Raw genomic sequence first — 115,343 nt, forward strand, 5'->3', positions numbered from 1 at the left:
AGTAGAATATGGCTACGATAGTGCAGATATTGATGATATAAAAGTTGGCTATACGTGGACAAATAGCACGGAATCAGACCGTGTTATCAATTTAGAACCTAACTGGTATGTCAATATTGACGGCACTTGGGAAATTGCACAGAGCCTGCTTCTAAATGAAGAAGGAGGCCAATAAGATGGATTTTAAACGGATTCAAATTATTTTTATTATTACTTTTCTTTTTTTAAATACATTTTTAATTTTCACGTATTTCGACAAAAATAAAAGTTATTATACTAGCAGTTCAAATCAAGAAATTGATTTTATTGAAGAAATGGAAAATGAGAATATTCAGTTACCAAATTTTTCGGAAATTGAAAATAAAGTTCCTTATGTTCAAGCTGAAACCAATAATTTACTGGAAGATAATGTTGATCAATTAAAAAATCGTTCTGGGACAGTCGAAGAAGATGGCTCGCTTTATAGTAGTTTGCTTTCTAATCCGTTGGCTTTATCAGAAGAGATGGAAATAACAGAGGAAGATATTAAATTATTAGATGAATTTGTAATAAGTGATCAAGTTTTATTTGGTAAAAATTACCGGTACTTTAGTTACAATTCAGCTGATCAAAAAATAAAGTATACCCAAATTGCGAATAATATCCCGATTGCAGATGGCACATCGGAGATCGTATTTCATTTAAATAATAAGAAACAGGTCATTTCCTATGACCAAACGTTTGCAGGTCCTGTTACGGTTCAAGGAGAAAGCCGAAAATTGATTACAGATAAAAATGCGGTTGAGATTTTATACCAAAATGATGAAATACCAGCAAGTGCGACGGTTAAAAAACCAGTATTAACTTATTCTAAAACGCTCTTGTTAGAAAAACTAAGTATGTATGCACCGGTATGGTATGTTGAAGTTACAAATAGTGGAACAATAGAGTATAAACGAGTAGATGCTCTCAGTGGCAGTATTATTCGCTCTAATATGAATGAAGAAGCAACTATTAAAGAAGCCGTTGTAGAGGAAGAGATAAAGACTAACTAGGACTTCTGATCATGTCAGCAACCAAAGAATTTTTTGTAGTTATGTTATAGTTAGACTCAAAGTAAGGCTCTAGGTCAAATGGTGTAGATGCTTCCAAATAAAATTTCTTCTGGAATAGACGTAGTTGCTTGTGAAGCTATGGGAACGTCTGTAAGCCTGTAGTCTTACAGATTTTCAAGCTTCAAATAAACCGTAATCGCTGAAGCGTTAACGGTTTATAATTCTCATTGAATCCTATGCATAGCTACAAGCAACTCTATTCCTCCATAAATTTTGGGTGAGTAATTTAATTTATTTAGCAACACTAAAAATGATAGACCCTAAAGTAAGAGGTACAGGTGGCAGCTTGAAGTTAAACCTTTTACTTTGGGTCTTTTTGCGTTGTGAAAACTTGAATTTAAATAAGTTTGATGTAAAATGATAAAGGTAATAGAGGAGGATTTTTAGATGATATCCAAAGAAAACAACGGTTTAAAGGTCAGTATTCTTGCTAGTGGAAGTTCTGGAAATGTTACTTATATAGAATCTGAAAAAAAGAAACTATTAGTAGACAGTGGATTAAGTGGGAAAAAAATAACAGAATTATTAAAAAAAGTAGATCGCGATATTGCTGATTTAGATGGTATTTTAGTAACACATGAACACCGAGATCATGTACATGGAGTTGGTGTGTTAGCTAGGAAATATCATTTAGATGTTTATGCAAATGAACAAACTTGGGAAGCTATGTCACCTATTATTGGTACGATCAAAACAGAACAAAAATACTTGTTTGAAATGGGCAAAACAATGACTATTGGGGATATAGATATTGAAAGCTTTGGCGTTTCACATGATGCGATCGCTCCTCAATTTTATAGTTTTCATAAGAATAATAAGCGTTTTGTGATGTTAACGGATACGGGCTATGTTAGTGATCGTATGAGAGGCATTGTTTCGAATGCAGATGCTTACCTATTTGAGAGCAACCATGATCTTGAGATGCTGCGTATGGGCAATTACCCATGGCATTTAAAGCAACGTATCTTGGGAGATAAGGGGCATCTTTCAAATGAAGATGGTGCATTAGCTTTAGCTGAAATTATAGGAGATGCTACTAAAAGAGTGTATTTGGGTCATTTAAGTAAAGATAATAATTTAAAAGAATTGGCTCATATGACTGCTGTGAGTATTTTAAAGGAAAAAGAAACTGGAGTAGAGGATAAATTTTTAGTATTTGATACTGATCCGGTTGCACCGACTTCTCTATTTGTTGTTTAATAAAAAAATGGATCGCTCATGATTTTACTACATTCATGAGCGGTTCAATTTTTTTCTAATGCGTTAATGATCACTTAAAGAAAGTTTAGTGTTAAACTTATATAATAAATTATATAAATATCCCAAAAATTTCATATAAAATTCAAATATAAAAATTACAATAGAGCTATAAAAAAATACTAGGGGTGAATGCAATGAGTGATGAAAATCAAACCAATCAACCGGTTGAGGAAAAAGCAGAAACGAAAGCAGACGATCAAAAAAAAATCAGAGCTTCAAATACTGAACCTTCCCCGAAAAAAAGCAAAAAAAATGGCTCATTGAGAGGTAGCATTATTGGAGGACTGATCGGTGGTTTGATCGTAGCAGCATTAGGTGGAGGATACTTGTTAGCTACTGATGATAGTATCAATAGTGATACAGGCACAGGTATGGTTGATGAAAATACTGGTGAAGTCATCACTACGAAAGTTAGTGTAGATGTAACTTCTGACGTGACAGAAGCTGTCGAAAAAGTTGAAGATTCAGTTGTTTCAGTTGTTAATATGCAATCACAAGCTTCTGAAGGATTTGGTGATGCATTTGAGACCAAGGAAAGCTTACAAGAAGAAGGCAGCTTAGAGACTGCTGGTGAAGGTAGTGGCGTTATCTATAAAAAGGACGATGATACTGCCTATATCGTAACCAATAATCATGTTATCGATGGTTCAGATGCAATTGAAGTTATTTTAAAAGATGGCACAAAAGTTGAAGCTGAACTAATTGGAACAGATATTTGGACCGATTTAGCCGTATTGTCAATTTCTGCTGAAAATATAACAACAGTTGCTACTTTTGGTGATTCGGAAGTATTAAGGGTCGGTGAACCAGCAATTGCAATTGGTTCTCCACTAGGTACAAACTTTGCTTCTTCGGTAACGCAAGGGATTATTTCCGCAAAAAATCGCAGTGTTGAAACAGATATAACCGGTGATGGTGTTGTGGATTGGGAAGTAACAGCTATTCAAACCGATGCAGCAATCAATCCAGGTAATTCTGGCGGAGCGCTGATCAATATAGCTGGACAAGTCATAGGAATCAACTCAATGAAGATTTCTAGTGATACGGTTGAAGGAATGGGTTTTGCGATTCCTAGTAATGATGTAGTAAGCATCATTAATCAATTGGAGGCAAATGGAGAAGTTGTTCGTCCAGTGTTAGGTGTCAATTTATTGGATCTAACAGAAATATCCGAACAACAACAAGAATCGATATTGAACTTACCAGAAGAAGTTACTTCTGGTATTGTAGTAGCTGAAGTTGAACCCGATTCAGCAGCTGAAGTTGGCGGTCTAGAGCAATATGATGTCATTGTAAAATTTAATGGTGTAGAGGTTACAGATTCAATATCCTTGCGTAAAGAAATTTATGCTGCAGAACTTGGAAAAGAAATTGAAGTCGAATATTATCATGATGGTGAACTACAAAAAACAACTGTTACGATGACTGCTGAAATCGATTTATAATGGTTCTAGGTTAGATGGTGTGGATACTTCAAAATGAAATTTCTTCTGGAATGAACGGGTTTGCTTGTGGAGCCATGGGAAAGCTTGAAGCCTAAAAAGAAGTCTTCAAGCTTCAGACAAAACGTAATCGCTGAAGCGTTAACGTTTTAACATTCTCATTGAATCCGTTACACTGCTACAAGCAACCCTAGTCCTACAGAAATTATGGATGAGTCTTTTAATTAATTTATTCATCCATACCAAAAATTATACAGCCAAATTATAGACCCATTATAATAGAATAGTAAGCAACATTTTGTTAAAACACTTTTAAATTAAACCAATTTAAAAGTGTTTTTTTGGTTTTTTGTGGATAATTAGAATGAAAAAGTTTTGAACATTGTGGATAAGTGCTGTAAAATAATACAGACGGGTATGTGGAGGCTGAAAAAGTTATCCACAAAACGGAGGGGGTGTTGTGGATGGATGAAATTTTAGCTTGCCAAGAGCATATAGAAGAAGCTCTAGATGACGCGGTTTATGGTGGTTTTGAAATGCCGGTACTAGACCAATTATTGCTTGTTGATAACTTGAAACAAAAATGTGGTTATTGCGAGAAGGATGCAATATATGTAGTGTCGAACAAACATTCTACCACTAGATAATGATGTGGAGTTGTGGACATGTGGATAACTTTTGTGGATAACCTGTGATTATAGGAGGATAACTTTTTGAACATTAAAATAATAACTGTGGGTAAACTAAAAGAAAAATATTTAAAAATGGGGATCGCCGAATATGCTAAAAGATTATCTGCTTATTGTAAAATGGAATTAATTGAAGTTCCAGATGAAAAAGCACCTGAGAAATTAAGCGAAGCTGAGATGATCCAAGTAAAAGAAAAAGAAGGCGAACGCATCTTAGCAAAGATCCCAGATCAAGCATACGTATTTGCACTAGCTATTGAAGGCAAACAAAGAACTTCAGAGGCGTTTGCGAAAGAAATTGAACAATTAGGCGTTCAAGGTAAAAGCACGATTGTTTTTGTCATAGGTGGATCATTAGGTTTAAGTGATGCAGTAATGAAAAGAAGCAATACACCCATCTCATTTGGAAAAATGACGCTTCCTCATCAATTGATGCGTTTAGTTTTAATCGAGCAAATCTATCGTGGATTTAAAATTGTCCGGAATGAACCGTACCATAAATAAATGAGGTTTTTTGGAAATAAAAGCTTAAATTAATGCTGTTATCTTTAATGACTCTAAAGAAAGTCATGATCATTTCCAAAAAAAATACTTAACTATATCATAATTAATCAAACGAATCCGTCATAAGATACAAGAATATGTATAGTGGATTTTTTATATAAAAAAATAATAATAAGCTATCCTGGATAATTCATACTATTGTTTGAATCTTATAAAAACCGCTTAACGGCAGGCTTTATTAATTACGCCGTTTTCACCTGTTAAGTGACAACTAAGTGAGCAAACAAAGTAATTCCAAAAGACAGGAAGATTCGCTATACTTGAATTCTCCTAAAATAAATAAAAAAATATCATGCTCACAAAACAAACCTGAAATTATAAAGCACATAGAACTTTTTTGAATAAGCCAATTTTGGATCGAATTTGATAAGTAAGGTGAAAAATAAAAAGGAGAATAAATTATGAAACCGATTATTGAAGTGAAGAACTATACTAAAAAATATGGAGATTTTACAGCAGTAGATGATGTCTCGTTTGAAGTAGAAGAAGGCAGTATATTTGCCTTTCTGGGACCAAATGGAGCGGGAAAAAGTACAACGATCAATACATTATGTACGATGATGGAAAAAACAGCTGGAACATTGTTGATCGACGGAAAAGATGTCTCAACCGAAAAAGATGCCGTACGTGAAGCAATTGGAGTAGTTTTCCAATCGCAAACATTAGATGAAAAAATGACGGTGAATGAGAATTTGAAGATGCACTGTGTTTTTTATGGGGTACCCAAACGGGAAGTCAAGGATCGAATCAATTTTGTGTTGGACCTTGTTGATCTACTCGATTGGCAGAATAAAAGTGTGTCTAGTCTTTCGGGCGGAATGAAACGACGAGTGGAAATAGCCCGCGCGTTGTTGCATTATCCAAAAGTTTTATTTTTAGATGAACCAACAAGCGGCCTGGATCCGCAAACGCGAAATAGGATGTGGGAATACATTACTAGACTACAAAAAGAAAAAAAAATCACTATCTTTCTGACAACACATTATATGGATGAAGCAGAAATTTGTGATCACGTAGCCATTATGGACAATGGAAAAATAATAGTAAACGATACACCCGAAAACTTGAAACGCCTTTACACGAAAGATAAAGCCATCGTAAAAGTGAGTAATCCGGATGTTTTTGAAACAGCATTGAAAAGGGATTACTACACGTACAAAAAAGAAAAAGAAACTTTTTATATCGATATCGATATAGATACTGTTCAACATTTTCTGCAGTTTATCGAACAGTTCAAAAATGAATTAAAAGATCTGGAAATCAAAAAAGGGACACTGAATGACGTCTTCTTAGAAATCACAGGTAAAGAAATTAGAGAGGATGCCACAGAATGAGAACAATTACTGCACTATGGCTCAGAAACATCAGAGGATTCGTTCGTGATCGAGTCAAACTCATCACGTCATTAGTCATTCCCTTTTTTTTCCTTTATGTTTTCAAGTCTATTTTTAAAACAGATCAAGTAGAAGATCCAACCGCTTTCTTACTTGCAGGGATCATTGTAGCAACGGTATTCCAAACTTCTTTGAATATTGCGACCTCGACGATCGATGATACTGTTTCAGGTTATATGAAAGAAATCTTAGTGAGTCCGACCAGTCGTTTTCAAGTAGCCTTGGGACAAATTTTATCAGCGGCTACAATAGCGACCACACAAGGGATTTTGATACTGATACTCGGTTTCTTTACTGGCTTGAGCTTTGACCATTGGTATACCCTCATTTATGTCTTATTGGCCTTGATGCTAGTCGGGCTGGTTTTTTCAGGATTAGGCTTATTCTTAGCTTCAATGGTCAAAAGCTCTTCCACTTTTCAAGTCGTACAACAAGCCGTCGTCCTTCCGTTTACTTTCTTATCCGGAGCGTATATCCCTCTTGCCTTTTTACCTGACGTTCTTCGATTTATTGCGTATTTCAATCCCATGACCTATACGACAGCTTTCTTTAGAACCATCATGCTAGAAAAAGGTGGATTGACACAAACAGAATGGGTGGAACTGGGTTTGGCCTTTGATCTGAATGGCTTCATAGTAACACCTTGGATGAGTGGGATCATCATTACAGCTTTTGGCACGTTATTCTTATTCCTGGCGACGAACTCCTTTGTTCGAGCAGACTTCAATAAGATATCGCGTAGTCCATTAGGTGGAAGATAAAGAGAAAATTTTTTTCTAAATGACACATTTCACTATTATTTCCCCATAATGAATTGTAGTAAAGCTTTGTCGATGAATTTTTAGACCGACTCCTCCTGAGGGAAATGTTAAATATGATAGCTTTCATCAAATGTACGAATTATTCAGGTTTTAATAATTTATCAAAACCCTACACAAATTAACTGCTTTGTTGCATTTCTTCACAATTGACCTTTTTTGATAATTTACTCCATCATTTTAAAGTCCTATTATTTAGGTAGATTCAACTTATCAAATAAAAGGAGGACAAATTGATTATGGGAAATTATGAAAGAATTAACACATTAAAACCAGAAGGAATTGAAAATAAAAAAGCCTATTTAATTGGTGGAGGTATCGCTTCATTAGCTGCTGCTGAATACTTGATCCGTGATGGTCATATGGATGGTAAAAACATTACTATTATAGAACAAGATAGTATTTTAGGTGGTGCTTTAGACGGTTCTGGAAATGCAGAGGATGGATATGTTGCCCGTGGCGGAAGAGAAATGGAAGAACATTATGAATGTGTATGGGATTTATTTGGAGCAGTACCATCTTTAGAGGATCCTAAAAGGACTGTTTTAGATGAATTTAGAGAATTAAATATTGCTGATCCTAACTATTCTAATTGTCGTGCAATTGCTAATCGTGGAGAAAAACTTGATTTTTCAACTCTTGGATTAGATGACATTCATGTTAAACAACTTACTAAGTTATTTCTTGCAACAGAAGATTCTTTAGGTGCAGCTACTGTTGAACAATTTTTCGATGATTCATTCTTAGAAACGGATATGTGGTTATATTGGAGAAGTATGTTTGCATTTGAGACTTGGCACAGTGTTGTAGAAATGAAACGTTATATGCATCGCTTTATGCATTTAATGCCAGGAATGAGCAAAATGGAAAAATTAGTATTTACTAAATATAATCAATACGATTCTATGATTCTTCCACTTAAAAAATCGTTAGAATCACAAGGTATACTATTTGACTTAAATACACAAGTAACTGATTTAGATATGAATATAACCAATGATAAAAAAACAGTTACAGGAATTCACGTAACTCGTGATGGTAAAAAAGAAGAAATTATCAAAACTACTGAAAATGATTTAGTATTCTTTACCAATGGATCTATGACTGAAAATACCACACTTGGAAATATGGATAAAGCACCTGAATTAGATAGAAGTGAGGGCGGTTGCTGGAATCTATGGAAAAAAATAGCTAAAAAAGATGCTTTATTCGGAAAACCCGAAGTATTCTGTAGCGATATTGATAAAAGTAAATGGGAATCATATACAATAACTTCTAAAGGTCCTAAAATGAGAGAACTTATTGAGAAATTTGCTGAACGTCAAATAGCTCCACATAAAAATGTGACTGGAGGAATAATAACGGTTAAAGACTCAAACTGGTTATTAAGTGTCACTGTTAATAGACAACCTCAATTTATTGATCAACCCGATGATGTAATAGTACTTTGGGCATACGGTTTATTCCCTGATAAAAAAGGAGATTTCATTGAAAAGAAAATGAGTGACTGTACAGGTATAGAATTATTACAAGAACTTTTATATCATTTAGGTATTGATGAAAATGATATGCATGAATATATTGATACATCCATTGTGATTCCTGCCATGATGCCTTATATCACAAGTCAATTTATGCCTCGTGTAAAAGGAGATAGACCACAAGTTGTGCCTGAAGGTAGTACGAATCTTGCATTTTTAGGTCAATTTGCAGAGATTAAAGGTGATTGTGTATTTACTGTTGAATATTCTGTTCGTTCCGCTATGATGGCTGTATATACTTTACTTGGACTTGAAAAAAATCCACCTGAAATATATCCTGGTCAATATGATATACGTGTCGTGGCTAATGCAGCTAAAGCCATGTATAGTGGAAGACCGTTACCAGCTGAATCTATCATTAAAAAATTATTAAGCAACACATCTTTAGAAGGGTTAATATAAATATCTATTGTAATTAAGATATAAAAAATAGGGAAGTCAAATTAAATTTGACTTCCCTATTTTTCATATTTTAATAATGCTCTATAGATTTCTCCACTAATTATTTTGTCAAGATTATTAACAATGCCTTCAATGTCTTCGACCATATTATTTTTTATCCAATCAATTATTACCCCTACCAAAGCGATTTTATAGAAATTAGCTACATATCGTTTATCTTTATCTGATACATTTAAATCCTTTGCAAGCTCATTTACAACTTCTAAAATAATGGTAAATGATTCGTTATATAAATGATTCTCTAAAATATCTCTATCTATAGAATTATAAGTGTTTAATACCACTTTTTTATTCTCATACAAATAATTGAATATTTCTAAAAACCCTTTTTGCCAGGATGAACATGTTTTATTTTCACCAAGCATTTCTGTAAGTTCAGTTTTAAAAATCCATTCTAATAGATCATATATATCATTAAAATGATAATATAACGTTCGCCTATTTAATCCGCATTCGTTAACAATATCGTTAACTGTAATTTTCGCTAGTGGTATAGTTTGCATTTGTTTTTTTAGTGACTCAGCCAATGCGTTTTTAGTAATCTCCATTATCTGTTTCACTCCCTATATCATCAATCTACCTTAATATTTTTTTATCTTCCATCATACAACTAGTAGCGTATCGCCAAAAAGCTACTAGTTGTATGATGGGTAACTCTATCGTAACTTGCGTAGCTGGTAATGTCTAAGCTAGGCAGCTCACGAGACAATGTAACTAAAATCATAATATATATCAAAGTATTCTTTTCTTATCTTTTTTCTTGCATCAACAAGTTTAACAGTTTCAAGAGGAATTGACCAATTTCAATCAATTTTTATTGAACCTTCAATTCTTGCATTCCGACGTAACACTCGTATTCTTCTATCATTTATTCCCCATTGTTCACTTACTTCTTTTATGCGTATATCCTCCATAGACATCACCTCAAGAATGTGGGGAAATCACCCGAAATTAGAGACGCACGGGATTGAAGCATTGAGAAATTATTTGAATGAAATGGGAGTCTATCAGACAAAAGGATTCGGTACTTACGAGACGATTTAAGATATTTGTTGATCAGTTAAATGCGGATAATGAGAAGAAATAAAAAAAATGTAAGCATATTGGCAACAACCAATATGCTTACATTAAAATGAGTAAAAAAATTATTTTGTGCGCTTTACTTCAATCCGATAACCATCAGGATCTGTCACAAAGAAATAAGAAGGTGTACCACCTGAAAGTCCTCTTAAATCACCTGTTTCGTAAGCAGAAGCTTTACAAACTCCATGCATTTTTTCTAAGTCACTGACAGTCACACCTAAATGACTGAAGCCATTTCCTACATTATAAGGCTCAGCATTGTAGTTGTAAGTGAGTTCAATTTGGACAGAAGAACCAGGAGAATTCAAATAAACTAAATCAAATTTATTTTCAGGGAATTCTCTGCGGCTGGCAACTTCAAAATCGAATAAGTTAGTGTAAAAGTCTAAAGTAGCCTCAAGATCTCTGACACGCAAGCAAATCTCAACAAGTTGTTGGTTCATAATAATATCATCCTCCAATAGTTTCTTATGTTATTCTAGCATGAAAAGGTCATATAGGCACGCCCGTCTTATCTTCTATAGTGCTTTCTGATACCCCAATAGGCAAAAAGCACAGAGCTTCTTAAAGGAGTTGAGGGATCCGTATCATAACTACTGATATAAAAACCTGGAGCTACAAACGATACAGAGGACCACAACATAAATAAATGAGGTTTTTAATTATTAGAGAAAAACTCAATAAGAGTAATAATTTCTAAAAAAATTTCAAAAGAGGATGGGTTACAAACGTAACAATTTGATTTTTATTAAAACATATTCTAGTATAAATTGAGGCTGAATCTATTTTTGTAGAAAAATGCGGCCAAGTGTGCAGATTAGTATGGAATTTTGGAGAAAAAAAGCTTTAATACTTTTACTCAATTGATTAGAAAAAGTAAATGTTGGGGAGTAGTAGAGGCATTTGTATAATTATTAGCACTATCAACGCTAACCTCCAACTGATGGTTTAAGGTTCATCGTATTAAAATTCATTGTTGTAAATGCAAATTTCCTATATTAAAATGCTGCTAAATGGGTACGCGTTTTCGTCTTAAGCGGCCAGCCTTGGCCAGCTATCGTGGTGATCTGTTTTTGAAAGGTTTATTTCATGTAATAGCTCACCTTTGTTTAAAATCGTAGAAACAATGACTTTCTTACTGGTGCCAAGTTCGTCTAACACCACTGTTGACCTAATCACTGGATCAAAAAATGACGTGATGTGTATTTGTCAAAGTAGCATGTCTGGAATGTCCTCCGTCAAACAGTGTTGCTTCATATAACTGTTGTCAATTGTCATCATAGAGCTTAAGGCGGTGGGAAAAGTGAATATGTGAAGATGCGTTAGATATGAAAGGGCATCTAAATTTGGTATCATCAATGAATGCAAATCCAATCGCATAAAGCAATAACTTCGAAGGATTGGATTTTTTTGCTTTTCAATTTAAATAATGAGGGAAAGAAAGGTGAAGTGGTATGAAAATTATTGTTTTTGGCGCAACAGGTGGTGTAGGTCAATCAGTCGTGAAGCAGGCGGTGGAGAGAGGTTTTGAAGTCACGGCATTTGTACGGACGCCGGCAAAGCTGAAAGTCACCCATGACAATTTAACAGTTGTCGAAGGAGATGCGTTCAACCCTGGAGAAGTTTCAGCAGCCATTGCGGGCCATGATGCCGCCGTGTCATGCTTGGCCTCCAATCAGGGAATGAACAAATCGACCGATCTTCAAGAGATGGTAAAAAATATTACAGCAGGTATGCAGAAGTATGGTGTGAAACGGATCGTCTACACGGCATCTGCCGGAATTGATAAAGAATTGCCAGGCATCAGTGGGAAATTGATGATGCGCGTGCTGAAAAATGCGCTGATAGACCACCGGGCAGCTGTTGATATAATTGAAGCGCATGGACTGAACTACACGATTGTCAGGCCTATGGGATTGACCAATGATTCCTTTACAGGCGAATACAGAGAGTCTCTGACAGCTGTGCCCGAAAAATCAAAGACAATTCCACGTGCGGACGTTGCTCATTTTATCTTAAAAACGCTAATTGATGCGCAATATGAAAATACTTCTATTGGGATTGCTACTTAAAACATCGTAAACTGTCCTATATCCTCAGTCTTTATCCCAAATTTTTCTATAAATATAAGAGTGTCCAAGGCAAATTGGCTTGGATGCTTTTTATTTTTGCACACACCTTGTTGTTTACTAGCTCGAAATTGATAATATAAGTTATAAGGCTATAAAATAATAACGCTCTCGTACGTTTCATATGATGATGTTATTGCACCACATATTTTTACTTTTTAAATTTGATTTCTTTGGATAAAGATAAGCAGATAGAAATATTTCGCTTGAAATAAGTGTTTTTTGCTGCCTAGATCATTAAAATTGACGTGGAATTTAGGAGTGGTACTCTTATGGGTAAAATATGAGAAAGAATGAAAGGAGAACGATATGAGAACTGATAAAGGATTTAAAGTAAATGCAGGTGAGGCCAGATTTGGAGAACATTTCAAAATGAAAGGCGTTACACTGAACCAATTAGATATAAAAATCTCCGAGGCTGACACTGAAAATGATTTAGCAGTGTTTGAGCAAACCGGACTTACTCCAAATGGAGGACCGCCTTTGCACATCCACCCTTTTCAAGACGAATGGTTTTATGTAATAGAAGGAGAATATCTATTTCAAGTTGGTGATTTCAAATATCAAATGAAATCAGGGGACACTATTTTCCTTCCAAGAAATGTGCAACATGCTTTCTTGCAGCTGACAGAAAAAGGAAAGATGTTAGTTTCTTATTTGCCAGCAGGAAAAATGGAAGCATTTTTTAAGGTTACAGACAAGTGGACTTCTCCCCCGACAAAAGAAGAGATTGCAAAAGTATTTGCAGACCATGATATGAAAGTGGTTGGAGCACCATTGAAAGCTCCATCTAGTTAATTATGGCGCCGCTACAGATAAAGTTCGTGGTGGAAATTTAAATATTATATTAAGACCAGATAACCATCATTTACTTTCTTTAGCACATGCACCTAGTTTGCACCATTAGGGTCCTAGCTACAAAAATTACAATTTGGACATGTTAAGGCAAGCGAAATAAAGCAAGACATGGCAAAAGATCAGGTGTCTGGATGGATGTTTAAACAAGGCTATGATATTCGAGCCTTCACAGCCCAGTTGATCCTAATTTTAAATTACAGTCTTTCTTTTTAACTCTGATTTATATAGCATTTAATCAAAGCGCTATAAATAAACTAAACCAATATATGATTAAGGGAGCCAACAGCAGATATAAATGCTGTTGGCTCCTTCCTCCCAAGTCCATTCGCTTTATTCAAAAATTTTTCAAAATCTTTTAGTACAAGATCAAAGCAGTGAAGGAGAACCTATAAAAAGTAATGCATTAAAAAAATTAGAATTATATTAAAAACCTCACTTAGATATAACACGGAAGACCGTACTTCAAATAGATAAACAAGTTAAAATTTGGGCAAATGGTGTATAAGTAGTATGATAAGGTTACTAATAAAAAATTAAGAGGAGTGTTACGATGACGGAATATGAATTACCAAAAGTGTGGCAGTGGGAAGAAGAGAATTCAAAAAAAGTTGGCAATCGTCCAACAGTTGGCAGTCGGTTTGAACAGAAATTACCAGTCAGAGAGGCTCCGTTCCAACTCTATTCATTAGGAACACCGAACGGCATTAAAGTCGCAATCATGTTCGAAGAACTAAAAGAATTAGGTGTAGAGGGCGCAGATTATGACTTGTACACTATTAATATTGGAGAAGGCGATCAATTTGGTTCGGATTTCGTCGAGATCAATCCTAACTCTAAAATTCCAGCCCTTGTTGACCAAAGTCAAAGTCCTCGTTTGGAAATTTTCGAATCAGGTTCGATTCTGCTTTACTTAGCGGAGAAATTTAACCAACTGATTCCGACAGATATCCACGGTCGGACCGAAACGCTTAATTGGTTATTCTGGCAAATGGGAGCAGGTCCATATGTTGGTGGAGGATTTGGTCACTTTTTCGCTTATGCTCCAGAGCCTATGAAATACCCGATTGATCGCTTCACGATGGAAACGAAACGTCAATTAGACTTACTTGATAAAGCTTTAGCACAGCGTCCTTATATAGCTGGTGATGCCTATACTATCGCAGATATTGCCATATGGTCTTGGTACGGTCTTTTAGCTTTAGGAAAACTATATAAAGGATCTTATGAATTTTTAAACTTGGAGGAATACCCTCATCTCTTGGAGTGGTCTCACCGTATTGCAGAACGACCAGGCGTTCAAAAAGGTCTAGCAGCGGAGTATAAACCGCTTGGGGAATAGTTCAAGAAAACAATGATTTGAAGTTTTTGCGCTTCATAACATAGAACTAAAAACTGATTTAGACATATTATGAAGAACTTTGTCATAATTGATGATAAAAATTATGGTAATAGTAATTAAAGGGAAAATAAGCTTATGGAATAATGAGGAGCAAAAGACATGGTGAATTATGAGAAAAAGCCTAAAATGTTACACCTCATTCTTTTAGCGTGGATCGCCGTTGCCTATATTTTGTCGGCTATCGATCCCTTTGATCGCTTAGCCTGGTTTGGTCAGATGACTTCAGCAGTTCTATTCGTGCTTTTACTCGTTGCTATGTATCATCGTTTCCGTTTTAGTACATTCGCCTATCTAATGGTATTTTTGCATGTCTTGTTATTACTATACGGTGCTCACTATACGTATTCCCATAATCCCTTATTCAATTATTTTCAAGAGCAGTTTGATTGGCAACGCAATTACTTCGATCGTGTGGGGCATTTTGCCCAAGGATTTGTACCGGCTTTTTTGCTCAAAGAATTTTTTGTTCGTGGGGGCTATGTAAAAAAGGGGAAGGTTCTGTGGTTGATCGTAATCCTGTCTTGCCTCGGCTTAAGCGCAGCCTATGAGCTGAGTGAGTTTGCTCTTGTTAAAATATTGGATGTACCCGCTGATTTTGTTATGGGGACACAAGGAGACTATTTTGACAGCCATTGGGATATGCTGTGGGCATTGATTGGTGCAAGTACAGCTACTATTATTTTTGGATCATTTCACGACAAACAGATGGCAAAGATGGAAAAGCACATTGATTAAGGAGTATATCAAAAAAAGTAAGATGGTTGCCGAATCTCTCTTTTGAAACGGCAATCTATTTGTGTAACGAGGAATAAGAAATGAAAAAAGTTTGAGGTGGTAGGATATGTCTAACATAATAGAACAGGTAAGGCATGAACTAATCAATAATTCAGACGCAACGACAAAGGAAAGTGGCAAAAGATTTTTTAAGGAAGAAGTAAGACAGTATGGTGTAAAAACTGGGGTAGTCTCGAAGATTTCCAAAGAGGCCTTTAAAAGCATCGAAAAGCTTCCAAAACAAGAAATAATTGAGTTATGTGAAGAACTGTGGAGTTCTGGAATAATGGAGGAATCTTTTGTTGCTTGTAATTGGTCGTATGCAATCAAGAAACAGTATACTGAAGAGGATCTTCTTGTGTTTGAAAGATGGGTAAATGAATATGTGACCAACTGGGCATCTTGTGATACGTTATGCAACCACACTATTGGAACATTCTTGGAAATGTATCCATTGTCCATTGAACAATTAAAAGATTGGACGAAATCCCAAAATAGATGGGTAAGGCGGGCGGCAGCTGTATCACTTATAGTACCAGCCAAAAAGGGTCTATTTAAAAAGGATATATTTGAAATTGCAGATAGTTTGTTGTTGGATACGGATGATTTAGTGCAAAAAGGGTATGGGTGGCTGCTGAAGTCTTTATGCACCAAGTATGAAGATGATGTATACCAGTACGTTTTAAGCAAGAGGGATATAATGCCTAGAACTGCCTTAAGGTATGCCATAGAAAAAATGCCAAAGCCAATGAAGCAGGAAGCAATGATAAGAGAGAAGAAGACGAATAGATAGCGTAGGAGGAGTAATAAAGATGATGATAAATCTCGAAGAATTTTTAAGAGAACATTCCATTTACTTTGAACTGTATGAGCATGATCCTATTTATACAAATGAAGATGCTGTGACAATGAAAGAAGAAAAAGGATTTACGGGCACAGAGACCAAAGCACTATTTCTGAAAGGCAAATCTGGGAAGTACTATTCATTCGTGACCTTCACGACGAAACGCACCGATTTCAAACGATTAAAGCAAGTTGTAGGTGAAAAAGTAGCCGTTGTTAAACAAGATGAAATGGAAGCTGTAACGAGTCAAAAATCAGGTGCAGTAACACCTCTAGGATATGAAAGTTCCGTTGCGATGATAGTAGATGAGGAGTTATTTAAACAAGAAAAACTCGTTTTTGCTCCCGCAAGACCAGATCAAACGATGGTAATCTTAGCTGAAGATTTGAGAGAAATCATCAGCTTACTTGAAAACAAATTATTTATTTATAGTGAAGAGGATCAGTGATGAATAGTCACTTAATAAAAGCTTTTTCGAATACTGAATTCAAACCAGCCAAAAAGTGAACCGTGTTATTTATAAAAAATATACCGTAGTTTGAAAAGGAGTCAGAATGTTTTATTTATCGTTAGCCATTATATGCAGTGCATCTATTGCTCTTATTTTTAAGTATACAGAAAATGCGGAGGCAAACAGATATGTCATAACAAGTGCCAACTACTTTATCGCATTTGCTATTAGTCTTTTTATGATTTTTTCTAGAGGATTATTATCTGGTGTGACTCGTGAGGTATCTTTTGCAAAGGATTTTTCACTACTATTCAGTAATAATGACCATATTTTATCTCCCTATTCAAGTATTCTATGGGGATTGATCGTTGGAGGAATATTTGGATCCTTCTTTTTTCTTTCATTTATATATTATCAAAAAAGTATCAAGGAAAATGGTGTAGGAATTTCAGGTACGATTGCTAAACTAGGCATATTGATCCCAATGATTTTTTCAATCGTTATATGGAAAGAGTTTCCTTCTAGCATTCAATGGGTTGGAATCGTACTATCCTTAGTCTCTATAGTAATTGTAAATTTATCACAGAAGTCTATCGAAAAATTTGATTTTAAACCTGCTATCATTTTATTATTTATCTTTGGTGGTATGGCAGAGTTCTCAAATAAGTTTTATCAAAAATATGCATTGAATGAATACAAAGACGTTTTCCTTTTTGCACTATTCTTTGTGGCATTCTTAATAAGTATTTTCTATACGTTTAAAGAAAAAAGTGCAATAACGAAAAAGGATATACTAACTGGCTTTGTAGTAGGTATACCCAACTTATTTTCTTCCTATTTTTTGATCCTTGCATTAGCTACTTTGAAAACCTCTGTAGTATTTCCAATTTATAGTGCAGGAAGTATCGTGCTGATCAATATAGGTGGATTTTTACTATTTAAAGAAAAAATTGCTCGAAAAAACAAAGTAGCTATTATTTTGACTATCATCGCTCTTGTGCTCATTAATCTATAAGTTCATAAAATTGATGGATATTGTTTCATAGCCTAGCTACTCAATACGGATTTATTTTCATCACTAAAAAAGACGGTGCTCATCAATGGGTTACAAGCCCATGATAAACGCCGTCTTTTTGTGTGTTCCTTATAAAATTAAAGGGTTAACTCTTTTAATTCTTCTATAGTAACGTCTCGATCAACATAACCATCCACCATAAAGCCACTTAAATTTGAAAACTCTTTATAAAAGATGTCATAAGCTGTCAGATCAGAATTGAAATTTTCTTCATTTAATTGTGAGATGAGTTCCTTTGTTTTGGCCTGAGTGTCACTGTCAAGTTCCCAGTTATCAGGTCTAAGGCGACCCACTGCATCGTATTCAGGCTTGTTGCCATAAATCATTTCGCGATAAATACGGTCTTGATGCATGATTGGTGTTTCGTGTGTGCCTTTATCTGACATCACTTTGTAAAGACCGATACAATAAACAGGGAAAAAAGGAATAACTGAACTTGCTTTAGTCGTAACTGCAGTAGCGACTACAATCTGAGCTTTGCCGTTAATATCAGCTAGTAACTCATTGATGTTCTGCGCTTTTTCATCGCAATCTGCTTTAGCGCGACCTAGTGTACCACCACCATAGTAAGAATGATTCAGTTCTGTTCCTAAATAAGAATAATTAGTCGTTAAAACGCCATCAACTAGTACATCTGCTTCTTTTAGTGCTTTCATCCATAGTTCCCAATCTTCTCCACCCATTACTTTTACAGTATTAGCGATTTCCTGATCAGTTGCGGGTTCTAGTGTTTCAGTATAGAAAGTCTGATTTTGCATATTAATATGAGGGCCAACCACTGGCTCTCCAATGGCTTTAATGGAAGAAGTGTATGTTTCCCCAGTTTCGGGATCGGTTCTTCGTCCACTTGCCAGACTGTAAACGACTAAGTCAACTTTGCCACCAAATTCGCTCTTTATATAATCGATAACTTCTTGCTTACTTTCATGGCTGAAGGCGTCTTGAACAAAGTTTTTAGCGATCAAACCTTCTTTTTCAGCGGCTTCTCGAAAAGCAATATTGTTGTACCAGCCAGCTGTACCTAGATTCTTTTCGTTCTTTGGTCCTTTTTCAAAAGAAACACCGATCGTATCTGCTCCCGTACCGAAAGCTAGACTGATTCTGGTGGCTAGACCGTAGCTTGATGATGCACCAATGATCAATACCTTTTTTGGACCTTGATAAGCTCCTTTATTTTTCACATAGTCGATTTGATTCAATACTTCTTGTTTGCATCCAAGTGGATTTACACCTAGGGCTACATTACCCCGTATATTTTGTTTGAATTCCAACATCCTTTATTTCCCCCTATTTAAACGTCATAGGAATATAATATCAGAAAAAGCATCCCAGGAGAAATTACTTATCAAAATTTCAACTCAAAGCTAATTCCCAGTGTCTACTAATCAATAGGCAAAACTGAATGACTGTTAAACGGAACAGAGAGAGCTTTTAACAATGAGAGACAACAACAATTTTGATTGCATGGTTATGAAGGACAAATACATAAGATTCGTATCGTACTATTAAAATTAAAAAGCTTTGGTGTAGATTAGTGATAGGGCAGCTGCTAGAATAATAACAGTTTCTGGTATAATTGATAATATATTAAAAATCCTATGTCAAATATAGCTACTAAAATTCAAAGTGAGGAGACAGATATATGAACATTCATCCAATAAAAGCATTTTCTGATAATTATATTTGGATTATTGAAGAAGGTACAGAGGCAGTGGTCGTTGATCCAGGAGAAGCTGGACGTGTGATAGATTACTTAGAGGAAAAGCAACTTCATTTAAATTCCATTCTCTTGACCCATAATCACGATGATCATATCGGTGGGGTTCAGGAAATTTCAGCAAAATACCCAGGTATTGCAATCTATGGGCCGAAAGAAACAGAACACATAGCTGACCATATTGTTCATGAGGGTAATTCCTTTAATTTGTTAGACCAAAATTTCCAAGTTTTAAAAACGGGTGGTCATACCCATGGACATATCAGCTTCTTAACGGAAGGTGCACTTTTTTGCGGAGACGCTTTATTCTCAGCTGGCTGCGGTCGAGTGTTTACAAAAGATTACCGAGCTCAATATAGTGCCTTACAAAAATTCAAACGATTAAACGATGAGATACAAGTCTACGCAGCTCATGAATATACGCAAACCAATTTACGTTTTGCACACTCTGTGCAGCCGGATAACACGGTCATTTCTGAAGCTTTGACTGAAGTTAATGATTTGCGTGCAAAAGGACATCCGACTTTGCCAACAACGATTGGCAGGGAGAAAAAAATCAATCTCTTTCTGCAAGCGGAGAAGTTAGAAGATTTTAAAGCGTTGCGTAACGCTCGTGATGAGTTCTAAGTATTCTTTTAAATCTTGATATTAGAGCATTTGCTAAATTAAGTGAGGAGACAAAAACGATGGACTTTGAAGCAGTTATGCAGGAGCTTGAAGCTTTAAGCAAGCCAAGAATGAAGAAAATATACCTATCTAATGGTGCACATGAGCCGCTTTTTGGTGTAACCACAGGTGAAATGAAACCTATGTCAAAGAAAATAAAAAAAAATCAGCCTTTAGCTGAAGAGCTTTATGCTACAGGAAACTATGATGCCATGTATTTTGCAGGTATCATTGCAGATCCAAAAGTTATGACCGAGTCGGATTTTGATCGTTGGATGGATGCAGCTTATTTTTATATGCTGTCTGATTTCGTAGTAGCCGTAACACTATCAGAGTCAGACATTGCACAAGAAGTTGCTGATAAATGGATCGCAAGTGGCCAAGAATTGAGAATGTCAGCGGGTTGGAGCTGTTATTGTTGGCTTTTAGGAAATCGTCCAGATACTGAATTCTCTAAAAGTAAGATCCTTAATATGCTCGATACCGTTAAAAAAACGATTCATGATTCACCAGAACGAGCCAAAGCTTCCATGAATAATTTCGTATCCACTGTTGGGATTTCATTTTCACCTCTGAATGAGCAAGCAATGGATGCCGCAAAGGAAATAGGTACAGTGGAAGTCAAGCGAGATAATAAAAAAAGCAGTACCTTGAATGCTTACGTTAGTATTCAAAAACAAGTAGACAAAGGAAGAATAGGCTTTAAACGTAAATATGTGAGATGTTAAAGGAGCTTCACATAGGAGGTTTATAAAAAATGTGGATACAAGAGCATAAGTATATCAAAACGAATGGAATTAAACTGCATGTTGTCCAACAGGGTCCTCAAGAAGGACAATTAGTTATTCTACTACATGGATTCCCCGAATTTTGGTATGGGTGGAGCAAGCAAATGTCTGACCTAGCAAATCAAGGATTTCGAGTATGGGCCCCAGATCAAAGAGGCTACAATCTAAGTGACAAACCTAAAAAAACAAGTGATTACCGAATAGATCATTTAACAGCAGATATTGCTGGTTTGATCAAAGCATCCGGGAAAGAAAAAGTGATACTAATAGGTCATGACTGGGGAGGAATCGTGGCTTGGAGAGTAGCGAGGGAATACCCTGAATTGCTGAACAAGTTGATCGTACTCAATGCTCCGCATGAAATGGCCATGAGTAAACAACTCTTCCAACATCCGTTACAAATTCTGAAAAGTTCATACATTGCTTTCTTCCAAATAAGAGGAGTACCGGAAAGATTATTTGGCATGTCTAATTGGAAAATTATGAAAAAAGCATTAGTGAGCAGCAGCCAGGAGGGAACATTCAGTAAAGAAGATTTTCGGGCGTACCGGACTGCTTGGTCTCAACCGGGTGCTATGCGTTCAATGATCAATTGGTATCGTGCGTTGGTAATGAATCCGATCAATTCAGCTGTTCCGTCTAGTGTTTTAGTTCCAACTTTTTTGATTTGGGGAGCTAAAGATCAATTTTTAGGACATGAACTAGCTAGTAGAAGTCTTGAATTCTGTGAGAATGGCCAAGGAGTATTGCTTGGGGAAGCTACACACTGGGTGCATCATGAAGAACCCGAACAAGTCAATAAATTGATTATTGATTTTATTCGTGAAGGGTATTACTAGGGCAGTATAAATTGCTGAAAATCCATATAGTATATTGGTATAATCGGAAAAATCACTTGGAGCTAGAAAGACGTAAGTCAGTTGTCTGTTATATTATATAAAAATTTTCCATAGGAGATCAGCTATGAATTTAAAAAATGACATTGAACAATACATCCCTTATGACCTCCAAGAGGCTAAGGAACAAGAAGTGATGTTAAAGTATTTGAGTAATTTTGATAACTTACTGACTCGTGAAAATGAATTTGCGCATCTTACAGCTTCAGCTTGGATCGTTAATCCTGAACGTACAAAGGTCTTGATGGCGTATCATAATATTTATCAATCGTGGTCTTGGATCGGTGGGCATGCAGATGGCAATGCAGACTTATTAGAAGTGGCTCTGAAAGAAACAACAGAAGAAACCGGTTTAGTAAGTATTGCTCCCATCATGAAAGATATATACTCATTAGAAATATTAGGTGTTCCCAGCCATATAAAAAAAGGCAATCCAATTGCAACACATCTGCATTTGAACGTGACTTATTTGATCGAAGCGAATGAAACTGAAGAAACAACGGTTAAAACGGATGAAAATAGTGCGATAAAATGGATGGAATTAACGGAAGCAGTTGAAGCTTGTACTGAGCCGGAGATGAAAGTCGTTTACAAAAAACTGAATGACAAATTAAAAAGCTGAGTAACCATTTCTTCTATTTAAGTAATAAATAGAAGAAATGCTACCCAGCTTTTTTTTATTTTGTATTTAGTCTTCGCTTGATTCATTCATTAAGCCGGCTCTTTCAAATAAGTAAAAGGCTACGCTTAAAACGATTCCGACTACACTCGCAAGAATCATCCCTTTTAGTTGAATTCCCGCAAAGTTTACTGTTAGTCCGCTTAAACCAGAGACAAGAACGATAGAAGTTAAAATCAGATTTTTTGATTTGCCATAATCTACTTTAGATTCAACTAGTAAACGTAGACCGCTTGTTCCGATCATTCCGTAAAGCAAGAAGGTTACTCCACCGATCACATTTCCTGGAATCGTCGAGATAAACGCTGCTAAAGGTCCAATGAAAGCCATACAGATTGAGAAAATGGCCGCTCCAGCAATTACACGTACGCTATATACACGTGTGATCGCCATGACACCAATGTTTTCTCCATAAGTTGTTGTAGGGACCCCACCAATCAGACCAGATAAAGCAGTACCCAAATTGTCCGCGAATAAAGAGCGATGTAAACCAGGGTCTTTTATCAAATCATGACCGACAACATTTGAAGTGACGACTTGATGTCCGATGTGTTCAGAAGTTAAGACAAGAAGAACCGGCAACATTGTTAGTATGGCATTCACATCGAATTTTGCCCATTGAAAATGAGGCATGGTGAACAATGAGGCTTCCATTAAAGGTGTGAAATCGACCATTCCAAAGGCTGCAGCAGAGATATAACCAACAACGATTGAAATTAAAATTGGGATCGTGGATAAAAATCCTTTAAACAGTACCGAACCTAAAATCGCTACACCTAAAGTGATGGAAAAGACGATGAAGTCCTGTGTTGCGGCAGTATCGGTCATTAAGTTGGCACCTATCGAACCGCCTTGGACGGTATTACTTGCTAGCTCCAATCCAATCAAAGCAACGACAGCACCCATTGCAGCTGGTGGAAGAACGATGTTGATCCATGCTGTACCTACACGTCTGATAAATAAGGCTAAAAGACAGCCAATGATCCCTAATACAACGAATCCTCCTTGAGCATAAGCAAATCCTTGGTTCGCAATAATAATACTTGCAGGTCCAATGAAGGCAAAACTTGAACCAAGATAAGCAGGAGCTTTTCCTTTAGTAATAAGAATAAATAATAATGTAGAAATTCCATTCATTAACAAAACAATACTAGGGTTAATACCAAAGATGATGGGCACTAATACCGAAGCTCCAAACATAGCAAATGTATGTTGCAAACTTAACGGAATGAGTAATTTCATAGGGACCTTTTCATCTATTTGAATAATTTTTTTGCTTGACATGTACGATTCCTCCTATTTTTGGGCACAAAAAATGCCCTCTTTGAATGGTGTATTCGCAAAAGGACCTCAGGTATCGTATCATAAATTGACTTGTTACCCTTTTTAATCTCTCTGGATTAAATTAAAAGGACTTCGCTTTGATTTATTCTAGCAGTAAATAATAGAAATTACAACAAACTATTAATAAATAATTAGATTATCCAAGTGTAGTTTATTGATAGGGTGTATTTTAAAACTATCTTGTTAAGAGAAAAATGGCCGCTACTGCTACTGTTTCTAAAATAAACCGATTTGACAGTGAAAAAGGGAAAGAAAGTCGCTACTCAAAGTAGACTATCATTTGAGTCTGTGGAACGAGCGCTAGTTCGAGTAACTGAGAGTCATTTTTCCATTTGAGTCTGTGGAACGAGCGCTAGTTCGAATAACTGAGAGTTGATTTTCTATTTGAGTATCCGCAACGAGCGTTAGTTCGAGTAACTGAGAGTTGATTTTCTATCTGAGTATCCGTAACGAGCGTTAGTTCGAGTAACTGAGAGTTGATTTTCTATTTGAGAAGCCGTAACAAGCGCTAGTTCGAGTAACTGAGAGTCGTTTTTCCATTTGAGAAGCCGTAACGAGTGTTAGTTCGAGTAACTGAGAGTCGTTTTTCCATTTGAGAAGCCGTAACAAGCGTTAGTTCGAGTAACTCAAAATAGAGAACTATTCTATTTGACTCCATGACTCATTAAGTCGTTCTTATTATTCGATTCTGATCTTAATCACCCCTTATCTTTCTCAGTTAGCCCAAAATCAGAATAGTCATTAGTTTTAAAGCACATCCTATTTACTGTAACTTCTTATCTTGGTAAATTAATTCTATTTGTATGGATCAGAATAGATTCCAATACCTGTAACTATTGGTTTAATAGAGTCTCATGTATACTATTAATGAATAGAAAAGGTAACCAGAGACGTGTATTCGAATAAGCGATTATTAGAAAGAGCGAAAGATTCTTTTCTCTTTTTCCGTAAGTGATTGCATCTAAAGGAGGGGAATAGTGTGGAACAACCGACAAATCAAACAGGTTCAAATTGGCAACGGACAACTGTTTTATTTCTAAGTAGTCAAACAATCTCATTGTTTGGGTCTTCACTAGTCCAGTACGCAATTACGTGGTACCTTACTTTGAGAGAGCAATCAGGTGTGATCATGATGCTATCTGTCGTTTTTGGATTTCTGCCGACCTTCTTCTTGTCACCTTTTGCTGGAGTGTGGGCGGATCGCTACGATCGTAAAAAACTTATTATTCTTTCAGATGCGGTCATTGCTATTTCAACCTTACTTTTGATTTTGTTATTTTTAAGCGGGGAAGGTTCAATATGGGCCTTATTGATTGCTTCAGCTATTCGAGCTTTAGGTGCGGGAATTCAGACCCCAGCGGTTAGTGCGGTATTACCTCAAATAGTACCAAAAGATAAATTGACTAAAGTTAATGGATTCAATGGAAGTATTCAAGCCCTTACGATGTTAGCTTCACCGATGGCAAGTGGAGCATTATTAAACTTTGCTTCACTTGAAATTATTTTCTTTATTGATGTTATTACAGCAATAGCGGCTATTATTATCTTAGCCTTTTTCTTGAAAATCCCTTCTCACAATAAGGCTACACAAGTTCAAGAAAATTCTTATTTAACTGACCTTAAATTGGGTTTTATGTATCGTGGATTGTAAGATTAAGCTATACAAATAAAAAAGCCATTCGTGATACACTCTAATTGTATTTCCAACCATAGAAAACAAGGAGTGATCACAAATGACCTATACCCATATTACCATGGATGAACTAGTGATGATAGAAGCTTATTACCATCAAGGTATTCCAGTTGCTAAAATAGCTGCTTACTTGAATCGTACTCGAACACCGATTAATAATGTTATCAGGTTCTTCAGAGCAGGACATACAGCTTTCGAGTATTACCTACGGTATAAGAAAAACAAGAAGCAGTGTGGACGCGAAAAAGTTGTTTTACCAGAAGAACAACATCTTTATATCAAGGAAAAAGTAGCTGAAGGCTGGACGCCTGATGTCATTATTGGCCGTAAAGAAATGACAATAGACTGTTCCGTACGAACACTTTATAGACAATTTAAAGAAAAAACATTCGATGAAGCTACCCTTCCAATGAAAGGGAAAAGAAAGCCTAACGGACATCAAGAACGTAGAGGTAGACAAGCTTATAAACGAAATATCTCTGAAAGAATAATAGATTATCCAACATTTAAAGAAGAATTTGGTCATATCGAAGGAGATACCATTGTAGGTGTCCGCCACAAAAGTGCGGTCATTACTCTAGTAGAGATTTTATCGAAAGCTATCATTACCTTAAAGCCCAAAGGGCGTAAAGCCTGCGACATTGAGAGTGCTATGAATCAATGGTTCCAATCCATACCAAAAAAATTATTCAAATCCATTACTTTTGATTGCGGTAAGGAGTTCTCCAACTGGAAATCTTTGTGCAACCAGCATGATGTCGCTATCTACTTCGCTGACCCTGGAACGCCTTCACAACGAGCTTTAAACGAGAATTCTAATGGGCTTCTTCGAAAAGATGGATTGCCAAAAGAAATGGATTTCAACGAAGTTGATCAGGCTTTCGTATCGTCTGTTGCACACAAACGGAATATAATTCCAAGAAAGTCATTAAATTACCAAACACCGCTGGAAGTTTTTATGAGTTACATGGATGAAGATATTTTGTATAGCTTAATTTGACAAATCAGATATATTAAAAATCAAGAATTTTTAAAGAAGCTATATAGTTATTTCTCGCTAGCTTATTTACTGGCAGCTCCAGTTTCTTTCTTGACACCTCTACAAGTGACACGTAACTATGGCGGCGATGTATGGAGGTTAACTATGATCGAAGTAGCTTTTTCAACAGGTATGATCATTGGAGGCTTGATAGTCGCTTTTTGGGGAGGGTTTAAGAATCGAATACATTCGATTGCGTTTGCTATTCTAATGATGGGAGTCTGTACAGTTCTTTTAGGAGTGATTCTTAATTTTTGGTACTACTCTCTTATTATGGCTTTATTTGGTATGGTAATACCATTATTAAGTGCATCAACGATCGTGTTACTTCAGGAGAAAGTACCAGAAGACTATTTAGGAAGAGTGTTTGGAGTGGAAACAATGATTGCTACAGCAATGATGCCATTAGGAATGGTGCTTTTTGGTCCATTGGCGGATCTAGTCCGGATCGAGTGGCTTCTCTTAGTCTCTGGCCTACTCCTCTTTATCGTGACGTTATTTATGTTTAATGATAAACAACTTTTGAAATCAGGGGAACCAAAAGAGAATGATCAGTAGTTTTTTATCAATGAGGTCTAGGAAGATAGTGTGCCAAAAGGGGTACACTTAAATATGCAGCAATCTTTTAGCAAAGGGTGCAATACGATGAATAAAGCTTTATACTATATAATAGTTAACAATTTGAGAAAGTCTTTGGAGGGTAAAATAAGATGAATAATAACGATCGATTAGTAAGACTAAGATACGCTTTAGATATTAAAGATAAAGAGATGGTAGAGATCTTTAAATTAGGCGGATTAGAAATAACAAAAGAAGATATCAAAAAAATGTTGGATAAATCAAAAAAACAAAATTCTGATAATGCAAAAGAAAATGATTTCCAAGAAAATGAGTATGTAAAAAACTGCTCTAATCAAACATTAGAATCTTTTTTAAATGGTTTGATCATATTCAAAAGAGGCAAAAAAGAATCAGCAGTCAATGAACCAGAAAAAAAAGCGCCAATGATGATAACGAATGAAAATGTGAATAATATGTTGCTTAAAAAAATTAAAATAGCTCTTTCCCTTACGAGTGAAGATATGTTAGGTATTTTAGGAAATGCGGGAGTCGAAATATCAAAAAGTGAATTAAGTGCAGTCTTTAGAAAAGAAGGACATCGAAATTACAAAGAATGCGGTGATCGATACGCTAGAAACTTTTTGAAAGGCTTAGCTATAGCATGGCGTGAAGAGTCTTGATGAATATTAATAGGCTGTAAGGCCGTATTGATATCTTCTACAGCTTAATTTGATAAAGCAAAACTAAAAAAAGATTCTTCAAGAAAATAGATTGATAATAAAAAATAAACCACTATAATTGAAAAGAATATAAAAAAATGCGTTAGATTTAGGCAACATGTAGGCAAACTTATTTATTCTTAATAGTAGAACCAAAATAAAAACCGTTAGTACGACAAAAATCGTCTAACTTTTTTTTGTTTAAAAGGATAGCTGCTAAAATCTAGCAACTATATAGGAGGAAAGCATATTAAAAAAGTAGGGTTTGATCCACAAAAATATATTGAAGAACAATCAAAATATATCCTTGAACGAGTAAATGATTACGATAAATTATATCTTGAATTTGGTGGAAAACTTATTGGGGACAAGCATGCTAAGCGTGTATTGCCAGGGTTTGATGAGAATGCCAAAATCAAATTATTGCAAAAATTGAAAGATCAGGCTGAAATCATTATTTGTGTGTATGCTGGAGATATCGAACGCAATAAAATTCGCGGCGATTATGGCATTACTTATGATATGGATGTTTTAAGATTGATTGATGAACTAAGAGGATATGGTCTAGAAGTAAATAGTGTAGTGATCACTCGATATAATGGTCAGCCTTCCACAAAACTCTTTATCAATAAGCTAGAAAGAAGAGATATCAAAGCTTCACGCATGCTGCAATCGAAGGATACCCATCAGCTATCGAAACAATTGTAAGTGAAGAAGGATTTGCTAAAAATGAGTACATTCCAACAACGAAACCAATTGTTGTTGTTACAGCGCCAGGTCCTGGAAGTGGGAAATTAGCAACGTGTTTAAATCAGCTTTACCATGAGCGCCATCAAGGGAAAACAGCTGGTTATTCAAAATTTGAAACTTTCCCAGTTTGGAATGTACCATTGAAACATCCGCTTAACATTGCTTATGAAGCGGCTACGGTAGATTTGAAAGATGTAAATATGATCGATAATTTTCACTTTGAAAAATACAATCAAGTAGCGATCAACTACAACCGTGATCTTGAAACATTCCCAGTTATTAAAAAAATCATTGAAAAAATTACTGGAAAAGAATCAGTATACCAATCTCCGACAGATATGGGTGTTAATCGTGTAGGATTTGGTATTATTGATGATGAATTTATTAAAGACGCCTCTAAACAAGAAATCATTCGTAGAAGCTTTTCGACAGAGTGTGATTTTAAAAAAGGGCTAATAGATGAAGAAATTTTAAACCATATGAAATTGATCATGGAAGAAGTCGAACTGAAAAAAGAAGATAGAGTACCAGTGGCGCCAGCTCGTAGATATGCTGAACAGATAAGAGAACATTCTGAAGCGACTGACATGCCAGCGGTTATCGCATTCGAAATGCCAGATGGCCAAATTGTAACGGGCAGAACGACTGCTTTAATGGATTCGTGTTCTGCAGCCATTTTAAATTCGATCAAGGTTTTGGCTCATATTTCAGATGAGATCCATTTATTATCGCCAAATATTTTAGAAACGATCCAAAAACTTAAAGTGAATGATCTTCACAGTAAAATGGCAGCGTTGAATGCAAATGAAGTTCTGATTGCTCTTGCGATAAGTGCAGTCACTAATCCAACAGCTCAATTAGCCTACAATAAATTATCGGAGTTGCAAGATGTTCAAGCACACTCAACTGTAATGCTGAATAAAGATGATGAACAAACCCTTCGTAAATTAGGCCTAGATATCACGTGTGATCCATTTTATCCATCAGAGAATTTGTATTACGTTTAAATCAAAAAAGGGAATTGAGATCTTTATCTCAATTCCCTTTTTTTGGTTTAAAAAATAGTGAAGTAGAGGAGGGTGTGCAGCACTTGGAATGTAAGCGTTACGTTTCTGTTGCGATAGATGATTAGATTCTATATAATTAATTTAAAGTGACAGAAAAATGAGTTTTTAATGTGAATTTTTCTGTTATAAAAAAAGAAATGAGGATGAACATGGATTGGGATAAGGAAATACACGTTTTAGCAACTAAATTTGCACCTTTTATTGAAAGTGGGATCTATATCCATGATGGAACGCAAAAATTAGCTAGTAGAAATGAAGAAGAGTTATTTCCTGCTACAAGCATCATCAAGCTTCCAATCTATCTTTATTATTATGAACAAGCCATTCAAGGGAACCTTGATTTAATGCATAAAATAAAAGTTTCAAAGACCGGTCGTGCAAATGGATCTGGAGTATTACACATTTTGACGTCTATTGAGGAATGGAGTATTGAAGAACTTCTGCAATTGATGATTGCTGTTTCCGATAATGAAGCTACTAATCGGTTGATTTATTATGCGGGATTAGAAAGTATACAGACGTGGATAAAAACAAAGAAGTGGGGTAAAAGAATAGCTTTAAGGCGGTACTTAATGGATTATGAATCTGGTTTAGTCAATGAGATCTCACCGCGAGGAGCCTTGGAGATTTTAAAAGAAATCATCGAGCTAGGAAACAAGCATCCAACGGTGAAAGATCAAATAGAAAAACCTTTTTTGTTGCAACAGTTTCGAACCGGGCTGCCAGGTTACTTGGATGAAAGAGCGATCCCTAATTTAGAAATGCTAAACAAAACTGGTGAAGACAACGGGATCCGTCACGATGTTGGATTGTTCAGATATAAAGATCAAACTGTTTTTATTGCTGCATTAAACAAAGACGTGAAAGAAGAAGCAAAGGCAATAGAATGGATGGAAGAGTTAGGGAAATTAGTATTTGAATTTTTAACAGAGGAGACTGACTGAATAATAGCTTTCTTGCTAGTTAAAGTAAAAAGTCGGTGGTAAGGAGAGAGTGGATAAATGAGAAATATGGTCAATACGACAACAACTTTTTTATGGTCAAAAAATGAATACCATCCTATTCAGGAGAAACTGCTAACACAAAATAGAAAAGAAAATTTTTATACCTTATCAGATGGGGACGCACTAAAACTATATGAGGATCGTTTAGTAGATTCGGAACTGCTTTATGGTGATATTGTTGAAGTAATTGAAATTATTGGAACATTTGCTAAAGTAACCGTCCCAAAACAAGCTTATAAAAATGATCCTAATGGATATCCAGGCTGGGTAATAGCTAAAGACCTTACCGCTGTGCCAGATGGCTGGTCAGAAGCATTAAAACAGGTTGCTGTTAGTCGGTCAACGGCAAAAATTAGTTTTATAAGTGAAACAAAAACGTCTCAAGTAGTTTCTATTGGTACAATTTTAACTGTATTAGAAGCTACAGCTAAACAATATAAAGTCCTTACACCAGATGGTATTGGTTTTATAGCAGAAAGTGATGCTCGCATAATCGGGGACTTACCAGTAAATGCTGTTGAACAAATGATTAATAGCGCAAAATCTTTTTTAGATTTGAGATATGTATGGGCGGGAACAAGTGCAGCCGGATTTGATTGTTCCGGATTTGTGTATACATTGTTTCGAACCTTTGGCATTTGGTTGAGCCGGGATGCTCAAGAGCAAGTATTTGAAGGGGAAGTTCACACTTATGAGGAAGCAATTCCAGGCGATTTATTGTTTTTCGCTTATCAAGAAGGTAATGGAGAAGTTCACCATGTAGGAATTTATTTAGGGGATGATCAAATGATCCATTCACAAACTCCTGGATCAAAAGTAATGGTCACTAAGCTTGAAGGAACAAAGTACCAGAAGGAGTTATGTGCTGTGAGGCGTTTTTTTTAAAGGGGTATAAAAATAAAAAAAATATGAGAGGGTGATAATAAATGAAAAATCAAATAAAAGGCTTGGGTATACTTAGTTTAACAGTGTTATTAACAGCATGTGGGGGTGCGGATCCTGAAGGGTCTTCAACTGCGAACTCTTCTGCTGATGGCGAGAAAAAGCTAGCTGATACACAAGAATTACGTTTAACAGCTTCCTCAGAAATTCCTTCTATGGATACAGCTTTAGCAACTGATTTAACAAGTTTTACCGTTATGAATAATGTTTTTGAAGGGTTGTATGTTTTAGGACCAGATTCTGAGCCTGTTTTAGGTGTGGCAGCTGAAGAACCTATCATCAGTGAAGATGGAAAAACGTATACCTTTAAGATACGTGAAGACGCTGTTTGGTCTAATGGAGAAGCTGTTACAGCAGATGATTTTGTCTATGCTTGGCAAAAAGTCGTGGCACCGGAAACAGCAAGCGGATATGCCTATATGTTTGACGGCTTGATCCAAAATGCTACTGAAGTTATAAATGATGAATTAGATCCAACGGAGTTAGGTGTTAAAGCAATCAATGCTACTGATTTAGAGATTACATTGGTGCAGCCAACACCTTATTTTGATCAGTTATTGACGTTGCCTTTTTTCTTTCCCCAAAATAAAGTTTTTGCCCAAGAACAAGGCGATGAGTATGGGAGCACACATGAAAATTTGATTTATAATGGTCCATTTGTATTAAAAGGATGGGATCAAGCAAGCAGTATGGGATGGACATTTGAAAAGAATGAAGACTATTGGGATGCTGAATCGGTTATTTTGGATACAATAACCGTTGATGTAATCAAAGAAGTTACCACGGAGTTAAATTTATATGAAAATGAGGATACCGACATTGCCTTTTTATCAGGAAATTTTGTCTCTCAATATATTGAAGACCCTAATTTTCATTCATCATTGAATGCGACAACTTTTTACATTGAAATGAATAACTTAAATAACGAAGAATCAACGGAATTAAGCAATGGGAATATCCGATTAGCTATCGCCTCTGCTATTGATAAAGAAGGCTACACGAAGAGTGTCTTGCAAGATGGATCAGAGCCGATTGATGGATTTGTTCCAGCCGGTTTAGCAAGTAATCCAGGAACAGATACAGATTATCGTGAAGATGCTGGGGATCTATTAACTTATGATTTAGAAAAAGCTGAAAAAGCTTGGGAAACGGGGCTATCAGAATTAGGTACGGACAGTATCGAGTTAGAATTGATTACCTCAGATACAGAAGATTCAAAACGATTGGCAGAATATTTACAGGATCAATTACAAAAAAATTTACCAGGTTTGACTGTTAAGTTGAGAAGTATGCCATTCAGTATGAAATTGGAAACAGTTCGTGCAGGCGACTATGATATGGCTGTTAATTCATGGATTGCTGACTTTGCAGATCCAATCAATTATGTAGAACGTTTTGATACAGACATCAATCGTATGAATTATTCGAATACAGAGGTAGATGCTTTAGTAGACAAAGCAAAAGCAACTTATGATGATGACGAAGCGCGCTGGGAAACATTAGTTGAAATTGAACAAGTTGCTTTAGGTGAAGATGCAGCTCTTGCACCATTATATCAATCAGCGGATTCATATCTATTAAATCCAAATGTTGAAGATTTTTACAAACGTGTTTTCGGTCCAGATAGTTATAAATGGACCTGGATAGAAGCTAAATAAATGAATAATAAATAAAAAATAGAAAGCGTTATCATTTATTTCTAGCTTTGGATAGCGAATGCTTTACAATGATTTTTTTTAGCGGTACATTAAGGGAACAACGCTTGAAAGCGTATTATATTATGGGAGGGAACAAAATGACAAAAGAATATATTATGTCGATCGACCAAGGTACTACTAGTTCTAGAGCGATAATATTTGATAAAGCAGGAAACCCTAAATGGAGTTCTCAAAAAGAATTTACACAATATTTTCCTCAACCAGGTTGGGTAGAACATGACGCTAACGAAATTTGGATTTCGGTTTTATCCGTTATTGCAGGTGTTTTAATCGAAGCAGGACTAAAACCAGATGATATTGATAGCATTGGGATCACCAACCAACGTGAAACGACAGTTGTTTGGGACAAAGAAACAGGTAGACCGATTTATCGTGCAATTGTATGGCAATCAAAACAAACGAATGATATTTCAGATCAACTTAAACAAGATGGTCATACAAAATTGATCAAAGATAAAACAGGTCTAGTCGTCGATTCTTATTTCTCAGCAACTAAAGTTAAATTTATTTTAGATCATGTTAAAGGTTCAAGAGAACGGGCTAAAAAAGGCGAATTACTATTTGGAACAATCGATACTTGGTTAGTTTGGAAATTAACAGGCGGAAAAGTTCATGTTACAGATTATTCAAATGCAAGTCGTACAATGATGTTTAATATTTATGATCTTAAATGGGATAAAGATATTTTAGCATTATTAGATATTCCAAAAGAAATGTTGCCAGAAGTCAGGTCTTCTTCTGAAGTATATGGAAAAACAATTCCAGAACATTTCTTTGGTGGGCAAATTCCAATTGCTGGTATGGCTGGTGACCAACAAGCAGCTTTATTTGGTCAAGTAGGATACGAAAAAGGGATGGTTAAAAACACTTATGGTACAGGTGCATTTATTATTATGAATACTGGAAAAGAACCAATCAAGTCAGACAATGGTTTACTTACATCCATTGCATATGGAATCAACGGTGAAATTACTTATGCATTAGAAGGTAGTATTTTTGTAGCGGGGTCAGCACTTCAATGGCTGAGAGATGGTATGAGAATGTTTAGAAGTGCTCCTGAATCTGAAGAATATGCTAAAAGAGTAGACTCAACAGAAAATGTGTATGTAGTACCGGCATTTACAGGGTTAGGTGCTCCTTATTGGGATCAAGATGCTCGTGGAGCTGTTTTTGGCATAACACGCGGGACAACTAAAGAACATTTTATCAGAGCAACGCTTGAATCATTAGCTTACCAAACAAAAGATGTTGTAGATACAATGAATAAAGATTCTGGAATTCCAATTAAAACGCTACGTGTTGATGGAGGAGCATCGAAAAATGACTTCTTGATGCAATTTCAATCAGATATTTTGGATACTAGAATCGAACGTTCTAAGATTAGTGAAACAACAGCTTTAGGAGCTGCTTATCTTGCTGGATTAGCAACAGGATTTTGGAAAAATCAAGATGAGATCAAAAAATATTGGGAAAAAGATGCTACGTTCGAGCCAAATATGGAAGAAGAAGAACGTGAAGATTTGTATGCTGGCTGGCAAGCAGCTGTAGAAGCTACAAGGGTTTTCAAACATATACCTAAAAGAAAAAACAAATAATTTGAAGGGTTTTTGATTATGTAGAGAAAAAAGAGTCTATTCCATGTTGATGGAGGTAGCGACCCCCAAAAGTTAGAGTGAAATCTAAACTTTTGGGGGTTGTTTTTATGACAAAATATAGTGAAGAATTTAAGTTACAAGTTGTTCAAGAGTATCTAAACGGCCCTTTGGGCTTTCAATTACTAGCGAAGAAATATGCTCTTTCCTCTACAACTCCCCTTAATAATTGGGTAAAGGCATACCGAAAACTTGGTTTGGACGGTTTAAAAAGGAAACAGACGAAAGCAGCTTACTCTGTTCAATTTAAGGTAGATGTATTACACTTTATAAAACAGACAGGCACTTCTTATTCAGATACAGCCATTACCTTCGGCATGAATAATCCTTCCCTTATCGCAAATTGGAATCAAGCTTTCCAAGGCAAGGGAATTGAAGGCCTAAAACCACACCCAAAGGGGCGTCCTTCAATGACTAAAAAACCAAAAAAACAGCAACTGAAACCAGGCACATCAGCAGATTGTTCTAGACAAGAATTAGAACGAGAAATTGAACTACTGAAATTGGAGAATGCCTATTTAAAAAAGTTGAAAGCTTTTCAGAAGAATCCCGACGTCTTTCTCGAAAAGCACAAGCAGCAGTGGCATACGAACTTAAAGAAGAAGGATTCAAACTAAAAGATATCCTTCTGGTGGTGGGTATTCCAGAGTCAACCTATCACTATTACGTAAAGCAATTAAAAAAAATAGATAGTAATCAGCGACTAAAAGAACAGATTGAACAACTTTTCTTTCAGTTCAAAGAGCGATTTGGATACAAACGCATTACAAATGAACTGAAGAAACTAGGTTATAGTGTCAATCACAAGAAAGTTTATCGTCTCATGAAAGAAATGGGTTTGAAGTGTGTTAAATTTATTAGAAAATCTCGGAAATATAACTCTTATAAAGGAAAAGTAGGCACTATTGCCAAGAATAAGTTAAATAGACGCTTCTCTACATCCATCACTTTACAGAAGCTCGTCACCGACGTGACAGAGTTTAAATGTACAGGCGGAGAAAAGCTCTACCTTAGTCCTATTCTAGATCTATTTAATAGTGAAGTGATAGCTTATGGAATAAATAAACGACCTATCCTGGACTTAGTGATGAAACCTTTGGAAGAAGCCATCGGCATGCTTAAAGAATACGCCACGGTTCGTACCACTCTTCATTCTGATCAAGGTTGGCAGTATCAGCATAATCATTGGGTCAAAACACTAAAGAAAAATAACGTTTTTCAGAGTATGTCTCGCAAGGCGACTTGTGCAGATAATGCGGCAATAGAAAATTTCTTCGGCATCCTAAAACAAGAAATGTATCATGGGGAGAAATTAGTCAGTTATGAGGAATTGAAATCAAGAATTGAAGAATATATCGAATGGTATAATCATGTTCGATCAAAAGCAAAATTGGCTGGCTTAAGTCCGGTAGAATACCGAATTCAAACCAGCCAATCAGCTGAATAATAAAAACTCTAACTTTTAGGGGTCAGCACCGGAATAGACTCTTTTTTTTGAAAGTAGAAGTTTCAATCGAAATCTATTGAAGAATTATCTTTTACAATCAATTTACTTTCCTGACGTAAATGTATTTTTTTCATAACTAATCTTGCAGGAGGCTGTGCAATTAAAAGTTCACAAAATAAAGCAATAGAAAAATTTCTAGGCCAATGTGATAATGCCTTAAATGAAGCTAAGGTGAACCCCTTACCGATCATAGTGCCAATTACTGTCATAGTCAGAGACATACCAATTACAGTAAAAAGGATGTTAAATAACGTTTTCGCATTAAATCCATCAGTATCATTAGAAAAAATATGGACTAATTTTTCTGCAATTCGCCCAAAAACGAGTACTTCTAATAACATGGCAATAATCAAAATGATTGGAAAAGACTTAAGGATAATCATAAGTACTTCTGTATCAAGCTTACCAAATTCTAGACTAATATTTACTGTACTCATAATTAAGACAGTTATTGAACAAATAATGATACCATATAACATTCCTTCTTTGGCATTATGAGGCAATCTGTTTTCTTTAACTTCTTTAATAATCGTGGATTGTAAGATTAAGCTATACAAATAAAAAAGCCATTCGTGATACACTCTAATTGTATTTCCAACCATAGAAAACAAGGAGTGATCACAAATGACCTATACCCATATTACCATGGATGAACTAGTGATGATAGAAGCTTATTACCATCAAGGTATTCCAGTTGCTAAAATAGCTGCTTACTTGAATCGTACTCGAACACCGATTAATAATGTTATCAGGTTCTTCAGAGCAGGACATACAGCTTTCGAGTATTACCTACGGTATAAGAAAAACAAGAAGCAGTGTGGACGCGAAAAAGTTGTTTTACCAGAAGAACAACATCTTTATATCAAGGAAAAAGTAGCTGAAGGCTGGACGCCTGATGTCATTATTGGCCGTAAAGAAATGACAATAGACTGTTCCGTACGAACACTTTATAGACAATTTAAAGAAAAAACATTCGATGAAGCTACCCTTCCAATGAAAGGGAAAAGAAAGCCTAACGGACATCAAGAACGTAGAGGTAGACAAGCTTATAAACGAAATATCTCTGAAAGAATAATAGATTATCCAACATTTAAAGAAGAATTTGGTCATATCGAAGGAGATACCATTGTAGGTGTCCGCCACAAAAGTGCGGTCATTACTCTAGTAGAGATTTTATCGAAAGCTATCATTACCTTAAAGCCCAAAGGGCGTAAAGCCTGCGACATTGAGAGTGCTATGAATCAATGGTTCCAATCCATACCAAAAAAATTATTCAAATCAATTACTTTTGATTGCGGTAAGGAGTTCTCCAACTGGAAATCTTTGTGCAACCAGCATGATGTCGCTATCTACTTCGCTGACCCTGGAACGCCTTCACAACGAGCTTTAAACGAGAATTCTAATGGGCTTCTTCGAAAAGATGGATTGCCAAAAGAAATGGATTTCAACGAAGTTGATCAGGCTTTCGTATCGTCTGTTGCACACAAACGGAATATAATTCCAAGAAAGTCATTAAATTACCAAACACCGCTGGAAGTTTTTATGAGTTACATGGATGAAGATATTTTGTATAGCTTAATTTGACAAATCAGAAATGAAAAACTCCTTTTTTGTGTATCTGTAAGGAGTGTATCAGAAAATAGATCTCTTTCGTAAGTGAAACTTTCATGAAAATTACATGAAAATTTCACTCCGTCTTTTTGCCAAATCAAAAATCACTCTTAAGTATAGAGAGTGATTCCTGGATCATAAAAATTATTTTATTTCTAAGGCACTTAATTGCTCTTCAATAGCTTCTATAGGTGCTTCTGCTTGCAACAAAGCTGCTGCTGTATAAGCACTTTCAACAAAAGCAGTATCGTATAAACGAACCGTTTTATCAGAAGTTTCAATAGCTAGTTCTAGATTCATTTTGGCACTACCTAAATCATAAAAAGCAAGAACTGTTTTTTCTTCAAAAGAAGATAATGCTTCTTCGATTTTATCAAAACTTGTGCCAATTCCACCTTCTGGCGTTCCGCCGGCGCTTTTTATTGTGACGTCTTTAGCTACTTCACCAATTAATTTAGCTAAACCGTCAGCGATGTCGGCTACATGAGAAACAAGCAATACACCATATTCTTTATTCATCATAAACACCTGCTTCTATCATTGTCTTAAATAGATAGTTGCTAGACATAGCACCAGGGTCAATGTGACCGATAGAACGATCGCCTAAATAAGAAGCGCGTCCTTTAGTTGCTTTCATGTTTTTAGTTTTTTCAAGAATCTCATCAATCAAAGCAACGGTCAACTTGTTTGCTTTGACCGCATCAACAACTGGGATCCATTCGTCTACCATTGTTTTTTCACCTGCGGCAGCCTTACCACGCTTTTGAATACCTTCTAATCCAGCTTCTAAGACTGTGGCTAAGTCATCACTGTCTTGGCTAGCCTTAGCCATACTAATAAAAGCAGAGCCCAGAAGCGGTCCAGAAGCGCCCCCGACCTTACTGACCAAAGTCATTCCAGTTGTTTTTAGAAGATCAGTTAACGTTTCAAATTCTTTTGTTTGTAATACCTCTGCTAAAGCGTTAGCTCCGCGAGCAAGGTTGTTACCATGATCTCCATCACCAATCGCGGTATCTAATTCACTGAGATACGCTTTATTTTCTAAGAGTTGTTCAATAAAGAGTTCAAGCCATTTTTTTGCTGTTTCTTGATTCAACATAATATTCGGTCATCCTTTCTTTACCAAGCAATAGTTGTTACAGGTGCATTTAGGTACTCTAACCAGTTAGAATCTTCTAGTTTGACTAAAGTAAGAGATAAACCTTCCATATCAATTGAGGTCATATAGTCGCCAACTTTTCTAAAGGCTAAAGTTAACCCTTCATCCCCCAACAGTTGTTTCACATCGTTCATGAAAATAAATTGTTCCATCAGTGGAGTGGCACCCATGCCATTAATTAAGATCGCAAAAGAGTCCCCTGATTGCCATTGGAATTCTTTTTTCAATTTGTTCACGAGTTCTTGAGCTAATGCAGCTGAAGGTTGAAGCTTTTCTCTACGGTAGCCAGGTTCGCCGTGGATACCTACCCCAAATTCGATTTCGTCGGCTTCTAATTCAAAACCTGGTTTACCGACTTCGGGTACTGTAGCAGGATTTAAAGCAACACCTAAAGATTTTACAGCAGGAATAAGTTTATCTGCTAATAGTTTGATTTCTTCTAAAGATAAGCCTTTTTCAGCAGCAGCGCCTAATATCTTATGGACTAAAACAGTGCCTGCGATACCACGTTTTCCAGCAGTATATGTGCTGTCTTCAACAGCGATATCATCATTTACTATGACATAATCAACTTTAATATCTTCCATCTCTGCTAACTCTTTTGCCATATCAAAATTCATGACATCTCCAGAGTAATTTTTAATAATTAAAAACACACCTTTTCCTTCATCGCTAGCCTTAATGCCTTCTAAAATTTGATCAGGAGTTGGAGATGTGAATACTTCACCACATACAGCAGCTGAAAGCATTCCTTTTCCAACAAAACCGGCATGAGATGGTTCGTGTCCGCTTCCGCCGCCACTCACTAAACCAACTTTTCCAGATTGCTCAACTTTACGATGAATAACAGACGTCTCAGGTAATCGCTCAACTAACTCTTCATATGCAAAGACTAAACCGTTTAACATTTCATCTAAGATATTCGATGGATCATTGATGATTTTTTTCATTTTTTCCAGACCCCCTAAGTGATTTTTAATTGAATTCAATACTATTGTAACCGTTTTTAATATAAAGAACAAATACAAGGGATCAGCGGGTCAAATTAAGCAGGTCAGAGAATAAATTTGAAAATATAGAAGTCGGTTGCTTGTTGGTTTGGTATACTGTAAGTATGAAAGATAAAACACAAATAAAATTCATCCTAAAGATTATCAAAAAAGGAAATGATATAAAAGTTAAACATGAGGGGAGAGCGTACGATGAATAATCAAATGCAATTGTATTCACTTGTAAAAAAGCTTTACCAAGCTAATCTTTGGGAAGATTATTGGGATAATGATATCATTGGTATACAATTGCCTGATCGTAAAGATCCAGTTTTTATTTCTATTTTAGGAAAAGCCGAACAAAACTTTGGGATTTTGATTTATCGTAATCTGGAAGAATTATCTTATTTTTTTGAAACAAGTAAGCGGGCTGAGAATCGCGAATTCAGCTCAGTAATGGAAATGCTCCAAACTCGGAAATGTATTTCTTTAGACTTTGAAGATCGTCAAGAAATTCCAAAAGAAGAATATGAAAAAATAAAAGCCAGCGGCATAACTTTTAGGGGGAAAAAAGCTTGGCCAGTGTTTACGGATTATAAACCAGGATATTATCCTTATATGATAGATGAAAGTGATGTGCTTTTTCTGATAGCTATTTTTGAAAAGTTGGTTGAAACAGCAAATGATTTTCGGAATTCCCTGCAATTATATGAAAAAGAACAATCAATTTATAAAATGTTAATGCGCACGTATAAAAAAGATGGTTTATATGAAGATAGTTTTTATACGGTGCCTGAAGTAGTTTTAGAAGGATTATTAGCTAATGAGATAGATCACGCTCCTATCAAACTGACAGAATTTGAGATGAGACGAGCAAATAATCAAAAAAGGAAAAATACGATTTGGGAATTAGACATAGACTTTATTGGAGTACCAGTTGTTCCAGCAGATGGAGGACGTCCGACATTTCCTTGTTTATTAATTGTTGCAGATACTAAAGATGGTGAAATTATTTGTAGTGAATTCATTAAATTAAGGGATATTGAAAAAATTCAGCGAATCGTGATCCAGCTGATTTTGGCACAAAACGGAAGACCTCCTAAGATCGTCATCGATGCTGACCGTCATCTTAAAATTGCTGTTTATTTAGAAAAACTATTAACAGCTTTGGACATCGAATTGGTTCCAATCCAGAAACTGCCGCTATTATCTGTTGCTAAGCAAGATATGTTAGAATACTTTGAAGATTAATTTTAGTAAAAGCAAGCTACAAATGGAGGTAAAAAATGAAAACACTAGTGATTATATCTCATCCTGAGATGATGGAGTCAGGAAGTCAACAATATTTGCTGAGCTCTATTCCTGAGGGTAAGGACATAACTATCCATCACTTGGAATCTGTTTATCCTGATTTCAAGTTAGATGTAGAAATGGAACAAGCATTGTTAAAGGAACACGAACGGATTATTTTTCAATTTCCTTTTTACTGGTATAGTGCTCCCGCATTATTAAAAAAATGGCAAGATGAGGTACTGACGGATGGCTTTGCATATGGTAAAAGAGGGAAAGCTCTAACTGGTAAGGAATTTGGATTAGTAATGAGCATCGGTGTAAAAGAAGAAGAATACCAACCTGGGGGACGTGAAGGATTCAGTATCGATGAGCTGACAAAACCCTTTCAAGCCATGGCTCTTAAGACAGGAATGGTATTTCTTAAAACGCTTCCTATCTTTCAATTTAGTTACTTGACAGAAGAGCAAAAAATGAATTTATTGATACGTTATCAACAGTATTTAACTCGTGAAAAAGAGGATAGTTTAAAAGCTCGAGAAAAGTGGTTTATTCAAGAATTGAAATCGACAGATACGAGCAAATTAAATGATGGAGACCAGTTTGTTCTAAACCAAGCAATTGAATTTATTGAAGAAAATCGTGATACGATCGATGAATTGAAAATCGTTTTAGATCAAATGGAGTAGAACGATCCAGAAGGTAGGGAATGAAATGGAACAAAAAGAGTGGTTGCTTCAAGAATTGGAACGGTTGAGACAAACTAGCCGTGATTACAAACAAAAAGCATTATTGATTGCAGTGAAAGATTTGATTGATGAACAAGCTGAACGGATCAGACAAATGGAAGGCGAATTGGATGGCACTTTATGGAGTCCACGCAATTGGAATGAGTAAAATAGAGTGAAACGATTATCAGTAAAAGGCAACCGTATCATGATAGGTTTAATTCAAAGTAGATTTGCTTTTTGAGTGTTCACTTTGGAGGAATCACTTCATAAATACGACTGCCTTTTTATTTCTTAGGAATTAAGGCATCGATTGTCGGATCAAAACAGGTATAATAGGAAAAAAAGAGGAGTAGTGGATATGAAAAGAGAAAGCGCAGCAGATTATGACATTAAAATGGAAAATGTCCGTTATTCTGCTCCTCAGCGGTATTATGGAACAAGAATTTTATTTGTAATCAGAGGATCGGCAACTATTTCATTTGGAGGACGCAATTATGAAATGGAAGAAAGTGATATTTTAGTTGTTAATCGAACAAATAATTATTCTGTAATGGGAAGTGAAGATAATTGCATTATTTCACTTAGTATTTCTAGTCAGTTTTTTGTGGCACATTATAAAGAATATTTTCATTATAATTTTGCCTGCTTTTCAAAAGAACTAGATACTGGCAGAGAAGGCGTGATTGCTCAATTAAGACATTTGGTAGCTGAGATCATGATCGCTGATTCAAGAAAAGAAGAAGGAAATTCATTAGAAATTCGCAGCAATTTATACCAGATCATGTTGATGATGACGCGCTTTTTTAAAAAGGAAGCGCCGCATTGGAAAGGCGTAGATACTAGCGACGAGCGAATTGCGCGAATCATTCAGTTGATCGAACAACGTTATGCAGAACCGTTGACCTTATCTGAGTTAGCAGAGTATGAAAATTTATCTTCTTCTTATTTATCTCGTTATTTCAAACAAATGACCGGTATGGGATTTTTGAATTATTTAAATCGGGTTCGGATAAAGCACAGTCTAGATGATTTATTGTATACATCAGATAATCTATTTCAAATAGCGATGAAAAATGGTTTCTCAACTGCTAAAAATTATACGGTTGTTTTTAAAACAGTTTATCAGCAAACTCCTGCTCAGTATCGAAAAGAACATCAACATGAACAATTAGAGCAGCATGAAGCACTGATCAATAAAGTTGAAGCCAAAACAGTACTTGATTCTCCAACTATTTTAGATCGTTTAGCTAGTTATCTAGATGTAGGGATCGATCAGAGCTACACTATTGATGAGGATCATCTTGAAGAACGTAGGATCACCTTGAATAGTAATGAAGGGCAAGAATTAAAACGCGAAAAACATATCGTATTTATTGGGGAATTAAAAGAATTATTGAATGAAAATGTAAAAAAACAGTTGGTTCTAGCTAAACAGCAATTGCGTGTGGATTTTGTAGGGATCCAAAAAATTTTTGAAGAAACAATACTGTCAACAGAATCTGAGTTAACAGAAGTATCAATTAGCTTGCCTATATATACCAATACTGATATTGTTTTGCAGTTTTTAAAGGAACAGGGAATCTATTTATTCTTGAAGTTAGACTATAAGCAAATTAGTCAAAATGAAGATTTTTATATTAAGAAAATCGATCAATTTATTCAGCATGCACTTCAAGTTTTTGGACGTGATTTTGTAGAAAAATGGCAAATCTTATTTTATAGTAAAGAAGGTAATTCAGTTACATCAACTGAATTGGAGCGGATCTACTTAAAAGTCTGGCAAGTAATCAAACACAAGTCAAAAAAAATGAAAGTTGGAACTTTTTTTCCGTTTGATGAGAAACAAGAACAGCTGCCGGAAAATCAGCAATGGCAAATTAAGCATGCCGATAAGATCGAATTTATCGGTTATGAAACAGATCAAAACGAAGTAATCAATTTTGATGATATAAATGTAGAAGAATTTGCTAAGAGTCATCGCTATATTAGAGATAAAACAAAAAAAGCCAAACTATTTATGAGTCAGCATCAGATGGATAGACCGATGTTCCTTGTTAACTGGAATATTTTAACCGGCAATACGCGTTATATAAACGGAACTTTCTTTAGAGGAGCCTTGATATTAAAAAAAATTCTGGAATTAGAAGGTGAAGTAGAAGGTATTGGATTTTGGATCAACAACGAAATTCATGAACGTATGCAAGATTGCTCAAATAACTTAGTGGATAGTTTGGATTTATTTCACTTTTTTAATGAAAAACACCCCACTTTTTATACCATGCGGTTTAAAGAACGGTTACGAGGAACTGTTGCAGCACGAGGAACTGACTATATTATGACTGAAAATGAAGATGGTTATCAGCTTATTATCTTTAATGAGCGGCAATTCAGCCCACGTTATTCAATCGATGAATTATTTGTAAAAAATAGAAGTAAAGAATTGCACATTTATTTAACAGGAATAAAACCAGGTAATTACCAAATTCGCACATTGAAATTTGATCGTGATAATGGAGGATTATATCCTAAATGGTGGAATCTAAACAGCAAATACGGTATTGACCACGAATTGATGGATCATATCGTTCAATCTATTAGCCCATCGCTAGATATCAAAGATGAATATTTAAATGAAGAGTGGTCCTTTTACGCGTTATTAAATACGAATGCAATTCATCTTATTGAATTTCGTAAAGCAATCGATTAAGCAAACGAGTTTGCTTTACAAAGTTCAAACCTATGGCTATACTGTAATTTGATAGGGGGTAAACCATGAAAAAAGTATTGATTACTGGTATTAAAGGCTATCAAAAGGGCATTTCACCTTTATTCCAACCAAGTTGCCGCTATTATCCAACCTGCTCGCATTATGCCATTGAAGCTATTGAGAAACACGGTGCAATTAAAGGCACTGTGATGGGAACAGCCCGTATTTTAAGGTGTCATCCTTTTATTAAGGGAGGATATGACCCTGTTCCAAACAAGTTCACTTTAAGAAGGAATCGAGAAATTAAAACAGTAAAAAAATGACAACATAAGCTGACAAATTTTTTGAGAAGTCAGCTTATTTTTCTGTGTCTGATCGTTTCAAGTTGATAAAAGAGAGGAAACGGTTTCTTTTTTTAAAATTCATAAAAAAAGGGCAAACAACTTTGACAAACCTTTTAATATAGTGTAAATTGTCTTAGGGACGAAATATGAATAAATGATAAAGTGATATTGTTCGTGTTATTGATATTTGCGGAAAAAGTAACTAACAGCCTAAAAATTAGAGCTATGACAGAAAGAGGTTAAGAAAAAGATGAAAGTTTTTGACTATGAAGATGTCCAACTTATTCCCAATAAAAGTATCGTAAAAAGTAGAACTGAATGTGATACAACGATTGAATTTGGCGGAAGAAGATTCAATTTACCAGTCGTACCGGCTAATATGCAAACGGTTATTGATGAAACATTAGCTATTTGGTTGGCTGAAAATAATTTCTTCTATGTTATGCACCGTTTTGATGAAGAAGACAGAATTCCATTTATCCAACGAATGAATGAAAAAGGGTTATATTCTTCAATTAGTGTAGGTGTAAAAGATACAGAATATCTATTTATTGAAACATTAGCGAAAGAAAAGTTAGTACCAGAATACATCACGATCGATATTGCTCACGGACACTCAGATTTAGTGATCAATATGATCCACCATATCAAGAAAATGTTGCCGGAGACATTTTTGATTGCAGGTAATGTAGGGACTCCTGAAGCTGTCCGTGAATTAGAGAATGCTGGAGCAGATGCAACCAAAGTGGGTATTGGACCAGGAAAAGTATGTATTACAAAATTAAAAACAGGCTTTGGTACTGGAGGTTGGCAATTAGCTGCTCTACGTATATGTTCTAAAGCTGCAAGAAAACCATTGATTGCAGATGGTGGAGTACGCGATCATGGCGATATAGCTAAATCGATTCGTTTTGGAGCATCTATGGTTATGATGGGTTCTTTATTCTCAGGGCATGATCAATCTCCAGGAAAAATGATCGAAAAAGACGGAAAAAAATATAAAGAGTATTTTGGTAGTGCTTCAGAATACCAAAAAGGTGAACATAAGAATGTTGAAGGCAAAAAAATTCTTGTAGAACACAAAGGCGATATTGCTGAGACATTATTGGAAATGAAACAAGATCTGCAATCTTCTATTTCATATGCTGGTGGAAAAGATGTAGAATCTCTTCGTAAAGTAGATTATGTGATCGTTAAAAATTCAATTTTTAATGGAGATCGTTAAAAAATAATCAATAAGTTGTACGAAAGTGACAAATACTCGGTACGAGCAATTGATGAAGTACCAAAGAGTCTTTAAAAACAAACGTAAAACTAAAAAAACTTCGAGTTCTCTTTTTTAGAGAACTCGAAGTTTTTTTGCATTTCTTTTCTATTAGTATAAAAACTGCCTGATGTAGCAAGCAGTCAATGAAATGGACCCTGTGTCAAGGACATTTTAAAAAAGAGACCTCATGAAACACTCAATAAAAGCTGCTCCCTGTAATGAACAGGGGGCAGTTTTTTCAGATTCCATTGTCCACGTTCATTGTTGTAATAGTCCATATAATCAGTCACAATTGCTCGAAGTTCTTCCAAATTCCCACAATCTTTATACTCTATTTCATCTTTCAAATGTCCAAAGAACGACTCTTGTGGAGCGTTATCCCAACAGTTCCCTCTTCTGGACATGGATTGCCCTAACTGATTATCAGCCAATTTCTTATGGAATTTAGGGCTGGTGTAATGGACTCCCTGATCTGAATGGATAAAGGCATCTTTATGTAGCGTTGTGCTATGGGCACTCATTAATAAATCAACCGTTGTTAATGAAAGATCAAGTTTTAAACTGTCAGACACATAGTGAGCTAGAATTTCTTTCGTTGTTCCATCTTTTACAGTTGATAAATAACCTATAAACCCGCCGGTTCCAGGTAAATAAGTGATATCTGTTAATAAAACTTTATGGGCTATTCCTTGATCAAACTGACGTTTCAACTTGTTCTCAACAGTGCTGTGTTCTTTGGTGGCTTTTGCCATTCTTTTATAGGGGTTTGCTTTACGAATAGGACAGAAGATATTAAATTTCCTCATCAGGCGCTGTACTTTTTTACGATTGACGGTAATGCCCAGAACGTTTAGGAAGTACATTACGATACTTCGAGAACCTTTCTCGTAACCACGGTAGTTATAAGCTTCTTCAATTTGAGTTCTCCAGACTTGATCTTCCTCATCACGTGCATTTCTACTGTCTAAACTTTTAACATAATTGTAGTAACCTGAACGAGAAACACCCAACGCTTTACAGGCATCTATGAGGGTTCCTGTATAGGAACCCTTGGTTTTCATTTCATGGATCCTTGAAAAGATTCTGCTAATCTTTTCGCTGTTTTCTGGCCTCCTTTCGCTCCATTCTGATTTTTTTAACAAGTCATTTTCTTGTCCTAATAATAGGATTTTGGCCTGTAACTTTTCAATTTGTTGTTCAAGTGTTAATGGTGTTTTTCGAGGTCTGCCTGAACAATCTTGTCGTGTATCTTTCAATGCCAAAACACCATTATCACGGTATCTTTTTCGCCATTTACCAGCGAATGATCTTATCCTACTTTTACCAATCATTTCCGGATCAAATCCAGCTTCAATAAATAGTTGCTTAGCCGTTTTTGAACCCAATGATTCTGAAACAAAGTAGCGTTTAAACTCATCGGAATAAGTAATACTTTTCTCCGATACATTTTTAACGTATGGGTTTGCTTTTAAAATTTGAATTTGTTCTGGTGTAAATGTTAATTTTGACATTTATCCGCTCCTTTCTGCACGAAGTGCAAGTATTAACCTATTCTTCTTTATATCAGTATACAAAAATAGACCCTATAGAGAGCACCTTTTTTTGGTGTCCATTCTATAGGGTCCATTTTACAATAGACGAGATACTTTTTTTTAAACTAATTTGATTAAGAAATATTTTTTCTTTCCTTTGCGAATGAGGATAAAGCGTTCATCAAAAGAGTTTTCAGGTTTAACGATGGCTTCAACATCGGTAACCTTTTCACCGTTCATTGATAAAGCCCCGTTTTTGATATCTTCACGAGCTTGACGTCTAGAAGGTTCGATACCAACTACATCAACTAACCATTCAACAATATTCCATTCTTCTTTTGGAGCTTCAAAAGTAGGCATATTCTTGAAACCTTCTTCAATTTGATCAGCTGTTAACTCTTTTACATTACCAGAAAAAAGAGCCGCAGTGATCTTTTCAGCGTCCATCAAAGCTTGTTCTCCATGAACAAACAACGTCATTTCACGAGCCAATGTTTTTTGAGCTTCGCGTTTATGTGGCTCAGCTGCTATTTTTTCACCTAAAGCTTCAATTTCTTCTTTTGTTAAGAAAGTAAAGTATTTCAAGTATTTCACCACATCACGGTCATCCTGATTTAACCAAAATTGGTAAAATTCATAAGGAGTGGTTTTTTCTGGATCTAACCAAATAGCACCACCAGCAGTTTTTCCAAACTTAGTTCCGTCAGCTTTTAACATTAATGGAATGGTCAACCCATAGGCTTCAGCCTCAGGACCTTCTTGTTTACGGATGTATTCTAAACCAGCCGTAATATTTCCCCATTGGTCTGCACCGCCAATTTGTAATTGAACATCTTCATGTTGGTATAAGTGTAAGAAATCAATTGATTGCAAAATTTGATAAGTAAATTCAGTAAATGAAATACCGGTTTCCAAACGACTAGCGACGATGTCTTTAGACAACATCGTGTTGACATTAAAACTTTTCCCGATATTGCGTAAGAAATCGAGTAAAGAGATTTCTTTTGTCCAATCCAAATTGTTTACCATACGAATAGATTCTTCATTTTTACCTGCATCAAATAGTTTTTCCATTTGGTAAGTTAATTTATTGACATTATATTGAACTTGTTCGCTGGTCTGTAGAACACGTTCTTCTGATTTTCCACTTGGATCGCCGATTGAACCAGTAGCACCACCAATAACGATGACCGGACGGTGACCAGCTAATTGAAATCTTTTCAAGATCATGAAAGGAATCAAATGACCAATATGCATGCTATCACCAGTCGGATCAACCCCACAGTATAAGCCTACTTTTTTTTGGTTGATCAATTTTTTCAATCCTTCTTCATCTGTTTGTTGATTAATGGCATCGCGCCATTCTAGTTCATCAATAATGTTCATTTTTCCAGCTCCTTATATACCTATTTTGTGCATAAAAAAGCCCGATAAAAAAGATTTATCTCTTTTTTATCGGGACGAAATTTTCCGTGTTACCACCCAAATTGCAGTCTGTTTTCAAAGCAAAACATAGCCGCCACTCATTTACTGTTAACGGGGTAATCCGCTTGAGGTTAATCAAGTTACTCCAGAGTGTATTTCACAAGTTGGTTTGTGCCCATTTCCATCATTCATAGGCTTTCTATTAAACAGGGACCAAATGCTACTATGCTCTTTCATTGTAAGTTGTTTTGATATTGATTTTAGTATAGATGAAGCCAAGACAACTTGTCAATCTTGTTTTTGAATTTCCCTGTTTTCTAGACTTTTTCTTTATAAAGAAGTATCGGGCTGTTGATATTTTTTTTGAAAAATGATAGTATAACTAGTATAAAGCTAATTTAATTTTCTTTTCGGACTTCTTATTTAGAACCGAAAAGGCATTTAAATCTGAACAGGCGGTAAACCTTTGAGGTTTATGCAGCCGGACCACCAGATGCGTGGTAGCAGAGTAGTGCAAAAAGGCACACCTGTGGGACAGTAACATTGTCCTACAAGTGTGCCTTTTTTTTGTACTTTTATATAAAGGAGGCATGGTTTCAACAGGTTATTTAATAAATGGTATTGGTGGACTAAACTATTATTTTTTAAAGGAGCAATGTTATCTGAAGGTTAAAAGGTTGAAAAATAAAGGTCTCAAACGGTACTATAAATTTACAAGCACATCCGTCACTGTAGAAGAACTTTCATATCATTTATTTAACTAATTTACCCACACTTAAAATAATAGATACTTTCAATAGCAGGTTAGAAAAATTGTTTTTTAGAAAGGAAAGATGAAAATGGTAAACTTTTTAGTCAAGACACGGGTAGGACAATTTTTGATCATAGGTATTTTCTTTACGATCATCGGATTTATATTGGATCCTTTTGGAGGCCTGTATAGCCAATTTTCATTTTACTTTGCCATTTTATTTTTAGGTTTCTTTGCCGCAAAAAAAGCCATAGTGGAAACGATCTACTCTCACTCGCCCAATGTTGATCTACTGATGATTTTAGCGGCATTGGGAGCTTGTGTGATCAATTATGAGTCAGAAGGAGCGGTCTTATTATTGATTTTTGCCGGATCAGAAGCCCTAGAAGCTTATGCTACCAATAAATCAAATAGTGCTATTTCCGAATTAATGGCCCATGTCCCGTCCGTAGCCCAAGTATTAAAAGAGAATGGGGAAGTTGTTGAAGTAGCTACAGAGGTCTTACAAGTTGGGGATATTGTGGTCGTTTCAAAAGGAGCTCAAATACCCATTGATGGATATGCTGACCGAAAAACACAAATCAATGAAGCGGCCCTAACCGGTGAATCTTTGCCTGCTGAAAAGGAAGAAGGGGATGAAGTTTTTTCAGGAACCTTCAATGAAGGCAACTCGTTCCATCTTAAAGTGAATAAAACAAGTGATCAAACGGTCTTTTCGAATATTATTCGGATGGTAGAAGAAGCACAAAATAGGCCGTCAAAAATTTCGAAATTCATTGACCGGATCGAGTCAAGATACGTAATAGCCGTTCTAATTGCTGTACCGCTCTTCATAATGACGCTATACTATTTCAACGACCTTACTTTCCAAGAAGCCTTTTACCGGGGGATGGTTTTATTAACTGTTGCTAGTCCTTGTGCTTTGGTCGCCTCTGCTACACCAGCAACACTCAGTGCTATCAGTAATGGAGCAAAAAATGGCGTACTGGTAAAAGGTGGTGCAGCCATGGAAGCTTTGAATACGATGGATATTTTGTACAGCGATAAAACAGGTACGCTAACTTTTGGTGACTTTCAAGTTCTAGATCATGAAGTGCCGGAGGATATTATTAGTGAAGTGGTTTATATGGAACAACAATCTAATCACCCAATAGCAAATGCAATTGTTAAATCGTTTGAAAACGTAGATTTTGGAGGGGTCGACTTTTCAGAACCCGTTGAGGAAGTAGCGGGTTCTGGTGTTAGAAAAGGCGATATCAAAGTAGGAAAGCCGGGTGCTTTCGAAGGGTACCGCGATGAGAAGCATTACTTTAATAAAATAGCCGAAGGAAATACGACTATTTTTGTTGCGAAGGGCAATGAAATTGTGGGCTATTTATCGCTTTCTGACCAAATACGTCATGAAGCTGTAGAAGCCATATCAGGTTTCCAAAAAGAGGGTATTCAAGTTGTTTTATTGACTGGAGACAATGAAAAGGTAGCTTTGAAAGTTGCTAAAGAAGTGAAAGTCAACGATTATGTAGCAAACTGTTCACCAGAAGATAAGATCAATTACATTTTAGAGAGTCAGAAAAATGACAAAGTAGTAGGGATGATCGGTGATGGAATAAATGATGCACCTGCATTGGCAAATGCTGATATTGGTATTGCCATGGGGAGTGGTTCGTCAGTGGCGATGGAGTCGGCTGATGTAGTGATCGTCAAAAATGATTTAGCTAAATTATTATACAGTTATCAATTAAGCAGCAGATTAAACCGGATCATCAAGCAAAATGTTATCTTCTCAATAAGTATTATTGTGATGCTGATCTTTTTAAATCTTTTTGGCTACTTGGATCTGCCAATAGGTGTCGTCTTCCATGAAGGGTCAACAATTTTAGTTATTTTAAATGGGTTACGGTTATTGCATCGAGATAAAAAAAGAGTATTACAAGATGAGTCAATAAAAACTAAATACAAAGATGAAAAAAATGAATCATTTTAAGGTGATGAACGTCGGAAAAATTTGATTAGATTAATTTTCTTGTGGGATAATTGTCAAAAAAATAAAAAACCCCAAAAAGTTGGAACGATATATGTTCAACTTTTTGGGTTTTTTATTTTATTTATGATTCTTATTGTTCGTTTGGATCATTTTCTGCATCTTCATGAGTTGGATGAACGGTTCCCTCAACATGATCAGGTCCAGCATAAATGGTATATAATTTTAAAGGTTTAGTTCCTGTATTTTTGATGTTATGCCACATATCTGCTGGAACAAATACGGCTTCATCATCAGAAACAGACTGCTTGAAATTCAAGTTATCTTCAGTCGGACCCATTTGACATAGTCCTTGTCCTTCTTCAATACGAATAAATTGATCAATTCCATGATGAACTTCTAAGCCAATATCATCGTTTGGTTTAATGGACATTAACGTTGTTTGTAATTGTCCCCCCGTCCAGATTGTTGTACGATAATTATCGTTTTGAACAGTTGCATCTTCAATATTTACTATATAAGGTTTTTTACCATGATCTTTAAAATCGATTGTCATAAGCTCCACTCCTTCTATTGATAATGAATGTTTATTTATATCAATTACAAACTAATACTATCAAATTATTATCTGTAAAGCAAGGATTCTTACTCTTGTCTGATAATTGACTAAACCTTCCAGTTCTTTAAAATAAATAGAGTAATTAAATCAGTAAGCTGACCATCCACCGTCTGCAGTGAGAACCGCACCATTGACGAAGTTGGATTCAGCTGATGCTAAGAAAAGAGCAACTGTAGCAATATCTTCTGGTTGACCAAAACTTGGGCTTAAAGCCAGCCCTGGCTGAGTCTTTGCCATCCCAAATTGATTGATGTCTCCCATCGATGTAGCTATATTAGTAGCTACTCCACCAGGAGCAATGGCATTGCAACGGATATTTTCTTTAGCATACATGAAAGCTGTGTTTTTTGTCAGACCTACAAGGGCATGTTTTGAAGTGGTGTAGGCAACACCCGCACGAGCGCCATAAAGTCCTCCCAAAGAAGCGATATTGATTATAATCCCTGATTTCTGTGCTTTAAAAATAGGAATAGCTCTGCGGATAGAGCGCATAACCCCAAGTACATTTACATCCATAATTTTTTGCCATTTTGCATCGGAGATATCTCCGATCGGTTCAAAACCATCCATGATCCCTGCATTATTCACAAGAATATCTAAAGAGCCAAACTTTTCAAGCGTAACTTCAATCATGCGATCAGTATCTTCTTTTTTTGAGACGTCTACTTTTAAGGCAATAGCTGAATTCCGGCGTAACTTATTCAATTCATCAGCAACTTTTTTTACGCCTTCTTCATTGCAATCGGCTAAAATAATATTGGCCCCTTCTTTGGCAAATAAGCGAGCAATCGCCTCACCAATTCCTCCAGCAGACCCTGTAACGATAACTGATTTGTTCTCCAATTTCATATGAAGCCCTCCCATCTATACTCGTATTTTAGTCTCCTCTTAAAATAAAGTAAAATATCTTGTACTGGTAGACTCCTTTAGTTCATGAAGTGAGAATTATGGTCCAGATAGTATAAAAAATGCTTTTATTAGTGATTTTCGGCAGTGGTTTGCGTATTTTTAATATAAACAACTATTGTTTTGATCACAGCAAAAGCGGGAACACCGAAAATGATCCCAACAATTCCAAGCATTTTTCCTGCTACTAACAAAATGAAAATAATCGTTAATGGATGAATAGCTAATGATCTCCCAACAAATTTTGGTGTCAGTAAATTGACATCAAGTTGTTGAACAACTAGTACGATCAAGGTGACTAGTAAAGCTGCTGTTGGAGAAATAGTTAAGGCAACAATAAATGCTGGTACAGCACCAATAAAGGGGCCAATAAAAGGAATAAGATTAGTAAATCCATTAACAATTGCCAATAATAAGGTGTAAGGCAGCCCTATCAGTAGAAAACCAAAATAGATCAAGATAGCAACGACGATACTCGCTAAACCTTTCCCACTGATGTAGGCAGTAATGATAAGATTTGTCTGATGTAGTAATTCAAAGACATGTTTTTGATATTTATCGGGAAATAAACGGGTAGCAGCTAATTGTAATTTTTCACCGTCATGGAACATATAGAATAAGACAATTGGCACCGTGATCAAGACGATCGTTAAGTTGGCCACTCCTGCAATGATGGAACTAATGCTGGTTGTGAAACTAGATAAAATTGTTTTGGAAAAAGCGTCAAGTGAAAGGTTTAACCGATTTAAAGTTCCCTCCAGATCAACATTATCAAATATAGCGAATGATGCAATATGTTTTGTTTGAACCTCAATATCTGAAAGAATAGCGGGACTATTTTCAATTAAATCAGATAGCTGACCCATCAGGATAGGGAAAGTTTTAATAATAAACAGGATTGCTCCGCTAAGAAATAGAAACATAACTAAAATAATAGCGTAACTGCGTTTAATTTTTAATTTTTGCATCACTTTAATCAAGGGATTCAGCAAGTAAAATAAAAATCCGGCACTTATAACTGGAATAAAAAGTGTCGAAAATAAAACAAGTACGGGTTGGAAAACAAAGCTGATCTTAGTTGCAATATAAATAATGAGAACCATTGCTAAGACCCACAGTGTCCATAGTAATAATTTTGACTGTTTAAGATAATTCATGAAAATAGTCTCCTTCTTAAGTTGGTTTATTTAATTTATTTATGCTGTTAGATTAAAGTAGAGTGAATCTAATAAAGAGTTGGAGGTAATCAAAAAAAGAAACGTAATTGTTTATTAATAGTGTAAGTACACTTTACTTTTGAATGCAACAACTGCTAGCCTTATAATAACATAGCTGCTAACGTAAACTGATAAAAGCTAGATCGATCATTAACTATTAAAAAAAACAAACTAGACAAATCGGTTCGACTAAATGCGACTTTAATTAATAGTAGATAATCAAAAAAGAGTTTTAGACAGCTAGTGTCTAAAACTCTTTTGTTTATCCCCACTAGAAGAAGAGGGATATACAGACCACCCTATTTGAGACTATTTTTTCTGATAAATGTGGGAAAATCAATTGGTATCTAATTGGTTTCGTTTTTACCTAATTGATAAATACCGTAATAACAAATAACCAAAAGTACTATTCCTACAACAGCAAAAGGGAGTGCTTGAGTAGTTTGTAAATCATTCAGTGCCTTTGTATTCACCAAAATGGCGAATGGTGAAGCAATCACTAAACCTAATATTCCGCTATAAGTTACTGAACTATAATGTTCAAATAAAAATTCGATTGCTTTACTGATTAAAAAGATACCGATCAAAACACCCAAACTAAAGACCGACAGAAGAATAAAGTTAGGCAACAATGAATCCATATCACCTGTCCGTAAAGCAGTTATGAAGAGTGTTATAGTATTGATGATCAAATAGTAATAGCCTAAAACCATTAAAATCAAAGACCCGCTTACCCCTGGAATTATCATCGTTGCGGATGCAATAATTCCTATGATGAATAACTTGATCAAACTTAAAGGATCTAATTGAATGGCTGTTAGAGCGGTTCCTGATTCCTGTAGTATAGGGAGTATGATAACAACTAACACAAACATAAGAGTAAAAGCAATAATGTGGCTAATCGAAATTGTCTGCTTTTGTGTCTCTAGACCATTTTGAAAAGATTCCCATAAACCTGGAATACCACCCAAAATCAGGCCTATAAAAGCTAAGGCTGTTGGCAAAGTATATGAGCTTAATAAGAACTCGATGGTATAGGTAAATACAATAATACCAACGCCTGCCCCTACTAAGATAGGAGCTAATGTTTTTAAACTAGCTTTCCAATTTTTAAATAGATGACTAATTGAAGAGATCAAACGATCGTAAATATCCAAGGAGACTGCCATCGTTCCTCCGCTTACACCGGGAATGATATTAGCTATCCCTATAATAATACCTTTTAAAAAATCGATTAAATATGTCATGTTCATACTCCTTTTTCTTGATCTGCATAAATCTAGCTCTACTAACTTTACCAAATATATTCCCTTTCGTACATGTTTATTCTAGTATTTGCTATTTAGTTTAACTTTTTACGAGTTAAACTCGTTTAATAGCAATTCTTTTATTTGAAATAAGCCTTTAGAATGAAAATTAATTTTGGTTTTTTAATAGCATCTCTTATCCTGCTGAGCAATATATTTTGGAATAGTTGAAACCTCCTATACTATTGAAGGAGTTGCCAGTATGAGCTAAGAACCCTCTTTAACTTGTGAGTATAGAAATCTTCTAAGTGTTTCTTTATAATGATGAACATAAGAACAAAGATACTTTCTCTTTGGTGAATAAATAATTCGATAGATACTAGTTAAAGGTTTTAGAATGAAGAAGGAGTGTGGAAATAGTGAGATTAAGTGTATTAGATCAAGCACCGATAACAAGCGGGAATACAGCTGTAGATGCCTTAGCAAAAGCTGAAGAATTGGCTGTTTTAGCAGACGAATTAGGGTATACACGTATGTGGATGGCAGAACATCATGGGACAAATGGTTTTGCAAGTTCAGCTCCTGAAATCACTGCTGCGCATTTAGCGGCAAAAACAAAAAATATTAGGATCGGTACGGGTGGCGTCATGATGATGCACTATTCACCTTTGAAATTAGCAGAGGTCTTTAAGACGTTAAGTGCTTTTTCGCCAGGACGAATCGATTTTGGAGTAGGACGTGCTCCAGGTGGTGATAATAACTCTATTTATGCTTTATCAGAAGGTCGTCAACCTATGTTGGATAATATGTATGAAAAATTTGATACAGCTTTAAAATTAATTAATGATGAAGTGCCTAAAGAACGAATTTACACCCAAACGATTGCTACCCCTTCACACATTCATTTGCCCGAAGCGTGGCTTCTTGGTTCGAGTGGTAGCAGTGCACGAAAAGCTGCTCAAATGGGAGTAGGCTATTCATTTGCTCAATTCTTTATGGGGGGGATGACTAAAGACATCTTGGATGAATATAAAGGTAATTTTCAGCCCTCTCCATTTATGGAAAAACCATATATTAATGTAGCTTATCTTGTTACAACAGCTGAAACGAGAGAAGAAGCTGAGTATGAGGCAAAGCCTCAAGATATCGCACGTCTATTGATGGGAAGAGGTCAGATGGGTCAATTATTGACACCTGAAGAAGCACAACACTACCCCTTGACCGAAATTGATAAATTAACAATAAAACAAGGGCGTGAACTGCATTTGGTAGGTACGCCAAAAGAAATTGCTACGAAATTGATAGAAGATCAAGAAAAATATGGCTTTGATGAAGCTATGATTTGTAGCATTACTCATTCACAAGAAAAGCGATTAAACGTCTATCGTTTATTAGCAAAAGAACTGTTAAATAAATAAAAAAGAATCTAATGAATATTAAGTTAAAGGACGCTTCCACCATTGAATAGTCATTGGTTGGAGGTGTTCTTTTTTTCGTTTATTAATAAAAAATGATAAAAAAGAGAAAAGTTTAATGGTATATAAATGAAGCGAATAAAGGGTTTTCGGTATTTTTATATAAAAATGGTGTAAGAAAACCTCACATTAAAAAGGTAGATATTAATTGATTTCTCATAAATGCGAATCTATAATATTGTTTTAAGCAGGAAAAAGGACCATGCCTACTAAGTAACCTTACGTATTACTCATGAACGTTTTTGTAAAGGAGATGAGACAGAGTTGATCAAGCTACAGAATGTAAATAAGTATTTTGGTGACCACCACGTGCTAAAAGACGTTAATTTAGAGGTGGCAGAAGGAGAAAAAGTCGTGATTATAGGGCCTTCTGGTTCTGGAAAAAGTACCACGGTCAGATGTATGAATTTTCTTGAGGAGCCTACAACTGGAGAAGTTTATATAGATGGCAATCAAATAACGGAAAAAAACAAATTAGAAATGGTACGAAATTCTTCTGCTATGGTCTTTCAACAGTTTAATCTATACCCACATATGACAGTGTTAGGAAACCTGACAATCGGACCTATAAAGTTACAGAATAAATCAAAAAAAGAAGCAGAAGAACTGGCTTATCACTATCTAGATATTGTAGGGTTGCGAGAAAAAGCCACAGCTTATCCCTCGACACTCTCTGGAGGCCAACAGCAAAGAGTTGCTATTGCCAGATCACTTTGTTCTGAAAAGAAAATCATCTTGTTTGATGAACCTACATCCGCTTTAGACCCAGAGACGGTTCAAGAAGTTTTGGACGTTATGATCAAACTATCTAGCATGAATATTACAATGGTCGTTGTCACCCACGAAATGGGTTTTGCTAAACAAGTAGCGGACCGTGTCATCTTTATGGACGATGGAATGATCCTAGAAGTTGGACCACCAGAGCATTTCTTTGAAAATCCTACTCATGAAAGAACAAAAGAATTTTTAAGTAAAATTTTAAGATAAAAAATTAGAGGTGTACTTAGGAGGAAAAAACAAATGAAAAAAAGAAATTTATTAGCAACAGTTATTTTGTCTAGCGTATTATTTATAGGTGCTTGTTCGTCAGATGACGGTTCAACAACAGAAGCAGACACGACAAAAGGGTCAGATCAAGTAACAATTGCATCAATCAAAGAAGCAGGAGTTTTAAAAGTAGGGGTAAAAGAAGACGTTCCAAATTTTGGATTAAAGAATACGGATACCGGAGAGATAGAAGGTTTTGAAATTGATATTGCTAGAAAGTTAGCGGAAGATATTTTAGGTGATCCGGATGCGATTGAATTGACGCCTGTCACGGCCAAAACACGCGGTCCATTACTGGATAATGGTGAAGTTGATATGATCATTGCTACTTTTACAGTTACAGAAGAACGCAAAGAAACATATAATTTTACAGATGCGTACTATGAAGATGCCGTTGGTTTATTAGTTAAAAAAGATAAAAATTACGAAGGCTTAGAGGATATGGATGAAGCAAACGTTGGTGTAGCACAAAGTTCTACAACGTCAGAAGCCATTACATCAGAAGCTGAACAATACGGTATCACAGTAGAATTTTCAGAATACGCTACTTATCCAGAAATTAAAGCGGCATTAGATTCAGGTCGTGTAGATGCATTTAGTGTGGACAGATCTATTTTGGCTGGTTATTTAGATGATTCAACTGAAATTTTGCCAGACCGTTTTGCAACGCAAGATTATGGAATTGCAACGAAGAAAACAAATGTTGAGTTAGCAAAGTATGCAAATGAGTTGATCACTACGTGGGGAGAAGATGATACTCTTAATGGATTGATTTCAAAGTGGGGATTGAGTGAATAATGAAAAGTACAAATCCATTTGCTATGTGGAGGTGGGAGGACCTCTTTCAAAATTTTGATAGTTTTAGTTCTGGATTTTTAAGAACACTCCAAGTGGCTATCTTAGCATTAGTATTAGCATTAGTCATTGGGATAGTTATTGGAATCTTATCAACTGCCCACAACTTGATCCTGCGTTCGATCGCACGAGTATATGTCGAAATTTTTCAAAATATCCCTCTAGTCATTCAAATATTTTTTATGTACAACGGATTAGCAATGGCTGGTTTGGTTTTAAGTGAGTTCACGATTGGGGTAGTGGGAGTAGGCCTGTATCATGGAGCCTACATTGGTGAAGTTGTGCGTGCGGGTATTTTAGCTGTTCCTAAAGGTCAGCAAGAAGCTGCGTATGCACAAGGGTTTAGTTACACACAAACCATGCGCTACATCATATTGCCGCAAATGGTCAAAGGTATCTTGCCTCCGCTAACCAATCAAGCGGTCAGTTTAATAAAAAATACTTCTGTATTGGCTATCATCGCCGGAGCAGACTTAATGTATGCTGCAGACTCATATGCTTCATTTAGTTTAAACTATGGACCATCCTATGTGGTCGCAGGATTACTTTACTTCATTCTCTGCTTCCCACTGGCTACATTCTCAAGAAAATACGAAGAAAAATTAAAAAATAATGATTCCTTAGTTGTGGATATTCCGGAGGTGATGGAATGATGAACTCCATACAAACCGTTTTTACACGGCCTAACGTATTATTCTTGTTAGATGGAATAAAGACCACTTTACTGATTTCTTTGTATGTAGTCATCCTTTCAATTGTCTTTGGAACACTCTTAGGATTGGTTAGAAATTATGAAAAGCAGTTTTTTGGGAAATTAGCTGGCTTTTACATCGAATTGTTCCGCAATACGCCATTGCTGTTATGGATGCTAGGTTGTGCTTTTCTGATTCCAGGTAGTACAATATTAGTGAAGGCTTCTGTAGCACTGTTTCTTTATACAGCAGCGGTAGTAGCAGAAATTGTGCGTGGTGGATTAAACTCGATACCTAAAGGACAATTTGAAGCCGCTCATTCTCAAGGGTTCTCATTTTTTCAAACATTAGCGTATATTATTCTGCCGCAAACGTTCAAAAAAATTATTCCTTCCTTATTGTCACAAGTGATTACAACTATTAAAGATACATCATTTCTTGCTGGACTAGGAATTATGGAATTTACAAGAAGTGGTCAAGTGATTTTAGGAAAAGTAACGAAAACTTCTGAAGTGTTTTTGATTTATGGTTTCTTGGCGTTAATTTATTTTATTATTTGTTTTACACTATCTGTGTTAGTAAGAAGTTGGCATAAAAACAACTCTGAAAATGTCTAGTTTGTTCATGCGTTTTAGAAGATAGAAAAAGCGGACTCGTTAATAGTCCGCTTTTTTATTTTGCACTAGGAAAATTAAAAATCTTCCTCAAATAAATTTAATTCGGTTTGTTGTGGAGCAAGGTGGTCAAAAGTGAGCTCTAATTTTTTTTGTAATTGTTTTGCATTTTTAGCAGCATGTCCACCAGAGTTATTGTTGAAAATAACGGCGACTTCTTTTGAATCTTTTTCTAATTGATGAATAATTGATACAAACTCATCTAATTCAGCAGAACTATAATCGTAAAGCGTTCTTTTTTTTCGCCAATTTGGTCCGCTTGCATCCAACCAGCCTTCATAGTTTCGCCCATGTAAGCGAAATAATGTTAATTCTGCATGCGTTCCTTTGGGGACTAAAGGAACACTATTCCCAGGAGTTTGAGGTTGATCAACAACTGTATGAATAAAGTTGTTTTTCGTTAAAAAGGCCAGGGTATTTTCTTTATTAGTATCACTGAACCAACTGGAATGACGGAACTCAATAGCCACAGGCAGCTCACCCATAAACTGTCGTACTTTTCTTAAATACTGAACGTGTTCTGTCGTACAATCAAAATAAGGCGGAAACTGAAATAAAAAAGTTTTGATCCGACCGGCTGTGATCATAGGTTCGAAGGTAGCAATAAAATGATCGAACATCTGCTGCTCAGTCGGGAAAAATTTCACCCAGTTTTTGTGTAAAGTCATGGCTTGAAAAGCCTTTGGGATAAATTGAAAAGCAGCGGGTGTTTTTTCAATCCAGGATAAAATATTTTTAGCAGGTGGAATGGCATAAAAGCTAGTGTCCAATTCTACAAATGGAAAATGAGAACTATAATCTTCCAATCGTTTAGATGTTCGAATAGTCAGTAAATCATGATCAGACCAACCCGTTAGGCCAATAGAAATCATCAGAAAACCTTCTTTCTAGAGTCGTAAATAATTAGCCTTATTGTACCGCAACCGTTATTATGAAAGAAAGCAAAAGGTTATTGTAATTTTACTGATTAAAACAGATAAAATTAATAACAATTGAAATGTTTCACGCGAAACATTTCAATTGTTATTAATACTATTGTTAAAAAAGTGGAAATAGTTAAATGAAAACAAATCAGAGGAGCCCTGGAGATGTATAAACTTGTATTTTTTGATATTGATGGAACACTATTGACAGATAGAAAAAAGATGCCGGCTTCTGCTAAAAAAGCCATTCAACATTTAAAATTAAAAGGCATTATACCGGTTATTGCAACTGGAAGAGCGCCTTTTAGAATTGATGAAATTTTAGCATCACTAGATATTCAAACACATATTACTTTAAATGGGCAATACGTGGTGTATGAAGGAGAAGTTATTCATCAAAATCCGTTATCGGTAGAATCTGTTAAACGATTAGCACTAGCTGCGGAAGCCAATAAGCAACAAATCGCCTTTTGTGGGAGTGATGAGATACTTGGGAATTCAATAGTCACGTTTGGGCAAAAAGGATTGTTGAAAAAAATGATCCAACAAGTTCCCATAGCACCTCCTAAAAAGGTGATGCAACTGGCTGCGCATTATGTTGGTTCATCCAAAAGAGTGAGGCCGATTTTGCCACATTATTATGAAAACCGCATCATTTATCAGTGCATTATCCACACAACAGAGAAATATGATGACTATTATAAAGAAGCTTTTCCAGATTGTCATTTTACAAGATGGAATCCTTATTCAGTAGACGTGATCTCAAAAGGGGTGTCTAAAGCGGTTGGGATACAAAAGCTGATTGAGCATCTAGGGATCGATATGAGTGAAACAGTAGCGTTTGGAGATGGATTGAATGATATTGAAATGCTGCAAGCTGTTGGTATGGGGATAGCTATGGAAAATGGGCGTGTAGAATTAAAAAAAATTGCAAATGCTATTACAGCCTCTCCAGAAAATGATGGCATTTTAAAAGGTCTGCAAAGTTTGGATTTATTGCCTTAAGAAGTCTTGAGGCTAACGAAAAAAACTTTGTTTAAGAAGTAAGAATTCATTCGGAATTTACTATTTTCAGTCATTTTCTATGGTATACTATTTCAGAAAGCTTTTGAGGAAAATCAATTTAAATAAAAAAGCAACCTACTCATTTGTTATCTAAACGTACCTTCTTTTCTAAAAGATGGTTAGAATAGAGTAGTTAAACCTACTAAGGAGGCACCTAAAGTGACTGAGAAAAAAACTTTTTATATTACAACACCTATTTACTATCCAAGTGGAAAATTGCACATTGGAAATGCCTATTCAACAATTGCGTGTGATGTTATGGCACGTTACAAAAGAATGCAAGACTTTGACGTTTTCTATTTGACAGGTAGCGATGAGCATGGCCAAAAAATTGAAAAAAAAGCGCAAGAATTGAATATTACACCACAAAAATATGTGGACCAAATGGCTGAAGGTATGCAAAAATTATGGAAACTGTTGGAAATCAGCAATGATAAATTTATCCGAACAACTGACCCCGTACATGAAAAAGTTGTAGCGGATATTTTCGAACGCTTTTTAGCGCAAGGGGATATTTATCTAGATGAATATGAAGGCTGGTATTCGGTTCCAGATGAAACCTTTTATACTGAAACACAACTAGTCGACATTGAACGCGATGACCAAGGAAATATTGTTGGCGGCAAATCACCAGACAGTGGACATCCTGTAGAGTTGATCAAAGAAGAGTCTTATTTCTTTAGAATGAGTAAATACTCAGATCGTTTACTAACTTACTACAATGAACACCCAGATTTTATTCAGCCCGAATCACGTAAAAATGAAATGATCAATAATTTTATCAAACCAGGTTTGGAAGATTTAGCCGTTTCGCGTACAACATTTACTTGGGGCGTTAAAGTACCAAGCAATCCTAAGCACGTTATTTACGTATGGATCGATGCATTAGCAAATTATATTACTGCATTAGGTTACGGTACCGATGATACGTCTTTATTTGATAAATTTTGGCCAGGGGACGTGCACATGGTCGGAAAAGAAATCGTTCGTTTCCATACGATTTATTGGCCAATTATGCTTATGGCATTAGATTTGCCATTGCCTAAAAAAATATTCGGTCACGGCTGGTTATTGATGAAAGACGGTAAGATGTCTAAATCAAAAGGAAATGTTGTCTACCCAGAAATGTTGGTAGAACAGTACGGATTAGATGCTTTGCGCTATTACTTGATGCGTGAAGTGACTTTTGGAAGCGACGGCGTGTTCACACCAGAAGATTTTGTTTCACGTGTGAACTATGATTTAGCTAATGATTTAGGAAATCTATTGAACCGTACGATCGCGATGATCAATAAGTATTTTGACGGAGAAGTTCCAAGTTATACTGGAAACGTTACGGATTTTGATGCGATTCTAAAGGAAACAGCCGAAAAAGTTTGTGTGGATTACCAAGAAGAAATGGAAAACATGCAATTTAGCAGTGCTTTAAGTCATATTTGGGTATTGATCTCACGTGCTAATAAATACATTGATGAAACGGCTCCATGGAAGTTAGCAAAAGAAGCAGATAAGAAAACTGAATTGGCTAGTGTCATGGTCCATCTAGCGGAAACACTTCGTATTTCAGCTATTTTGTTGCAGCCTTTCCTAACTCATACACCTAAAGATATTTTTGCTCAATTAGGGGTCGAGGGAGAATCTGCTGGAAATTGGTCAACGGTCCAATTTGGCTCATTCCCTGAAAACACTACAGTGATCAAAAAGGGTACACCTATTTTTCCACGTTTAGATATTGATTTGGAAGTTGCTTACATTAAAGAGCAAATGGCAGGTGTTTCTGGTAATCAAGAGCAAGAAGTTGAAGAAGAAACAAAATGGGATCCTTCAGAAACGGTTTTAAGTTCAACAAAAGAAAAACAAATTAAATATGAAGATTTTGACAAAGTTGAATTGAAAGTTGCTGAAGTTATTGATTGTCAAAAAGTAGAAGGAGCAGATAAGCTCTTGAAATTCCGTTTGGATGCTGGGGATGAAGGTCATCGTCAGATCCTTTCTGGAGTTGCAGAGTGGTATCCGAATCCAGAAGCTTTGATCGGTAAAAAAGTCGTGATCGTTGCGAACTTAAAACCGCGTAAAATGCGTGGGGAAATCAGTCAAGGAATGATTTTATCAGCTGAAAAAGATGGCAAATTACAAATTGTTGAAGCACCAAGTGAGGCTCCAAACGGATCTGAAGTTGCTTAAAATCATATAAAACGAATACCCTGCTGGAAACTAATTTAGCAGGGTGTTTCTGTTAATGAAGAAAAAGAAAGGGTGGTACTATGTTATTTGATACGCATACGCATATTAATGCAGCAGAATTTGATAATGAGATTCCAGAAACCGTGCAACGTGCAATCGAAAATGACGTTACTAGAATGGCCGTTGTTGGATTTGACACTGAAACGATAAAAAAAACCTTAGCCTTAAGCAAAGAATATCAAGAAGTTTACAGTATTATTGGTTGGCATCCTACTGAAAGCTATTTGTACACTGAAGAAATTGAAGAAAAGTTGTATCAGCAATTGCAATTACCAAAAGTTGTGGCAATGGGCGAAATGGGTTTAGACTACCATTGGGATACTTCTCCAAAAGATGTCCAAAAGGATGTTTTTCATAGACAGATCCAAATCGCAAAAGAGTTAAAGATGCCTATCAGTATTCATATGAGAGATTCTATTGAAGATACCTATGAGCTGATGAAGAAAGAGCACGTTGAAGATATTGGCGGAATCATGCATAGCTTTAGTGGCGATGCATTATGGATGGAACGTTTTTTAGATTTGGGAATGCATATTTCTGTAAGTGGCGTCATCACTTTTAAGAATGCTCCTGAAGTGAGAGAAGTAGCTAAAACGGCTCCTTTTGATAAATTATTGATTGAAACGGATGCTCCTTACTTGGCACCAATGCCATTCAGAGGCAAACGGAATGAACCGGCATATGTCAAATATGTAGCCGAAGAAGTAGCTAAACAAAGAGGCGTTAGTTATGAAGAAGTAGCTAAACAAACAATGCAAAATGCCAATCGTTTATTTAGGTTAGTTTAATGGAAAAAATAAAAGAAATTATTGTTGTTGAAGGACGCGATGATACAAGACGTATTTTGGAATCAGTTGAAGCAGATACGATTGAAACAAAAGGTTCAGCTATTGATGAAGAAACATTAAAGCTGATAGAAAAAGCGTATGAAACAAGAGGCGTTATAGTCTTTACAGATCCAGATTTTCCTGGTGAAAAAATTCGGAAAATCATTTCCCAAGCCGTTCCAGGAGTGAAACATGCTTTTTTAACAAAAGCTGAGACTAGAGCAAAGGGTAAAGGCAGTTTGGGTATTGAACATGCTTCGCCTGAAGCGATACGTGCAGCGTTATCGAAATGCTACACCGAAACCATAGCTAAAGAGTCGCTCATCTCTCAAGAATTGTTAATGGATGCTGGTTTGATCATGGGACCAAATGCTCGAATGAGACGAACAAAATTGGGTGAGAAACTCAACATAGGTTACACTAATGGAAAGCAACTTCAAAAGAGATTGCAAATGTTTCAAATCTCGCCTGAAGAAGTTGTAACAGTGATGCAACAAATTTTGGAGGAAGAAAATGACAACGCATAAAGATATAGCAACCCCATCAAGAACCAAAGAAATAATGGAGAAATACGGTTTCTCAGTAAAGAAGAGCTTAGGGCAGAATTTTATTGTGGATCCTAATATTTTAAGTAATATTGTAGCAGCATCAGATATAGATAAGAATACAAATGTTATTGAAGTTGGACCCGGTATCGGAGCACTGACCGAACATCTTGCAAGAGCAAGTAAGGAGGTTATTGCTTTTGAAATAGATAACCGTTTATTGCCAGTTTTAGCAGATACCCTTAGCCCTTATGATAATGTTTCTATTGTCCATAGCGACGTACTTAAGGTCAATTTACAACAAGCGTTACCTGAAATGATTGATTTAGATGAACCTTTAGTCGTGGTGGCTAATTTACCTTACTATATTACAACACCTATTATTATGCATTTCTTGGAGACACCTGTTCGAATCGATGGATTAACGATCATGATGCAAAAAGAAGTAGCTGAACGGATAACAGCTGCTCCAGGAAGCAAAGCCTATGGATCTTTATCTATAGCTATTCAATACCACATGAAAGCAGAAATTGCTTTCATTGTCCCTAAAACAGTCTTTATACCACAGCCAAATGTTGATTCTGCTATCATTAAGCTAACCAGAAGAGCTACACCAAGTGTAACAGTCAAGAATGAAAAATCTTTTTTTTCGCTTGTTCGTTCGGCTTTTGTACAAAGACGTAAAACACTTTGGAATAATTTATTGATCAGATATGGCAAAGAGGATAGCACCAGAGAAAAACTTATCAAAGCCCTAGAAGTGGCAGGTATTGATCCGAAACGTCGTGGCGAAACACTGAGCTTGGAAGAATTTGCTCGTTTATCTGATGCAATTGATGAAATTGTATTAGAAAAAGATTAATTGTTTTCGGAAATAAGCCTATGTATCAATGGTATCAAGAGATTAAAAAAAAGTTTATATGAGAGAATTATTATTTGTGCAAGCTGTTTTCTTATGGTATACTTGTAAAATTTCACATAGTATGGTATACTCACACCAGATGAGTGAGGTGAATCTGATGCCAAGTACATTAGCAGACATTAAAGAGAGCTTAGATGATCATTTAGGTAAAAAGATTATGTTGACCGCGCAAGCTGGTCGAAAGAAAAAAACCGAACGTAAAGGTATTTTAGCCGACACTTACCATTCAGTATTTGTGGTTGAGCTAGACCAAGAAGAAAATGCATTTGAACGTGTTTCATATAGTTACACAGATGTTTTAACTCAATCCGTAGAAATTGAATATATTGGTGAAGAAAATCGTCAATTAGCTTAAATCATAAAATTAAAATCAAATAGAACCAATTTTAACGAGCTATTGTAAGCTCGTTTTTTTTGTATAGACGCAAATAAACAGTGAAATATTTTTTTGGAAAATTTTATTAGAATGAAAATTGTATTAACGGCTCCTCGTACATAAAGAGAAGAGGTCTGAGGCATTTTTGTCTTGGACCTTTTTCTATTAGAAAAAGAAAATGCATTTTGAATAGATTAAAAGCCTAAAATAGCCCCATTATGGTGAATACTACGAATTAGAGGCTATTAATTTAAACTTTTTATACTATTTAAGTTAAATTATGCCTTTCTTGCTTTTCAAATCTTTTCTTTTAGGCTAGTATGTTTTACAGACAATAGAAAATATGCAGGAAAGGAGTGAAGTGTAAGTGGAGATAATAGAAAAGGCCCCGGCAAAAATTAATTTAAGCTTGGATGTGTTGTATAAAAGAGCAGATGGTTACCATGAAATGGAGATGGTAATGACTTCAATTGATTTGGCAGATCGTATAGTGTTAAAAACAATTGAAGAGGATCGAATCGTTATTCAATCAACGAATGGCTTTTTACCACTAGATCAAAGAAATCATGCGTACAAAGCAGCGAAACTTTTAAAAGAAACCTATCAGATCAAAAAAGGTGTCAATATAAGTATTGAAAAAAAAATTCCAATTGCTGCTGGTCTAGCCGGTGGTAGTAGTGATGCGGCTGCTACATTAAGAGGACTTAATCGATTATGGCATTTGAACTTGAGCAATGATGAACTAGCTCTTCTAGGAGAACAAATTGGCTCGGATGTTCCCTACTGTATTTACGGTGGAACGGTCTATGCAACCGGGCGAGGAGAAAAAATCAAACAAATTGATACCTTGCCACAATGTTGGGTAGTGCTGGTTAAACCTAAAAAAGGGATTTCAACCTGGACCATTTTTGAGAATCTGTCGTTTGAACAACTAGTTCATCCCGAAACAAAAAAAATGTTAGCAGCTATTCAAGAAAAAAATTATATTCAAATGGCTAGCAGTACGGGTAATGCGTTAGAAACCGTATCTGCTATAAAACAACCAGATATTAAGCGCATCAAAAAAAAGATGCTCCAGTTTGGAGCGGATGCTGCTTTGATGAGTGGAAGCGGCCCTACAGTTTATGCTTTATGTGAAAAATACTCAAAAGCTCAAAGAGTGTATAATGGTCTAAAAGGATTTTGTAATGAAGTTTACTTAGTGCGCACACTAAAGTAGACCAAAGAAGGTCATGCAAGGTGGGGACGAGGCAAAATTTTCGTCCCCACCTTATATATTTAGGTAATTATTCTAGAATAGACTTTAAAAATCCGTTTCGAATTTAAATTTTTTCTTTACATAGTCTTTTTTTCTTGACGGACATAGCAGATAATGATAAGCTACATAATGGATTTTAAATAGTAACGGTTACGATTTAGACGAAAGCAGTAGTTAAATAAAAAAATTAAAGGAGGATAAAAGTCCAATGAATAGAAAAAAAAGAATTGGAGTGATATCTCTATTTTCCATCTTACTGATTGCAGCAGTAGGATGTGGGAATCAAGAAGATACTCAGCCAAAATCAAATACATTAAAAGTTGTTACAACATTTTATCCAATGTATGATTTTACAAAAAATGTGGCTGGAGACAAAGCAGAAATAACAATGTTGTTAGAAGCAGGTACAGATACACATGGTTATGAACCAAGTGCGAAAGAAGTTACGGCAATTTCAGATGCCGATGTTTTTATATACAACAGTGAAGAAATGGAAGTTTGGGTCCCAAGCGTTTTAGACAGTATTGATACAGAAAATACGGTTGTGGTAAACGCTAGCGAAGGGATCTCTTTATTGGAATCAACTGAAGATCCTGACGAGCATGAAGCAGAAGAACAGGATCATGAAGTAGATCCTCATATTTGGTTGGATCCTGTACTTGCTCAAGAAGAAGTTAGCAACATCAAAGCAGGTCTGATTGCTGCAGATCCAGAAAATAAAGACGTGTATGAAACAAATGCAATCGATTATAATGAAAAATTACAGGCCTTAGATCAAGAATTTGAAATGGCATTTAGTGGAGCGACAAAACGTACGTTTGTGACTCAACATGCGGCTTTTGCCTATTTAGCTGATAGATATAACTTAGAACAAGTTTCGATTGCTGGGATTTCAACCGAACAAGAGCCAAGTCCAGCTAAGCTGGCTGAGCTACAAGATTATGTAAAAGAGAACGATATAAACTATATCTATTATGCAGAAGCATCTTCTAGTCAAATTGCTGAAACATTGGCAAATGAAACGGGTACACAATTAGAAATATTAAATCCGGTTGAAGGTATTACGACAGAGGATCAAGAAAAAGGGATCGATTATATTCAAGTAATGAAAAATAATCTTGCGGCTCTTCAAAAAAGTATCAATTAAAGCAACCTGAATTGGAGTAAAAGCTCTTTTCACTAGGTAAAAAGAAAGAAGGGATATCCATGCATTACGTTGAAGTAAATGATTTATCTTTTTATTATGATGAAGAACCAGTATTAGAAAATATTTCGTTTACGGTCGATCCTGGTGAGTTTGTTATGCTAACAGGAGAAAATGGAGCCGCAAAATCAACCCTATTGCGCAATATTTTAGGGCTGCTTAAACCAACTAAAGGAACAGCTAAAATTTCTGCTGTCAATAATAGAAATGAACCGTTGTCAATTGGCTACATTCCACAACAAGTAGCTTCTTTTAATGCGGGTTTTCCTAGTACAGTCTTGGAATTGGTTCGATCAGGCCGTTATCAAAGAGGGAAATGGTTTAAACGCTTAGATGCTGAAGATCATGAGCATGTTGAACGTGCATTGAAATCAGTAGGTATGTGGGATTTACGCCAAAAAAAAATTGGAGAACTTTCTGGAGGACAAAAGCAACGGATTTCATTAGCTCGTATTTTTGCAACAGATCCAGATTTGTTTGTTCTAGATGAACCTACTACCGGTATGGATCTAGAATCTAGAACCGATTTTTATGAATTGTTAAAGCACAACAGTGAGTTTCATGGCAAAGGCATTTTAATGGTAACGCATGATCATGAAGATATTAAAAACTATGCGGATAGGCACATTCGGCTTGTACGAAAGGAGGATTCCCCATGGAGATGTTTTTCTATGGATTCATGCAGCGAGCATTCCAAGCCGCATTCTTAATTGCGGTTATTGCTCCTATTCTAGGTCTCTTCTTAGTTCTTAGAAGGCAATCGTTAATGGCAGATACTTTAGCCCATATTTCTTTAGCAGGAATTGCATTGGGGCTATTTTTAAATGTGAATCCAACTTTTACGACGTTGGTCGTAGTAATTATTGCGGCTGTGATCATAGAGTATTTAGGAAGTTTATATAAATCTTATTCTGAAATTTCAATTGCTATCTTGATGTCTACTGGAATGTCGTTAGCGCTTGTCTTAATGAGTTTAAGCAGCGGTGGATCTACTACTACTATCCAACAGTATTTATTCGGGTCAATCGTGACGATCAGTCAACCACAACTTTACTTATTAGCGGCATTATTTATAATTGTAGTAGTATTATTTTTTGTCTTTCGCAGACCGATGTATGTGTTGACTTTTGATGAAGATACGGCTTTCACAGCCGGCTTGCCAGCACGATTGATGTCGATCCTCTTTAATGTGATTACAGGGGTCACGATTGCAGTTATCATGCCAATTGCAGGGGCCTTGCTTGTATCAGCTATTATGATTCTGCCAGCAGCTATTGCCATGCGGATAAGCAATAGTTTCAAATGGGTTATTTTTGTAGGAATCATTGTTGGTATTACAGGTATGTTTACAGGATTGACAGTTTCATATGAATGGGGTACTCCACCAGGTGCAACGATAACCTTAATATTTATTGCCATTTTTGTGATTACAACAGTAACGATGAAAATAGTCCAACAAATGAGATATAAAAAAAGTCGATCATAATAAATAATCGAATATGAAAAAAGGATTGAGTTTTTGCTCGATCCTTTTTTCATTCAGTTAAAGTATAAATAAAATGAATACGAAGGTTCGTATTTTTTTTGATGAGAAACTGCTGATAAAAACGAACGTTTTTATCATATTATTTAAAAAGCTACCTTTTTACGTACGAAACGCGTATAATGATGTTTGATAGAAATAATGACCTGGCAAAATTTAAAAAATAAAACTCTAGAAAAGGTGAAATAATGAAAATAAAAAGAAGTGAACGCTTGATCGACATCACGCGCTATATGTTAGAACGACCTCATATGTTAGTACCACTTACCTATTTTGCTAACCGTTATGATTCTGCTAAATCTTCTATTAGTGAAGATTTAAGTATCGTTAAAAAAACGTTTAGAGAAAGAGGTACTGGGACGCTAGAAACCGTTCCTGGAGCAGCAGGAGGAGTGCGTTATATACCTCAAATCGCAAAAGATGAAGCTGAAGAATTTGTGAAAGAAATGTGCGAACGTTTATCAGAATCAGATCGTTTATTACCAGGTGGATATGTTTATCTATCTGACTTGTTAGGACAACCAAGTGTGCTGCGCCAAGTAGGGAAAATTATTGCAACTAAATATCTAGAACAACCGATTGACGCTGTTATGACAGTAGCGACAAAAGGTGTACCAATTGCTCAAGCAGTATCAACGTATTTGAATGTGCCCTTTGTTATTGTCCGCCGGGATTCTAAAATAACAGAAGGATCAACGGTTAGTGTCAATTATGTTTCTGGATCCTCAGATCGTGTTGAAAAAATGGAGTTATCTAAAAGAAGTTTACGTCGTGGATCTCGAGTATTGATCGTAGATGATTTCATGAAAGGCGGAGGTACCGTTAATGGTATGAAGAGCTTGATCGAAGAATTTGAAGCAGAATTAGTTGGGATCACTGTTTTTGCAGAGTCTACGTTTAATGGTAATAGAATGGTTGATGAATACACTTCTCTTTTATGTGTTGATGAAGTGAATGTCCGCGAGAAAACAATACATGTACAACCCGGAAATTATTTCAATAAAAGTTGATTTGTCAAATTAGGCTAAATCAAATAGCTTCATCCATGTGACTTGAAAAGCTTCTCGATAATAGTATCAGGTGTCCATCTTTATTGTTATAGATACTTATCAATTTTAGTGATTAAGGTATTCTGGCGTTAATAAACCTCTAACATCACTAGTTCATCCGTATTAATATGAGTGTACAACGAAAGATTTTTCTCTTTTTTCAGCATAAGTTTATGCTTAAGGTATAAAAAAATAGAAAATCGTACTAGTATATTAAACTGGGATAAGCTGCAAATAGTTAGTTGGAATATAATCATGAAGGATATAGAATTAAAAATGATATAATAAGGGTGTAATCATTAACTTATTATGAATGGAGTGATTCTATGAGTAAATATGAAACACCAGATTATGATGTATTGATGAAAGAAGAGGAATTTGAGATAAGAAAATATGTTGATTTTTTTATCGTCGAATATGAAAATACAAATGATCCGGAAATTAGAAATGGATTTGGCTCGTTATTCAAGTATATATCTAGTGACAATAAAGAAAACGAAAAAATTTCAATGACGATACCGGTTATTCAAGAAGAAACTGAAGAAAAAAAGAAAATGGCATTTGTTGTTCCAGAAAAGTATAGTAACCAAATACCAGAGCCGAACAACCCAAATCTAAAAGTGAAAAAGTTCGATGAAGGTTTATTCGGATCAATACAGTATTCAGGTTTTTCTAATGAATCAAAAGAATTGAAAATGAAGAAAAAATTAGAAGCATGGATACTGGAAAAGGGTTATGAAAGGCAATCAAATTATATGTTAGCTTCTTACAACGCACCTCTTGTGCCGCCTATGTTTAGAAGAAATGAAATATGGGCTAGAATTAGTAAAGTTTAAGCTGGAAAATGAGTTTATAATAATCGACTTATTAAAAAAGCTATGCTTGTTGAACTGCGTCTGTTCAAATGAAGAAGTTAATAAATAAAAATTATTATTTAGCAATAAATGTGATCAATGGTTAATCTAATAGGTTGATACAGGTCCGATAATGAAGTGCACGATATAAAACATGAACAGAATAAGATGAATATGAGGGATAAAATGAGAAATATTAAAATGACGATTGAATATGATGGCGGCAGATATTTAGGCTGGCAAAGACTTAGTGATTCAGATAAAACGATTCAAGGAAAAATAGAAAATGTTTTATCAGCAATGACAGGAGATAAAATTGAAATAATCGGATCCGGACGTACGGATGCAGGAGCTCATGCTAATGGACAGGTAGCCAATTTTAAAACAATAGCTACCATGGAATTTCCAGCGATGTTAGACCATCTAAACCGTTATCTTCCACGTGATATTATCGTGAAGAAACTTGAGGAAGTACCAGAAAGATTCCATGCTAGGTATAATGCTAATGGAAAAAAATACAGCTACTATGTCTGGAATAATCCTGTACCCTCTGTATTTGAGCGCAATTTCAGTTATGATTACCCTGGAGAACTTGATATTGCTAAAATGAACGAGGCTTGCAACAAGCTTGTTGGAAAACATGACTTTATCGGTTTCTCTTCTCTAAAGAAATCAAAAAAATCGACAGTTAGGACTATCGATGAAATCAAGATCCAAAAAGAAGGCGATCTGTTACACTTTACGTTTACCGGAGAAGGATTCTTATACAAAATGATTAGAATTATTATGGGAACGATTATAGAAATTGGATTGGGTATGACGGAACCGGAGGCTATTGACGCCATCTTTAAGAGCGGGATCAGAAGTGATGCCGGTATGACTGTGCCTTCTCAAGGACTATTTTTAGATGAAGTTTATTACGATTGACAAGATTGAATGATACCTTTAGATGTTTTCAGCCTAAAGTACGTTTGAATGGATCACGAATGACTTTTTAGTTATCTAATTTATTTTTATGATCTGCTAAAAAAATAGTAAGGGCATTAGTAATTTAGTTACTTTTGTCCTTATTTTATTTTCCCATTGATACCAGAGGGAAAAACAGAGGATCTATATTGTATCTTGAAAATTCACGGTGTATAAGCTATTATACAATAGGAGACTTAGTAGTAAAAAGCCTTTAATTAAATTAAAAAAATCAAGTAATTAAACATTTAAAAGTAACTAAATTAGATAGGGGTTTATGTAATGTTACAACGTTATGCAGTTATATTAGCAGCAGGACAAGGTTCAAGAATGAAATCTAAGTTATATAAAGTATTGCATCCAGTTGCAGGAAAACCTATGGTTGGTCATGTAGTTAGTCAAGTCGAAGCTGTGGGTGCAGATAAGATCGTAACGATTGTTGGAGTTGGCGCTGAAAAAGTAAAGGATTACCTTGGAACGCGTTCTGAATACGCGGTTCAGTTTGAACAGTTAGGGACAGGACATGCTGTTATCCAAGCTGAAGAACTTTTAAAAGATAAAGAAGGAACGACATTGGTTATTTGTGGGGATACGCCACTTTTAACAGCCGAAACATTAAGCCATTTATTTGATAATCATCAAGAACAAGGGGCAAAAGCAACTATTCTAACAGCACATGCTGAAAATCCTACTGGTTATGGTCGAGTGATTCGGAATGAATTAGGAAATGTTGAAAAAATAGTTGAACAAAAAGATGCTAGCTCAGAAGAATTACAAGTTCAAGAAATCAATACAGGAACGTATTGCTTTGACAATCAATTATTGTTTGAAGCACTTAAACAAGTTGGAAATGATAATGTTCAAGGTGAATATTATTTGCCAGATGTGATTGAAATATTAAAAAAACAAGAATACGTCGTTTCAGCTTATAAAATGGACTATGAGGAAGAAGCGTTGGGTGTTAATGACCGCATTGCTCTAGCCGAAGCAGCTAAATTAATGAGACGTCGAATCAATAAAAAACATATGCAAAATGGTGTTACCTTTGTTGATCCAGCTACAACTTATATTGACAGTGAGGTTGAAATTGGTTCAGATACAATTATTGAAGCTGGAGTGATCCTTAAAGGCAAGACCGTTATTGGAGAGGATTGCCTTATTGGGTCAAATTCCGAAATTTCAAATAGTGAAATTGGGAATCAAGTTCAAGTGAAAAGTTCTACTATTGTAGATTCTAAGATGTCAGATAATAGCAATATTGGACCATATAGTCATCTGCGACCAAATAGTACGATTGGAAATTCTGTCCACATCGGAAATTTTGTTGAGATCAAAAATGCAATCATTGCTAAAGATACTAAAGTAGGGCATTTAACTTATATTGGAGATGCTGATTTAGGGGAAAATATTAATGTCGGATGTGGCACTGTTTTTGTTAATTATGATGGAAAACATAAACACCGCACAACTATTGGCGATAATGTATTTATAGGGTGCAATGCTAACTTAGTTGCGCCAGTTAAAATTGAAACAAATGTTTACATTGCTGCAGGTTCCACTATTACTAAAGATGTATCTGCTGAGTCGCTTGCTATCGCAAGAGCTCGTCAAGAGAATAAACCGAATTACTTTGACAAGTTGCCACATTAAAAATTAACTATAAATTACTAAATTGCTTGATTTTCAGTGAAAAATTAACTATTATTGATGGGTATGAAGCAAACAAGTTGCAAATAAAAAAGTGGAGGTAACTATGTCAGAACAGTATTTTGATTCTAAGTTAAAGATTTTTGCGTTAAACTCAAATAGGCCATTAGCAGAAAAAATTGCTGAATCAGTAGGAGTAGAATTAGGGAAACTATCTGTGGATCAATTCAGCGATGGAGAAATTAGAATCAATATTGAAGAAAGCATTCGTGGATCACATGTCTATATTATTCAGTCAACATCAAGTCCCGTAAATGATAACATAATGGAATTGTTGATTATGATAGATGCTTTAAAACGTGCAAGTGCATTAACAATTAATATTGTTATGCCTTATTATGGCTATGCAAGACAAGACCGTAAAGCTCGTTCTAGAGAACCTATTACTGCAAAACTCGTTGCTAATATGATTACTGCTGCTGGAGCAGACCGTATGCTGACTTTAGACTTACATGCTGCTCAGATTCAAGGGTTTTTCGATATGCCTGTCGACCATTTGGTAGGTGCTCCTCTTTTAGCAAATTATTTCTTAACGCAAGGAATTGTTACTGAAGGAGATGACGTAGTTGTTGTTTCGCCAGATCACGGAGGAGTGACCCGTGCCCGTAAATTATCTGAATTCTTAAAATCATCAATTGCTATTATTGACAAACGTCGTCCTAAAGCAAATGTAGCCGAAGTTATGAATATTATTGGAAACGTAAAAGGAAAAAAATGTATTTTGATTGACGATATGATTGATACTGCAGGAACGATTACATTAGCCGCTCAAGCTCTTTCTGAAGCAGGAGCTACTGAGGTTTATGCATGCTGTACACATCCTGTCTTATCAGGTCCAGCTATCGATAGAATTCAAAATTCAGTAATCAAACAATTGATTGTTACAGATTCAATTTATCTTCCTGAAGATAAAAAAATCGACAAAATTGTTGAAGTAAGTATTAGTAATTTAATGGGTAATGCGATTACGCGTATCCATGAAAACAGATCAGTTAGTCCATTATTTGAAAAAAAATATACGGATGTAATAAAATAATTAAATTTATTTCATAATTAAATAAATGTAATAAGAAAAAGATGGATTTTCTTATTGCATTTTTTTGTTGTGCCAAATCAGCGACACGAATGATCATCTTGCTGTCTAAAACAAAGATTGTTATACTTAAAGCATTAGCTTACTAGTAGGGAAATGGGAGAAATGGAGTCAATTGATAATGAAAAAATTTAAAAATCAATTAGAATTGGTACGCCCTTTTGACGGTGTTATTGTTATTTTATTATTGTTGGGGTCGTTTATACCGCTTATTATTTTTAGTCAAACGACTAAAGATATAGGTGAAAATAGTACGATTTATGCTGTGGTAATGATCGATGGTGAAACCGTTAAAGAGATAGAGCTATCAGAAAATACACCTAATGAAACCTTTACTTTTTATCCAGCAGATGAGCAATACAATATTATTGAAGTTGATGGAACAAAAATCCGTAACAAAGAAGACAATAGCCCAGATCAAATAGCTGTAAAAACAGGTTGGATCAGTAAGCCTGGTGAAACGGCTATTTGTTTACCGCATAAATTAATTATTGAAGTTAAAGTAACAGATTCTTCAAATGCACCGGATGATAACGTGATTCTTCCGCTTTAAAAGTGAAAACAGTTCAACTGAATGGCTAAAATTCAGTTGAACTGTTTTTTATAATACCCTCAATGTGGTAGGATAAACGCCCTAAGAACAAAATTGTTTTTATTGTTGCATTGATTATTTTCCCGAGCTAGCTGTGGGATGGAAGAGCTGATCTTATGTACAAGAGCATCCAATGAAAAAGTGGAGCATGGAATGAGCGCCATTTATCCGTATAGCGGTTACCTATTAAAGAACAAGAGCGAAAAAGTGCCGCTTTTACTTTAAGAATACTGGGTCTATAATTTTTTGTGTTAGTAGATTCGTTTGATCCCTTTTTTAGGTTTCAGGCTTCCATGGCCCTCCACAAGCAAATCTGTTATGTCAGAAGAGATTTTTTAAAAACAGCACCATTTGTTAAACAATCAGGATATTTCAATATAGGAGTGTAACACAAAAAAATCTCACTCTTCCGTAGAAAAGTGAGATTGAAGTTAGCTGTTATCTCTGATTTTTTGTTATCAGATTTCTTTTTCTAGAGCTGCAAAAGCATCAGCTGTAACTTTTTTTAATGTAGCGGCAGATAAATTCATTTTATCCATTTCAGAATCGTTTAAAGGAATCTCGATGACATTTTGAATACCTTGTCGATTGATGATCGCTGGAGCACCAATGAACACATCATGTTGTCCGTATTGACCATCCAAGTAAACTGAAAGAGGCAATACAGCATTTTCGTCATTGAAAATAGCTTTTGTAATACGAGCAAGTGATACCGCGATACCGTAGAAAGTAGCTCCCTTTTTTTGAATAATGTTGTAGGCAGAATCTCTTACGCTAAAGAATACATCTACAAGGGCTTGTTCATCAGTATCTGGGTTATCTTTGATCCATTCATTAATAGTTAGTCCGGCAATGTTTGCATGAGACCATACTGGGAATTCTGTGTCGCCATGTTCACCTAGAATATAACTATGAACGTTACGAGTATCAACGCCAGTTAGCTCAGCAATAGCTTGACGGAAGCGGGCAGTATCTAAAGTAGTACCAGATCCGATAACACGGTTCTTAGGAAGTCCAGAAAATTTCCAAGTTGCATAAGTTAGAATATCTACAGGGTTGGATGCTACTAAGAAAATACCATCGAATCCACTTTCCATAACTTGACCAATAAGACTTTTAAAAATTCTTAAATTCTTTTGTACTAAGTCTAAACGAGTTTCACCAGGTTTTTGAGCAGCTCCAGCAGTGATTACGACGATATCTGCATCATGGCAATCGGCATATGTTGCTGAATAGATTTTTTTAGGAGAGGTAAAGGCTAAAGCGTCAGATAGATCAATAGCATCACCTTCAGTTTTATCTGTATTGATGTCGATGATTCCTAGTTCTTGAGCGATACCTTGTGTCACTAGAGTAAAAGCATAACTAGATCCAACAGCTCCATCTCCGATTAAAATTACTTTTTGGTGATCTTTTACTTCATGTTTAGTCATATTACAACAAACTCCCTTTATAAATAAGATTATTAACAAAGATAGTGTAGCACTTAACAAACTTTTTGTAAATTGAAATTTTTGAAAATGCAAAAGGTTTTAAAACTGTTGAAACGGCACTTTCAAACATAAACAACCTATGTGAATTGAAATTCTAAATATCTGAAAAAGATTTCAAGCATTTTTGAAATGTAATAAGAGAGGATATCCGGCCGAATCCAATAAAATAGTTGAAATGTAATACTTATCCTGTTGCTTATATCATACGACTAAACTAAATTATTTCAAAACAAAAAGATTAGGTTTCTGGATGGATCAAGTACGCTGAAAATCAGCATCTACATAGGGTGCTCTAAATTTGAAGTTCATGAGTTCAGTTAAGAAAAATTGTTTAGGGATTGAGCTCCTTTAACAGTTCGTGCAAAAGCCTTTTGAATAAGAAGTAATGATACTGGAATAGGCCTAAGTTTAAAGAAAAAACAACTAAATTGTGTTATACTATAAATAATTGTTACTGGACGAAAAAAATCGTGCGGCATTTTTTTGCGTGCAATATGGTTAAGTTAGTTGGAAAATAGATGCGAAACAATTAATTGGAGTGTACCGAATAATGAAAATGATCGTTGGCTTAGGAAATCCTGGCTCAAAATATAAAAATACGAAACATAATATTGGTTTTATTACAGTAGATGAATTTGCTGCTCAACATAAAATGGAATTCAATAAGGTGAAATTTGAAGCTATATATGCAGAAGCATTTATCGGAAGTGAAAAAGTTCTTTTAGTAAAACCACAAACGTTTATGAATGATTCAGGGAGAGCTGTAAGGCCGTTAATGGATTATTTTAATGTGGAAATAGAAGATTTAATAGTGGTTTATGATGACTTAGATTTACCTGTCGGGAAACTTCGCTTTCGTCAAAAAGGCAGTGCAGGTGGCCATAATGGTATTAGGAGTATGATCGACCATTTAGCTACAGCAGATTTTAATCGTATTCGAATTGGGATCGATCGCCCTTTAGGAAAACAAACAGTCGTGCAGCATGTCTTGAGCGGTTTTCCTAAAGATCAGCATGAGGAATTGTTGATAGCAATAAAAGATGGCGTAGCAGCTTTAGATTATTGGATAGAAGGACATTCGTTTTCAGACGTCATGAATCAATTCAATAAAAAAAAGAATGTGTAAGATGTTTGATAAAGTAGAAATTAAAAATTTGAGAAGCAGTGGAGCCCAGAAAATTCTGAGCTTCTTTTGTTCATTACAACAATCTATTTGCCAACAAAAAATGGATTGAAGAAGGAGTTCTTACGGTGGGAGATATAAAAAAAATATTGGCGAATGCACCTGACGTTGGGACTTTATTAAGTCAATTGGAGCAACATCAGTCGCAATTAATAACAGGCTTATCCGGCTCTGCAAGAACATTAGTCTTAAGTACGCTAGTAGCAGAAAAGAAAAAACCATTCATTATTGTGACGCATAATTTATTTCATGCAAATCAATTAATGGAAGATTTTGCTGATTGGATGCCTGAAGATCGACTGCATCTTTTCCCAGTCGACGAGATGATCTATGCAGAGATGTCTGTAGCATCACCTGAAGCACGAGCAGAGCGAGTAGCAACATTGGATTTTTTATTGTCTGAAAAATATGGAGTCGTTATCATACCTCTTGCTGGAGTACGGAAATTGTTGCCGCCAAAAGAACTATGGAAATCAGCGCAGTTTACCATTAAACAGGGAGGCGAACTGGATTTAACCAATTTGGCTCAAAGATTAGTAGACATGGGTTATACAAGACAACAGCTAGTCAACAGCCCAGGTGAATTTAGTATTCGCGGTGGAATCATCGATATATACTCTTTAACAGAAGAGTTTCCGATTCGGATCGATTTATTTGATACCGAAGTTGATTCATTGCGTTATTTTGATGCAACTACGCAGCGGTCGATCCAAACGATCAACAAAGTAACTATTTTGCCTGCTACTGATACGTTTTATACAAAAGAACAGTTAATGGCAGCAGCCCCTAGATTTAGTAAGGCGGTCGAAAGAAATCTCGGGTTGATCCAAGATGCTTCAGATAGACAAACATTTACGAAACAAGTGACGCCCATTTCAGATGCCTTCCAACGAGGTGAACCAATCGATGAATTAACCATGTTTACAGACTTCATTTATCCTGAAAAGAATAGTGTGCTGGATTACGTGAGCAAAAAAGGGATCGTTGTGATGGACGAGTATCCTAGGGTGATGGATACTGATCGTCGTTTAAATGAAGAAGAAGCTGAATTTATCACAAGTAAACTGAGTGAGCGACGTATATTGCAAGAACAAGTTTTTTCTAATAATTTTCGTGATCAATTGAAGACGTTAAGCAATAGTATCTTATATTTTGCTGTTTTTCAAAAGGGCATGGGAAATACTCGTTTTAATAACATCCAGGCTTTCCAATATCGAAATATGCAACAGTTTTTTGGGCAAATGCCTTTATTTAAAACAGAAATAGATCGTTGGATCAAACAAAAAAATACGGTTATCATCATGGTCCCAAATGCGGATCGAGCTAAAAAAGTACAGCAGATCTTCAAAGATTTTGAAATAACCAGTAAAGTAGTTAAACCTGCTAGGATCGAACTTGAAAAAGTTCAAGTAACAGTAGGATACGTCCAGGCAGGTTTTGAAATGCCGACGGAAAAACTAGTAGTCATTACTGAACGAGAATTATTTAATAAAGTCACTAAGAAAACCGCTAGACGTCAGACGCTGTCTAATGCGGAAAGATTAAAAAGTTACAGCGAACTGAATCCTGGAGATTATGTTGTTCATGTTAATCATGGGATAGGGAAATATACTGGAATGGAAACTCTTGAGATCAATGGCATTTATCAAGATTATATGTCGATCATTTATAAAGATGAGGCAAAATTATTTATTCCTGTAACACAGCTTAATTTATTACAAAAGTATGTTTCTTCTGAAGCTAAAACGCCTAAAGTAAATAAGTTGGGTGGAACAGAATGGGCTAAGACAAAGAAAAAAGTAGCTACTAAGATTGAAGATATCGCGGATGAATTAATTGAGCTATATGCTTCTAGAGAACAAGAAGTAGGTTATGCTTTTTCTCCAGATGATGCCTATCAAGAAGAGTTTGAAAATGCGTTTCCATATACTGAAACAGATGATCAATTACGGAGTACTGCTGAAATAAAACACGATATGGAACAGAAGAAACCAATGGATCGTCTGCTTGTTGGCGATGTTGGTTATGGTAAAACAGAAGTAGCTATGCGGGCAGTATTTAAGGCTATTCAAGAAGGCAAGCAAGCTGCATTCTTAGTTCCGACCACTATTTTAGCGCAACAGCATTATGAAACGATGCTGCAACGATTTGCTGATTTTCCAATCGAAATTGGCTTACTTAGTCGTTTCCGAACAAAGAAACAGCAAAGTGAGACCATTGCAAGTATAAAAAAAGGCCAGGTCGATATCGTTATCGGGACGCACCGTATTTTATCAAAGGACATTGAATTTCAAGATTTAGGTTTACTTGTAGTTGATGAAGAACAACGTTTTGGCGTAAAGCATAAAGAAAAATTAAAACAGTTGAAAGCTCAAGTGGATGTATTGACGTTGACAGCAACGCCTATTCCTAGAACGCTGCATATGTCAATGTTGGGTGTGCGCGATTTATCGGTTATCGAAACACCGCCAGCAAATCGATATCCCGTTCAAACATACGTTATGGAACAAAACCTAGGCGCGATTCGTGAAGCTGTAGAACGAGAAATGGCACGTGGTGGTCAAGTCTTCTACTTGTATAATCGAGTAGCGACGATTGAGAAAAAAGTAGATGAGTTGCAACAGTTGATCCCAGATGCGAGAATCGCCTATGCGCATGGTCAAATGACAGAAGGACAGCTTGAAAATACCTTGTTACAATTTATTGAAGGGGAATACGATATGCTCGTAACGACTACGATCATTGAGACCGGTGTCGATATACCTAATGTTAATACGTTGTTTGTAGAGAATGCAGACCATATGGGGTTGTCGCAATTGTATCAATTGCGCGGACGTGTCGGCAGGAGTAATCGTGTGGCGTATGCTTATTTCTTGTATCAGCCGAATAAAGTGTTAAATGAAGTCAGTGAAAAAAGACTGCAAGCGATTAAAGATTTCACTGAATTAGGCTCAGGATTCAAAATTGCGATGCGCGATTTATCGATTCGCGGTGCAGGAAATCTCTTGGGCGCACAACAGCATGGGTTTATCGATTCTGTTGGATTTGATTTGTATTCTGAAATGTTAAGTGAAGCAGTAGCTCGTAAACGAGGACTGGATACAAAAGAAGAAAAGACACAAGTTGAAATTGATTTAGGAATCAATGCGTACTTACCAAGTACGTATATAGAAGATGAACGGCAAAAAATCGAAATCTACAAACGGATTCGAGAATTGAAATCACATGAACAATACGTTGAATTGCAGGATGACTTGATCGATCGTTTTGGAGAATATGCTGATGAAGTAGCTGACTTATTGACGATTGGATTGATCAAAATGTATGGAGAGCATGCATTAATCGAAACGGTCAAACGACCCGGAGATGAAATTGTCGTGACCTTTTCTGTTTCGGGCACTCAATCGCTGCCAGCAGAAGAAGTGTTCAGAGCGTTAAGTGAAATACCTCTAAGAGCAAATGTTGCAATAAAAAGCGACCGGTTAATGGTTACATTGCAGTTGAAAAAAGAGCCAACTTATCAATGGTTAGGTCATATCCAAAAATTCGCCCAAAAAATCGTCGACTATCGTTCCAAAGACGCTGACCGATCCACGATAGCAAAAAAATAAAACGTGAATTGCTGATTCAAGTAAGATAAGTGAGGGCAGAAAATTGGAAAATCAACAAATGAGAAAAATGATGAATGGAGCAATCATTCTCTCGGTAGCAGCCTTTATTGCTAAGATTTTAGGTGCTGCTTATCGAGTACCTTTTCAGAATATGGTTGGAAATTCAGGGTTTTATGTTTATCAACAAATTTATCCGATCTACGGTATCGCAATGACGGTAGCACTGAGTGGTTTTCCTATTTTCTTATCTAAGTTGGTTGCTGAAACTTCAACGATTGCTGAGCAGAAAAGTCTTTTAAAAAAATCATTTATCTTATTGAGTATTTTTTCAGGGATTTTCTTTTTGGGGCTTTATTTTTCGGCCGCACTGATTGCAAAATGGATGGGTGATGGCAACTTAGAGCCTGTTATTCAATCTGTTTCGGGGCTGTTCTTGCTTATTCCGTTTTTAGCCGTTAGTCGCGGTTACTTTCAAGGAACTTTTCGCATGCTGCCTACAGCTGTTTCTCAAGTAGGAGAACAATTTGTGCGGGTAACAGTCATTTTGGCGGCCGCTTTTTTATACACGCGCAACCAGTGGGATGAATACCAAATGGGAACCATTGCTATGAGCAGTTCATGGATAGCCGGTTTAGTCGCCTGCGTTATTTTAAGCATCGCACTATACAAACAACGGCTGTTAAAAGTAGAAAAACAGCCAGCAGTAAGTTTGATAGCTGTACCACTTAACTATAAGAGTATCGCAAGACGGTTTGCCACAGAAGGCCTCACGATGTGTTTATTGAGCGCATTACTCATTCTCATGCAATTGATCGATTCTTTTACGTTATATAATGGATTGGTAGAAAATGGAGTGAATTCTGTTGAAGCAAAAAACTTAAAGGGGATCTATGACCGAGGCCAACCGCTAGTCCAACTAGGGATGGTTGTGGCTACAGCTTTCTCGGCTAGTTTGATTCCTTCATTGAGTAAATCATTTGCCCAAAATAATAAAAAAGCTTTTGCTAAAACCGCAAAATCTTTAATGCGGATAACGGCAACGTTTGCTATGGCAGCTACTACTGGTATGATCGTGTTGATGCCGTATTTGAATTTAACCTTATTTGGCGATATAGATGGAGATCTTGTATTGAGCATATATACTATGGCTATATTTTTTGCATCACTGATCGGGGTCTACAACACCATTTTTCAAAGTCAAAATAAGCATCGAGTTGCGCTGGCAGCTTTGCTGATTGGATTAGGCGTAAAAATAGTGCTGAACGAATGGTTCGTTGAACACTATGGGACACTTGGTTCAAGTGGAGCAACTGTAGTGAGTCTGTTTGCTATTTTAATGGTTATGCGGTTTGATTCATCTAAAGAAACAAAAGAGCGTTTAATAGAAAAAAGCTTTGGATGGAAATTACTATTGAGTTGTGGTGTAATGGCTGTAATAGTATGGCTTGAAATGCAATTACTCGGAAAAAATGCTTTAATTGAAGGAAATCGGTGGGCTGCTTTTAGCTACACAGTGATAGGTGGAGGCACAGGTGTTGGAGTCTTTCTATGGCTGATAATAAAATTTGAATTATTAACGATTCGTGAATGGTTATCTCTTCCCTTTGGGAAAAAATTATTAAGAAAATAGGTGGAACTGAATGGGGAAAATTAAAGTTGTCGGACTTGGTCCGGGGGATATTGAACAGCTTCCTTTTGGCGTGTACCAATTACTGAAAAAAGAAAAGCCATTGTATCTACGAACCAAACTGCATCCAGCAGTGGAGGATTTAGAGCAAGAGGGGCTTGTTTTTCAATCATTTGATACTATTTATGAGGAGAACAACCAGTTTGAGGGCGTTTATGAGACGATTGTACAAGAATTGTTAGAGGCTGCTAAAAAAGAAGATATAATTTACGCTGTTCCAGGACATCCAATGGTGGCTGAAAAATCAGTTCAATTGTTATTAGAAAACAAAGCTGGGATCTCAATTGAGATCAAAGGCGGGAAAAGTTTCTTAGATGATCTTTTTCAAGCGGTAAAAATTGACCCGGTAGAAGGTTTTCAGTTAGTGGATGCTTTGGATCTAAATCAAGATGATTTAGTAGCTAGTCAACATATCATCGTTATGCAAGTGTTTAATGAGTATATTGCTAGTGAAGTAAAACTAACTTTAATGGAAAAATATCCAGATGAGCATATTTTAGCCTTGGTACATGAAGCTGGGAGCAAAAATGAAAAGGTAGACTGGTTGCCATTATTTGAATTGGATCGGATGGAGGGCGTTCATAATTTAACGTCTTTATACGTTCCACCTTTAGCAGTGGACGAACGGACAAAATCTTTTCAAACGGTACAGTATTATATTGATACTATTATGGGTGAAGATGGAGATGCCTGGATAAAAAAGCAAGACCATCGAACGTTACTTACGTATCTTGAAGAAGAAGTAAGTGAATTTAAAGCAGCCGTTGAAGATGACGATATTGATAATATGGTAGAAGAATTAGGCGACTTATTGATGCAAGTCCTCTATCATACAAATGTAGGAGAACAATCGGGTTATTTTTCGTTTGAAGAAGTAGTTGAAACATTAAACAAAAAACTTCGTCGCCGTCATCCGCATGTATTCGATGGGATCAAAGCAGAAACAGCTGAAGAAGTCGACGCAATTTGGCAAAAAATAAAAGCTGAAGAAAAGAGGAATAACTTATGAGATTAGACAAATTTTTAAAAGTTTCCCGAATTATTAAACGCCGTACGATCGCAAAAGAAGTAGCAGATAAAGGCCGGATACAAATTAATGGTCTAGCAGCTAAATCTTCTTCAGATGTCAAAGTAGGAGATGAATTAACGATATCCTTTGGGAATAAAACGCTTGTTGTCAGGATCGATAAAATCGTTGAGACAACTAAAAAAGAAGAGTCAAAAGAAATGTTTAGCATTATAAGCGAAACGCATAAAGAAGAACCAAATAGCTAAATAAAAAATGAGAAGGAAATAATCAAATAGAAATGCCTTTTCTGAATACAAATTATTTTGAAAAAAAACAATGATTTTTTTTGTATTTGAACTGATAGATAGACAAAGTAACTGCTTTCTTGCTATAATCATTTCATAAGTGAGAATAGAAGGTGAATCGTTTCATGAAGGAAGAAAATCCAACCAATGTCTCCAAATTAAACAATGAGTATACACATAATAAAACGTTTGAATCTCTTCGGAAACGAAAACAAAAACGTCATATGCGCAGAAGAATTGTAGGGATCCTTTTTGTTGGTGGATTCTTTGTTTCAGGATTTGCCATCAATATATGGACAAATACCCAAACAATCTCTCAAATGGAAGAAGAAAAAACAGAAGCCCGAACGGAATTAAAGCTTGTTGAAAAAGAACAAGCAGAGTTAAATGGTCAAATCAAAAAATTAGAAAATGAAGATTATGTTGCTAAAGTAGCGCGTAGTCAGTATTATTTATCCGAAGAAAACGAAATTGTTTTTAGCTTGCCAGAAGATAATGAAGCAAATGAAATTGAAAAAACAGATGATTCTGAAAACAAGTAAATGAAAATAGTCAAATTAAAGAGTAGAATTAAATTTAATTTTAATAAAAAAAATAATCGTTTTATGTCAAAAGATATCATGGTATAATAACCGTAAAAGTTTTAAGGAGGAAGCAATTTTATATGTCAATTGAAGTTGGAGAAAAGGTTACAGGTACGGTTTCAGGAATTACGAATTTTGGTGCGTTCATCGATTTAGGTGATAGAAAAACAGGGTTAGTTCATATTAGTGAAGTTTCAGATAGCTTCATTAAGGATATCAAAGACGTATTAAAAGTAGGGGAACAAGTTACTGTTAAAGTAATGTCCATTGGAGATGACGGTAAAATAGGTCTTTCTATTAGACGTGCGGTAGATAAACCAGTTGAAACAACTCCTTCTCCTCGTGAAAAAACTGGAAGCTATCAAGGGCGTCGCGACAGCAGCAGCACAGGCCGCAGCAGTAGTGGTTACCAAAAAACAGACCGAGGAGCAAGAAATGCAGGACCAAAGAAAGAAGATTTTGATTCATTGATGAGTTCGTTCATAAAAGACAGCGACGATCGTTTAACTTCTCTTAAACGTAACACAGAAGGCAAACGTGGCGGACGCGGCGGACGTCGTAATTAAAAATTAAAGTTAAAGGATAAGGAGACTTATCCTTTTTATGTTACACTCATTTAGATCAAATCGATTCATTATCAGTAGACTCACTAATCAGATTCAACATAAAGGAGCAGCTGAAATGACTATGTATGCTAGTTTTTTAGAGAATTGTCAAAATAATCTCTATTGGAAACCAACAGATCGTCTGCTGCTAGCCGTGTCTGGTGGGGTTGATTCTATGGTGTTGTTAGATTTGATCCAGCGACTGCCCGAAGGTATTAAACCTTGGTTTGGGATCGTCCATGTCAATCACCAGTTGAGAGATGTTTCTATAGAAGAAGAAAGATTTCTTTCTCAATATTGCAAAGATAAGGGTATTCCATTTTTTCTTAAGAGATGGTCTGTAAAGGAACATCCAGCTGAAGGAACGGAAGCTGCAGCTAGAGAATTCAGGTATGGCTTTTTTCATGAAGTTTTGAAAGAAGAACAAGCAACGCATCTGCTTACAGGGCATCATGCAGATGATCAAATGGAAACTATTTTGATGCGATTAGTTCGTGGTGGTCAGCTAGAGAGTATTGCAGGAATAAAAAAACAAAGACCTTTTTATGGAAGTCTGTTGACTCGACCGTTGTTAGATTATAGTAAGAAGAGCATCTACCAGTATAGTCGATCACGCACACTATCTTTTTATGAGGATGAGACAAATAAAAGTTTGAATTATACGAGAAATCGCTACAGACATCAAATCGCTCCTTTGCTAAAAAAAGAAAATGCCAAAGTATTAACTCATTTTTCTGATTTTTCATCTGATCTGCAAGATGTGATCACGATAGCTAAAAAAGAAATCGAAGAAATTGCGTCAAATACTTGTTTTCAAAGAAATCCATTTTGCTGGGAGCTTGATGTTCAACAGTTTTTAATTCTTGAACCTGCAATGAAACGTCAAGTTATGCAATTCTTGTTCAATAAACTATTTGAAACAGAAACCAGTGATTTTGGAAGAAAGCATCAAATGCAAATCATCAGCTTGCTAGAGAATGATACACCGAATAGTCAACTTGATTTACCTGGAACCTGGATTGGTCAAAGAAATTATCAAAAATTTTATTTCTTAAAAGAAAAAGGTCAGCATGAAGAGTCTGATAAAAAAATAACGGGTACCCTCTCATTACACTTAGAAGAATGGGTGACATTACCCAATGGAGCAAGAATTGGTTTATTCCAGGCAACAAAAGAAATCGAAGTTCCAAATAAAACAAAGCAAGTTATCTGGCTAGATCCAGCGAGTGTTCGTTTGCCGTTGCAAGTTAGAAATCGGAGACCCGGCGATCGTATGACTTTAAAAGGATTAGAAACTGGTAGCAAGAAAATCAAAGACCTATTTATTGATCAAAAAATCCCGCTGCATAAGCGTGAAGAAGCTATATTAGTAACAGATAGCAAAGAAGAAATTATTTGGTTAGTAGAATATAAGGAATCAAGATTGTCTATTGTCCCAGAAACTGATAAAATACATTACATACTCATTTATGAAAGTAAATAAGAGCAGATGTGATGAAAAGGAGAACTTGAACAATGAAAAATGATATGGAACGCGTACTTTTTTCGCAAGAGCAATTAGCTGAAAAAACAAAAGAATTAGGGAAACAGTTGACGAAAGACTATCAAGATAAGAATCCCCTAGTGGTAGGCATTTTAAAAGGAGCTATGCCTTTTTTATCTGATCTAGTGAAAGAAATGGATATTTACTTGGAAATGGACTACATGGACGTTTCGAGTTACGGAAATGGAACAGTTTCTTCAGGTGAAGTCAAAATCGTTAAAGATCTAAATACAAATGTAGAAGGCCGCGATTTGCTATTAGTAGAAGATATCATTGATAGTGGTCGGACATTGAGTTACTTGGCCGACATGTTTAAGTACCGTAAAGCTCGTTCAGTTAAAATCGTTACATTGCTAGATAAACCAGAAGGTCGTGTCGTGGATATTACAGCTGATTATGTCGGTTTTTTAGTTCCAAATGAATTTGTTGTCGGGTATGGCTTGGATTATGCGGAAAGATACCGAAACTTACCATATATCGGGATTCTAAAACCCGAAATTTACGAAGAGAAATAAATGGTCAATGTTGGTCAAATATGATACAATAAACAGAATTAAGAATCATTTATATTAAAATACAGAATAGAACTTAAAAAGTTTGTTTGTAGAAGGAGGGCACAATGAAAAAAGGACTCTTTAAAAATGGGTTCTTCTATGCGATCGTTTTCTTAGTCATTATAGGAATTGTAACTTGGGCAACAGATGGAAACTCAGGGGAAGATAATACAACTCTTTCAGCTAGTGAATTCGTAACGCAATTAGAAGAGAACAAGATAAAATCATTTACGATTCAGCCTAAAGCTGGAGTGTATCAAATCACGGGTGAGTACCGTGAAGAACAACCCGCAGAGGAGAGTTCTAGTCAAGCTGTTGACATTTTTGGCACAACAGAGACAACAAGTACAACGTTCACAACTGCTATTTTGCAAAACGATTCATCTGTACAAGAAATAACAGCATTGGCAGATGAAAGTAATATTGTGTATACACCGCAACAAGAAGAAACAACAGGTATATGGGTTACATTATTGATTTCAGTATTGCCTTTAGTTATTTTTGTTTTCTTCATCTACATGATGATGGGACAAAGCGGTCAAGGCGGCGCTGGTCAAGGTGGACGAGGCGTGATGAACTTTGGTAAATCAAAAGCTAAGGAAGCTGATAGTAAAGCCAGCAAAGTTCGATTCTCCGATGTAGCAGGAGCTGACGAAGAGAAAGAAGAACTTGTTGAAGTAGTTGAATTCTTGAAGGATCCTAGACGTTTTGCAGCTTTAGGAGCACGTATTCCAGCAGGTGTCTTGTTAGAAGGACCTCCAGGAACGGGTAAAACATTGCTAGCTAAAGCTGTTGCTGGTGAAGCAGGAGTACCTTTCTTCTCGATTTCTGGTTCAGAATTTGTTGAAATGTTTGTTGGGGTCGGAGCAAGTCGTGTACGTGACTTGTTTGAGAATGCTAAGAAAACAGCACCAGCTATTATCTTTATTGATGAAATTGATGCTGTTGGTCGTCAACGTGGCGCAGGAATGGGCGGCGGACATGACGAACGTGAGCAAACATTGAATCAACTATTAGTAGAAATGGATGGTTTTTCAGGGAATGAAGGAGTTATCGTCATTGCTGCTACAAACCGTTCCGATGTATTAGATCCGGCATTGTTACGTCCAGGTCGTTTTGACCGTCAGATCTTAGTAGGTCATCCAGATGTTAAGGGCCGTGAAGCCATCTTGAAAGTACATGCTAAAAATAAACCTTTAGCGTCTGATGTTGACCTCGCAGTTGTAGCAAGACAAACTCCAGGTTTCTCTGGAGCAGATTTAGAAAATGTGCTAAATGAAGCAGCTCTAGTAGCAGCTCGTCGCAACAAGAAAGAAATAGATGCGTTAGATCTTGATGAAGCTCAAGACCGTGTTATTGCTGGTCCAGCTAAAAAAGACCGTGTCATTAGTAAAACAGAACGTGCAATGGTTGCTTATCATGAATCTGGACATACAATTGTCGGAATGGTTCTGAATGATGCACGTATTGTTCATAAAGTTACGATCGTTCCTCGTGGGAAAGCAGGCGGATACGCGATCATGCTTCCTAAAGAAGATCGCTTCTTAATGACTAAAAAAGAAATGTCTGAACAAATTGTAGGATTGCTCGGTGGACGTGTTGCTGAAGAGATGGTGTTTAATTCGCAATCATCTGGAGCAAGCAATGACTTCCAACAAGCAACTCAATTAGCTCGAAGTATGGTTACAGAATACGGTATGAGTGATAAATTAGGTCCTGTTCAATATGAAGGAAATCATCAAGTATTTGTAGGACGTGATTATGGTCAAACAAAAGCTTATTCTGAACAAATTGCTTATGAAATTGACCAAGAAGTTCGCAGCATTATTGTGGAAGCTCACACTGAAGCTCGTAAAATCTTGGAACAATATAAAGCTGAACACAAACTAATTGCTGAAAAATTACTTGAAATTGAAACGTTAGACGAACGCACTATCAAGAGTTTGTTTGAAACTGGCGAAATGCCTTCAGTTTCTGATACTGCGAAAGAAGAATTTCCGCATGAAGCAGACGGTGCTACTTTTGAAGAAGCAAAAAAAGCTCGTGAGGCTAAGGAAGCTGAACGTCTGAAAAAAGAGCAAGAAGCGTTAGAAGAAAATAAGCGTACTGTTAAAGGCGAAGACATTGTGGAAGAAGTCAAAAAAGAATTAGGCACAAATGAGGATCTTGATCATAGTGATGAAGATAAATCTAACGATAGTTCTTCAACTGATGACGACTCTTCAAAACATTCGTAATCTAATAAGTAAAAGACGGAAGAGGAATGCGACACTGTTGCGTTCCTCTTTTGGACTGGATTTAGAAAAAATAAACTACTAAAGGAGATAAACAAATGTCAGATTATTTATTGAAAAGTATTTGTTATGATGGACAAGTACGCGTGTATACAATTGATGCAACCAAAACAGTGAGAGAAGCGCAACAGAGACATGATACTTGGAGCTCTTCCTCAGCAGCTTTAGGTCGTACAATGGTTGGGGCATTATTGCTAGGAGCAACTTTAAAAGGTGAAGAAAAAATTACCGTTAAAGTTGAAGGAAATGGTCCGGTTGGACATATTGTTGTAGACAGTAATGGAAAAGGTGAAGTGAAAGGTTACATTGCCAATCCGAAAGTAAGCCTACCGCCGAATGAGTCCGGTAAAATAGATGTTCGCGGAGCAGTTGGGACACAAGGAAGTTTGACGGTCACAAAAGATCTTGGAATGAAAGCCGCTTTTTCAGGTCAGGTTCCTTTAGTCAGTGGAGAATTAGGGGAAGACTTCACTTATTACATGGCAAATTCCGAGCAAACCCCTGCAGCATTTGGGCTAAGCGTTTTAATAGATACAGATGATTCTGTCAAAATAGCTGGTGGATTTATGATCCAAGTCATGCCGGATGCAACAGATGAAACAATCACTAAATTAGAACAAAGCATTGCATCTATCCCGATGGTTTCTCATTTAATGGAAAACGGAGAAACACCTGAAGAAATACTTGAACGTTTAGTAGGTGTAGGAAATGCTAAGATTTTAGAAAAAATGCCTATAGCATTTAAATGTGATTGTTCTAAAGATCGTTTTTCTAGAGCCATCATTGCATTAGGTTCGAAAGAGATCGATGACATGATCACTGAAGATCAAGGTGCAGAGGCTACTTGTCATTTTTGCGGCAATCATTACCACTACAATGTTGAAGAATTAGAAGCTTTAAAAGAAAGTTCAACTAATTAATAAAGAGAGCTTTAGGCAGTCGGCGAAAAGTCAGCTGTTTAAAGCTTTTTTAATTGTCTAGCTTTACTGAGGTCAATAAATAATAGCCAAGTTATCAAGAGTCAATAATGGTTTTAAAACGTTGTACTTGATATTGTAAGCGATAAACTTTAGACTTAAGGGATAAAGCATTTAATTTTAGGAGGTAACTTAATATGGTGAAAGTAGTTCATTCGGTAACAGATCTAATTGGAGAAACACCGATTATTCGTTTAACAAAGGTTGTTCCTGCAGATGCAGCTGAGGTTTATGTAAAGTTAGAATCATTTAATGTAGGTGGAAGTACAAAAGATCGTGTAGCTTTAAATATGATCGAAGTAGCAGAACAAGAAGGTAAATTAAAACCAGGTGATACGATCATCGAACCAACAAGTGGAAATACTGGTGTTGGTTTAGCGATGATTGCGGCTGCAAAAGGTTACAAAGCAATTTTTGTTATGCCTGATACGATGAGTGTAGAGCGTAGAAAATTATTGAAGGCTTATGGCGCGGAACTTGTTTTAACACCAGGAACAGGTGGAATATCAGCTTCAATTCAAAAAGCAACAGAACTTGCAGAAACCAAAGGCTATTTCATGCCGATGCAATTTGAAAATATTGCTAATCCGGCAGTACACGCTGCTACAACCGGTCCAGAAATTTTAGAAGCTTTTGGGAATGTTGTCCCTGATGCATTTATTTCTGCAATAGGTACGGGTGGAACAATAACAGGAGTTGGGCAAGTATTAAAAAAAGCCGATCCTTCTATTAAAATATATGCCTTAGAACCGACTGAATCGCCTGTTTTAAGTGGAGGGGTTAAAGGACCACATAAAATTCAAGGCATCGGTACAGGATTTGTGCCTAAAGTGTTAGATACGATCATCTATGATGAAGTCATACAAGTTTCTAGTGAGGAAGCCTTTGAGATGACTCGTCGTCTGGCTGCAGAAGAAGGCTTGTTGGTTGGTATTTCTTCAGGTGCTGCGATCAAAGGAGCCATTGAAGTAGCTAAAAAGTTAGGACAAGGAAAAAAAGTTATTACTATAGCACCTGACAATGGGGAACGCTATCTATCGACGAATGTATTTCCATATGTAGATTAATAAAAATAAGTTAAAGGGTCGAGACGACAAGTTCCACCCTTTTTGCCATTCCTTTTTAACTAGTTTTTGAGATATATTGATAGATACACTTCAAAACGCTAGCATAAAAGCTAAGTAAGAAGAGTTGGACAATAGCGAACTTAAAAAATTGCTGATGGACTAGACTCTTTTATTGAAGATATGGAAGAATATAAACTGAAAAACCGATCGAGTTAGTCGTTAAATAAGAAAGTAAAATAAAAAAGTTGGGAAATGTATGAGAACATTTGTAATTTCCTTGCTTTTTTTTCGTTATGTTGGCATTATTAAGGGTGATGATTTGAGTACGAAGAAATTTATAAATGGAATGGAGCGGAAATAATGAGCCATGAGGAATTAAACCATGAAGAATTAAATGATCAATTGATTGTCCGCCGTGAAAAGTTAGATGCTTTGCGTGAGCGTAATGTTGATCCGTTTGGTGGACGTTTTGAAAGAACGCATTTATCAAATGAACTACATGAAAAATATGATGAATTTACTAAAGAAGAAATAGCAGAAAAAGAGGAAACAGCAACTGTTGCAGGTCGTATTATGACTAAACGCGGTAAAGGAAAAGTTGGGTTTGCTCACTTGCAAGACCGTAAAGGGCAAATTCAGATCTACGTACGTAAAGATGCAGTTGGTGAAGAAGACTATGCTACTTTCAAGAATGCTGATTTAGGAGACTTTATTGGTGTTACTGGCACAATCATGAAAACTGATACGGGTGAAGTGACTATCAAACCAACTTCAGTTACTCAATTATCAAAAGCGTTACGCCCGTTACCAGATAAATACCATGGATTGACAAATGTTGAACAACGGTACCGTCAGCGTTACTTGGATTTGATTAGTAACCGTGAAAGCTTCGACCGTTTTACAAAACGCAGCCAAATTATCCGTGAAGTTCGTAATTATCTAAATGAACAAGATTACCTAGAAGTAGAGACACCAACGCTACACAACTTAGCCGGTGGTGCTGCTGCACGTCCCTTTATTACCCACCACAATACTTTAGATATGGAACTGTATTTACGTATAGCTCTTGAATTGCATTTGAAACGCTTGATTGTTGGCGGCATGGAAAAAGTTTACGAAATTGGGCGAGTTTTCCGTAATGAAGGAGTAGATACAACTCATAATCCAGAATTTACGATGTTAGAAGCTTATACAGCGTATACTGATTTTGAAGATGTGATGGATCTAGTTGAAGGATTGATCCGCACCGTAGCACAACGTGTCTTAGGTACAGGGAAAATCACTTATAACGAACAGAATATAGATTTAGAATCTCCTTGGAAACGACAACATATGGTTGATGCCATAAAAGAACACTCTGGTGTAGACTTTTGGAAACAAATGACGAATGAAGAGGCACGTGCATTGGCTAAAGAACATGATGTACCTGTAACGGAACATAGTCAATTTGGTCATGTAGTGAATGAATTCTTTGAAAAATTTGTGGAAGATAAACTGATTCAACCGACATTCATTTATGGACATCCTTTAGAAATTTCACCATTAGCTAAGAAAAATGTAGAGGATCCGCGCTTTACGGATCGTTTTGAAGCATTTATCGTAGGTAATGAATACGGAAATGCTTTTAGTGAATTAAATGATCCGATTGACCAGAGGGATCGTTTTGAAGCACAAATGAAAGAACGTGCTTTAGGAAATGAGGAAGCCCATATGATCGATGAAGATTTTATTGAATCTTTAGAGTATGGTATGCCTCCAACTGGTGGTTTAGGAATCGGAATTGACCGATTAGTTATGTTACTAACGGATGCACAATCTATTCGAGATGTGTTATTATTCCCAACTATGCGCAATCAATAAATAAAAATAAAAAAGGTTCTACATCAAATGGTGTGGATGCTTCAAAAAAATTTCTTCTGGAATGGACGGGTTTGCTTGTGGAGAGCCAAGGGAACGCCTGAAGCCTAAAAGAAAGTTGTCATGGTTGTTGCTGCTTTAGCAGCTTACAAACATGATACACTTGGGCGTTATTTGCCCACAGTGCTTCATTTTAGGCTACAAGCAACCCTATTCCTCCAGAAATTTGGGTAAGTAATGCCATTAGATTAAGTTTATCAACACTAAAAAATTATAGATCCATAAAAAATCAATCTCTTAAGAGGGGTTGATTTTTTTTACTTTAGATATGAAGTGGTTTAAAATGAAGTGATAAAGAGAATTTTTTACATAAAAAAGGTTAAAGTAACTTAAAATTAGGAGGTATCTGATGAAAGAGAAAACAAAATTTATCGATTATTTAGGTGGTAATACTATTCTTTTCACCTTGCTTATTCTTATAATGTTAGGGATACTAATTTATATTTATAATGCGATCGCTTTTATTTTTGAACCGGTAAAAGTTATTTTTTCAACTTTAATTGCCCCGATGGTTTTAGCCTTTATTTTTTATTACCTCTTAAATCCCGCTGTGGATTGGATGGAACGTCATAAAGTAAAACGAATTTGGGGAGTAACTATTTTATTTATTGCTATTATTGGTATCCTGGTAGGTTTAGTAGCTTTAGCGTTCCCACCAATCCAAGATCAAGTGACAAGCTTGGTTGATAATTTTCCATCTTATGTTGATTCGATTGGAACAGCTGTCTTAGGCTGGGTAGAGGGTACACCGCTTGAAAATTTAGCAGGCAATCTTGTGGAATGGCTAAATGGCTGGGTGAGCAATCTGCCAAGTCTTGCTGTCGACTATTTTGACACAGCCGTAAACGGGCTGACAAACATCTTTTCTACGGTTTCGAATGTTGTAGTGGTGATTGTCACATTTCCGATCATTGCTTTCTTCTTATTAAAAGATGATGAAAAATTTTTCAGGTACACGATTAAAATCATTCCGCCGAAATTCAGAAAAGATGTAAAGAATATCTTTGCAACAATCAATGAACAAGTAGGTTCTTATATCAAGGGACAATTAATGATTTCCCTTTCCTTAGGTGTCATGATGTTTATAGGTTTCTCTATAATTGGTTTAGATTATTCAGGTATATTAGCTATAGTAGTATTATTTACAAGTATTATCCCGTACGTAGGGGCAGCTCTTGCGATGATACCGGCGATCATAGTAGCTTTAATTACTTCGTGGTTTATGGTCCTTAAATTACTGATCGTATGGGCAATCATACAGTTTGTTGATGGAAATGTCGTTGAACCCAATATCATGGGAAAAAATTTAAATGTTCATCCTCTAACAATCGTTATTGTTTTACTTGTGTTAGGAGACCTGCTTGGTTTTATCGGTTTGGTGTTAGGCATACCGATTTATGCTATTTCAAGAGTAATAGCAACATTCGTATTTCGAAAATTCAAGCAACGCTATAACAAGTACTATGGTGACGTGGCAGGAGAATATGAGAACGCTGAATTTACGCCAGATAACTATCAAGAACAAAACAAGTCAGAAGATTTAAAATAAACAAGTTGAATCGCAATTTTTAAGCTACAGATAGGAAAGATCAATAAACCGTGATAGGTAACGTAGCGACCATGATAAGTCTAACTTTTTGAGGTCGGTTCATAATCATTGGTTTATCGATCTTTTTTTGTATCAGGTTGTTTATCTATTCTTTTTAATACACTATTTAAAAAAGGTACTGCCGAATTTAGAAAAGCAAAAAGGATAAATATGTAAAAAAATGAAAATCTATTCATGTTGAACGTTTCTGGTAAACACAGCAAATTCATTCGCTATTTAATAAAGAATGACCTTTTTGATGAAACAGAAAAAATAAAAGTTCGGATATTAAAATTCTTTTTTATTTTTAGTCAAAAGTTATTGACGATACATTTAATCCCTGTTATATTAATACATGTCGCTGAGACAGGTTGAAACAAACCGACAAAGCGAGAAATAAAAATTAAAAAAATGTTGACAGACAGTTTGAGACATGATATTATAAGTAAGTTGTCACAAACAAACAACACGCTTTAGACCTTTGAAAACTAAACAAAGTAAGATGAAATAAATGTGAGGGTGACTTAGCAGTGCTAAGTCAACAGTAACAAAATTAGTGAATAATTATTCGCTAGCAATTCAATAATGAGCTTCAAGCATCATTTTATATGAGAGTTTGATCCTGGCTCAGGACGAACGCTGGCGGCATGCCTAATACATGCAAGTCGAACGCTTTGACTTCACCGGGTGCTTGCACCCACCGAAGTCAAGGAGTGGCGGACGGGTGAGTAACACGTGGGTAACCTGCCCATAAGAGGGGGATAACATTCGGAAACGGATGCTAATACCGCATATTTCTAAACGTCACATGACGAATAGAAGAAAGGTGGCTTCGGCTACCGCTTATGGATGGACCCGCGGCGTATTAGCTAGTTGGTGAGGTAGTGGCTCACCAAGGCGATGATACGTAGCCGACCTGAGAGGGTGATCGGCCACACTGGGACTGAGACACGGCCCAGACTCCTACGGGAGGCAGCAGTAGGGAATCTTCCGCAATGGACGAAAGTCTGACGGAGCAATGCCGCGTGAGTGAAGAAGGTTTTCGGATCGTAAAACTCTGTTGTTAGAGAAGAACAAGGATGAGAGTAACTGCTCATCCCCTGACGGTATCTAACCAGAAAGCCACGGCTAACTACGTGCCAGCAGCCGCGGTAATACGTAGGTGGCAAGCGTTGTCCGGATTTATTGGGCGTAAAGCGAGTGCAGGCGGTTCTTTAAGTCTGATGTGAAAGCCCCCGGCTCAACCGGGGAAGGTCATTGGAAACTGGGGAACTTGAGTGCAGAAGAGGAGAGTGGAATTCCACGTGTAGCGGTGAAATGCGTAGATATGTGGAGGAACACCAGTGGCGAAGGCGACTCTCTGGTCTGTAACTGACGCTGAGGCTCGAAAGCGTGGGGAGCAAACAGGATTAGATACCCTGGTAGTCCACGCCGTAAACGATGAGTGCTAAGTGTTGGAGGGTTTCCGCCCTTCAGTGCTGCAGCTAACGCATTAAGCACTCCGCCTGGGGAGTACGACCGCAAGGTTGAAACTCAAAGGAATTGACGGGGACCCGCACAAGCGGTGGAGCATGTGGTTTAATTCGAAGCAACGCGAAGAACCTTACCAGGTCTTGACATCCTTTGACAACCCTAGAGATAGGGCTTTCCCTTCGGGGACAAAGTGACAGGTGGTGCATGGTTGTCGTCAGCTCGTGTCGTGAGATGTTGGGTTAAGTCCCGCAACGAGCGCAACCCCTATTATTAGTTGCCAGCATTCAGTTGGGCACTCTAGTGAGACTGCCGGTGATAAACCGGAGGAAGGTGGGGATGACGTCAAATCATCATGCCCCTTATGACCTGGGCTACACACGTGCTACAATGGATGGTACAACGAGTCGCAAAGTCGCGAGGCTAAGCTAATCTCTTAAAGCCATTCTCAGTTCGGATTGTAGGCTGCAACTCGCCTGCATGAAGCCGGAATCGCTAGTAATCGCGGATCAGCACGCCGCGGTGAATACGTTCCCGGGTCTTGTACACACCGCCCGTCACACCACGAGAGTTTGTAACACCCGAAGTCGGTGAGGTAACCCTTTTGGGAGCCAGCCGCCTAAGGTGGGACAGATAATTGGGGTGAAGTCGTAACAAGGTAGCCGTATCGGAAGGTGCGGCTGGATCACCTCCTTTCTAAGGAATATAACGGAAACCCACACATTCATCTTATCTTTGTTTAGTTTTGAGAGGTCTAATCTTCTCAATCTTTTTAATCGAAACACCTTGTTCTTTGAAAACTGGATAAAGTTAAAAATCGTAATTTAAGTAAGAAACCAGAAACACACCGAAATTTTTAAATAATAAGTTTTTTAAGGTTCTCATCGAAAGATGAGTATTAAACATTAACGATTAACCATAGGTTAAGTTAATAAGGGCGCACGGTGAATGCCTTGGCACTAGGAGCCGATGAAGGACGGGACTAACGCCGATATGCTTTGGGGAGCTGTAAGTGAGCTTTGATCCAAAGATTTCCGAATGGGGGAACCCAGCATCTTTGATAGGATGTTACTGCTGACTGAATACATAGGTCAGTAGAGGTAGACGCAGAGAACTGAAACATCTAAGTACCTGCAGGAAGAGAAAGAAAAATCGATTCCCTGAGTAGCGGCGAGCGAAACGGGAATAGCCCAAACCAGAAAGCTTGCTTTCTGGGGTTGTAGGACTGAACATATAGAGTCATAAATGAAGTTGGTAGGAGAAGCGATCTGGAAAGGTCTGCCGAAGAAGGTAAAAGCCCTGTAACCGAAACCAATTTCACTCTGATCAGTATCCTGAGTACGGCGGAACACGAGAAATTCCGTCGGAATCCGGGAGGACCATCTCCCAAGGCTAAATACTCCCTAGTGACCGATAGTGAACCAGTACCGTGAGGGAAAGGTGAAAAGAACCTCGGAAGAGGAGTGAAATAGCCCCTGAAACCGTGTGCCTACAAATAGTTAAAGCCCGTTAATGGGTGATAGCGTGCCTTTTGTAGAATGAACCGGCGAGTTACGATCACATGCGAGGTTAAGTTGATGAGACGGAGCCGTAGCGAAAGCGAGTCTGAATAGGGCGAATGAGTATGTGGTCGTAGACCCGAAACCAAGTGATCTACCCATGTCCAGGTTGAAGGTGCGGTAATACGCACTGGAGGACCGAACCCACGTATGTTGAAAAATGCGGGGATGAGGTGTGGGTAGCGGAGAAATTCCAATCGAACTTGGAGATAGCTGGTTCTCTCCGAAATAGCTTTAGGGCTAGCCTCGGAATTAGAATCATGGAGGTAGAGCAACTGTTTGGACTAGGGGCCCTTCTAGGGTTACCGAATTCAGATAAACTCCGAATGCCATTGATTTATATCCGGGAGTCAGACTGCGAGTGATAAGATCCGTAGTCGAAAGGGAAACAGCCCAGACCACCAGCTAAGGTCCCAAAGTTTATGTTAAGTGGAAAAGGATGTGGAGTTGCTTAGACAACTAGGATGTTGGCTCAGAAGCAGCCATCATTTAAAGAGTGCGTAATAGCTCACTAGTCGAGTGACCCTGCGCCGAAAATTTACCGGGGCTAAACATAACACCGAAGCTGTGGATAGAACCATTGGTTCTATGGTAGGAGAGCGTTCTAAGGGCGTTGAAGCTAGATCGTGAGGACTAGTGGAGCGCTTAGAAGTGAGAATGCCGGTATGAGTAGCGAAAGACGGGTGAGAATCCCGTCCACCGAATGACTAAGGTTTCCTGGGGAAGGCTCGTCCTCCCAGGGTTAGTCGGGACCTAAGTCGAGGCCGAATGGCGTAGACGATGGACAACAGGTTGAGATTCCTGTACCAGTTTGTTTTGTTTGAACAATGGAGGGACACAGTAGGCTAAGGAATACGTGCTGTTGGATATGCACGTCCAAGCAACAAGTTTTGAAGTGAGTCAAATGCTTGCTTCTTTAAGAACAAGTTGTGATGGGGAGGGAAATTAAGTACCGAAGTTCCCGATGTCACACTGTCAAGAAAAGCTTCTAGTTAGAAACAAACTGCCCGTACCGCAAACCGACACAGGTAGTCGAGGAGAGAATCCTAAGGTGTGCGAGAGAACTCTCGTTAAGGAACTCGGCAAAATGACCCCGTAACTTCGGGAGAAGGGGTGCTGACCAATTGGTCAGCCGCAGTGAATAGGCCCAGGCGACTGTTTATCAAAAACACAGGTCTCTGCAAAATCGTAAGATGACGTATAGGGGCTGACGCCTGCCCGGTGCTGGAAGGTTAAGAGGATGGGTTAGCTTTAGGGCGAAGCTCAGAATTGAAGCCCCAGTAAACGGCGGCCGTAACTATAACGGTCCTAAGGTAGCGAAATTCCTTGTCGGGTAAGTTCCGACCCGCACGAAAGGCGTAACGATCTGGGCACTGTCTCAACGAGAGACTCGGTGAAATTATAGTACCTGTGAAGATGCAGGTTACCCGCGACAGGACGGAAAGACCCCATGGAGCTTTACTGCAGTTTGATATTGAGTGTTTGTACAGCTTGTACAGGATAGGTAGGAGCCAATGAAGCCAGGACGCCAGTCTTGGTGGAGGCGTTGGTGGGATACTACCCTTGCTGTATGACCACTCTAACCCACAGCCCTTATCGGGCTGGGAGACAGTGTCTGACGGGCAGTTTGACTGGGGCGGTCGCCTCCTAAAGTGTAACGGAGGCGCCCAAAGGTTCCCTCAGAATGGTTGGAAATCATTCGCAGAGTGTAAAGGCATAAGGGAGCTTGACTGCGAGACCTACAAGTCGAGCAGGGACGAAAGTCGGGCTTAGTGATCCGGTGGTTCCGTATGGAAGGGCCATCGCTCAACGGATAAAAGCTACCCTGGGGATAACAGGCTTATCTCCCCCAAGAGTCCACATCGACGGGGAGGTTTGGCACCTCGATGTCGGCTCATCGCATCCTGGGGCTGTAGTCGGTCCCAAGGGTTGGGCTGTTCGCCCATTAAAGCGGTACGCGAGCTGGGTTCAGAACGTCGTGAGACAGTTCGGTCCCTATCCGTCGCGGGCGTAGGAAATTTGAGAGGAGCTGTCCTTAGTACGAGAGGACCGGGATGGACACACCTCTGGTGTACCAGTTGTTCTGCCAAGGGCATTGCTGGGTAGCTATGTGTGGACGGGATAAACGCTGAAAGCATCTAAGCGTGAAGCCCCCCTCAAGATGAGATTTCCCATCACGTAAGTGAGTAAGACCCCTGAGAGATGATCAGGTTGATAGGTTGGAAGTGGAAGTATAGCGATATATGGAGCGGACCAATACTAATCGGTCGAGGACTTAACCAAAGATTTAAACGGTGATAGACGGTCAATGAACGGAAACGATTTTTAACTTATCCAGTTTTGAGAGAATAATGTTCTCTTGATTGAAATTGTGTGGTGATGATGGCAAGAAGGTCACACCTGTTCCCATGCCGAACACAGAAGTTAAGCTTCTTAGCGCCGATGGTAGTGAAGGGTTTCCCTTTGTGAGAGTAGGACGTTGCCACGCAACCAAAAAGACATCATCTTCGGATGGTGTCTTTTTTTTTGGTGGTTTTTTTAAGGGAATTAGTTTAATAAGGTAAAAAGATAGATACTCTTATTGATAAAACGGTTCTACGTCAAATGGTGTGGATAATTCAAAATGAAAATTTCCTTTGGAATGGACGGATCTGCTTGCGTAGCCTTGGTACCTCCTGAAGCCTAAAAAAAGTTGTCATGGTTGTTGCTGCTTTAGCAGCTTACAAACATGATACACTTGGGCGTTATTTGCCCACAATACTTCATTTTAGGCTACAAGCAACCTTAGTTATCCATAAATTTTGGGTAAGTAGTTGGAATAAATCTAGCAACACTAAAAATTATAGAATTGATAAAACGCTTGCATTTTAAATCTTAGCATGCTATATTATTTTCAACGAAGGATTGTTACTGTTTCGGCAGGCAAAACCTAAATTGATTCGAAATAGTTCTATTCCATTAGTGGTAGAGCATTTGGAATGAGTTTAGGTTTTTTATTTTCTATAAGCGAAAGTTGGTGAATAAAGCGATAAAATGAGAATAGAAAAAGTATTGAATAATAATGTTGTAATTACTTTGACTGATACTAAGGAAGAAATGGTCGTAATGGGGAGAGGAATTGCTTTTCAACGTAAAGTTGGCGATATGATTGTAATCGACAAAATAGAAAAAACTTTTGTGCCAGAAGGAAATGAGGCTATCGAAAATTATTCTACTTTATTTAGAGAAATCAAACCTGAAATTATAGAAATAGCATCAGATGCAATCAACCATGCCCAAACTATTTTAAAAACTAAACTAAGCGATAATATTTATTTAACCTTAACCGACCATTTGAATTATGCAATCAAACGAACAAGCGAAGGAATCGAAATAAAAAACCCTTTAACTTGGGAAATAAAAAAATTTTATAAAATCGAATACGATATAGGATTAAAAACAATAGAAAGTATTAAAACTAAACTCGGTGTGCTAATGAGTGAAGATGAAGCAGCGTCTGTGGCTTTACATATTGTGAATGCTAAACAAGATGGGCAAGAAATAGGGATCACAGTTAAAATGACGGAAGTGGTACAAGATATTTTAACAATTGTGAGATTGCAATTTGGTATTGTTTTTAACGAAGAATCCTTTAACTACTCTCGTTTTGTAACTCATCTACAATATTTTGCGCGTAGAATGCTCGAACATGGTGATAAGAGTTCGAATGATGACTTTTTATTCGAGCAGGTAAAAATAAAATACCCAAAGGCTTTTGAATGTAGCAACAAAATCAATAACTATCTTGAAAATAAACATCATACGTTATTATCGAAAGATGAACAAGTTTACTTAGCGATCCATATCCAACGAGTAACGAGTGAAAAAATTAAATAACAACGCATCAATAATGGATTGTTACTGTGTAAACGGGCAAAACCTAGATTGATAGCTAGTATGTATCTAATAATGATGCATCATGCTATCGATTTAGGTTTTTCTTTTTAAAAAAATAAAAGAGAGAAGGACTTATCATGAAGTATGAAGCACTAGCTAAATCAATTATAGAAAATGTTGGCGGTACTGAAAATATTAACAATTTAACGCATTGTGTTACTCGTTTACGTTTCAAGTTAAAAGATGAAAGTAAAGCAAATACAGATGTGTTGAAGAAAATGGATGGAATTGTAACCGTGATCAAAAGTGGAGGGCAGTATCAAGTTGTTATTGGAAACCACGTTCCAGACGTTTATCAAGAAGTAATGGCAGTAGGGAATTTAAATACTTTAGATGAGTCTGATTCACAAAATTCAGAAAAAACAAGTATTTTCAATAGATTTATTGATTTGATTTCTGGAATTTTTGCACCAACTTTGGGAACTTTAGCAGCTACCGGGATGATCAAAGGATTCAATGCTTTATTTGTAGCTTTTGGATGGTTAACAGTTGAATCGGGTACTTACCAAATATTAAATGCCGTCGGGGATTCATTATTTTATTTCTTCCCCATTTTCTTAGCCCTTACAGCCAGTAAAAAATTGAATGTGAATCAATTTACGGCAATGGCGATTGGGGCATCATTGGTTTATCCAACCTTAACTGGTATAACAGCAGGCGAACCGTTATACACATTATTTGCTGGAACACTGATTGAGTCACAAGTTTTTATTGAATTTTTAGGAATACCAGTTATTTTGATGACGTATTCTTCTTCAGTTATTCCAATTATTCTATCTATCATATTAGCTTCAAAAGTAGAAAAAGGTTTGAAAAAAATCATTCCAGATGTTGTTAAAACATTTTTAGTTCCCTTCTTTACACTCTTAGTAGTTGTCCCACTAACTTTTATCATTATTGGCCCTATTGCAACCTGGGCAGGTAGTTTGGTTGGAGCAGGAACGTTAGCTGTTTATAACTTAAGTCCAGTTGTTGCTGGCTTAATTATCGGCGGATTTTGGCAAATCTTCGTTATGTTTGGTTTACACTGGGGTCTAATTCCAGTAGCACTTAATAATTTAGCTGTTTATGGAAGTGATCCTGTTGTAGCTATGTCTTTTGCAGCTTCATTTGCACAAACAGGTGCGATTATCGCCGTTATGATGAAAACAAAAGAGAAAAAAGTTAAATCATTGAGTATTCCTTCTATTATTTCCGGTATATTTGGAGTAACCGAGCCGGCTATCTACGGAATTAGTTTACCACTTAAAAAACCATTCATCATGAGTTGTATTGCTGGAGCGATTGGTGGGGCAGCTATTGGGTTGATTGATGCTAAAATATATATGGTAGGTGGATTAGGCGTTTTTGGAATCACGAACTTTTTAAATCCGGCTGGTGGAAACAATGGTACAGTATTAGGAGTGATCGCCATTATTATCGCTTCAACTATTCTTAGTTTTGTATTAACGTATCTTGCAGGTTTTGGCAAGTTATATGAAGATGATGCAATTGTAGCCGAAACGACTGCTGATGGCGTAATCGAATCAGGTAATGAAGTTTATATTGGAAAAGATGTTATCGAAAGTCCTTTAAAAGGATCAATTTTACCACTTTTTGATGTGCGAGATGAAGCTTTTTCTTCTGGAGCAATGGGCAAAGGGCTTGCTATTGAACCGACTGATGGGAAACTAGTTTCACCGGTCAATGGAGTCATCACAATGTTATTCCCTACTTCGCATGCAATTGGGATAACTTCGGATGAGGGTACCGAAATTTTGATCCATATCGGTATGGATACTGTTCAGTTGGATGGAGAAGGTTTTGTTCCACATGTTAAACAAGGAGATCAAGTAGCAAAAGGTCAACTGCTGATCGAATTTGATATTGAAAAAATTAGAGACTCAGGTTACAGCGTCATTACACCAATTGTTATTACAAATTCACAAAATTATCTAGATGTCATTACAACAGAAAAAACATCAATTGCTTCAAAAGAACAATTAATGACTATAGTGATATAAAAATTAGAAAATGAGGTAATGAGATGAAAAAAATTGAAGGTTTTCCAAAAGGATTTTTATGGGGCGGTGCTACTGCAGTTAACCAATTTGAAGGAGCATATAACGAGGGAGGAAAAGGTCTTTCAACTGCGGACATGGTCAAATTCATTCCTAAAGAAGAACGGACAGGAGGATTTTCATTAGATGTTTCGCGCAAAGAAATCGAAGCAATTTTAGCAGGAAATGTGGATGCTGTTTTCCCAAAACGTTTTGGGGTTGATTTCTATCATCATTATAAAGAAGATATAGCTTTACTAGCTGAAATGGGATTTAAAGTGTTTAGACTATCTCTTAATTGGGCACGTATTTTCCCTAACGGAGATGATGCTGCACCGAATGAAGCAGGATTAGCTTTTTATGATGATGTATTTGATGAATGTTTGAAATACGGCATAGAGCCGTTAGTAACATTATCTCATTATGAAACACCACTGAATTTGACCTTAAAGTATAATGGATGGGCTGATCGTCAAGTCATTGACTTCTTTGTTCAGTACGCTGAAACGGTCTTCACTCGTTATCAAAATAAAGTGAAATACTGGCTTACATTTAACGAAATCAACATTATCACACTCAGTCCTTATACAGGAGGCGGAGTACTAGTAGAAGAAGCAGAAAATCCATTGGAGTTGTCTTATCAAGCAGGACATCATCAATTTGTAGCTAGCGCATTGGTTACAAAAATTGGACATGAAATTAATCCGGAGTTTAAAATAGGGTGTATGTTAGCACGTATGACAACTTATCCTGAAACCAACAATCCGAAAGATGTCTTAAAAGCTCAAGAGGAAAACCAATTGAATTTGTTCTTCACAGACGTTCAAGCCCGTGGTGAGTATCCTGCTTATATGGGTCGTTACTTCCATGAAAAGAACATTAATATTTATAAAGAACGCGGAGATGATGAGATTTTGAAAGCTTACCCCGTTGATTTTATTTCTTTCAGTTATTACATGTCTAGTACAACTAGCTCAAAACCGTTAGAAAATCAGGTTAGCGGCAACTTTATGGGAGGAATAAAGAATACTTATTTAGAAACCTCTGATTGGGGATGGCAAATTGATCCCATCGGATTAAGATGGACATTGAATGATTTTTACGATCGTTACCAACTGCCATTGTTCATTGTTGAAAATGGGTTAGGAGCATATGATAAAGTAGAAGAAGATGGAAGTATTCATGATGATTATCGAATCGATTATCTGCAGAAGCACATTGAACAAATGAGAGAAGCAGTAAAAGATGGAGTGGATCTAATAGGTTACACAAGCTGGGGAGCGATTGATTTAGTTAGTGCATCTACTTCAGAAATGTCTAAACGCTATGGATATGTCTACGTTGATCAAGATGATGAAGGAAACGGAACTCTAAAACGTTCAAAAAAAGATTCCTTTTATTGGTACAAAAAAGTTATCAACACTAATGGGACTGATTTAAGTAAATAAAGCAATTAGCCGAACTGGGAATTTTCAACTATGGCCATTCTATATAGGATATCTTCTGTTATCCAATGGCCTATAGTATACTTTTAGTAACGGGAAATGAGCAATGTGCAAAAAATAATTGATCGATAAAAAAGGAGAAGATAATTTTGGTAGTAGAACAATTTCCGAAAGACTTTTTGTGGGGTGGAGCAGTAGCTGCTAACCAATTAGAAGGCGCTTATAACGAGGATGGAAAAGGATTAACTGTACAAGATGTAACACCACATGGCGGATTTGGTCCAATAACTGAAGGACCTACAGAAGATAATATGAAACTTGTAGGAATTGATTTTTACCATCGCTACAAAGAGGATATCAAATTATTTGCAGAAATGGGATTTAAAACCTTCCGCACATCGATCGCTTGGTCGCGCATCTTTCCTAATGGAGATGAGACCGAACCAAATGAAGCTGGATTAAAATTTTATGATGATTTATTTGATGAACTACTTAAATATAATATCGAACCATTAGTAACGCTATCCCACTATGAAACACCGTTACACTTAGCAAAAGAGTATGATGGCTGGGTCAATCGTAAGATGATTGGTTTTTATGAAAATTATGTACGCACTGTCTTTACACGTTACAAAGGGAAGGTGAAATACTGGTTGACCTTTAATGAAATCAATTCAATCCTACATGCACCGTTTATGAGCGGTGGGATTGCTACTGCACCAGAAAAACTGACACAAAAAGATTTGTATCAAGCTGTTCATCACGAGTTAGTGGCAAGTGCGTTGGCTACAAAAATTGGACATGAATTAATGCCTGAAGCACAAATCGGATGTATGGTTTTAGCTATGCCGACATACCCATTAACTCCAAATCCAGATGATGTTATTGCTGCTATGGAAGCAGAACGTAAAAACTATTTCTTCTCTGATGTACACGTTCGAGGAGTTTACCCAGGATATATGAAACGATTCTTCCGCGAAAATGCTATTGAATTAGATTTTGGTCCAGAAGATGAAGAACTATTGAAAAATACGGTTGATTTTATCTCGTTCAGTTATTACATGAGTTCTACTGAAACAGCGGATGAAAGTAAACGAGTAGCAGGTGAAGGCAATATTTTAGGTGGGATACCTAATCCATACTTAGAAGCATCTGAGTGGGGATGGCAAATTGACCCTAAAGGGTTGCGAATTGTATTGAATGATTTCTGGGATCGTTACCAAAAACCTTTGTTTATTGTTGAAAATGGATTGGGAGCTAACGATGAACTGATTACAGATGAGAATGGAAATAAAACAGTTTATGATGATTATCGCATTGATTACTTAAATGATCATTTGGTACAAGTTGGAGAAGCACTTAAAGATGGTGTCGAAGTTATGGGTTACACAACGTGGGGATGTATCGATTTGGTCAGTGCTTCAACAGCTGAGTTAAAGAAACGTTATGGATTCATTTATGTTGATCGTCATGATGATGGTTCAGGAACATTAAAACGTTACAAAAAGAAAAGTTTCACATGGTATAAAAAAATCATTGAAACGAATGGAGTAAGTCTAATCGAAAAATGATGAGATCCCTACAAGATGTTTGATCTTGTAGGGATTTTTATTTTATAGATGGATATCTCATAATTAAATTTTTTATGTATATAATATAAAGTAAAAGTATAAATATGTAAAAAAGCATAAAATAATATTTTCTTTATAATCAGCAAAAAAAAGATGTTAATATTCGCTTTTTTCAGCAATTTCAAAGCGAATAGAATCTGATTTAATATTGAATGTTCTGGTTTAAAAAACTTTTCGAATTTATTCTAAAAAAACATTGACGAATGTTGGTTTCACTGGTATATTTGTAAATGTCGTTGAGGCAGGTTGAAACAAACCGGCACATAGCGCAAAGTAAAATTTTGAAAAGTTGTTGACAGACAGTTTATGACATGATATTATATATAAGTTGTCACAAACAAACAACACACTTTAGACCTTTGAAAACTAAACAAAGTAAGATGAAATAAATGTGAGGGTGACTTAGCAGTTCTAAGTCAACAGTAACAAAATTAGTGAATAATTATTCGCTAGCAATTCAATAATGAGCTTCAAGCATCATTTTATATGAGAGTTTGATCCTGGCTCAGGACGAACGCTGGCGGCATGCCTAATACATGCAAGTCGAACGCTTTGATTTCACCGGGTGCTTGCACCCACCGAAGTCAAGGAGTGGCGGACGGGTGAGTAACACGTGGGTAACCTGCCCATAAGAGGGGGATAACATTCGGAAACGGATGCTAATACCGCATATTTCTAAACGTCACATGACGAATAGAAGAAAGGTGGCTTCGGCTACCGCTTATGGATGGACCCGCGGCGTATTAGCTAGTTGGTGAGGTAATGGCTCACCAAGGCGATGATACGTAGCCGACCTGAGAGGGTGATCGGCCACACTGGGACTGAGACACGGCCCAGACTCCTACGGGAGGCAGCAGTAGGGAATCTTCCGCAATGGACGAAAGTCTGACGGAGCAATGCCGCGTGAGTGAAGAAGGTTTTCGGATCGTAAAACTCTGTTGTTAGAGAAGAACAAGGATGAGAGTAACTGCTCATCCCCTGACGGTATCTAACCAGAAAGCCACGGCTAACTACGTGCCAGCAGCCGCGGTAATACGTAGGTGGCAAGCGTTGTCCGGATTTATTGGGCGTAAAGCGAGCGCAGGCGGTTCTTTAAGTCTGATGTGAAAGCCCCCGGCTCAACCGGGGAAGGTCATTGGAAACTGGGGAACTTGAGTGCAGAAGAGGAGAGTGGAATTCCACGTGTAGCGGTGAAATGCGTAGATATGTGGAGGAACACCAGTGGCGAAGGCGACTCTCTGGTCTGTAACTGACGCTGAGGCTCGAAAGCGTGGGGAGCAAACAGGATTAGATACCCTGGTAGTCCACGCCGTAAACGATGAGTGCTAAGTGTTGGAGGGTTTCCGCCCTTCAGTGCTGCAGCTAACGCATTAAGCACTCCGCCTGGGGAGTACGACCGCAAGGTTGAAACTCAAAGGAATTGACGGGGACCCGCACAAGCGGTGGAGCATGTGGTTTAATTCGAAGCAACGCGAAGAACCTTACCAGGTCTTGACATCCTTTGACAACCCTAGAGATAGGGCTTTCCCTTCGGGGACAAAGTGACAGGTGGTGCATGGTTGTCGTCAGCTCGTGTCGTGAGATGTTGGGTTAAGTCCCGCAACGAGCGCAACCCCTATTATTAGTTGCCAGCATTCAGTTGGGCACTCTAGTGAGACTGCCGGTGATAAACCGGAGGAAGGTGGGGATGACGTCAAATCATCATGCCCCTTATGACCTGGGCTACACACGTGCTACAATGGATGGTACAACGAGTCGCAAAGTCGCGAGGCTAAGCTAATCTCTTAAAGCCATTCTCAGTTCGGATTGTAGGCTGCAACTCGCCTGCATGAAGCCGGAATCGCTAGTAATCGCGGATCAGCACGCCGCGGTGAATACGTTCCCGGGTCTTGTACACACCGCCCGTCACACCACGAGAGTTTGTAACACCCGAAGTCGGTGAGGTAACCCTTTTGGGAGCCAGCCGCCTAAGGTGGGACAGATAATTGGGGTGAAGTCGTAACAAGGTAGCCGTATCGGAAGGTGCGGCTGGATCACCTCCTTTCTAAGGAATATAACGGAAACCCACACATTCATCTTATCTTTGTTTAGTTTTGAGAGGTCTAATCTTCTCAATAAATAGTATCTTACTGAAGTGCCTAATATGTTGGGCCTATAGCTCAGCTGGTTAGAGCGCACGCCTGATAAGCGTGAGGTCGATGGTTCGAGTCCATTTAGGCCCACTTTTCTTTTGCACAAATAGTATAAGATATTAGCTCTTGGGGCCTTAGCTCAGCTGGGAGAGCGCCTGCCTTGCACGCAGGAGGTCAGCGGTTCGATCCCGCTAGGCTCCATTGCAACTTTAGTTGCGAAAAAAATTGTTCTTTGAAAACTGGATAAAGTTAAAAATCGTAATTTAAGTAAGAAACCAGAAACACACCGAAATTTTTAAATAATAAGTTTTTTAAGGTTCTCATCGAAAGATGAGTATTAAACATTAACGATTAACCATAGGTTAAGTTAATAAGGGCGCACGGTGAATGCCTTGGCACTAGGAGCCGATGAAGGACGGGACTAACGCCGATATGCTTTGGGGAGCTGTAAGTGAGCTTTGATCCAAAGATTTCCGAATGGGGGAACCCAGCATCTTTGATAGGATGTTACTGCTGACTGAATACATAGGTCAGTAGAGGTAGACGCAGAGAACTGAAACATCTAAGTACCTGCAGGAAGAGAAAGAAAAATCGATTCCCTGAGTAGCGGCGAGCGAAACGGGAATAGCCCAAACCAGAAAGCTTGCTTTCTGGGGTTGTAGGACTGAACATATAGAGTCATAAATGAAGTTGGTAGGAGAAGCGACCTGGAAAGGTCTGCCGAAGAAGGTAAAAGCCCTGTAACCGAAACCAATTTCACTCTGATCAGTATCCTGAGTACGGCGGAACACGAGAAATTCCGTCGGAATCCGGGAGGACCATCTCCCAAGGCTAAATACTCCCTAGTGACCGATAGTGAACCAGTACCGTGAGGGAAAGGTGAAAAGAACCTCGGAAGAGGAGTGAAATAGCCCCTGAAACCGTGTGCCTACAAATAGTTAAAGCCCGTTAATGGGTGATAGCGTGCCTTTTGTAGAATGAACCGGCGAGTTACGATCACATGCGAGGTTAAGTTGATGAGACGGAGCCGTAGCGAAAGCGAGTCTGAATAGGGCGAATGAGTATGTGGTCGTAGACCCGAAACCAAGTGATCTACCCATGTCCAGGTTGAAGGTGCGGTAATACGCACTGGAGGACCGAACCCACGTATGTTGAAAAATGCGGGGATGAGGTGTGGGTAGCGGAGAAATTCCAATCGAACTTGGAGATAGCTGGTTCTCTCCGAAATAGCTTTAGGGCTAGCCTCGGAATTAGAATCATGGAGGTAGAGCAACTGTTTGGACTAGGGGCCCTTCTAGGGTTACCGAATTCAGATAAACTCCGAATGCCATTGATTTATATCCGGGAGTCAGACTGCGAGTGATAAGATCCGTAGTCGAAAGGGAAACAGCCCAGACCACCAGCTAAGGTCCCAAAGTTTATGTTAAGTGGAAAAGGATGTGGAGTTGCTTAGACAACTAGGATGTTGGCTCAGAAGCAGCCATCATTTAAAGAGTGCGTAATAGCTCACTAGTCGAGTGACCCTGCGCCGAAAATTTACCGGGGCTAAACATAACACCGAAGCTGTGGATAGAACCATTGGTTCTATGGTAGGAGAGCGTTCTAAGGGCGTTGAAGCTAGATCGTGAGGACTAGTGGAGCGCTTAGAAGTGAGAATGCCGGTATGAGTAGCGAAAGACGGGTGAGAATCCCGTCCACCGAATGACTAAGGTTTCCTGGGGAAGGCTCGTCCTCCCAGGGTTAGTCGGGACCTAAGTCGAGGCCGAATGGCGTAGACGATGGACAACAGGTTGAGATTCCTGTACCAGTTTGTTTTGTTTGAACAATGGAGGGACACAGTAGGCTAAGGAATACGTGCTGTTGGATATGCACGTCCAAGCAACAAGTTTTGAAGTGAGTCAAATGCTTGCTTCTTTAAGAACAAGTTGTGATGGGGAGGGAAATTAAGTACCGAAGTTCCCGATGTCACACTGTCAAGAAAAGCTTCTAGTTAGAAACAAACTGCCCGTACCGCAAACCGACACAGGTAGTCGAGGAGAGAATCCTAAGGTGTGCGAGAGAACTCTCGTTAAGGAACTCGGCAAAATGACCCCGTAACTTCGGGAGAAGGGGTGCTGACCAATTGGTCAGCCGCAGTGAATAGGCCCAGGCGACTGTTTATCAAAAACACAGGTCTCTGCAAAATCGTAAGATGACGTATAGGGGCTGACGCCTGCCCGGTGCTGGAAGGTTAAGAGGATGGGTTAGCTTTAGGGCGAAGCTCAGAATTGAAGCCCCAGTAAACGGCGGCCGTAACTATAACGGTCCTAAGGTAGCGAAATTCCTTGTCGGGTAAGTTCCGACCCGCACGAAAGGCGTAACGATCTGGGCACTGTCTCAACGAGAGACTCGGTGAAATTATAGTACCT

At 36.9% G+C, this 115,343-nt stretch carries 93 protein-coding genes, 2 tRNA genes, 5 rRNA genes, 1 pseudogene, 1 riboswitch and 1 other annotated feature (2 of these 103 running past the window's edge); of the genes and pseudogenes, 85 read left to right on the forward strand and 16 right to left on the reverse strand.

The window, feature by feature from the left end:
- From BR50_RS05915 to BR50_RS05955, 9 genes are all read left to right on the forward strand, one after another.
- Window positions 1-175, forward strand: the final stretch of a protein-coding gene (locus BR50_RS05915) for a YycH family regulatory protein (RefSeq protein ID WP_034547106.1). It extends 1,130 nt beyond the left edge of the window; the window shows 175 of its 1,305 coding nt (coding positions 1,131-1,305); its start codon lies off the left edge, out of view; its stop codon occupies window positions 173-175.
- Between the two features lies 1 nt (window position 176).
- On the forward strand, window positions 177-1,034 hold the full coding sequence (locus tag BR50_RS05920) for a two-component system regulatory protein YycI (protein ID WP_034547108.1): 858 nt from the start codon (window positions 177-179) through the stop codon (window positions 1,032-1,034).
- 447 nt (window positions 1,035-1,481) lie between these two features.
- On the forward strand, window positions 1,482-2,294 hold the full coding sequence (locus BR50_RS05925) for an MBL fold metallo-hydrolase (RefSeq protein WP_034547110.1): 813 nt from the start codon (window positions 1,482-1,484) through the stop codon (window positions 2,292-2,294).
- A gap of 266 nt (window positions 2,295-2,560) precedes the next feature.
- A complete protein-coding gene (locus BR50_RS05930) occupies window positions 2,561-3,799 on the forward strand; it encodes a S1C family serine protease (protein WP_034549016.1) in 1,239 nt (412 codons plus the stop codon).
- A 461-nt stretch (window positions 3,800-4,260) separates the two neighbouring features.
- Window positions 4,261-4,443: a CxxH/CxxC protein gene (locus tag BR50_RS05935; protein ID WP_034547112.1), complete on the forward strand. Its 183-nt coding sequence runs from the start codon at window positions 4,261-4,263 to the stop codon at window positions 4,441-4,443.
- Between the two features lie 66 nt (window positions 4,444-4,509).
- Window positions 4,510-4,989, forward strand: coding sequence for a 23S rRNA (pseudouridine(1915)-N(3))-methyltransferase RlmH (gene rlmH, locus BR50_RS05940; RefSeq protein WP_034547114.1), 480 nt, complete (start codon window positions 4,510-4,512; stop codon window positions 4,987-4,989).
- 461 nt (window positions 4,990-5,450) lie between these two features.
- The gene (locus BR50_RS05945; protein ID WP_034547116.1) at window positions 5,451-6,383 is read left to right on the forward strand and encodes a daunorubicin resistance protein DrrA family ABC transporter ATP-binding protein; all 933 of its coding nucleotides are present in this window, start codon (window positions 5,451-5,453) and stop codon (window positions 6,381-6,383) included.
- Entirely contained in the window at window positions 6,380-7,204 is an 825-nt protein-coding gene (locus BR50_RS05950) for an ABC transporter permease (RefSeq protein WP_034547118.1), read from the forward strand. The genes BR50_RS05945 and BR50_RS05950 overlap by 4 nt, the downstream gene beginning before the upstream one ends.
- A 296-nt stretch (window positions 7,205-7,500) precedes the next feature.
- Complete coding sequence (locus tag BR50_RS05955; RefSeq protein ID WP_034547120.1) at window positions 7,501-9,204, forward strand: oleate hydratase; 1,704 nt, start codon at window positions 7,501-7,503, stop codon at window positions 9,202-9,204.
- Window positions 9,205-9,260: 56 nt separating this feature from the next.
- Here the strand turns inward: BR50_RS05955 and BR50_RS05960 are convergent, their stop codons facing one another.
- Window positions 9,261-9,812 carry a TetR/AcrR family transcriptional regulator gene (locus BR50_RS05960; RefSeq protein ID WP_034547122.1) on the reverse strand — a complete coding sequence of 184 codons (552 nt, stop codon included), beginning with the start codon at window positions 9,810-9,812 and terminating at the stop codon, window positions 9,261-9,263.
- Window positions 9,813-10,409: 597 nt separating this feature from the next.
- Window positions 10,410-10,790, reverse strand: a complete 381-nt coding sequence (gene gloA / locus BR50_RS05965; protein ID WP_034547124.1) for a lactoylglutathione lyase — start codon at window positions 10,788-10,790, stop codon at window positions 10,410-10,412.
- A gap of 1,011 nt (window positions 10,791-11,801) precedes the next feature.
- Between gloA and BR50_RS05970 the strand changes: the two genes are divergently transcribed.
- From BR50_RS05970 to BR50_RS06000, 7 genes are all read left to right on the forward strand, one after another.
- On the forward strand, window positions 11,802-12,419 hold the full coding sequence (locus BR50_RS05970; RefSeq protein ID WP_034547126.1) for an NAD(P)-dependent oxidoreductase: 618 nt from the start codon (window positions 11,802-11,804) through the stop codon (window positions 12,417-12,419).
- A 366-nt stretch (window positions 12,420-12,785) separates the two neighbouring features.
- Window positions 12,786-13,274, forward strand: coding sequence for a cupin domain-containing protein (locus BR50_RS05975; protein ID WP_034547128.1), 489 nt, complete (start codon window positions 12,786-12,788; stop codon window positions 13,272-13,274).
- A 610-nt stretch (window positions 13,275-13,884) separates the two neighbouring features.
- Entirely contained in the window at window positions 13,885-14,673 is a 789-nt protein-coding gene (gene yghU / locus BR50_RS05980; RefSeq protein ID WP_034547130.1) for a glutathione-dependent disulfide-bond oxidoreductase, read from the forward strand.
- 159 nt (window positions 14,674-14,832) lie between these two features.
- The gene (locus BR50_RS05985) at window positions 14,833-15,468 is read left to right on the forward strand and encodes a DUF2238 domain-containing protein (RefSeq protein ID WP_051905756.1); all 636 of its coding nucleotides are present in this window, start codon (window positions 14,833-14,835) and stop codon (window positions 15,466-15,468) included.
- 106 nt (window positions 15,469-15,574) lie between these two features.
- Window positions 15,575-16,300 (forward strand): DNA alkylation repair protein, encoded by a 726-nt coding sequence (locus BR50_RS05990; RefSeq protein ID WP_034547132.1) that lies wholly within the window; start codon window positions 15,575-15,577, stop codon window positions 16,298-16,300.
- A gap of 22 nt (window positions 16,301-16,322) precedes the next feature.
- Window positions 16,323-16,799, forward strand: coding sequence for a YbaK/EbsC family protein (locus BR50_RS05995; RefSeq protein WP_034549020.1), 477 nt, complete (start codon window positions 16,323-16,325; stop codon window positions 16,797-16,799).
- 106 nt (window positions 16,800-16,905) lie between these two features.
- Window positions 16,906-17,817: an SMR family transporter gene (locus tag BR50_RS06000; RefSeq protein WP_034547134.1), complete on the forward strand. Its 912-nt coding sequence runs from the start codon at window positions 16,906-16,908 to the stop codon at window positions 17,815-17,817.
- A gap of 137 nt (window positions 17,818-17,954) precedes the next feature.
- Here BR50_RS06000 and fabV read toward each other — a convergent pair whose 3' ends face one another.
- Window positions 17,955-19,151, reverse strand: a complete 1,197-nt coding sequence (fabV, locus tag BR50_RS06005) for an enoyl-ACP reductase FabV (RefSeq protein WP_178377437.1) — start codon at window positions 19,149-19,151, stop codon at window positions 17,955-17,957.
- A gap of 368 nt (window positions 19,152-19,519) precedes the next feature.
- On the opposite strand from fabV, the gene gloB reads away from it, so the two are divergent.
- The 4 genes from gloB (at window position 19,520) to BR50_RS06025 (ending at window position 22,566) form a co-directional block, all read left to right on the forward strand.
- The gene (gene gloB, locus BR50_RS06010) at window positions 19,520-20,221 is read left to right on the forward strand and encodes a hydroxyacylglutathione hydrolase (RefSeq protein WP_034547136.1); all 702 of its coding nucleotides are present in this window, start codon (window positions 19,520-19,522) and stop codon (window positions 20,219-20,221) included.
- A gap of 59 nt (window positions 20,222-20,280) precedes the next feature.
- On the forward strand, window positions 20,281-20,988 hold the full coding sequence (locus BR50_RS06015) for a DNA alkylation repair protein (protein WP_034547137.1): 708 nt from the start codon (window positions 20,281-20,283) through the stop codon (window positions 20,986-20,988).
- 29 nt (window positions 20,989-21,017) lie between these two features.
- Window positions 21,018-21,887, forward strand: coding sequence for an alpha/beta fold hydrolase (locus tag BR50_RS06020; protein WP_034547140.1), 870 nt, complete (start codon window positions 21,018-21,020; stop codon window positions 21,885-21,887).
- A 124-nt stretch (window positions 21,888-22,011) separates the two neighbouring features.
- Complete coding sequence (locus tag BR50_RS06025; protein WP_034547142.1) at window positions 22,012-22,566, forward strand: NUDIX hydrolase; 555 nt, start codon at window positions 22,012-22,014, stop codon at window positions 22,564-22,566.
- Window positions 22,567-22,632: 66 nt separating this feature from the next.
- Here the strand turns inward: BR50_RS06025 and uraA are convergent, their stop codons facing one another.
- Window positions 22,633-23,907: a uracil permease gene (uraA, locus tag BR50_RS06030; RefSeq protein ID WP_034547143.1), complete on the reverse strand. Its 1,275-nt coding sequence runs from the start codon at window positions 23,905-23,907 to the stop codon at window positions 22,633-22,635.
- A 1,039-nt stretch (window positions 23,908-24,946) separates the two neighbouring features.
- Here uraA and BR50_RS06035 point away from each other — a divergent pair.
- The 11 genes and pseudogenes from BR50_RS06035 (at window position 24,947) to BR50_RS06085 (ending at window position 36,559) form a co-directional block, all read left to right on the forward strand.
- Window positions 24,947-25,618: an MFS transporter gene (locus BR50_RS06035; RefSeq protein ID WP_245792753.1), complete on the forward strand. Its 672-nt coding sequence runs from the start codon at window positions 24,947-24,949 to the stop codon at window positions 25,616-25,618.
- A gap of 82 nt (window positions 25,619-25,700) precedes the next feature.
- Window positions 25,701-26,660, forward strand: a complete 960-nt coding sequence (locus tag BR50_RS06040; RefSeq protein WP_034546336.1) for an IS30 family transposase — start codon at window positions 25,701-25,703, stop codon at window positions 26,658-26,660.
- A 12-nt stretch (window positions 26,661-26,672) separates the two neighbouring features.
- Window positions 26,673-27,257: an MFS transporter gene (locus BR50_RS06045; protein ID WP_281247045.1), complete on the forward strand. Its 585-nt coding sequence runs from the start codon at window positions 26,673-26,675 to the stop codon at window positions 27,255-27,257.
- Between the two features lie 152 nt (window positions 27,258-27,409).
- Window positions 27,410-27,940 carry a YehS family protein gene (locus BR50_RS06050; RefSeq protein ID WP_034547144.1) on the forward strand — a complete coding sequence of 177 codons (531 nt, stop codon included), beginning with the start codon at window positions 27,410-27,412 and terminating at the stop codon, window positions 27,938-27,940.
- Window positions 27,941-28,228: 288 nt separating this feature from the next.
- Window positions 28,229-29,736: pseudogene (locus BR50_RS06055) on the forward strand (DUF1846 domain-containing protein).
- Between the two features lie 209 nt (window positions 29,737-29,945).
- Window positions 29,946-30,740 carry a serine hydrolase gene (locus BR50_RS06060; protein WP_051905757.1) on the forward strand — a complete coding sequence of 265 codons (795 nt, stop codon included), beginning with the start codon at window positions 29,946-29,948 and terminating at the stop codon, window positions 30,738-30,740.
- A gap of 57 nt (window positions 30,741-30,797) precedes the next feature.
- On the forward strand, window positions 30,798-31,685 hold the full coding sequence (locus tag BR50_RS06065) for a C40 family peptidase (protein WP_034547145.1): 888 nt from the start codon (window positions 30,798-30,800) through the stop codon (window positions 31,683-31,685).
- A 41-nt stretch (window positions 31,686-31,726) separates the two neighbouring features.
- Entirely contained in the window at window positions 31,727-33,400 is a 1,674-nt protein-coding gene (locus BR50_RS06070; RefSeq protein WP_034547146.1) for a peptide ABC transporter substrate-binding protein, read from the forward strand.
- 137 nt (window positions 33,401-33,537) lie between these two features.
- Complete coding sequence (gene glpK / locus BR50_RS06075; RefSeq protein ID WP_034547147.1) at window positions 33,538-35,055, forward strand: glycerol kinase GlpK; 1,518 nt, start codon at window positions 33,538-33,540, stop codon at window positions 35,053-35,055.
- A gap of 107 nt (window positions 35,056-35,162) precedes the next feature.
- Window positions 35,163-35,729 (forward strand): helix-turn-helix domain-containing protein, encoded by a 567-nt coding sequence (locus BR50_RS06080; protein ID WP_034546224.1) that lies wholly within the window; start codon window positions 35,163-35,165, stop codon window positions 35,727-35,729.
- Complete coding sequence (locus BR50_RS06085; protein ID WP_081884465.1) at window positions 35,693-36,559, forward strand: IS3 family transposase; 867 nt, start codon at window positions 35,693-35,695, stop codon at window positions 36,557-36,559. Before BR50_RS06080 ends, BR50_RS06085 begins: the two co-directional genes overlap by 37 nt.
- A 62-nt stretch (window positions 36,560-36,621) precedes the next feature.
- Here the strand turns inward: BR50_RS06085 and BR50_RS06090 are convergent, their stop codons facing one another.
- Window positions 36,622-37,200 carry a DUF2798 domain-containing protein gene (locus BR50_RS06090; RefSeq protein ID WP_245792755.1) on the reverse strand — a complete coding sequence of 193 codons (579 nt, stop codon included), beginning with the start codon at window positions 37,198-37,200 and terminating at the stop codon, window positions 36,622-36,624.
- Between the two features lie 43 nt (window positions 37,201-37,243).
- Between BR50_RS06090 and BR50_RS06095 the strand changes: the two genes are divergently transcribed.
- Window positions 37,244-38,203: an IS30 family transposase gene (locus tag BR50_RS06095; protein WP_034546336.1), complete on the forward strand. Its 960-nt coding sequence runs from the start codon at window positions 37,244-37,246 to the stop codon at window positions 38,201-38,203.
- Between the two features lie 171 nt (window positions 38,204-38,374).
- Here the strand turns inward: BR50_RS06095 and dhaM are convergent, their stop codons facing one another.
- From dhaM to dhaK, 3 genes are read right to left on the reverse strand one after another with little or no spacing between them, the layout of a single operon-like run.
- Entirely contained in the window at window positions 38,375-38,752 is a 378-nt protein-coding gene (gene dhaM, locus BR50_RS06100; RefSeq protein WP_081884486.1) for a dihydroxyacetone kinase phosphoryl donor subunit DhaM, read from the reverse strand.
- Window positions 38,742-39,326: a dihydroxyacetone kinase subunit DhaL gene (gene dhaL, locus BR50_RS06105; RefSeq protein ID WP_211249845.1), complete on the reverse strand. Its 585-nt coding sequence runs from the start codon at window positions 39,324-39,326 to the stop codon at window positions 38,742-38,744. Before dhaL ends, dhaM begins: the two co-directional genes overlap by 11 nt.
- Window positions 39,327-39,349: 23 nt before the next feature.
- On the reverse strand, window positions 39,350-40,339 hold the full coding sequence (gene dhaK, locus BR50_RS06110; protein WP_034547153.1) for a dihydroxyacetone kinase subunit DhaK: 990 nt from the start codon (window positions 40,337-40,339) through the stop codon (window positions 39,350-39,352).
- 252 nt (window positions 40,340-40,591) lie between these two features.
- Between dhaK and BR50_RS06115 the strand changes: the two genes are divergently transcribed.
- The 6 genes from BR50_RS06115 (at window position 40,592) to guaC (ending at window position 46,675) form a co-directional block, all read left to right on the forward strand.
- On the forward strand, window positions 40,592-41,629 hold the full coding sequence (locus BR50_RS06115) for a DUF7309 domain-containing protein (RefSeq protein ID WP_034547155.1): 1,038 nt from the start codon (window positions 40,592-40,594) through the stop codon (window positions 41,627-41,629).
- A gap of 35 nt (window positions 41,630-41,664) precedes the next feature.
- A complete protein-coding gene (locus BR50_RS06120) occupies window positions 41,665-42,357 on the forward strand; it encodes an NAD(P)H-dependent oxidoreductase (protein WP_034547157.1) in 693 nt (230 codons plus the stop codon).
- A gap of 25 nt (window positions 42,358-42,382) precedes the next feature.
- Window positions 42,383-42,565 carry a hypothetical protein gene (locus BR50_RS06125; RefSeq protein ID WP_034547159.1) on the forward strand — a complete coding sequence of 61 codons (183 nt, stop codon included), beginning with the start codon at window positions 42,383-42,385 and terminating at the stop codon, window positions 42,563-42,565.
- 192 nt (window positions 42,566-42,757) lie between these two features.
- Window positions 42,758-45,106: an AraC family transcriptional regulator gene (locus BR50_RS06130; RefSeq protein ID WP_034547161.1), complete on the forward strand. Its 2,349-nt coding sequence runs from the start codon at window positions 42,758-42,760 to the stop codon at window positions 45,104-45,106.
- A 65-nt stretch (window positions 45,107-45,171) separates the two neighbouring features.
- Window positions 45,172-45,429, forward strand: a complete 258-nt coding sequence (gene yidD / locus BR50_RS06135; RefSeq protein ID WP_034547163.1) for a membrane protein insertion efficiency factor YidD — start codon at window positions 45,172-45,174, stop codon at window positions 45,427-45,429.
- Between the two features lie 271 nt (window positions 45,430-45,700).
- Complete coding sequence (guaC, locus tag BR50_RS06140; RefSeq protein ID WP_034547164.1) at window positions 45,701-46,675, forward strand: GMP reductase; 975 nt, start codon at window positions 45,701-45,703, stop codon at window positions 46,673-46,675.
- Window positions 46,676-46,902: 227 nt separating this feature from the next.
- Here the strand turns inward: guaC and BR50_RS06145 are convergent, their stop codons facing one another.
- Together BR50_RS06145 and tyrS are read right to left on the reverse strand one after the other, a co-directional pair.
- Window positions 46,903-48,228: an IS3 family transposase gene (locus tag BR50_RS06145; protein ID WP_034545653.1), complete on the reverse strand. Its 1,326-nt coding sequence runs from the start codon at window positions 48,226-48,228 to the stop codon at window positions 46,903-46,905.
- A gap of 141 nt (window positions 48,229-48,369) precedes the next feature.
- Window positions 48,370-49,635 (reverse strand): tyrosine--tRNA ligase, encoded by a 1,266-nt coding sequence (gene tyrS / locus BR50_RS06150; RefSeq protein ID WP_034547166.1) that lies wholly within the window; start codon window positions 49,633-49,635, stop codon window positions 48,370-48,372.
- 67 nt (window positions 49,636-49,702) lie between these two features.
- Window positions 49,703-49,920, reverse strand: a binding site (T-box leader).
- A 191-nt stretch (window positions 49,921-50,111) separates the two neighbouring features.
- A riboswitch (NiCo riboswitch) is annotated at window positions 50,112-50,214 on the forward strand.
- Window positions 50,215-50,513: 299 nt separating this feature from the next.
- Between tyrS and BR50_RS06155 the strand changes: the two genes are divergently transcribed.
- Window positions 50,514-52,409 carry a heavy metal translocating P-type ATPase gene (locus BR50_RS06155; protein WP_034547168.1) on the forward strand — a complete coding sequence of 632 codons (1,896 nt, stop codon included), beginning with the start codon at window positions 50,514-50,516 and terminating at the stop codon, window positions 52,407-52,409.
- Window positions 52,410-52,539: 130 nt separating this feature from the next.
- Here BR50_RS06155 and BR50_RS06160 read toward each other — a convergent pair whose 3' ends face one another.
- The 4 genes from BR50_RS06160 to BR50_RS06175 all read right to left on the reverse strand — a co-directional run bounded on the left by BR50_RS06160 (window position 52,540) and on the right by BR50_RS06175 (window position 56,395).
- Window positions 52,540-52,962 carry a cupin domain-containing protein gene (locus BR50_RS06160; protein ID WP_034547170.1) on the reverse strand — a complete coding sequence of 141 codons (423 nt, stop codon included), beginning with the start codon at window positions 52,960-52,962 and terminating at the stop codon, window positions 52,540-52,542.
- 150 nt (window positions 52,963-53,112) lie between these two features.
- Window positions 53,113-53,874: a glucose 1-dehydrogenase gene (locus BR50_RS06165; RefSeq protein ID WP_034547172.1), complete on the reverse strand. Its 762-nt coding sequence runs from the start codon at window positions 53,872-53,874 to the stop codon at window positions 53,113-53,115.
- Window positions 53,875-54,002: 128 nt separating this feature from the next.
- Window positions 54,003-55,088 carry an AI-2E family transporter gene (locus BR50_RS06170; protein WP_034547174.1) on the reverse strand — a complete coding sequence of 362 codons (1,086 nt, stop codon included), beginning with the start codon at window positions 55,086-55,088 and terminating at the stop codon, window positions 54,003-54,005.
- Between the two features lie 407 nt (window positions 55,089-55,495).
- Entirely contained in the window at window positions 55,496-56,395 is a 900-nt protein-coding gene (locus BR50_RS06175) for a DUF368 domain-containing protein (protein ID WP_034547176.1), read from the reverse strand.
- A 419-nt stretch (window positions 56,396-56,814) separates the two neighbouring features.
- Here BR50_RS06175 and BR50_RS06180 point away from each other — a divergent pair, with 419 nt between their 5' ends.
- From BR50_RS06180 to BR50_RS06200, 5 genes are all read left to right on the forward strand, one after another.
- Window positions 56,815-57,813, forward strand: a complete 999-nt coding sequence (locus BR50_RS06180) for an LLM class flavin-dependent oxidoreductase (RefSeq protein WP_034547178.1) — start codon at window positions 56,815-56,817, stop codon at window positions 57,811-57,813.
- Between the two features lie 321 nt (window positions 57,814-58,134).
- A complete protein-coding gene (locus BR50_RS06185; RefSeq protein WP_034547180.1) occupies window positions 58,135-58,857 on the forward strand; it encodes an amino acid ABC transporter ATP-binding protein in 723 nt (240 codons plus the stop codon).
- Window positions 58,858-58,890: 33 nt separating this feature from the next.
- Window positions 58,891-59,715: a transporter substrate-binding domain-containing protein gene (locus tag BR50_RS06190; RefSeq protein ID WP_034547182.1), complete on the forward strand. Its 825-nt coding sequence runs from the start codon at window positions 58,891-58,893 to the stop codon at window positions 59,713-59,715.
- Window positions 59,715-60,425 (forward strand): amino acid ABC transporter permease, encoded by a 711-nt coding sequence (locus BR50_RS06195; RefSeq protein WP_034547184.1) that lies wholly within the window; start codon window positions 59,715-59,717, stop codon window positions 60,423-60,425. Before BR50_RS06190 ends, BR50_RS06195 begins: the two co-directional genes overlap by 1 nt.
- Window positions 60,422-61,081 (forward strand): amino acid ABC transporter permease, encoded by a 660-nt coding sequence (locus tag BR50_RS06200; protein WP_178377438.1) that lies wholly within the window; start codon window positions 60,422-60,424, stop codon window positions 61,079-61,081. Before BR50_RS06195 ends, BR50_RS06200 begins: the two co-directional genes overlap by 4 nt.
- A 74-nt stretch (window positions 61,082-61,155) precedes the next feature.
- On the opposite strand, the gene BR50_RS06205 is transcribed toward BR50_RS06200, so the two are convergent.
- The gene (locus BR50_RS06205) at window positions 61,156-62,010 is read right to left on the reverse strand and encodes a DUF72 domain-containing protein (RefSeq protein WP_034547186.1); all 855 of its coding nucleotides are present in this window, start codon (window positions 62,008-62,010) and stop codon (window positions 61,156-61,158) included.
- A 216-nt stretch (window positions 62,011-62,226) separates the two neighbouring features.
- Here BR50_RS06205 and BR50_RS06210 point away from each other — a divergent pair, with 216 nt between their 5' ends.
- From BR50_RS06210 to BR50_RS06285, 16 genes are all read left to right on the forward strand, one after another.
- Window positions 62,227-63,066: a Cof-type HAD-IIB family hydrolase gene (locus BR50_RS06210; RefSeq protein ID WP_034547188.1), complete on the forward strand. Its 840-nt coding sequence runs from the start codon at window positions 62,227-62,229 to the stop codon at window positions 63,064-63,066.
- A 219-nt stretch (window positions 63,067-63,285) separates the two neighbouring features.
- Window positions 63,286-65,310, forward strand: a complete 2,025-nt coding sequence (metG, locus tag BR50_RS06215; RefSeq protein ID WP_034547189.1) for a methionine--tRNA ligase — start codon at window positions 63,286-63,288, stop codon at window positions 65,308-65,310.
- A gap of 80 nt (window positions 65,311-65,390) precedes the next feature.
- Complete coding sequence (locus BR50_RS06220; protein WP_034547192.1) at window positions 65,391-66,158, forward strand: TatD family hydrolase; 768 nt, start codon at window positions 65,391-65,393, stop codon at window positions 66,156-66,158.
- Window positions 66,158-66,724, forward strand: coding sequence for a ribonuclease M5 (rnmV, locus tag BR50_RS06225; protein ID WP_034547194.1), 567 nt, complete (start codon window positions 66,158-66,160; stop codon window positions 66,722-66,724). Before BR50_RS06220 ends, rnmV begins: the two co-directional genes overlap by 1 nt.
- Window positions 66,711-67,604 (forward strand): 16S rRNA (adenine(1518)-N(6)/adenine(1519)-N(6))-dimethyltransferase RsmA, encoded by an 894-nt coding sequence (gene rsmA / locus BR50_RS06230; protein WP_034547196.1) that lies wholly within the window; start codon window positions 66,711-66,713, stop codon window positions 67,602-67,604. The genes rnmV and rsmA overlap by 14 nt, the downstream gene beginning before the upstream one ends.
- A gap of 157 nt (window positions 67,605-67,761) precedes the next feature.
- On the forward strand, window positions 67,762-68,019 hold the full coding sequence (locus BR50_RS06235; protein WP_034547198.1) for a Veg family protein: 258 nt from the start codon (window positions 67,762-67,764) through the stop codon (window positions 68,017-68,019).
- A gap of 388 nt (window positions 68,020-68,407) precedes the next feature.
- A complete protein-coding gene (gene ispE / locus BR50_RS06240; protein WP_034547200.1) occupies window positions 68,408-69,259 on the forward strand; it encodes a 4-(cytidine 5'-diphospho)-2-C-methyl-D-erythritol kinase in 852 nt (283 codons plus the stop codon).
- A 247-nt stretch (window positions 69,260-69,506) separates the two neighbouring features.
- A complete protein-coding gene (locus BR50_RS06245) occupies window positions 69,507-70,445 on the forward strand; it encodes a metal ABC transporter substrate-binding protein (RefSeq protein WP_034547202.1) in 939 nt (312 codons plus the stop codon).
- Window positions 70,446-70,504: 59 nt separating this feature from the next.
- Complete coding sequence (locus BR50_RS06250) at window positions 70,505-71,212, forward strand: metal ABC transporter ATP-binding protein (protein ID WP_034547204.1); 708 nt, start codon at window positions 70,505-70,507, stop codon at window positions 71,210-71,212.
- A complete protein-coding gene (locus BR50_RS06255; RefSeq protein ID WP_034547206.1) occupies window positions 71,158-71,988 on the forward strand; it encodes a metal ABC transporter permease in 831 nt (276 codons plus the stop codon). The genes BR50_RS06250 and BR50_RS06255 overlap by 55 nt, the downstream gene beginning before the upstream one ends.
- Window positions 71,989-72,233: 245 nt before the next feature.
- The gene (gene purR, locus BR50_RS06260) at window positions 72,234-73,055 is read left to right on the forward strand and encodes a pur operon repressor (protein WP_034547209.1); all 822 of its coding nucleotides are present in this window, start codon (window positions 72,234-72,236) and stop codon (window positions 73,053-73,055) included.
- Window positions 73,056-73,420: 365 nt separating this feature from the next.
- Entirely contained in the window at window positions 73,421-73,930 is a 510-nt protein-coding gene (locus tag BR50_RS06265; RefSeq protein ID WP_034547211.1) for an SOUL family heme-binding protein, read from the forward strand.
- A gap of 204 nt (window positions 73,931-74,134) precedes the next feature.
- Window positions 74,135-74,875 (forward strand): tRNA pseudouridine(38-40) synthase TruA, encoded by a 741-nt coding sequence (gene truA / locus BR50_RS06270; protein WP_034547213.1) that lies wholly within the window; start codon window positions 74,135-74,137, stop codon window positions 74,873-74,875.
- Between the two features lie 321 nt (window positions 74,876-75,196).
- Window positions 75,197-76,564 carry a bifunctional UDP-N-acetylglucosamine diphosphorylase/glucosamine-1-phosphate N-acetyltransferase GlmU gene (glmU, locus tag BR50_RS06275; protein ID WP_034547215.1) on the forward strand — a complete coding sequence of 456 codons (1,368 nt, stop codon included), beginning with the start codon at window positions 75,197-75,199 and terminating at the stop codon, window positions 76,562-76,564.
- A 103-nt stretch (window positions 76,565-76,667) separates the two neighbouring features.
- Window positions 76,668-77,657 carry a ribose-phosphate diphosphokinase gene (locus BR50_RS06280; RefSeq protein ID WP_034547217.1) on the forward strand — a complete coding sequence of 330 codons (990 nt, stop codon included), beginning with the start codon at window positions 76,668-76,670 and terminating at the stop codon, window positions 77,655-77,657.
- Window positions 77,658-77,835: 178 nt separating this feature from the next.
- A complete protein-coding gene (locus BR50_RS06285; RefSeq protein ID WP_034547219.1) occupies window positions 77,836-78,267 on the forward strand; it encodes a NusG domain II-containing protein in 432 nt (143 codons plus the stop codon).
- A gap of 497 nt (window positions 78,268-78,764) precedes the next feature.
- Here BR50_RS06285 and BR50_RS06290 read toward each other — a convergent pair whose 3' ends face one another.
- Window positions 78,765-79,739: an L-lactate dehydrogenase gene (locus tag BR50_RS06290; protein WP_034547221.1), complete on the reverse strand. Its 975-nt coding sequence runs from the start codon at window positions 79,737-79,739 to the stop codon at window positions 78,765-78,767.
- A gap of 610 nt (window positions 79,740-80,349) precedes the next feature.
- On the opposite strand from BR50_RS06290, the gene pth reads away from it, so the two are divergent.
- The 25 genes from pth to BR50_RS06415 form a co-directional block, all read left to right on the forward strand.
- Complete coding sequence (pth, locus tag BR50_RS06295; protein WP_034547223.1) at window positions 80,350-80,925, forward strand: aminoacyl-tRNA hydrolase; 576 nt, start codon at window positions 80,350-80,352, stop codon at window positions 80,923-80,925.
- Window positions 80,926-81,050: 125 nt separating this feature from the next.
- Complete coding sequence (gene mfd / locus BR50_RS06300; protein ID WP_034547225.1) at window positions 81,051-84,593, forward strand: transcription-repair coupling factor; 3,543 nt, start codon at window positions 81,051-81,053, stop codon at window positions 84,591-84,593.
- A gap of 43 nt (window positions 84,594-84,636) precedes the next feature.
- The gene (locus tag BR50_RS06305) at window positions 84,637-86,223 is read left to right on the forward strand and encodes a putative polysaccharide biosynthesis protein (protein ID WP_034547227.1); all 1,587 of its coding nucleotides are present in this window, start codon (window positions 84,637-84,639) and stop codon (window positions 86,221-86,223) included.
- Window positions 86,224-86,233: 10 nt separating this feature from the next.
- Window positions 86,234-87,289 carry a MazG nucleotide pyrophosphohydrolase domain-containing protein gene (locus tag BR50_RS06310; RefSeq protein ID WP_034547229.1) on the forward strand — a complete coding sequence of 352 codons (1,056 nt, stop codon included), beginning with the start codon at window positions 86,234-86,236 and terminating at the stop codon, window positions 87,287-87,289.
- Window positions 87,286-87,555: an RNA-binding S4 domain-containing protein gene (locus tag BR50_RS06315; RefSeq protein WP_034547231.1), complete on the forward strand. Its 270-nt coding sequence runs from the start codon at window positions 87,286-87,288 to the stop codon at window positions 87,553-87,555. The genes BR50_RS06310 and BR50_RS06315 overlap by 4 nt, the downstream gene beginning before the upstream one ends.
- 164 nt (window positions 87,556-87,719) lie before the next feature.
- Window positions 87,720-88,136 (forward strand): FtsB family cell division protein, encoded by a 417-nt coding sequence (locus tag BR50_RS06320; RefSeq protein WP_034547233.1) that lies wholly within the window; start codon window positions 87,720-87,722, stop codon window positions 88,134-88,136.
- Between the two features lie 122 nt (window positions 88,137-88,258).
- Entirely contained in the window at window positions 88,259-88,744 is a 486-nt protein-coding gene (locus BR50_RS06325) for a S1 domain-containing RNA-binding protein (protein WP_034547235.1), read from the forward strand.
- A 115-nt stretch (window positions 88,745-88,859) separates the two neighbouring features.
- Complete coding sequence (gene tilS, locus BR50_RS06330) at window positions 88,860-90,266, forward strand: tRNA lysidine(34) synthetase TilS (RefSeq protein ID WP_034549036.1); 1,407 nt, start codon at window positions 88,860-88,862, stop codon at window positions 90,264-90,266.
- Between the two features lie 32 nt (window positions 90,267-90,298).
- The gene (hpt, locus tag BR50_RS06335; protein ID WP_034547237.1) at window positions 90,299-90,841 is read left to right on the forward strand and encodes a hypoxanthine phosphoribosyltransferase; all 543 of its coding nucleotides are present in this window, start codon (window positions 90,299-90,301) and stop codon (window positions 90,839-90,841) included.
- A gap of 104 nt (window positions 90,842-90,945) precedes the next feature.
- Complete coding sequence (gene ftsH / locus BR50_RS06340; protein ID WP_034547239.1) at window positions 90,946-93,117, forward strand: ATP-dependent zinc metalloprotease FtsH; 2,172 nt, start codon at window positions 90,946-90,948, stop codon at window positions 93,115-93,117.
- A gap of 95 nt (window positions 93,118-93,212) precedes the next feature.
- Entirely contained in the window at window positions 93,213-94,094 is an 882-nt protein-coding gene (gene hslO, locus BR50_RS06345) for an Hsp33 family molecular chaperone HslO (RefSeq protein WP_034547242.1), read from the forward strand.
- A 194-nt stretch (window positions 94,095-94,288) separates the two neighbouring features.
- A complete protein-coding gene (cysK, locus tag BR50_RS06350) occupies window positions 94,289-95,218 on the forward strand; it encodes a cysteine synthase A (RefSeq protein ID WP_034547244.1) in 930 nt (309 codons plus the stop codon).
- Between the two features lie 360 nt (window positions 95,219-95,578).
- A complete protein-coding gene (gene lysS, locus BR50_RS06355) occupies window positions 95,579-97,078 on the forward strand; it encodes a lysine--tRNA ligase (RefSeq protein WP_034547246.1) in 1,500 nt (499 codons plus the stop codon).
- Window positions 97,079-97,484: 406 nt separating this feature from the next.
- Complete coding sequence (locus tag BR50_RS06360; RefSeq protein ID WP_034547248.1) at window positions 97,485-98,684, forward strand: AI-2E family transporter; 1,200 nt, start codon at window positions 97,485-97,487, stop codon at window positions 98,682-98,684.
- 643 nt (window positions 98,685-99,327) lie between these two features.
- A 16S ribosomal RNA gene (locus BR50_RS06365) occupies window positions 99,328-100,889 on the forward strand.
- Between the two features lie 225 nt (window positions 100,890-101,114).
- A 23S ribosomal RNA gene (locus tag BR50_RS06370) occupies window positions 101,115-104,035 on the forward strand.
- Window positions 104,036-104,124: 89 nt separating this feature from the next.
- Window positions 104,125-104,240 (forward strand): 5S ribosomal RNA (gene rrf, locus BR50_RS06375).
- The 16S, 23S and 5S rRNA genes sit together here, the layout of an rRNA operon.
- 545 nt (window positions 104,241-104,785) lie before the next feature.
- Window positions 104,786-105,628, forward strand: a complete 843-nt coding sequence (licT, locus tag BR50_RS06380; protein WP_034547250.1) for a BglG family transcription antiterminator LicT — start codon at window positions 104,786-104,788, stop codon at window positions 105,626-105,628.
- 137 nt (window positions 105,629-105,765) lie between these two features.
- Window positions 105,766-107,691, forward strand: a complete 1,926-nt coding sequence (locus tag BR50_RS06385) for a beta-glucoside-specific PTS transporter subunit IIABC (protein WP_034547252.1) — start codon at window positions 105,766-105,768, stop codon at window positions 107,689-107,691.
- A gap of 23 nt (window positions 107,692-107,714) precedes the next feature.
- A complete protein-coding gene (ascB, locus tag BR50_RS06390) occupies window positions 107,715-109,175 on the forward strand; it encodes a 6-phospho-beta-glucosidase (RefSeq protein WP_034547253.1) in 1,461 nt (486 codons plus the stop codon).
- 140 nt (window positions 109,176-109,315) lie between these two features.
- Window positions 109,316-110,743, forward strand: a complete 1,428-nt coding sequence (locus tag BR50_RS06395) for a glycoside hydrolase family 1 protein (RefSeq protein WP_034547254.1) — start codon at window positions 109,316-109,318, stop codon at window positions 110,741-110,743.
- 542 nt (window positions 110,744-111,285) lie between these two features.
- Window positions 111,286-112,847: ribosomal RNA gene (locus tag BR50_RS06400) — 16S ribosomal RNA — on the forward strand.
- Window positions 112,848-112,951: 104 nt separating this feature from the next.
- Window positions 112,952-113,025: transfer RNA gene (locus tag BR50_RS06405), tRNA-Ile, on the forward strand.
- 38 nt (window positions 113,026-113,063) lie between these two features.
- Window positions 113,064-113,136 (forward strand) — tRNA-Ala (locus tag BR50_RS06410).
- A 159-nt stretch (window positions 113,137-113,295) separates the two neighbouring features.
- A 23S ribosomal RNA gene (locus BR50_RS06415) occupies window positions 113,296-115,343 on the forward strand; it runs 873 nt beyond the window's last position.

This window comes from Carnobacterium alterfunditum DSM 5972, from assembly GCF_000744115.1.
GTDB classification, from domain to species: Bacteria; Bacillota; Bacilli; order Lactobacillales; family Carnobacteriaceae; genus Carnobacterium_B; species Carnobacterium_B alterfunditum.

Excerpts from the sequence above, each read along its gene's own strand:
- BR50_RS05920 (WP_034547108.1), top strand. The coding sequence starts at position 177 with ATGGATTTTAAACGGATTCAAATTATTTTTATTATTACTTTTCTTTTT.
- BR50_RS05925 (WP_034547110.1), top strand. The coding sequence starts at position 1,482 with ATGATATCCAAAGAAAACAACGGTTTAAAGGTCAGTATTCTTGCTAGT.
- BR50_RS05935 (WP_034547112.1), top strand. The coding sequence starts at position 4,261 with ATGGATGAAATTTTAGCTTGCCAAGAGCATATAGAAGAAGCTCTAGAT.
- BR50_RS05945 (WP_034547116.1), top strand. The coding sequence starts at position 5,451 with ATGAAACCGATTATTGAAGTGAAGAACTATACTAAAAAATATGGAGAT.
- BR50_RS05950 (WP_034547118.1), top strand. The coding sequence starts at position 6,380 with ATGAGAACAATTACTGCACTATGGCTCAGAAACATCAGAGGATTCGTT.
- BR50_RS05955 (WP_034547120.1), top strand. The coding sequence starts at position 7,501 with ATGGGAAATTATGAAAGAATTAACACATTAAAACCAGAAGGAATTGAA.
- BR50_RS05960 (WP_034547122.1), bottom strand. The coding sequence starts at position 9,812 with ATGGAGATTACTAAAAACGCATTGGCTGAGTCACTAAAAAAACAAATG.
- gloA (WP_034547124.1), bottom strand. The coding sequence starts at position 10,790 with ATGAACCAACAACTTGTTGAGATTTGCTTGCGTGTCAGAGATCTTGAG.
- BR50_RS05970 (WP_034547126.1), top strand. The coding sequence starts at position 11,802 with ATGAAAATTATTGTTTTTGGCGCAACAGGTGGTGTAGGTCAATCAGTC.
- BR50_RS05975 (WP_034547128.1), top strand. The coding sequence starts at position 12,786 with ATGAGAACTGATAAAGGATTTAAAGTAAATGCAGGTGAGGCCAGATTT.
- yghU (WP_034547130.1), top strand. The coding sequence starts at position 13,885 with ATGACGGAATATGAATTACCAAAAGTGTGGCAGTGGGAAGAAGAGAAT.
- BR50_RS05985 (WP_051905756.1), top strand. The coding sequence starts at position 14,833 with ATGGTGAATTATGAGAAAAAGCCTAAAATGTTACACCTCATTCTTTTA.
- BR50_RS05990 (WP_034547132.1), top strand. The coding sequence starts at position 15,575 with ATGTCTAACATAATAGAACAGGTAAGGCATGAACTAATCAATAATTCA.
- BR50_RS05995 (WP_034549020.1), top strand. The coding sequence starts at position 16,323 with ATGATAAATCTCGAAGAATTTTTAAGAGAACATTCCATTTACTTTGAA.
- BR50_RS06000 (WP_034547134.1), top strand. The coding sequence starts at position 16,906 with ATGTTTTATTTATCGTTAGCCATTATATGCAGTGCATCTATTGCTCTT.
- fabV (WP_178377437.1), bottom strand. The coding sequence starts at position 19,151 with ATGTTGGAATTCAAACAAAATATACGGGGTAATGTAGCCCTAGGTGTA.
- gloB (WP_034547136.1), top strand. The coding sequence starts at position 19,520 with ATGAACATTCATCCAATAAAAGCATTTTCTGATAATTATATTTGGATT.
- BR50_RS06015 (WP_034547137.1), top strand. The coding sequence starts at position 20,281 with ATGGACTTTGAAGCAGTTATGCAGGAGCTTGAAGCTTTAAGCAAGCCA.
- BR50_RS06020 (WP_034547140.1), top strand. The coding sequence starts at position 21,018 with ATGTGGATACAAGAGCATAAGTATATCAAAACGAATGGAATTAAACTG.
- BR50_RS06025 (WP_034547142.1), top strand. The coding sequence starts at position 22,012 with ATGAATTTAAAAAATGACATTGAACAATACATCCCTTATGACCTCCAA.
- uraA (WP_034547143.1), bottom strand. The coding sequence starts at position 23,907 with ATGTCAAGCAAAAAAATTATTCAAATAGATGAAAAGGTCCCTATGAAA.
- BR50_RS06040 (WP_034546336.1), top strand. The coding sequence starts at position 25,701 with ATGACCTATACCCATATTACCATGGATGAACTAGTGATGATAGAAGCT.
- BR50_RS06050 (WP_034547144.1), top strand. The coding sequence starts at position 27,410 with ATGAATAATAACGATCGATTAGTAAGACTAAGATACGCTTTAGATATT.
- BR50_RS06060 (WP_051905757.1), top strand. The coding sequence starts at position 29,946 with ATGGATTGGGATAAGGAAATACACGTTTTAGCAACTAAATTTGCACCT.
- BR50_RS06065 (WP_034547145.1), top strand. The coding sequence starts at position 30,798 with ATGAGAAATATGGTCAATACGACAACAACTTTTTTATGGTCAAAAAAT.
- BR50_RS06070 (WP_034547146.1), top strand. The coding sequence starts at position 31,727 with ATGAAAAATCAAATAAAAGGCTTGGGTATACTTAGTTTAACAGTGTTA.
- glpK (WP_034547147.1), top strand. The coding sequence starts at position 33,538 with ATGACAAAAGAATATATTATGTCGATCGACCAAGGTACTACTAGTTCT.
- BR50_RS06080 (WP_034546224.1), top strand. The coding sequence starts at position 35,163 with ATGACAAAATATAGTGAAGAATTTAAGTTACAAGTTGTTCAAGAGTAT.
- BR50_RS06095 (WP_034546336.1), top strand. The coding sequence starts at position 37,244 with ATGACCTATACCCATATTACCATGGATGAACTAGTGATGATAGAAGCT.
- dhaM (WP_081884486.1), bottom strand. The coding sequence starts at position 38,752 with ATGATGAATAAAGAATATGGTGTATTGCTTGTTTCTCATGTAGCCGAC.
- dhaK (WP_034547153.1), bottom strand. The coding sequence starts at position 40,339 with ATGAAAAAAATCATCAATGATCCATCGAATATCTTAGATGAAATGTTA.
- BR50_RS06115 (WP_034547155.1), top strand. The coding sequence starts at position 40,592 with ATGAATAATCAAATGCAATTGTATTCACTTGTAAAAAAGCTTTACCAA.
- BR50_RS06120 (WP_034547157.1), top strand. The coding sequence starts at position 41,665 with ATGAAAACACTAGTGATTATATCTCATCCTGAGATGATGGAGTCAGGA.
- BR50_RS06125 (WP_034547159.1), top strand. The coding sequence starts at position 42,383 with ATGGAACAAAAAGAGTGGTTGCTTCAAGAATTGGAACGGTTGAGACAA.
- BR50_RS06130 (WP_034547161.1), top strand. The coding sequence starts at position 42,758 with ATGAAAAGAGAAAGCGCAGCAGATTATGACATTAAAATGGAAAATGTC.
- yidD (WP_034547163.1), top strand. The coding sequence starts at position 45,172 with ATGAAAAAAGTATTGATTACTGGTATTAAAGGCTATCAAAAGGGCATT.
- guaC (WP_034547164.1), top strand. The coding sequence starts at position 45,701 with ATGAAAGTTTTTGACTATGAAGATGTCCAACTTATTCCCAATAAAAGT.
- BR50_RS06145 (WP_034545653.1), bottom strand. The coding sequence starts at position 48,228 with ATGTCAAAATTAACATTTACACCAGAACAAATTCAAATTTTAAAAGCA.
- tyrS (WP_034547166.1), bottom strand. The coding sequence starts at position 49,635 with ATGAACATTATTGATGAACTAGAATGGCGCGATGCCATTAATCAACAA.
- BR50_RS06155 (WP_034547168.1), top strand. The coding sequence starts at position 50,514 with ATGGTAAACTTTTTAGTCAAGACACGGGTAGGACAATTTTTGATCATA.
- BR50_RS06160 (WP_034547170.1), bottom strand. The coding sequence starts at position 52,962 with ATGACAATCGATTTTAAAGATCATGGTAAAAAACCTTATATAGTAAAT.
- BR50_RS06165 (WP_034547172.1), bottom strand. The coding sequence starts at position 53,874 with ATGAAATTGGAGAACAAATCAGTTATCGTTACAGGGTCTGCTGGAGGA.
- BR50_RS06170 (WP_034547174.1), bottom strand. The coding sequence starts at position 55,088 with ATGAATTATCTTAAACAGTCAAAATTATTACTATGGACACTGTGGGTC.
- BR50_RS06175 (WP_034547176.1), bottom strand. The coding sequence starts at position 56,395 with ATGACATATTTAATCGATTTTTTAAAAGGTATTATTATAGGGATAGCT.
- BR50_RS06190 (WP_034547182.1), top strand. The coding sequence starts at position 58,891 with ATGAAAAAAAGAAATTTATTAGCAACAGTTATTTTGTCTAGCGTATTA.
- BR50_RS06195 (WP_034547184.1), top strand. The coding sequence starts at position 59,715 with ATGAAAAGTACAAATCCATTTGCTATGTGGAGGTGGGAGGACCTCTTT.
- BR50_RS06200 (WP_178377438.1), top strand. The coding sequence starts at position 60,422 with ATGATGAACTCCATACAAACCGTTTTTACACGGCCTAACGTATTATTC.
- BR50_RS06205 (WP_034547186.1), bottom strand. The coding sequence starts at position 62,010 with ATGATTTCTATTGGCCTAACGGGTTGGTCTGATCATGATTTACTGACT.
- BR50_RS06210 (WP_034547188.1), top strand. The coding sequence starts at position 62,227 with ATGTATAAACTTGTATTTTTTGATATTGATGGAACACTATTGACAGAT.
- BR50_RS06220 (WP_034547192.1), top strand. The coding sequence starts at position 65,391 with ATGTTATTTGATACGCATACGCATATTAATGCAGCAGAATTTGATAAT.
- rnmV (WP_034547194.1), top strand. The coding sequence starts at position 66,158 with ATGGAAAAAATAAAAGAAATTATTGTTGTTGAAGGACGCGATGATACA.
- rsmA (WP_034547196.1), top strand. The coding sequence starts at position 66,711 with ATGACAACGCATAAAGATATAGCAACCCCATCAAGAACCAAAGAAATA.
- BR50_RS06235 (WP_034547198.1), top strand. The coding sequence starts at position 67,762 with ATGCCAAGTACATTAGCAGACATTAAAGAGAGCTTAGATGATCATTTA.
- BR50_RS06245 (WP_034547202.1), top strand. The coding sequence starts at position 69,507 with ATGAATAGAAAAAAAAGAATTGGAGTGATATCTCTATTTTCCATCTTA.
- BR50_RS06250 (WP_034547204.1), top strand. The coding sequence starts at position 70,505 with ATGCATTACGTTGAAGTAAATGATTTATCTTTTTATTATGATGAAGAA.
- BR50_RS06255 (WP_034547206.1), top strand. The coding sequence starts at position 71,158 with ATGGAGATGTTTTTCTATGGATTCATGCAGCGAGCATTCCAAGCCGCA.
- purR (WP_034547209.1), top strand. The coding sequence starts at position 72,234 with ATGAAAATAAAAAGAAGTGAACGCTTGATCGACATCACGCGCTATATG.
- BR50_RS06265 (WP_034547211.1), top strand. The coding sequence starts at position 73,421 with ATGAGTAAATATGAAACACCAGATTATGATGTATTGATGAAAGAAGAG.
- truA (WP_034547213.1), top strand. The coding sequence starts at position 74,135 with ATGAGAAATATTAAAATGACGATTGAATATGATGGCGGCAGATATTTA.
- glmU (WP_034547215.1), top strand. The coding sequence starts at position 75,197 with ATGTTACAACGTTATGCAGTTATATTAGCAGCAGGACAAGGTTCAAGA.
- BR50_RS06280 (WP_034547217.1), top strand. The coding sequence starts at position 76,668 with ATGTCAGAACAGTATTTTGATTCTAAGTTAAAGATTTTTGCGTTAAAC.
- BR50_RS06285 (WP_034547219.1), top strand. The coding sequence starts at position 77,836 with ATGAAAAAATTTAAAAATCAATTAGAATTGGTACGCCCTTTTGACGGT.
- BR50_RS06290 (WP_034547221.1), bottom strand. The coding sequence starts at position 79,739 with ATGACTAAACATGAAGTAAAAGATCACCAAAAAGTAATTTTAATCGGA.
- pth (WP_034547223.1), top strand. The coding sequence starts at position 80,350 with ATGAAAATGATCGTTGGCTTAGGAAATCCTGGCTCAAAATATAAAAAT.
- BR50_RS06310 (WP_034547229.1), top strand. The coding sequence starts at position 86,234 with ATGGGGAAAATTAAAGTTGTCGGACTTGGTCCGGGGGATATTGAACAG.
- BR50_RS06315 (WP_034547231.1), top strand. The coding sequence starts at position 87,286 with ATGAGATTAGACAAATTTTTAAAAGTTTCCCGAATTATTAAACGCCGT.
- BR50_RS06320 (WP_034547233.1), top strand. The coding sequence starts at position 87,720 with ATGAAGGAAGAAAATCCAACCAATGTCTCCAAATTAAACAATGAGTAT.
- BR50_RS06325 (WP_034547235.1), top strand. The coding sequence starts at position 88,259 with ATGTCAATTGAAGTTGGAGAAAAGGTTACAGGTACGGTTTCAGGAATT.
- tilS (WP_034549036.1), top strand. The coding sequence starts at position 88,860 with ATGACTATGTATGCTAGTTTTTTAGAGAATTGTCAAAATAATCTCTAT.
- hpt (WP_034547237.1), top strand. The coding sequence starts at position 90,299 with ATGAAAAATGATATGGAACGCGTACTTTTTTCGCAAGAGCAATTAGCT.
- ftsH (WP_034547239.1), top strand. The coding sequence starts at position 90,946 with ATGAAAAAAGGACTCTTTAAAAATGGGTTCTTCTATGCGATCGTTTTC.
- hslO (WP_034547242.1), top strand. The coding sequence starts at position 93,213 with ATGTCAGATTATTTATTGAAAAGTATTTGTTATGATGGACAAGTACGC.
- cysK (WP_034547244.1), top strand. The coding sequence starts at position 94,289 with ATGGTGAAAGTAGTTCATTCGGTAACAGATCTAATTGGAGAAACACCG.
- lysS (WP_034547246.1), top strand. The coding sequence starts at position 95,579 with ATGAGCCATGAGGAATTAAACCATGAAGAATTAAATGATCAATTGATT.
- BR50_RS06360 (WP_034547248.1), top strand. The coding sequence starts at position 97,485 with ATGAAAGAGAAAACAAAATTTATCGATTATTTAGGTGGTAATACTATT.
- licT (WP_034547250.1), top strand. The coding sequence starts at position 104,786 with ATGAGAATAGAAAAAGTATTGAATAATAATGTTGTAATTACTTTGACT.
- BR50_RS06385 (WP_034547252.1), top strand. The coding sequence starts at position 105,766 with ATGAAGTATGAAGCACTAGCTAAATCAATTATAGAAAATGTTGGCGGT.
- ascB (WP_034547253.1), top strand. The coding sequence starts at position 107,715 with ATGAAAAAAATTGAAGGTTTTCCAAAAGGATTTTTATGGGGCGGTGCT.